This is a genomic window from Candidatus Zixiibacteriota bacterium (assembly GCA_029860345.1).
GTDB lineage: Bacteria > Zixibacteria > MSB-5A5 > GN15 > FEB-12 > JAJRTA01.
In genome coordinates this window covers 1-115,343 of sequence record JAOUBJ010000013.1, presented here as the reverse complement: position 1 = coordinate 115,343, position 115,343 = coordinate 1, and the positions used below count along the sequence as shown (strand labels likewise).

At 54.4% G+C, this 115,343-nt stretch carries 90 protein-coding genes, 3 pseudogenes and 1 riboswitch (1 of these 94 running past the window's edge); of the genes and pseudogenes, 22 read left to right on the top strand and 71 right to left on the bottom strand.

Going from position 1 to position 115,343, the window contains the following annotated elements; translation table 11 throughout:
* A protein-coding gene (locus OEV49_13325; GenBank protein MDH3892054.1) for an RNA-binding protein crosses the window boundary here: on the bottom strand, positions 1-132 show its 5' end (the start). The gene continues 159 nt to the left of window position 1, outside the view; 132 of the gene's 291 nt are visible here — the first part of the coding sequence; it begins with the start codon at positions 130-132; its stop codon lies off the left edge, out of view.
* A gap of 550 nt (positions 133-682) precedes the next feature.
* Between OEV49_13325 and OEV49_13320 the strand changes: the two genes are divergently transcribed.
* The gene (locus OEV49_13320; protein MDH3892053.1) at positions 683-1,369 is read left to right on the top strand and encodes a hypothetical protein; all 687 of its coding nucleotides are present in this window, start codon (positions 683-685) and stop codon (positions 1,367-1,369) included.
* Between the two features lie 107 nt (positions 1,370-1,476).
* Here OEV49_13320 and OEV49_13315 read toward each other — a convergent pair whose 3' ends face one another.
* The 5 genes from OEV49_13315 to OEV49_13295 form a co-directional block, all read right to left on the bottom strand.
* The gene (locus OEV49_13315; protein MDH3892052.1) at positions 1,477-2,892 is read right to left on the bottom strand and encodes a hypothetical protein; all 1,416 of its coding nucleotides are present in this window, start codon (positions 2,890-2,892) and stop codon (positions 1,477-1,479) included.
* Between the two features lie 13 nt (positions 2,893-2,905).
* Entirely contained in the window at positions 2,906-4,372 is a 1,467-nt protein-coding gene (locus OEV49_13310; protein ID MDH3892051.1) for an aldehyde dehydrogenase EutE, read from the bottom strand.
* A 52-nt stretch (positions 4,373-4,424) separates the two neighbouring features.
* Positions 4,425-4,703, bottom strand: coding sequence for an ethanolamine utilization microcompartment protein EutM (eutM, locus tag OEV49_13305; GenBank protein ID MDH3892050.1), 279 nt, complete (start codon positions 4,701-4,703; stop codon positions 4,425-4,427).
* Positions 4,704-4,785: 82 nt separating this feature from the next.
* A complete protein-coding gene (locus OEV49_13300; GenBank protein ID MDH3892049.1) occupies positions 4,786-5,613 on the bottom strand; it encodes a QueT transporter family protein in 828 nt (275 codons plus the stop codon).
* Positions 5,614-6,066: 453 nt separating this feature from the next.
* Entirely contained in the window at positions 6,067-7,119 is a 1,053-nt protein-coding gene (locus tag OEV49_13295) for a YafY family transcriptional regulator (GenBank protein MDH3892048.1), read from the bottom strand.
* Between the two features lie 139 nt (positions 7,120-7,258).
* Between OEV49_13295 and OEV49_13290 the strand changes: the two genes are divergently transcribed.
* The 3 genes from OEV49_13290 (at position 7,259) to OEV49_13280 (ending at position 13,278) form a co-directional block, all read left to right on the top strand.
* The gene (locus tag OEV49_13290; GenBank protein MDH3892047.1) at positions 7,259-9,319 is read left to right on the top strand and encodes a hypothetical protein; all 2,061 of its coding nucleotides are present in this window, start codon (positions 7,259-7,261) and stop codon (positions 9,317-9,319) included.
* Positions 9,320-9,329: 10 nt separating this feature from the next.
* Positions 9,330-10,616, top strand: coding sequence for a DUF5723 family protein (locus tag OEV49_13285; GenBank protein ID MDH3892046.1), 1,287 nt, complete (start codon positions 9,330-9,332; stop codon positions 10,614-10,616).
* Positions 10,617-11,526: 910 nt separating this feature from the next.
* Entirely contained in the window at positions 11,527-13,278 is a 1,752-nt protein-coding gene (locus tag OEV49_13280) for a M6 family metalloprotease domain-containing protein (GenBank protein MDH3892045.1), read from the top strand.
* Positions 13,279-13,364: 86 nt separating this feature from the next.
* Here OEV49_13280 and OEV49_13275 read toward each other — a convergent pair whose 3' ends face one another.
* From OEV49_13275 to OEV49_13265, 3 genes are all read right to left on the bottom strand, one after another.
* Entirely contained in the window at positions 13,365-13,580 is a 216-nt protein-coding gene (locus OEV49_13275) for a zinc-ribbon domain-containing protein (protein ID MDH3892044.1), read from the bottom strand.
* Between the two features lie 145 nt (positions 13,581-13,725).
* A complete protein-coding gene (locus tag OEV49_13270; GenBank protein MDH3892043.1) occupies positions 13,726-15,777 on the bottom strand; it encodes a hypothetical protein in 2,052 nt (683 codons plus the stop codon).
* A 227-nt stretch (positions 15,778-16,004) separates the two neighbouring features.
* The gene (locus tag OEV49_13265; GenBank protein MDH3892042.1) at positions 16,005-17,690 is read right to left on the bottom strand and encodes a hypothetical protein; all 1,686 of its coding nucleotides are present in this window, start codon (positions 17,688-17,690) and stop codon (positions 16,005-16,007) included.
* Positions 17,691-17,818: 128 nt separating this feature from the next.
* On the opposite strand from OEV49_13265, the gene OEV49_13260 reads away from it, so the two are divergent.
* The 8 genes and pseudogenes from OEV49_13260 (at position 17,819) to OEV49_13225 (ending at position 25,708) form a co-directional block, all read left to right on the top strand.
* Positions 17,819-19,549, top strand: a complete 1,731-nt coding sequence (locus OEV49_13260) for an ATPase, T2SS/T4P/T4SS family (GenBank protein ID MDH3892041.1) — start codon at positions 17,819-17,821, stop codon at positions 19,547-19,549.
* Positions 19,533-20,747, top strand: a complete 1,215-nt coding sequence (locus tag OEV49_13255) for a type II secretion system F family protein (GenBank protein MDH3892040.1) — start codon at positions 19,533-19,535, stop codon at positions 20,745-20,747. The genes OEV49_13260 and OEV49_13255 overlap by 17 nt, the downstream gene beginning before the upstream one ends.
* A gap of 93 nt (positions 20,748-20,840) precedes the next feature.
* Positions 20,841-20,951, top strand: a pseudogene (locus OEV49_13250) (prepilin-type N-terminal cleavage/methylation domain-containing protein).
* A gap of 323 nt (positions 20,952-21,274) precedes the next feature.
* A pseudogene (locus OEV49_13245) lies at positions 21,275-21,427 on the top strand (prepilin-type N-terminal cleavage/methylation domain-containing protein).
* Between the two features lie 329 nt (positions 21,428-21,756).
* Positions 21,757-23,382, top strand: a complete 1,626-nt coding sequence (locus OEV49_13240; GenBank protein ID MDH3892039.1) for a hypothetical protein — start codon at positions 21,757-21,759, stop codon at positions 23,380-23,382.
* On the top strand, positions 23,379-23,942 hold the full coding sequence (locus tag OEV49_13235; GenBank protein ID MDH3892038.1) for a hypothetical protein: 564 nt from the start codon (positions 23,379-23,381) through the stop codon (positions 23,940-23,942). The genes OEV49_13240 and OEV49_13235 overlap by 4 nt, the downstream gene beginning before the upstream one ends.
* Positions 23,939-24,385 (top strand): hypothetical protein, encoded by a 447-nt coding sequence (locus OEV49_13230; protein ID MDH3892037.1) that lies wholly within the window; start codon positions 23,939-23,941, stop codon positions 24,383-24,385. Before OEV49_13235 ends, OEV49_13230 begins: the two co-directional genes overlap by 4 nt.
* 3 nt (positions 24,386-24,388) lie before the next feature.
* On the top strand, positions 24,389-25,708 hold the full coding sequence (locus tag OEV49_13225) for a hypothetical protein (GenBank protein MDH3892036.1): 1,320 nt from the start codon (positions 24,389-24,391) through the stop codon (positions 25,706-25,708).
* Here OEV49_13225 and OEV49_13220 read toward each other — a convergent pair whose 3' ends face one another.
* The 21 genes from OEV49_13220 to OEV49_13120 all read right to left on the bottom strand — a co-directional run bounded on the left by OEV49_13220 (position 25,709) and on the right by OEV49_13120 (position 50,653).
* The gene (locus OEV49_13220; GenBank protein MDH3892035.1) at positions 25,709-26,155 is read right to left on the bottom strand and encodes a DoxX family membrane protein; all 447 of its coding nucleotides are present in this window, start codon (positions 26,153-26,155) and stop codon (positions 25,709-25,711) included. It abuts the gene before it with no gap.
* Positions 26,143-26,661, bottom strand: a complete 519-nt coding sequence (locus OEV49_13215; GenBank protein ID MDH3892034.1) for a rhodanese-like domain-containing protein — start codon at positions 26,659-26,661, stop codon at positions 26,143-26,145. Before OEV49_13215 ends, OEV49_13220 begins: the two co-directional genes overlap by 13 nt.
* A 266-nt stretch (positions 26,662-26,927) precedes the next feature.
* Positions 26,928-27,113, bottom strand: a complete 186-nt coding sequence (locus OEV49_13210) for a hypothetical protein (protein MDH3892033.1) — start codon at positions 27,111-27,113, stop codon at positions 26,928-26,930.
* Between the two features lie 192 nt (positions 27,114-27,305).
* On the bottom strand, positions 27,306-27,623 hold the full coding sequence (locus tag OEV49_13205; protein MDH3892032.1) for a LuxR C-terminal-related transcriptional regulator: 318 nt from the start codon (positions 27,621-27,623) through the stop codon (positions 27,306-27,308).
* A gap of 16 nt (positions 27,624-27,639) precedes the next feature.
* Positions 27,640-28,314: a hypothetical protein gene (locus OEV49_13200; GenBank protein ID MDH3892031.1), complete on the bottom strand. Its 675-nt coding sequence runs from the start codon at positions 28,312-28,314 to the stop codon at positions 27,640-27,642.
* Between the two features lie 364 nt (positions 28,315-28,678).
* Positions 28,679-29,392: a glycosyltransferase family 2 protein gene (locus OEV49_13195; protein ID MDH3892030.1), complete on the bottom strand. Its 714-nt coding sequence runs from the start codon at positions 29,390-29,392 to the stop codon at positions 28,679-28,681.
* On the bottom strand, positions 29,382-29,984 hold the full coding sequence (locus OEV49_13190) for an N-acetyltransferase (GenBank protein ID MDH3892029.1): 603 nt from the start codon (positions 29,982-29,984) through the stop codon (positions 29,382-29,384). The genes OEV49_13195 and OEV49_13190 overlap by 11 nt, the downstream gene beginning before the upstream one ends.
* Positions 29,985-29,990: 6 nt before the next feature.
* Complete coding sequence (locus OEV49_13185) at positions 29,991-31,001, bottom strand: Gfo/Idh/MocA family oxidoreductase (protein MDH3892028.1); 1,011 nt, start codon at positions 30,999-31,001, stop codon at positions 29,991-29,993.
* 22 nt (positions 31,002-31,023) lie between these two features.
* Positions 31,024-33,243, bottom strand: coding sequence for a glycosyltransferase family 39 protein (locus tag OEV49_13180; protein ID MDH3892027.1), 2,220 nt, complete (start codon positions 33,241-33,243; stop codon positions 31,024-31,026).
* A gap of 47 nt (positions 33,244-33,290) precedes the next feature.
* A complete protein-coding gene (locus tag OEV49_13175; GenBank protein MDH3892026.1) occupies positions 33,291-34,343 on the bottom strand; it encodes a flippase-like domain-containing protein in 1,053 nt (350 codons plus the stop codon).
* Positions 34,340-35,422, bottom strand: a complete 1,083-nt coding sequence (locus OEV49_13170) for a glycosyltransferase family 4 protein (protein MDH3892025.1) — start codon at positions 35,420-35,422, stop codon at positions 34,340-34,342. Before OEV49_13170 ends, OEV49_13175 begins: the two co-directional genes overlap by 4 nt.
* A 29-nt stretch (positions 35,423-35,451) precedes the next feature.
* A complete protein-coding gene (locus OEV49_13165) occupies positions 35,452-38,571 on the bottom strand; it encodes a DUF2723 domain-containing protein (GenBank protein MDH3892024.1) in 3,120 nt (1,039 codons plus the stop codon).
* Between the two features lie 216 nt (positions 38,572-38,787).
* Entirely contained in the window at positions 38,788-39,798 is a 1,011-nt protein-coding gene (locus OEV49_13160; protein ID MDH3892023.1) for an alpha-L-glutamate ligase, read from the bottom strand.
* Between the two features lie 167 nt (positions 39,799-39,965).
* Positions 39,966-40,391 carry a transcription antitermination factor NusB gene (nusB, locus tag OEV49_13155; GenBank protein MDH3892022.1) on the bottom strand — a complete coding sequence of 142 codons (426 nt, stop codon included), beginning with the start codon at positions 40,389-40,391 and terminating at the stop codon, positions 39,966-39,968.
* A 2-nt stretch (positions 40,392-40,393) separates the two neighbouring features.
* Positions 40,394-40,864 (bottom strand): 6,7-dimethyl-8-ribityllumazine synthase, encoded by a 471-nt coding sequence (ribE, locus tag OEV49_13150; GenBank protein MDH3892021.1) that lies wholly within the window; start codon positions 40,862-40,864, stop codon positions 40,394-40,396.
* A 13-nt stretch (positions 40,865-40,877) separates the two neighbouring features.
* The gene (locus tag OEV49_13145; GenBank protein MDH3892020.1) at positions 40,878-42,098 is read right to left on the bottom strand and encodes a bifunctional 3,4-dihydroxy-2-butanone-4-phosphate synthase/GTP cyclohydrolase II; all 1,221 of its coding nucleotides are present in this window, start codon (positions 42,096-42,098) and stop codon (positions 40,878-40,880) included.
* Position 42,099: 1 nt separating this feature from the next.
* A complete protein-coding gene (locus OEV49_13140; GenBank protein ID MDH3892019.1) occupies positions 42,100-42,735 on the bottom strand; it encodes a riboflavin synthase in 636 nt (211 codons plus the stop codon).
* 2 nt (positions 42,736-42,737) lie between these two features.
* Positions 42,738-43,814, bottom strand: a complete 1,077-nt coding sequence (gene ribD, locus OEV49_13135) for a bifunctional diaminohydroxyphosphoribosylaminopyrimidine deaminase/5-amino-6-(5-phosphoribosylamino)uracil reductase RibD (GenBank protein MDH3892018.1) — start codon at positions 43,812-43,814, stop codon at positions 42,738-42,740.
* Positions 43,815-43,912: 98 nt separating this feature from the next.
* Positions 43,913-44,037, bottom strand: a riboswitch (FMN riboswitch).
* 274 nt (positions 44,038-44,311) lie between these two features.
* A complete protein-coding gene (locus OEV49_13130) occupies positions 44,312-46,450 on the bottom strand; it encodes a hybrid sensor histidine kinase/response regulator (GenBank protein MDH3892017.1) in 2,139 nt (712 codons plus the stop codon).
* Positions 46,447-48,585: a hypothetical protein gene (locus tag OEV49_13125; protein ID MDH3892016.1), complete on the bottom strand. Its 2,139-nt coding sequence runs from the start codon at positions 48,583-48,585 to the stop codon at positions 46,447-46,449. The genes OEV49_13130 and OEV49_13125 overlap by 4 nt, the downstream gene beginning before the upstream one ends.
* A 19-nt stretch (positions 48,586-48,604) precedes the next feature.
* Positions 48,605-50,653 carry a GAF domain-containing protein gene (locus tag OEV49_13120; protein ID MDH3892015.1) on the bottom strand — a complete coding sequence of 683 codons (2,049 nt, stop codon included), beginning with the start codon at positions 50,651-50,653 and terminating at the stop codon, positions 48,605-48,607.
* A gap of 142 nt (positions 50,654-50,795) precedes the next feature.
* Between OEV49_13120 and OEV49_13115 the strand changes: the two genes are divergently transcribed.
* Positions 50,796-51,689, top strand: coding sequence for a hypothetical protein (locus tag OEV49_13115; GenBank protein MDH3892014.1), 894 nt, complete (start codon positions 50,796-50,798; stop codon positions 51,687-51,689).
* Positions 51,690-52,045: 356 nt separating this feature from the next.
* On the opposite strand, the gene OEV49_13110 is transcribed toward OEV49_13115, so the two are convergent.
* The 16 genes from OEV49_13110 to OEV49_13035 all read right to left on the bottom strand — a co-directional run bounded on the left by OEV49_13110 (position 52,046) and on the right by OEV49_13035 (position 69,689).
* The gene (locus OEV49_13110; protein MDH3892013.1) at positions 52,046-52,600 is read right to left on the bottom strand and encodes a hypothetical protein; all 555 of its coding nucleotides are present in this window, start codon (positions 52,598-52,600) and stop codon (positions 52,046-52,048) included.
* A 241-nt stretch (positions 52,601-52,841) separates the two neighbouring features.
* On the bottom strand, positions 52,842-53,498 hold the full coding sequence (gene rnhC, locus OEV49_13105; GenBank protein ID MDH3892012.1) for a ribonuclease HIII: 657 nt from the start codon (positions 53,496-53,498) through the stop codon (positions 52,842-52,844).
* Between the two features lie 3 nt (positions 53,499-53,501).
* Entirely contained in the window at positions 53,502-54,062 is a 561-nt protein-coding gene (efp, locus tag OEV49_13100) for an elongation factor P (protein MDH3892011.1), read from the bottom strand.
* Between the two features lie 187 nt (positions 54,063-54,249).
* Positions 54,250-56,097, bottom strand: a complete 1,848-nt coding sequence (locus OEV49_13095) for an ATP-binding protein (GenBank protein MDH3892010.1) — start codon at positions 56,095-56,097, stop codon at positions 54,250-54,252.
* A 53-nt stretch (positions 56,098-56,150) separates the two neighbouring features.
* Entirely contained in the window at positions 56,151-56,933 is a 783-nt protein-coding gene (locus OEV49_13090; protein ID MDH3892009.1) for a prepilin peptidase, read from the bottom strand.
* A gap of 25 nt (positions 56,934-56,958) precedes the next feature.
* A complete protein-coding gene (locus OEV49_13085) occupies positions 56,959-57,708 on the bottom strand; it encodes a 16S rRNA (uracil(1498)-N(3))-methyltransferase (protein ID MDH3892008.1) in 750 nt (249 codons plus the stop codon).
* On the bottom strand, positions 57,708-58,601 hold the full coding sequence (locus OEV49_13080; GenBank protein ID MDH3892007.1) for a 50S ribosomal protein L11 methyltransferase: 894 nt from the start codon (positions 58,599-58,601) through the stop codon (positions 57,708-57,710). Before OEV49_13080 ends, OEV49_13085 begins: the two co-directional genes overlap by 1 nt.
* Positions 58,598-59,761: a molecular chaperone DnaJ gene (dnaJ, locus tag OEV49_13075; GenBank protein ID MDH3892006.1), complete on the bottom strand. Its 1,164-nt coding sequence runs from the start codon at positions 59,759-59,761 to the stop codon at positions 58,598-58,600. The genes OEV49_13080 and dnaJ overlap by 4 nt, the downstream gene beginning before the upstream one ends.
* A gap of 7 nt (positions 59,762-59,768) precedes the next feature.
* Complete coding sequence (dnaK, locus tag OEV49_13070; GenBank protein ID MDH3892005.1) at positions 59,769-61,715, bottom strand: molecular chaperone DnaK; 1,947 nt, start codon at positions 61,713-61,715, stop codon at positions 59,769-59,771.
* A 201-nt stretch (positions 61,716-61,916) separates the two neighbouring features.
* Positions 61,917-62,549 (bottom strand): nucleotide exchange factor GrpE, encoded by a 633-nt coding sequence (gene grpE / locus OEV49_13065; GenBank protein MDH3892004.1) that lies wholly within the window; start codon positions 62,547-62,549, stop codon positions 61,917-61,919.
* A 2-nt stretch (positions 62,550-62,551) separates the two neighbouring features.
* A complete protein-coding gene (gene hrcA, locus OEV49_13060) occupies positions 62,552-63,598 on the bottom strand; it encodes a heat-inducible transcriptional repressor HrcA (GenBank protein ID MDH3892003.1) in 1,047 nt (348 codons plus the stop codon).
* Between the two features lie 686 nt (positions 63,599-64,284).
* Positions 64,285-64,596: a hypothetical protein gene (locus OEV49_13055; protein MDH3892002.1), complete on the bottom strand. Its 312-nt coding sequence runs from the start codon at positions 64,594-64,596 to the stop codon at positions 64,285-64,287.
* Positions 64,597-64,741: 145 nt separating this feature from the next.
* Positions 64,742-66,343 carry a DUF4384 domain-containing protein gene (locus OEV49_13050; protein MDH3892001.1) on the bottom strand — a complete coding sequence of 534 codons (1,602 nt, stop codon included), beginning with the start codon at positions 66,341-66,343 and terminating at the stop codon, positions 64,742-64,744.
* Positions 66,344-66,380: 37 nt separating this feature from the next.
* Positions 66,381-67,259, bottom strand: coding sequence for a hypothetical protein (locus tag OEV49_13045; GenBank protein ID MDH3892000.1), 879 nt, complete (start codon positions 67,257-67,259; stop codon positions 66,381-66,383).
* Between the two features lie 180 nt (positions 67,260-67,439).
* Positions 67,440-68,792 (bottom strand): sigma-54 dependent transcriptional regulator, encoded by a 1,353-nt coding sequence (locus OEV49_13040; protein ID MDH3891999.1) that lies wholly within the window; start codon positions 68,790-68,792, stop codon positions 67,440-67,442.
* Between the two features lie 252 nt (positions 68,793-69,044).
* Positions 69,045-69,689: a hypothetical protein gene (locus OEV49_13035; protein ID MDH3891998.1), complete on the bottom strand. Its 645-nt coding sequence runs from the start codon at positions 69,687-69,689 to the stop codon at positions 69,045-69,047.
* 283 nt (positions 69,690-69,972) lie between these two features.
* On the opposite strand from OEV49_13035, the gene OEV49_13030 reads away from it, so the two are divergent.
* Both OEV49_13030 and OEV49_13025 read left to right on the top strand, forming a co-directional pair.
* Positions 69,973-73,002, top strand: a complete 3,030-nt coding sequence (locus tag OEV49_13030; protein ID MDH3891997.1) for a thrombospondin type 3 repeat-containing protein — start codon at positions 69,973-69,975, stop codon at positions 73,000-73,002.
* Positions 73,003-73,150: 148 nt separating this feature from the next.
* Positions 73,151-75,154 carry a glycoside hydrolase gene (locus tag OEV49_13025; GenBank protein MDH3891996.1) on the top strand — a complete coding sequence of 668 codons (2,004 nt, stop codon included), beginning with the start codon at positions 73,151-73,153 and terminating at the stop codon, positions 75,152-75,154.
* Between the two features lie 78 nt (positions 75,155-75,232).
* Here the strand turns inward: OEV49_13025 and OEV49_13020 are convergent, their stop codons facing one another.
* Positions 75,233-76,315 carry an RDD family protein gene (locus OEV49_13020; protein MDH3891995.1) on the bottom strand — a complete coding sequence of 361 codons (1,083 nt, stop codon included), beginning with the start codon at positions 76,313-76,315 and terminating at the stop codon, positions 75,233-75,235.
* A 254-nt stretch (positions 76,316-76,569) separates the two neighbouring features.
* Here OEV49_13020 and purD point away from each other — a divergent pair, with 254 nt between their 5' ends.
* The 3 genes from purD to OEV49_13005 all read left to right on the top strand — a co-directional run bounded on the left by purD (position 76,570) and on the right by OEV49_13005 (position 79,273).
* On the top strand, positions 76,570-77,850 hold the full coding sequence (purD, locus tag OEV49_13015; GenBank protein ID MDH3891994.1) for a phosphoribosylamine--glycine ligase: 1,281 nt from the start codon (positions 76,570-76,572) through the stop codon (positions 77,848-77,850).
* Between the two features lie 8 nt (positions 77,851-77,858).
* On the top strand, positions 77,859-78,305 hold the full coding sequence (gene purE / locus OEV49_13010; GenBank protein ID MDH3891993.1) for a 5-(carboxyamino)imidazole ribonucleotide mutase: 447 nt from the start codon (positions 77,859-77,861) through the stop codon (positions 78,303-78,305).
* A gap of 68 nt (positions 78,306-78,373) precedes the next feature.
* Complete coding sequence (locus OEV49_13005) at positions 78,374-79,273, top strand: tetratricopeptide repeat protein (GenBank protein ID MDH3891992.1); 900 nt, start codon at positions 78,374-78,376, stop codon at positions 79,271-79,273.
* A 374-nt stretch (positions 79,274-79,647) separates the two neighbouring features.
* Here the strand turns inward: OEV49_13005 and OEV49_13000 are convergent, their stop codons facing one another.
* The 20 genes and pseudogenes from OEV49_13000 to OEV49_12905 form a co-directional block, all read right to left on the bottom strand.
* On the bottom strand, positions 79,648-80,895 hold the full coding sequence (locus tag OEV49_13000; GenBank protein MDH3891991.1) for a hypothetical protein: 1,248 nt from the start codon (positions 80,893-80,895) through the stop codon (positions 79,648-79,650).
* A gap of 751 nt (positions 80,896-81,646) precedes the next feature.
* Positions 81,647-81,934: pseudogene (locus OEV49_12995) on the bottom strand (integration host factor subunit beta).
* Between the two features lie 185 nt (positions 81,935-82,119).
* Complete coding sequence (sppA, locus tag OEV49_12990) at positions 82,120-83,022, bottom strand: signal peptide peptidase SppA (protein ID MDH3891990.1); 903 nt, start codon at positions 83,020-83,022, stop codon at positions 82,120-82,122.
* A gap of 14 nt (positions 83,023-83,036) precedes the next feature.
* Positions 83,037-85,241 (bottom strand): LysM peptidoglycan-binding domain-containing protein, encoded by a 2,205-nt coding sequence (locus OEV49_12985; protein ID MDH3891989.1) that lies wholly within the window; start codon positions 85,239-85,241, stop codon positions 83,037-83,039.
* A 135-nt stretch (positions 85,242-85,376) separates the two neighbouring features.
* Positions 85,377-86,306 carry a tRNA (adenosine(37)-N6)-dimethylallyltransferase MiaA gene (gene miaA / locus OEV49_12980; GenBank protein ID MDH3891988.1) on the bottom strand — a complete coding sequence of 310 codons (930 nt, stop codon included), beginning with the start codon at positions 86,304-86,306 and terminating at the stop codon, positions 85,377-85,379.
* Positions 86,299-88,161, bottom strand: coding sequence for a DNA mismatch repair endonuclease MutL (mutL, locus tag OEV49_12975; GenBank protein ID MDH3891987.1), 1,863 nt, complete (start codon positions 88,159-88,161; stop codon positions 86,299-86,301). The genes miaA and mutL overlap by 8 nt, the downstream gene beginning before the upstream one ends.
* The gene (mutS, locus tag OEV49_12970; protein MDH3891986.1) at positions 88,158-90,761 is read right to left on the bottom strand and encodes a DNA mismatch repair protein MutS; all 2,604 of its coding nucleotides are present in this window, start codon (positions 90,759-90,761) and stop codon (positions 88,158-88,160) included. The genes mutL and mutS overlap by 4 nt, the downstream gene beginning before the upstream one ends.
* Positions 90,758-91,756: an SPOR domain-containing protein gene (locus tag OEV49_12965; GenBank protein ID MDH3891985.1), complete on the bottom strand. Its 999-nt coding sequence runs from the start codon at positions 91,754-91,756 to the stop codon at positions 90,758-90,760. Before OEV49_12965 ends, mutS begins: the two co-directional genes overlap by 4 nt.
* 18 nt (positions 91,757-91,774) lie before the next feature.
* Complete coding sequence (locus OEV49_12960) at positions 91,775-92,878, bottom strand: tetratricopeptide repeat protein (protein MDH3891984.1); 1,104 nt, start codon at positions 92,876-92,878, stop codon at positions 91,775-91,777.
* A 15-nt stretch (positions 92,879-92,893) separates the two neighbouring features.
* Entirely contained in the window at positions 92,894-93,259 is a 366-nt protein-coding gene (locus tag OEV49_12955; GenBank protein ID MDH3891983.1) for a LapA family protein, read from the bottom strand.
* Positions 93,260-93,359: 100 nt separating this feature from the next.
* Positions 93,360-94,067: a hypothetical protein gene (locus OEV49_12950; GenBank protein ID MDH3891982.1), complete on the bottom strand. Its 708-nt coding sequence runs from the start codon at positions 94,065-94,067 to the stop codon at positions 93,360-93,362.
* A gap of 679 nt (positions 94,068-94,746) precedes the next feature.
* Positions 94,747-95,613, bottom strand: coding sequence for a polysaccharide deacetylase family protein (locus OEV49_12945; protein ID MDH3891981.1), 867 nt, complete (start codon positions 95,611-95,613; stop codon positions 94,747-94,749).
* Positions 95,614-95,626: 13 nt separating this feature from the next.
* Positions 95,627-96,430 carry a CpsD/CapB family tyrosine-protein kinase gene (locus OEV49_12940; protein MDH3891980.1) on the bottom strand — a complete coding sequence of 268 codons (804 nt, stop codon included), beginning with the start codon at positions 96,428-96,430 and terminating at the stop codon, positions 95,627-95,629.
* 4 nt (positions 96,431-96,434) lie between these two features.
* A complete protein-coding gene (locus OEV49_12935) occupies positions 96,435-97,556 on the bottom strand; it encodes a tetratricopeptide repeat protein (protein MDH3891979.1) in 1,122 nt (373 codons plus the stop codon).
* A gap of 5 nt (positions 97,557-97,561) precedes the next feature.
* Positions 97,562-99,061: a Wzz/FepE/Etk N-terminal domain-containing protein gene (locus OEV49_12930; GenBank protein ID MDH3891978.1), complete on the bottom strand. Its 1,500-nt coding sequence runs from the start codon at positions 99,059-99,061 to the stop codon at positions 97,562-97,564.
* An 18-nt stretch (positions 99,062-99,079) separates the two neighbouring features.
* Positions 99,080-100,042 (bottom strand): polysaccharide biosynthesis/export family protein, encoded by a 963-nt coding sequence (locus OEV49_12925; protein ID MDH3891977.1) that lies wholly within the window; start codon positions 100,040-100,042, stop codon positions 99,080-99,082.
* 477 nt (positions 100,043-100,519) lie between these two features.
* Positions 100,520-102,151: a GGDEF domain-containing protein gene (locus OEV49_12920; GenBank protein MDH3891976.1), complete on the bottom strand. Its 1,632-nt coding sequence runs from the start codon at positions 102,149-102,151 to the stop codon at positions 100,520-100,522.
* A 329-nt stretch (positions 102,152-102,480) separates the two neighbouring features.
* Entirely contained in the window at positions 102,481-102,870 is a 390-nt protein-coding gene (locus OEV49_12915; protein ID MDH3891975.1) for an STAS domain-containing protein, read from the bottom strand.
* 122 nt (positions 102,871-102,992) lie between these two features.
* Positions 102,993-105,044, bottom strand: coding sequence for a SpoIIE family protein phosphatase (locus OEV49_12910; protein MDH3891974.1), 2,052 nt, complete (start codon positions 105,042-105,044; stop codon positions 102,993-102,995).
* Positions 105,045-105,204: 160 nt separating this feature from the next.
* Complete coding sequence (locus OEV49_12905) at positions 105,205-107,115, bottom strand: hypothetical protein (protein ID MDH3891973.1); 1,911 nt, start codon at positions 107,113-107,115, stop codon at positions 105,205-105,207.
* A gap of 935 nt (positions 107,116-108,050) precedes the next feature.
* Here OEV49_12905 and OEV49_12900 point away from each other — a divergent pair.
* The 4 genes from OEV49_12900 to OEV49_12885 all read left to right on the top strand — a co-directional run bounded on the left by OEV49_12900 (position 108,051) and on the right by OEV49_12885 (position 110,025).
* Complete coding sequence (locus tag OEV49_12900) at positions 108,051-108,653, top strand: hypothetical protein (protein ID MDH3891972.1); 603 nt, start codon at positions 108,051-108,053, stop codon at positions 108,651-108,653.
* A gap of 32 nt (positions 108,654-108,685) precedes the next feature.
* The gene (locus OEV49_12895; GenBank protein ID MDH3891971.1) at positions 108,686-108,943 is read left to right on the top strand and encodes a hypothetical protein; all 258 of its coding nucleotides are present in this window, start codon (positions 108,686-108,688) and stop codon (positions 108,941-108,943) included.
* Between the two features lie 90 nt (positions 108,944-109,033).
* Positions 109,034-109,291, top strand: coding sequence for a hypothetical protein (locus tag OEV49_12890; GenBank protein ID MDH3891970.1), 258 nt, complete (start codon positions 109,034-109,036; stop codon positions 109,289-109,291).
* Positions 109,292-109,764: 473 nt separating this feature from the next.
* Positions 109,765-110,025 (top strand): hypothetical protein, encoded by a 261-nt coding sequence (locus OEV49_12885; protein MDH3891969.1) that lies wholly within the window; start codon positions 109,765-109,767, stop codon positions 110,023-110,025.
* Positions 110,026-110,275: 250 nt separating this feature from the next.
* Here OEV49_12885 and OEV49_12880 read toward each other — a convergent pair whose 3' ends face one another.
* From OEV49_12880 to OEV49_12865, 4 genes are all read right to left on the bottom strand, one after another.
* Positions 110,276-111,172 carry a bifunctional 5,10-methylene-tetrahydrofolate dehydrogenase/5,10-methylene-tetrahydrofolate cyclohydrolase gene (locus tag OEV49_12880; GenBank protein MDH3891968.1) on the bottom strand — a complete coding sequence of 299 codons (897 nt, stop codon included), beginning with the start codon at positions 111,170-111,172 and terminating at the stop codon, positions 110,276-110,278.
* Positions 111,173-112,000 carry a TIGR00282 family metallophosphoesterase gene (locus OEV49_12875; GenBank protein ID MDH3891967.1) on the bottom strand — a complete coding sequence of 276 codons (828 nt, stop codon included), beginning with the start codon at positions 111,998-112,000 and terminating at the stop codon, positions 111,173-111,175.
* A 134-nt stretch (positions 112,001-112,134) separates the two neighbouring features.
* Complete coding sequence (gene rny, locus OEV49_12870) at positions 112,135-113,700, bottom strand: ribonuclease Y (protein MDH3891966.1); 1,566 nt, start codon at positions 113,698-113,700, stop codon at positions 112,135-112,137.
* Between the two features lie 116 nt (positions 113,701-113,816).
* Positions 113,817-114,113: a cell division protein ZapA gene (locus OEV49_12865; GenBank protein MDH3891965.1), complete on the bottom strand. Its 297-nt coding sequence runs from the start codon at positions 114,111-114,113 to the stop codon at positions 113,817-113,819.
* Between the last annotated feature and the right edge of the window lie 1,230 nt (positions 114,114-115,343).

The window sequence follows — 115,343 nt, the reverse complement described above, 5'->3', positions numbered from 1 at the left end:
AAAACCTCTCGGCTCGCCTGAATATTTGTCTTTGATGATGTTGACGGTTGAGACTTCGCCGTAGCCCGCGAAGGCTTCGCGTAGCTGATCTTCTGTCGTATCAAACGACATGTTTCCGATGTAGATGTTCATTCTACACTCCGTAATTGCTTATCCCGAAGTAAATTCTGTCTCAATAACATCATGTACTTCCAGATAAAAGACATTGTGCGCACAATTGCGCGGTCAATTCGAGATGAAGCTTTAGCGGAGAGTTGTGGATTATGACAAAACTTCGGAAAAGAGTCGAACTCAAATCATTAGTTACATCTCAGTATATCGGATGTTATTGGTGAAACCTACGATTATTATTAATAGTTCCGGTCTATTTCTATCATATTGGGCGGAATCTATGACGGAGGACGGACAGCCCGTGGTTTTCCCCTTGTTTCAGGGGCAAAACGGAGCCGGAGTGTCGAAACCGCCGGTTTCGACCTACGAGACTGTATAGAGGGGTAATGGCGGGTTCCCGCCTTCGGCGTGGACCCGCCCTACGGGGCTTTGAAGCAGCCCTTAACAGTGCGTCACGAGCTAAGATTACTTTAGTACAGAGACATCGCGGTGCACGGTTGACAACCTGCTCCACAAAAACTATATTGATTCCGTACAATCAGTTACGAATCAAGGACAGGAGAGAGATCAAATGACTTCCCAAGCAAGGACATTTACAGCACTGTTGCTAGTGACCGTCTGCACACTCTGTGTAGCAGCTACAGGCTTTGCCGGTGGTGACTCATCCGGCGGACCACCAGATGTTCGTACCGGCGCGCCGGGCGAAGGACTGTGCACTGACTGCCATGGCGGGACAGTCAACAGCGGCGATGGTAGTTTCGGTGTCACTATAACCCCTCCCGGATTGGTGCCTGGACAGGACTACACTATTACCGTCACGCTGGGCGATCCGGGCCAAAGTCGCTGGGGCTTTGAGTTGACAGCGCTGGCCGGAACTGACGCCGGATCGGAGGGCGCCGGTGTTTTCACCATAACGGATCCGACGAATACGCAACTGTCCGATGGTAACGGCAACAATCGCGACTACGTCAAGCAAACTTCAACCGGAACGTTCAATGGAACCGCAGACGGACCGGTATCGTGGTCCTTTCAATGGACGGCGCCCCTGGAACCGGCACATCAAGTGGATTTCTACGTGGCCGGCAACGCAGCCAACGGCGGTGGCACCTCAGGTGACTACATTTATACGGATCACGTTACATTGCAGGCGGTAGCGGCGGTGCCATCCACCAGCCTGTACGGACTAATCTTGCTGGCTCTGCTGCTGATAGCTGTATCTGTGTTCATCATGCGCGCACGAGTAGCCGCTACTAAGTGACACGTTTGCAACTCACTAGAACTTGAGGTCACAATCTGTGACCTCAAAGCTGTTAATGCTTCGAAGATGCCTAGAATCCCACAGCAAGCTGTGGGCCACCGGCCGGGCTACTCACCTAGTTCACATGCCGGGTCTCCGTCCATCCACGGTAGCCTGTGACTAGTCACGCCACGAATGGAAAGTAATGTCTCGACGAAGTTACTGGTTGCGGAATGCTCTTTCACATAAGCTCGCACGATCGAGTCTACAAAAGCCCCGTCAAGAATTTGCCCGTAGGTGATCAGTCTATCGACGAAAGGTCCCATTGGAAGCGGACCCGGAAGACCCTCTCGCAGACGGGCCAACTCAGAGGCGGCGATGAATCTAACAGGGACTCCTACTTTCGCTTCGAGATTGATGATCTTGTTTCTTAGAGTCTTCGCAGGTTCTCCGCCTACTACAAGGACGAAACGTAGCCTAGGAAGATTCACCAATGTACTCTGCACAGTTTCAACATACTCACGGAGTGCCCGTGCGTCGGATGTAGGAAGGGTGTACGCTGACTTTGAAGTTTTGGCCTCCAGCAAGAAAGTGCATTGGTCCGGTGAACCTGAAATGCACAACAAATCGACCGTCTTCTGTCCAGATCGTGTGGATACCACAGTCAATCCGAAGGACTGGACGATTAACGCCAGCTGCCACTCAAAGACCTTTTCAACCTGCTTAGATCCATACCGCTGCATAGCAGCCTTGTCTCTCTTTGCCAACGATGTGAGTTCGTCCAGTCGAATTGCAGAAAATACCCCGGGCATATGGTGTGGTGAGCGAGGTGCTACTTCCCCATAAATCTCGGCACTCAGGTCTAAGAGACCCTGAAGCATGCGCCGGACCGCGAGCTGCAAGACTGCCGATTTAGGAGCAAATGGCAGCGAATGCAGTTTTTGCAGCATCGAGTGTAAGTTACGTTCGAATACGTCGGTCGTACCCTTGGGTCCGTCAGATCTTCTAAGAAGCCCCGCGAAGTAGGCATAGAATAGTCCATTGAAGTACAGCATCCTAGCCGTCTTCATGGTAGTCAAATCGAATTCTGATTCGGTTGATACGTCCAGTTTTTGACTTACTGCTTCAATGTGACGAATGTGCATGCCCGGCGGATTACCCTGCTTACCATCATTGCGGATGATGAACTGACGTACCGCCGCATCGTAATATGCTATAGCTATCATGAGCATCCGGTCCCGTATTTCGATATGTTCGATACGATGCTCGTGGCCGTGAGGGCATATCCACTTGCATCCCTTGACGGGTGGCAATTCGCCCTCAATCAATCTGGACCAAGAACTCAACATGATCTCTGCCACCGACTTCAGCTTGGGCACTGAGGCGCGAGAAAGCGTGGCGTACTCTGGCGCAGGAAGCTCCAGGCAGGCAACTGCTCTCTTACCAAAGAAGTCGAGCGATAGTAGATCCGAAAGCTTGGCTCTGGTGCGTGACCGAACGACTTTCAGGTTCTCTTTTGAACCCTTGCTTCTTCGACTCATCATCCCCCCTCCCCCCCTACACAATCCTAAAATAATCGACTAAAGTGCAGCGGCGGGGGCGGGTGAAGGTGGAGGCTTTAGTGATGCCTTCGCCGGTGGTGCCGGCGATCGACATTGATGCGAAACCCTCTCCCCCGTATCCAAGACCGGCCATGTTGAAGCCGTTCTTGACAAAGATATTGGCGCGGCACAATTGCGCCATGTTGGAGAGGTTGACAATCGATGTAGAGTGCATGACAAAAGTGTGCTTGTACTGGTGCTCGACAATGACCGCCTTCTCCATCGCCTCTTCGACAGTCTTGCAGCGCACCATCGGAATGACCGGCATCAGTTGTTCAGCCATGACCAACGGGTGGTCCCACGGTGCTTCAAAAAAGACAAGCTTGGTGCCGGGCGGCGGGACGACATCGATCTGTTTCAGGATTTCATCGGGCGGCTTGCCGACAAAGTTGCGGTTGATCCCGACATGACGGTAACCCTGTCCGTCAGGGTCGCGTTCGACCAATAAATTGGTTAGTTTATCTATGGCGATTCCGTCCAACTCGAATGCACCATTGGCGATCATCTCGCGTTTCAAACGATGCGCTACTTTGTCGACGACGAAGATTTCTTTTTCATCGGTACACAGCACGTTGTTGTCAAACGACGCGCCGGTGACAATACACTGCCCAGCGTGCGGCAGGATAGCCGTTTCATCGACCACGACCGGCGGGTTGCCCGGACCGGCACAGATGGCCCGCTTGCCTGAGACCATAGCAGCTTTCACCACCGCACCACCGCCGGTGACCAGTACCAAATCGATATGTTTGTGGCTCCAGAGCGCCTGGGCGGACTCAATAGTCGGTTGCGAGATACAGGTGACCAGGTTCTCCGGACCGCCCGCTTCGACAATTGCATCGTGAACCAGTCGCGCCATCTGCCCGGAGACATTCTTGGCCGAAGGGTGCGGGTTGAAAACGGCAGCATTACCGGCTGAGATTATCGAGATAGCGTTGTTGAGCACAGTCGACGGCGGGTTGGTGGACGGTGTGATTGATCCGACCACCCCCCACGGCGCCGGTTCGACCAGCGTGAGGCCGTTGTCGCCTGAGAAGGCTTCCGGTTTGAGGTCTTCGGGGCCGGGGGTTTTTCGGGCACACAGGATTATCTTGTTTTTTTTGTCCGGCATTTTGCCCAGACCGGTCTCATCGACCGCCAACTGCCCCAGCCGCTCGGCGCTTTCGAGAGCCCGCCCGCGAATGGTCTCGACAATGTGGCCGCGTCGTTCCATCGAGAGGTCGAGGAACTTGCGCTGGGCCATGCGGGCTGATTCGACGGCATCGTCAAGGCTGCTGAAAAGACAACAACTGTCGTCCGGTTCGCAGACAGCCGTAGTCGCCCCGGTGTCGGATTGTTCTGGTGAGCCGCTTTTGGCGTCGTCGAGTTCTTTTAGGACCAACCGGACAATATCATCAACAGCCGGGTTTTGGTCGGAATCAGCCATAGATTGTAGTGAACGGGAGCTTTAAGCAAGCTCCCGAAGTTAGTTGTTTTTATCAGCTTGGCAGTTTAGTGTCGAAAACCTCGTGCACGTTATCATGAGGCCGCGGGATGACATGGACGCTGATGAGTTCGCCGACCTTTTGTGCGGCTGCAGCGCCGGCATCGGTGGCCGCTTTACATGCCGCAACGTCGCCTCGCACAATAGCGGTACAGAGGCCGCCACCGACTTTTTCATATCTCACCAGGGTCACTTTGGCCGCTTTGACCATCGCATCCGATGCTTCGATCAACGCGACTAAACCTCTGGTCTCTATCATTCCAATCGCTTCCATGAACACTCCTGTCTTATACCGATTGAGCTAAACTTCCATTTTGCAATAGATTATTGTAAAAGTGTCTCCCCATGTTGTCAAATTAAAAAACACTCTTTCGTCGCTGCAAAAGGATGAGTATCGGCAGGCCGATCAGGTAGCAGGCGATCAACTGACCGACACCGACCATCTGCACCGAGAACCAATAGCTCACGCCGATCAGCGGTGCGAGATAGGCCGAAACACCGAAGGCGTTCAGCAGCACCGGCGGTAATGGTGCAATCAGAAGGTTCGGGTTGTCGCCGGAGAACCACAGGCGGGCCAGTAACGCCGTTACAACCGGCGTGGCCAGCCATGTGATCGCGCCACACAGAAAAACAAAAGTATCGTCGGTCTGCCTGAGCAGAAAAACCGCGACCAGGGCCAAAGCCATCGATAGCGCGCGCAGCAGCCAGTCGACCAATTCGGTGGCAGCACCGGCGGCGCGTTTCTTTTCAGTGAACAGAATCAAGACGAGTGAGAGCAGCGACAGCCCTACCCCGCTGACCGTGTTGATCGTAACAGCTCCTCCATTGAGCAGGTAAATCGACCCGCCCCACATTAGAACCACCGGTACAACCGCAGGCAACAACGTGACCGGTCGCCGTGACAGATGGTAAAGCCCGCGCGTAATCAGGGCTGCAGCAAGAGTGATTAAGGGACCAAATACAATATCCAGCCAGCCCATGCCGCCAATGATATTGGCCAAAAGACATCCGATATACAGACCGGGCACGGCGGCCCGAGTGAGAAAGGGCAGCACAGTGAGGGCTTCGGCAACCCTGATCTGATAGACGCCGAATGAAATCGGCATGAAGGCAAGACTGAGTACGGTATACAACGAGGCAATCAGTCCGGCTGAGGCGAGTTCTTTGACGGTAAACCGTTTCATTGACGGAATGTGTCTGCGTCGGCGGTTGAGGTCAACGTTTTTTATTGGCGAGTTGGTATACCCCTCGACTCCGCTCGGGGTGATAAATCACTTTTTCGCGCTTCGCGCGTCTCATGCTGGAATGAATTTCGAAACCGGGACCGAAGGGAGTGTTGAAGAAGGTGGCGGAGAAACCGTAGGTCGAAACCCCTGCGGTTTCGACATCCCGCGCTTCGCAGGATTGGCTGGCTCTGTTTTGGTAGTCAAAGTTGTCGAAACCCGTCTTCGACGGTCCTCTGGACCAGGGGTTTCGACCTACAAGAAAAGATTCACCTGAAGTCGGGCCACATGGAGTTGGCGGGTTCACGCCGCGGCGCGCAGGCGAAGAGGGACCCGCACTACAAGAATGAGATTGCCGCGTCGCTACGCTCCTCGCAATGACGAGACCTATGGGCGGCGAATCCACAGTCATGCTCAAGCGTCGTAGGTATCTCTGAGGTAGGCGCCGATGGCGGCGAGTTCGTTGCGCAACTCGTCCGGCGCTATTACTTCCGCTTCCCTTCCAAAGCCGAGAATCCATCGCTGGATTTCCTGAAGACCACGACAGGTCACAGTGTACACGATCGTTCCGTCATCGGCCGACTCGATTAGTTCATCGCTGTGGTGGTTACCCATCGAAACCACACGGGCGGCAGCGCCACTGAAGCGAATGACAACCTTGACCGGCTCACCACTGAATACACGCCAGCTACCGTCAAAATAGGTTTCGGCGCAAATATCCTCTCGCCGCCTGAACAATTCCTCGGTCGGTTGCACCTCAGATACTCTGTCCAGCCTGAAAGTACGAACCTGGCTGCGCAGCCGACAGTAGGCGACAAAGTAGAAAGCGCGTCCTCTGAAAATTATGAAGTATGGCTCCACCACCCGTTCGGTTTGGCCGGACTCAATAGAGTCGTAGCTGATTCTCAGACAGCGACTGTTGGTGGCGGCTTCTTCAATATCGCCATAGAAAAGTTCACTACGCTCCTGTTCGAGAGTCATGGGTATGTCGACATGCATTGCCACCGGAGTGAACCGGCTGTGTTTCCGCACAGCGTCGGAGAGACAGGCCTCGATCTTGGCCTGGACACGTTTGGCCATTGCTCCATACTTGTCGGTTGTTCTCAGCGGTGTGGATTCGGTGGCCGTTTTCAGAAACTGGTACTCGTCGTAATCGAAATTCAGAGGGGGCAGAAAACTATCGGAGGCCAGTTTATAGCCGTTGTCGTAGTAGATCGGGATGTTGGCCTCGGACAAAGCCAGGATGTCGCGGTAGATCGATCGTTCAGTGACTCCACATTCCACGGCAAGCCGTCCAGCGGTCATATTTCTACGTGCTCGCAGTAGATTGAGAATATGTAACAGGCGATCATACTTGGTCATCCCCATCGGGCCGTCCTCCGCTATCCCGTCAATATACCACCAGACGGCCTCGAAAACAATCAATATGGGATTGGTCCCATACTCAAATGGGTCTGACGCAGCCATATTCATACCATCCCGGGGGTTCTCTTGAGGCGCTATGTCAGGTCCGTATACCGGCTTGGCCCGATGGCTATGGCGGGCACCGGTATTGCATTCAACCTTCCTGAAACGAATGTGAAACTCCAAACTGTATGGGGGAAATATGACCCGTAAGAGAGACGCCAGAAAAACCGAAACAGAAACGCCGTGGAACGAGCGTTTTCTGTTCAAGTATGGCTCCAGGCTGATTCTGGGGATTACGGTGATCGTCGTGTTCTTGACTCTGGCTCAGTGCACGATTGAGAAACCGGAGGCTCCGGAATGGAACACCCGTCTGACGGTGCCGGTTGTCAATCGGACCTACGACATGGAAGAACTGGTTAACAAGATAGATCAGGAAGGTTTGGAGATCGACCAGGACGGCAACATAACGTTCAGAGTCACTGAAGACCTTGACACCGTCATGCTGGATGCCGCTGCCCTGGCCACCGACGATCTTTCCTATTCGGTTACCGAAGCACTGGGCGCGGTGTCGATTGATCCGCCGGTGATTGCACCTATCTCGGTCACGCTGGCCTCGATCACCGGTCTGGGGGCCGGCTTGCCGGGTGACTCGGCGATTATCAGCGCTCTTAGTTTTGATATTATCAACACCATGCCGGCAATCACCAACTTTTCACAGGCGACCATCGCTTCCGGCAACGTCCTGGTGGTGGTAGAAAACGACCTCGGCATCGCCCTTGATACGGCCATTGTTGAGATCTACGACGTCGGCAACGCTGCAACATTGGTCACGGACACATTCCCAACCGGCATCCCGGCCGGAGGTACCGACTCATTGTCTGTTTCGCTGGCCGGCAAAAGCCTTTCAAACGAACTTAGAGTGAACGCTCACTGTTTTTTCCCGGGGGGCACGATCAACTCCGTATCTTCCCGCTTTATCAGTACCGAGTTGGTTTTCCCAAGCGGCTTGAGTGTGTCTTCGGCTGTCGCACAAGTTCCGGCGCTGAACATGGCTTTTGCGGAGCAGGTTCAGTTGGGTGAAACCGAACGGATCGACACTGCCACGATGGCCACCGGACAGCTCGTTTTGACGGTGGAGAACGCCACCAACCTGAGTGCCAATCTCAGTATCGGCATTCCGGACCTGGTCACGTCGGGCCTGGCTCTGTCAATCGACACGACCATCCCGGCCCAGGGGCAGGTACAGATAGTACGGGCTCTGGCCGGCAGCCAACTGGTTCCGGGCGGTAGTTCGCTGCCGCAACAGATCGACATCAATGTTACCGCCGACGTTCCCGGTTCGGGCGGTCAGCAGGTTGCTGTCAATCAGTCCGACAGTTTCTTTGTACAGGCCGACCTGACTTCGCTGACCTTCGGCAGTGTCACCGGTGTATTCTCATCGACCGATGCGACCTTCGATGCCGAATCGTTTCCTATCGATGTTCCGACCGGGTTCGATTCGCTTGAGTTGGTTTCGGCCGTGCTGACTTTGGATATCGAAAACGGCACCAACCTGCCGGGTTATCTCGACATTCAACTGAGCGGCGACAACGGCAAGACACTGGCTCTTACCGGCAACATCGCAATCGGCGCCAGCGGTGCACCGGTTACAACAACGATCACCAATTCGGACATCGCCGACTTCATCTCTCCCCTGCCTTCGAACGTCGAGGCCGGTGGTACCGTGACCTTCGGTGATGGCGTGACCCAATCGACAATAAGCGCCAACGATTTCGTTTTTTCACGGGTGGGAATCGTGGCGCCACTGGAGATGGTTATACATGAATCACAAATCGAAACCGACATCGAACGTGAGTCGATCAATCAGGAAGACATCGACATGGTGACCGACCATGTTGTCGAGGCCGGATTCGTGTATAATATCGTCAACCACCTGCCCCTGGGCGCCAGCGTGGAGATATTCATTGGCCCCGACTCGGCAACTCTCTACGCCAACCCCGGTTTGACCATTGGCCCGCTGGCTATCACCGCCGCTCCCGTGTCCGGGGCCGGACTGGTGTTGGATACGGCGGCCACCGGCTACCAGGAAATCATGCTGACCAACGCAGATATTCAGATACTCAAGAGTGACACGCTCTACATAGGGCAGGAGTTGATCCTTGAAGGTTCCAACGGTCAGTCGGTGAAACTGATGCAGAACGACTACATAACCGTGATCGGCCGCTTTGAAGTGGAATACCGCTTCGACGGCGAATTTTAAGGAGGCGGCCATGAGAATTACTACGACAACCAACGAATCACCGCACCGCAAACGCATGTTTTACAGCGCCGCCTGCCTGGGAGTGACACTGTTACTCCTGGCCGGCTCGGCCCTGGCCGGTGGTCAGTCATCGGCGCGAAGCATGGCTATGTCCGGGGCGTACATGTCGCTAGCCTCCGGTGTTGACGCTGCGCGGTATAATCCGGCCAACCTGGGCTTCCAGGAATACCGTCAGACCGGCCTGGAACTGGTCGGAGTCGGCGTCAATATCGCCAACAACTCAATCTCGCTCGGTGACTACAATCGTTACACCGGGGCCATCCTGACCGATGCCGACAAGCGCGAGATTTTGGACAAAGTGCCTGATGAAGGCCTGAACCTGATCGCCGACGTTGAAGCTTCAGCATTCTCGCTATCGTACAACTCGTTCGTCTTCAGCGTTACAGGCGTCGGTGTGGCCGACGTCAATCTAAGCAAGGACATCATCGAACTGGTGTTCAACGGTAACACTTTCGGCAAAGAGATCGAACTGACCGGTTCCTACTCCGACGCCGTGGCCTACGTTGCGACCGGCTTGTCCTATGGTCGACAGGTGGCCAAGATAGGTCACCGACGTTTGGCTGTGGGTGGTACTTTTAAGTACATCAAGGGCCTCGCGGTCGAAGAGATATCCGAACTTGAGGGCGGCGTCACCACTCTGGAGACCGGTTTCTCCGGCGATGGACGTATGATAGCCCGCACCGCGACCGGTGGTTCCGGGTATGCTGTGGATATCGGCGGCGCCCTGGAACTCAATCGTGATTACACGGTCGGCCTGAGTATCAAGAACTTTCTCAGCAACATCTCCTGGAGCGGTGATGCCGAAGAGCACGGTTATCTGTTCTCGTTCGACACCATGACGGCCGATAACATGGACGAAGACTATGTAGTCTCTGAAGACTACACCAAGGAGATCGCCGGTTTCTCCAACAAATTACCGGCAACCATGACCATCGGTATCGCCAATGTGTCCGGCCAATTGCTCTGGGCGGTCGACTGGCAGCAGGGTTTCCATACGGGCAACGGCGCCTCCACCAAGCCGCGACTGGCCGCCGGCCTGGAATGGAACAAGTTCAGTGTTCTGCCGTTGCGCACAGGTTTCGCCGTTGGTGGTAACAAGGGTTCTGTTTTTTCTGTGGGATCAGGCTTGCACCTGGGAGCCTTCAGGCTGGATTTTGCAGCCCAGACCGGGTCGTCATTCTCCCCCTACTCGACCCGTGGTCTGAATTTCGCCCTGGCTACCGGGGTCGAGTTCTGATTCCAGGCGTGAAGTCGGTTGAAACCGGTACACCCCGGCTAACGCCGGCTTAGCGAACTATCGCGCGAAAGGAGACTGCTTCGGCGGTCTCCTTTCTTGTGAGTGCGGCAGTTAAGCCCGACTTGCGTGCTTCGACCGTTTGCAGCTTCAACACTTGGTGTGTGTGCGTGGTGTACGTCCTCGTGCGCCACGCCGGTGCACAGTACCCCACCCAGAGGCTTTGCGCCGGGTGGGATGCTTCTGTTTTGCCTATAAAACATCCACCTGTCGCTTTGCTTAAGGTGGAGTAGCAGAGTTTGACGTTTTCACCACAGCGTAGGCCAGAACCGCTTCTGGTTCTGCCGTTTTCCGATGGCGGAACCGCTGGGAGGGTTCCGCCCTACTAAACTTGGCGCTATTGCAGGGATGCCGCCCAACCAATGTTGTGTATCAAGTTAGATAGTTGCGGCAGGTCTTGTCCGCCGCGGCGGACGCCAGTGGATTTGTGTGACCTGCCGCCCACGCTTGACACAGAATCTGAGTCGGGTCACACTTCCGTTAGCACGGAATCAAGACCCGACACAACGGTGCATCCTGTGCCTTAGTCGGACCGGCCCCGCAGCCGTATGCAGGTGGTGTTGGGCGACCCCGCCCGACACCGTAGGGCAGTCCGCCAAGGCGGACTGCCGTCAAAGGCCGGTTCGAAGAGCGACCCACCCTACTAATGGCATAGTGGTTTATCAACAAGCCCTATGGCCTATTCCCCCCTGTTTCAACCACTCCCACCATCAACGAAACATCGCCCCATACTTCACTAAACCGCCCGAACAGATGACCCCACAGCAACATACGAGTCTCCATCAGGCCTGGCACCGGCTTTGCCCATTTGTTCGGCGGAACACATGCGCTTCGAATGTACGCGGAGGATAAAGTGACGATTTTTGCGAATTACAGGCTCAGATTAATGCGGCTGATGTGGCCTATCCTGGTTGCGGTATTGCTTCTGATCGGGTCGGCAGATGCAGCCCCGCCGCATCCGGGATTGATTTTGCGTCTGGCCACCGGCGACGCGGTACTTCCCTACTATTTGGAACATCTCGATGAGGCTCGCTCCAAGGGGATCGACCAGGTCCGGACCGGCATCGGCACAGCGATCAAAAGTGCCAATGGGTCACTTTCCTTGTCGCCCAATGTTGTCGGTCAATTCAGGGTGCTGGCTATCCTGGTTGACTTCGATGACAACGTTGCGGCGGTACCGGGTGGTAGTTTCGACAGTCTGATTTTTGGGAGTCAGGGCGCTACAGTGAGCGAGTACTACCGCGAAGTATCATACGACCTGGTTCAGTTAGCTTCGGTTGACCTGCCTTCGGAGGTGGGTTGGCAACGGGCGCCTGAGGATTACGCATATTATGTCAACAACAGCAACGGCACCGGCGCCTATCCGAACAACAGTCAAAAATTGGTCGAGGACTTAGTCGACCTGGTCGATCCGCTGGTCGATTTCAGCAATTACGACAACAACGACGACGGTGAAGTCGATGGCTTGCTGGTCATTCACGCAGGCCGCGGGGCCGAGTACGGCGGGGGTAGTGATGTAATCTGGTCACACAAGTGGAACATCAACAACCGCTATCGCGATGGCGTGAATATCTCTTCATACACAATTCAACCGGAGTTTTTGTCGGTACCGGGCGATCAGACGATCGGCGTGATCGCCCACGAACTGGGCCATGTTTTCGGGTTGCCCGACTTGTACGACACCGACTATTCGTCCAACGGCGTGGGCAAGTGGGGTCTGATGTCGTTCGGAAGTTGGCTTGGTCCCCAGGGAAAAGGGGAATCCCCGTCGCACCTTTGCGCCTGGAGCAAGATGCAACTGGGCTGGTTGACACCCCTTGATGTGATCGACGCGCTCACCGCAGAAACGATACTGAATGCCGAACAAAACGACATTGCCTACCGACTGTACTCCGCCGACACCGTCGACGGCGAGTATTTTCTCATCGAAAATCGACAGCGCATCGGCTTTGACTCATACTTACCGGCCACCGGTCTGTTGATCTGGCACATTGACGATGCGCAAAGCAACAACAGTGGAGAATGGTATCCCGGCCTGGCCACGTCGACACACTATCAGGTGGCGCTGGAGCAGGCCGATGGTCTCTATGAATTGGAACACAAAGGCGACCACGGCGACGCCGGTGATCCCTTCCCCGGCAGTTTCAGCAGGACATCGTTCAACAGCAGTACCGTTCCCAGCTCCGACACCTACGCAGGGGCGGTCACGACGGTCTTCGTTGAGAATATTAGTTTCGTAGGTACCGTTGCGTCGGCCGACCTGTCAAGCGGAATGTCCGGCGGTGGATTGTCCGGCGGTGGTGATGATGATGAACCGTTGGTGCCCCGGAAAGTTGAACTGGCCCAGAACTACCCCAATCCGTTCAATCCCTCGACCACAATTAGTTTCACTACAGGCAACGCGGCACACGCTTTGGTTGAAGTGTTCAACAGCCTTGGTCGCAAGGTTGCCACCCTGCTTGATCGGAATGTTCCGGCCGGCCAAACATCGGTGCTCTTTGACGCCGTTGATGACAACAACGGTCAACTGGCTTCGGGCGTGTACTATTACCGCATAGTCATAGGAAAACACGAGGATTCGAAAAAGATGGTACTGATTCGTTAACAACAAATCAGAAGTACAACCAAATTCCTCCTCCGCGCATGGCCCACAAGAAAACCCTCGGTTAACAAACCGGGGGTTTTCGCAATCTAATCGGACAATCCGATTTCCGGGCGTTTAGCGCCGAAGCGACTTTGGTCGGCACGTTGCGCTTTTTTGTAACCAGTATGGCACGTCTTGCACCGCTTGGGATCATCAGTGTATCCCCGCTCAGCAAAATAATCCTGAGCAGCAGCGGTAAAGACGAACTCTTCCTGGCACTCGCAACAAATGAGAATCTTGTCTTCAAAACCGGTCACTATCATTCCCCCCTCTCTTGTCGCGGGAACCAACTTCCTTGTTGCTTCACGAACGCGACAAACTAGGTATGCTTTAGATATCGAAAGTCTGGATTACGGTCAAGAAAAAAAAGACAAAAGTTTGCGGCAATTGAACTTTTACTGAGAATGATCAATAGGGATTGCAGGGCGGTGGGTTGCCCCCCTGAAACATATAGTCGACCAACTCAACCAGATCGGAAATATCAATTCCGCCATCGCAGAGAAAATCGCCTGCATCCAGGACCGGGATCGGGGGCGGGCCACCGGCAAAGGCGTAGTCGACGAAATAGACCAGATCGGAGATATCGATAGCACCGCTGAAGTCAAGATCGCCATGCTGCAGGACGGCTGTCACCAGTACCGCCTGGGTGTCGGCCTCGGTCGAATCACCCCAGGATTCGATTGCGAAAAACAGGGTGGCCGTATCGCCCAGTTGGGTACCGAAGGGTGGCTGTACGTCGAACGTGTAGACAGTGTCCTCACTGGGACCCAGAGCATGATCGATTGTGTCGGCGGTGATCCACCCCGACGCGTCCCACACCATGACATCGACGATATCATTCAAGGGGGCAAGATTCTCAATCTGGTATTGGTACTCCCGAGAACCCGCCGCGTACACCACCGGACTGGTCAACAATTGAGAAGCCAACTCGTAAGGCGGTTGCACCTGGGCCTGGTAGGTGTATGCTACACCGTCGGAGTACTCGGTGAGGTTGGCGCCGAAAAGAGCGACACGATAGTAATCCTCGAAATGAGGTACTTCGAAACTGCCCTGGTAGTTGCCGGGATTGAGCACCAATGGTACAAACTGGTGTATGTTTTCCGCCGTCGACAGAATCACCCAGGCCGCCCACTGGCGTGAGTCGGAACCATTGAACGACAGAACCAATGTCCCGACATTAGCGCCGGGGAAAAATTGCACATATGTAGTCGCGTAGCCTGAGGGATACCCCGGGGAGTTCTGAAGCGGAACCGGATAGACCGAATGGCTCAGTCCTATGTTTACTTCCGGATAGCCTGCAGCCTCTTCATGATGCAGACCGTCATCTCGTATATTGGTGCAAAAATTCCATACCGCAAACTCGGCGAAAGCAGAGTCCTGAGTCCAGCCATACCGTCCCAACAAACTGTCACCCAGAGCATCGAAAAACATCGGCCCATACCGGGCACCTTCCCAGGCGGCCAGAATGAGAGACGTGTCAAACTTTTGAGCCAGGTACAACTCCCAGGGAAAACAAGAGTAGTAATGACTCGAGTTCTCCATCAAAGATTTCTGGGGGAACGAATAAAACTCATCGAGGTAATTGTAACAGTCATTGGTCTGATCGAATATCATCTCCTCTATGAAGACGGCATCGAGTTCCATGGACCATCTCTCTTCGCCTGAGTCGTAGGCATACTGTACAAGATGATGAAACTCGTGGGCGATAGTTACCTTGGCGGCACCCCACTGCGACCCTTCCGGATCGTCATTTGGATCGAAACCGAGAAAGTCCGAGTTCAACACGAAGTAACCGTAAGAGTCATTCCACGGCTGGGGTCCGTTGCCCTCCGGGATGGCATATCCGTATGGAGCCATGTTTTGGAAGTAGACGTCGATTTTTCCGTCGCCACCCAGAACACCGTCGGAGGGTGGCGGAATGTAGCCCAGTTCAATATGTCGAGCATGGCTTGAGTCGCAGTAAGCCGCACATTTCTCCACAAAGTCCGGGACGCCGGAAGAGTCTGCGTCAAGCGCCGGTACGCCGTTTGTGTCCGGCGAAAGGTCGTAGTGCAATTTGAATAATCCGGAAGGCGAGTCAAAGGTGTAGTCAGTCTCAAACCGCGCCAACGATGACAAGAAAGCGGTCTGTGTCGACGTCGACAACAGTTCAAAATCAAACACTATGTCCCTTAGCGCCATGCTGACACATCGCGTCGCCCTCTGAGTCGCCACACCGGCCTGAAGACGATAGCGCGTGGGCAGTTCGTGAGGCGACTTGACTGCCTGAATCACGTGGAGTGCTCGTTCATCAGGGCTGATGTTACCCTTCAGGTAGTCGGACTCTATAGTCTCGATAGGCGTCATGGACAGCTGCACATCGCCACTCTGAATAGCGGTGTGTGCCGTCATTACCATGAGGGCCATCAGGATTGTCAATGCCCAACGCATCATTCTGCTTTTTTCAACAGTTCTTATCACCTGTTGTTCCTATCGACCAGACGCCTCACTCCTGAATCGGACCGGCTCTATCAAGACAACGCCAATGACCAGTTTTCGCCCCGACCAGGTCCACGGCGGCCACTGCCACGGAGAGGTCAGTGACCTCAATTCGATTAAACAGACCGATCACAATTCAAAAATAGGCAGTTCCTAAAGTAGGTACAACCGACCCGTGGTGGTTTTCGCCACTTTCAATTTACTGCATTTCAACGACTTGTCAAGGCCAGAATATTCCGCGCGGCTTTGAAGAACTGTCCTGAAGATATGGATAGCTGCCATCCGTCGTGCGCCGAATAGGCGACATCACAGCGCACCAGCGAGCTGCGGCTGGACCGTTCGAACGATATTCTCAATCCGGCTCCTACGGCAGCATAGTAACCTTTCCAACCCAAGCTCTCCCCCGCCCTGAAAGTCCTGCCCAGATCGACGAATAATGCTCCGCCAAACAAGACACTGAGGAAACCCAAATCAGGAAAGACTCTTCCTTCCAGATTGAGGACCGCTCTGCGGTCACCTGTTCTGAAGTAGCGCCCAAAGCCTCGCAAACCGCTATTGCCACCCAGGACGAGGTCGTTCGTTTGCATTATTCGCCAGTCGGAGGTGTAGACGGCGCGAACGGCAAGCGTAAGATACGACAAACTCTGGTTGTAAAAGTGGGTGGTAAACTGGAGTCGACGCCGGATGGTCTCATCACGGTGATACCAGACTCTGGCGCCGGCCGATAATACCAGCAAGCCTGGTTTTATCGACGAGCCCTGAGCCAAGACCAACTCCATAGATGTGTGGACAGTGGAATCGCGGTTGAAGGCCCGTGAAAGCATGGCCACCGCCGACGAGCCGAGCGTGAAGTCCTCGGTGTATCCAAAACCATCGATGCGTCGACGTTTGATGAATCGGACGTTGGAAACACCGAGGGTCAGGCGGAGTTCATGATACAACGAATCCACAGGAAAGCTGCGACGGGCCAGCTCTATTTCGAGCGTATCATCGGTGAGTAAGGTTCGGCTTGTCGTTACCTCGGAGCGGTATTTGTACTCCAGTTTGACCGATCCCTTCTGCAAATAACTTCCGCTGCGGTAGGCGCCGGAGAGGTTCAGTTGGTCGCCGTCATATTCAGACTGGGCTATGATCTTCCCGTTGCTGGGCACGTCACGCCTGCCGCCGATAGCCCTGGCCGTGAAGCCAACGGCAAACTTCTGGGCGAGGCTGTAGTACGGTTTTGATATCACTAACTCCGTGAACCGGGATCGTGGATCGTCTGAATAATCCACTTCCAGCCGAAGAGGTTTGCCCAACAGTCGATTGTCTGCGAAAGTTGCGCGAGCATGGTTGGTCTCCGAGGCTTCAACGTAGTATGTGCTGCTGACGAATTGGTTGTGCCCAAGGAAATTCCGGTCGGTCAGCCCAAACGAATAGCTGATCTCGTTGGCCTCACGCTTGGCGTTGACCCCTCCTGAAAGCGTCCATTGGTCGATTGTGATAACCCGCACCACCAAACGACCGTCGGACAGCGTGTCGGATTCGATCCAGGCGTCGTAGATGGGCAGACTCCGGCGCAGGTTGCGCGCCGTCTCGTCGGCCAGGTCACTTGAATATGGAGAACCGGACTCAAGAAGAACCTCGTTTCCAATCACCCACTTTCGCGTCTTGCGATGGAGACGGTTGGCCCAGCGAAAGATAAAGCTCTCGTATTCGGGGTCGGAGGTGTCATAGATGTTTCTGTTGATGATGACAATGCTGTCGACAATCCGTCCGTTCAGCGCCGCGTTTCCATTCTGGCTGGGTTCCTCAGCCCGGGCCGGGCCCGGCCGAGCCAACACCCCCAGGGAAAGCGCTAAGACTAAAGAAAAGTGCAACCGTAACTTCAAAGATGTCATCTTCTCAATAAACATTGTCACACTCGTCAATCAACAAGAGTCTGATCTTGAGTTTTAACCGTTTGGGAGGCCACTTTAGTTATACCGGACTAATTCCGATAACCTAATGAACGAACAACTTTCACAGGAACGGACGGACATCGGTGAAGAAAAAACTCGGTGACCTTCTCGTCGAGAAGGAGTATATCACCGAAGCTCAACTCCAGGAGGGACTCAGGGAGCAAGTGATCTCCGGAAAGCGCCTCGGCGAGGTGCTGGTGGAGAGGGAGTACATCACCGAGGACCAGTTGCTGGAGACTATATCGGATCGCCTTGGGGTACCGCGAATCTCGCTGAACCAGATGGTGCTTGACCCTCAGGTGACTCAAAAAGTCTCGGTCGACCTGGCCCGTCGTTATACACTGATCCCCATTTTTGCCATTGGCAACACCCTGACTCTGGCCATGGCCGATCCCTTGAATATCGTGGCCATCGATGAGATCAAGTATGTCACAGGCGCCGACATCAAACGCGCGGTAGCCCTCTCATCGGAGATTCGCGGGGCTATCGATGAGTATTACTCGGTGGCCGATTCGCTCATGGGCATAATCGGGACTCCGGCCGAAACGGAAGGGTCCGGCGCCGACTCAGTCGATGTCGAGTCCGAGGAGTCGGAAACACCGGTTGTAAAACTTGTTAATCTGATTATAACCAAGGCGGTCAAAGATCGAGCCACGGATGTTCACATCGAGCCTGAAGAATCCCGGTTGCGCGTGCGCTATCGTGTCGACGGGGTCATGCGCGAGGAAGCCACGCCGCCCAAGTCGATGCAGGGCGAACTTATCTCCCGAGTGAAAATCGCCGCTAACCTTGATGTTTCGGAGAAGCGGTTGCCGCAGGATGGTCGATTCGTGACCACGGTGGACGGCAACACGGTCGATATGCGCGTCTCCACCCTACCCACCATTCACGGTGAAAAGATCGTTATCCGATTACTGGACCGGCGGAATCTGTTGTTCAACTTCAACCAACTGGGATTCACGGCCACTGTCGAAGAACGCTGGAAGAACCTGATCGTTCAGCCAGAGGGTCTGGTGCTGATAACCGGACCGACTTCCTCGGGCAAAACATCAACTTTGTATGCCACCCTGCAAGAAATTAATTCGGTTGAAAAGAACATCATCACGGTTGAGGACCCGGTCGAATACTCGCTGGGCCTGATCGTGCAGATTCAGATCAACGAAAAAGCCGGGCTCACCTTTCCCACGACTTTGCGTGCCATGCTGCGTCAGAATCCGGACATAATCATGATCGGTGAGATTCGCGACAGCGAAACGGCGCGTATGGCCGTTCGTTCAGCCTTGACCGGGCATCTGGTTTTCTCAACCGTTCACACCAACGATGCACCGTCTGCTATTACCCGCTTGATCGACATGGGCATTGAGAAATACCTGGTTGCCTCGGCCATCAAAGGAGTGCTGGCGCAACGGCTGGTGCGACTTAATTGCCCCGAGTGCAGCGAGTCGTACTGGCCGTCCGACAACGTTCTGTCACGAGCGATGATGATAGAGATGGCCGATGCGGTCGATTTCCAACGCGGTGTCGGATGTGTCCAATGCAAGAACACCGGATTGAAAGGTCTCACCGGTATCTATGAATATGTCGAGATGACGCCTACGATCTCAGAGATGATTCTGGATGGCGCCTCGCTCAACCAGATCAAGGACGAAGCCCGACGCCACGGGTACGTGCCATTGTTCGAGATGGGTCTGGAAAAAGTGACATCGGGCAAAGTCTGCCTGGAAGAACTAATCAAAGAAACGTCCAATGTGGAAGATTGGGGCGATGCAGCCAAACCACACGCGGTGAGTACCGTCCATGCCGATTCAGTTTAAGTATCAGGCGGTGTCGGAAGACGGCCTTGAAGAAGAAGGCGTTTTTGCCGCCGAATCCAGCCACCAGGTCATTGATCATCTGGCCCAACAGCACCTGATACCGGTTTCAATAGAACAGATACGAGCCACTCAGCCGTTCGCATTCTGGGGTTTCTTCCGAGGCACCCAGTATGAGAATCTCATTATGTTCACCAACAACCTGAGGACTATGTACCGGGCCGGTGTGCCGATTTTGAGAACACTGGATATCATTCGGATCGGTCCACCGGAGAGTCGGTTCAACTACGCAGTCACACAGATGAAGCTCAGCCTGGAATCCGGTCACCAGTTGTCGACCTCGATGGAAGAATTCGATGACTTATTCCCCCGCTTTTACATCGCCAGCATTGCGGCCGGTGAGGAGTCGGGTAAGCTCGATGATATCCTGGATGAGCTATCGGATATGTTAGAAAAGGAAATGGAGTTGACACGCCAAATCAAATCGGGCGTGCGATATCCGTCCATGGTCGTGACGGCGCTGATTGCGGCATCGATTGTTATGATGACTTTTGTCGTTCCCAGATTTGTCGAATTCTACGCTGCTTTCGATGCAGAGCTGCCTGTTTTCACCCGGCTGCTTATTGGCGCCAGCAATTTCATGGCGCAGTATTGGCCTGCGTTTGTCGCGTTCCTGGTCGTGTCGGTTTTCGTTTTCCGCAAGCTGGCATCCCAACCAAAAACCCGCCTGGTGATTGATAGGTCGCTTCTGCGGTTACCGGTAATCGGCACGCTGGTGGTCAAAGGAAACGTAGCCCGCTTTAGTCTACTGTTCCGCATCCTGATCCAGTCCGGATTGCCCATCGTAAAATCGTTGGATATTCTGATAGGCTCCATCAAGAACAGTCTTATCGCCTCGGAGATAGGCCGCCTGAAAGAACTGTTCAGCGAGGGCAAAGACAACCGGCTGTTGAGCGAGAAGTTCGAAGGTCTCCCCCGACTGGCGCGACAAATGATCGTCATTGGGCTTGAGTCCGGCTCACTGGAGAAGATGCTTGCGGAGGTCGGCAATCATTACTCCAAGGAAGTACAATATATGTCGCGCCATCTGACATCGATTCTGGAGCCGATACTTACGATTGGGCTGGGAGCCTTTGTATTAATACTTGCCCTGGCTATCTTCATGCCTATGTGGAACTTGATCAACGTCTTCAAAGGTTAAACTACCCCTAATGCGATTGGCCAAAAAGCCGATAATTTCAGTAGACAACAGATTGGATTTTCATCCCACTTAGGAGGAACCATGCGCACTCGGTTGAACCAAAGCGGTTTTACGCTAATCGAATTGGTTATCATCATAATTATCCTCGGCATACTTGCGGCCGTTGCAATTCCAAAGTATCAGGACTTGTCTACAGAAGCCAAAGAGGCGGCAGGCCGTAGCGCTCTGGGCAGTATGCGCTCCGGGATAATCATCTACTACGCCAATGAAGCGGTCCAGACAGGTACCGCAAACTGGCCGGCCCTGGATAGCCTGGCTACTATAGGCGTAGTGATGGAACAGGCCATTCCCAAGAATCCGTACCAGGCCAACGCCAACGCCCCCGACTCGGTTGTCACCGGTGTGACCAAAGGGGTGGTTGTCGGTGCTCGCGGCGGCTGGGCATACAAAGCCTCGACCGGCGAGATCTGGTTGAACACCAGCGGGTCCGGGGAAAACAATTGGTAGGGAGCCACCGGCTCGAAAACGTGAACGACAAATCCAGAAAGACTGCGCACAAGCTCGATCAGGGAGGATTCACCCTAATCGAGCTTGTTATTATCATCGTGGTTTTGGGCATCCTTGCTGTGGTGGCGATACCGAAGTTCGCCGACATCATGGAAGGTTCGAAAACGGCCGCCACACGCAAAGAAATGCAGACGCTGAAAGAGGCAATCGTCGGCAACCCTCAGATAGTCTCCTCCGGGGTTGTGATTGATCGAGGCTTCATAGGGGATGTTGGATTCGTGCCGTCACAGTTGATCGATCTGGTGGTAAAACCCGATTCGGTAGCCGCCTACAACAAGCTCACGCGCCTGGGTTGGAACGGTCCCTATGTCGATGGCGATGGTAACGAGTATTTGACCGATGCGTTCGGAGGATCGTATTCATACGATCCAGGCGGTCGCCGAGTAATCTCGACCGGCGGACCGGACAGCATCACGATCACCTTCTAATCGGACAGGTGTCCATGTTCAAATGGCCGACATTGCTGCGCCGCAAAAGCACGAATTCAGATCCAGATCGAGGTCGAATCGACTCCGGCTCGTCCAAGGTCGTGGAGACAACACTGTCTCCTCCTCGGCGCTGGACAGTGGGTCGACGTCTGGCCTTCGCTGTCGAGAACGGCGTGATTCAGATGGTGGCAGCGCGGCATATTGCGGGTCGCCTTGACATCCTTGATATTTCGAGAGTGTCCCTGCTTAGCGACACGGAGTCAGCGGTACGCCGGAGTGACCACCTCTCCCTGACCGTTGCAGATTATGTCAGCCGGTTTGGTGGAGGATCGGCTGAAATCGATCTGGTAATCAGTGGACGAGAGACAGCCTTCCGCTCGTTTTTGATGCCGGTGTTGAAACCGGGTGCGCTGGCCTCAGCCATTGGGTTCGAAGCTCAAAAACAAATCCCATTCCCACCCACCGAGTGCCACACAGACTACCAGCGGACTTTCAAGATCATAGACAAACAACGGGCACGTTACAAGATCGGACTGCACGCGGCAACTTCCAAACTGGTCAAAGAAGAGCTGGAACCCCTCCGACAAAAGGGCCTATCTGTCGCAAATGTGATTATCGCCGACCAAGCGGTGGGCTATCTGCTGGGTCGCCTGCCGGATTACGAGCCGAATGCTGTTTACACTCTGGTCGAGGTGGGGCAATCCGATTGCAAAGTTGCATATTATCGCGGTTCGGCCCTGGAGTTCACTCACACCGGCTCGGTCAGTCTGACTCAAATCGGCAGTCAGCCGGACATAACTCGCATAGAGTTCTTTGCCGAGAGTCTGGCCCGCGAGATATCTGTTTCTCAGGACTACTATTCCGGTCAGTACGCCAAAGCGCTCCCCAACAGAATTCTCTTATGCGGTGAACTGGCCGATCAGGCGGATCTGGTGGAACTGTTCAACGGCAAAACTCAGTTCGAATTCGTACCCTTCCCCATCGGAGCGACCGGTCTCCTGAAGGGGGTAGCCTCAGACCAATGCAGGCTGGCTGTTACCTGTCTGCCCACCTTGGCCGCTGCGGCCAGCCAACATAGGCTCTGTAATCTACTGCCCGCTGAAATCCGGCAGGAAAAGTCACGTCGAACGGTAGGCAGATATGCGCGGTTGGCCCTGGCCCTGGCCGCCGTTGCGATACTGACCAATTGGGCGCACCTGCGCATGTCAATCAACAGTAACATCAAGTCAACCGAAGCGATGGAACAACAAGTCACGCAGGCCTCGCAGTCCGAAGCATACTTGACCCATCGTTCGCTCATGCAGCAAATCGCATTCGAGCGCGCCTATATCAAAAAGACCGAAGCGCCGCCGGGCGGCTTCTATTTAACTCTAAAGGAGCTGTCTATTCTCACGCCGGCGGCCGTCAAGCTCTATCGTCTCGAATACGCACCGGGAAACGCAGACAACCTGCAAAACCTGGTTCTCCATGGTAATGTTGCAGCCTCCGAGATTCCACCGGAGATGATCCTGGCTCAGTACGTGGAGCGGTTGAAGGCTTCAGGGTTCTACCACAATGTCGGGCTGGTTCGTCATGTCAAACGCAAAGTCAGGGATGCGTTTGTTATCGACTTTCAAATTGAGATGCAGGGGGTAGCGTGAAACGTGTCATCTGCATTTATTCCGGCATAGGCATCGTGATGCTGGCCCTCTGGTATCTGCTGCTGTTCATCCCATTGAACAAAGAACGAGCGGCGATGCAACTTCGCACCGAGCAAGCCAGGCAGAATCTGGTGGAATACCAGCGAATCATGGTGCAGTTGCCGATGTATATCGAGACCTATCGTAATCTGGAGAGAGCCAGGGTCGATCTGAATGATGGACTCTATGCCCGCGACCAGATTCTCGAATTGTTCGAGCTTCTAAGCGAGCAAGCCAGGCAGCGCAAACTCAAAGTGGTGGAGATTTCACCGCCGGTGGAAGAACTGCTCTTGTTAAACAGTATTCTGCCGGGGTCGGGGCAGCCTCCGTTTTTGAACCTGACAGTAAAACTTGAGGGCGGCTATGTGGGTTTTGGGAAGTATGTGCAACAAGTTGAAACAGCAGAGTTTTTTCGGGGCATCAATCGATGTCTCATAACCACTGCTGTCGATGAAAGCGCACCGACTTCCTACACCATCGGCTTTCAGGCCTTACTAGGTGGGAAGGCCACAGAATCATGAAAGCCAAGACCCGTCAAAAAATCGTGATTGCCGCCTTGCCGGCAGCTATGATCTGGGGGGCATATAACCTGTTCTGGACCGACCAGCCTGAGCCGGCCGCACCACCGGCAGCAGCGGTTCAGGCCACAGCAGAGATCACCGGTTCTATTGCGCCGCCGCCCGGGCTTGACCTCGAACGAGTCGAGCAGGCTCGGTGGGGCGCTGATCCGTTCAGGACGGTGATCAAGCCAAGCAGCAAACCAGCCGACAAACCGAAAGAGGAGTTGAAGTTGATTCTCTCAGGAATCGTCTTTAATGACAAATCACCTATGGCCGTCATAAACAAAAAAAGCGTGCGCACCGGTGATTCGATCAACGGCGCCCGCATAGTCTCAATAGATCGGAACTCGGTCACCGTGGAACGAAACGGCAGAACATTCACGCTACGGGTCAGCAAAGGTTGAATCATGAAATCAGCAGTCAATAGGACTCTTTTAGTCTGGCCTGTCCTCTTCTTGGTGTTGCTGGCGGGATTCGCATGGCCGTCCCCTCTTGAAAAAGGCGGCAAACTGTCAATGGACTTGGAAAACGTTGATCTGGCCGTCGCCCTGGCCATGATTGCCGAACAAAACAATCTCAATATCGTAGTCGGCGGCGATGTCACAGGACAGGTCTCTCTCCGTCTGGTCGAAGTCGATCTAAAATCGGCCCTTGATGCGATTCTGGCGCCCGGCGGGTTCAACTATTACGTTCGTAATGATGTCCTTGTAGTAAAACCGCAGGCCACCAAAGCAGCCGGCGAGTTAGTGTCAAAGTCGGTCACTCTCAAGTACCTTGATCCGTATTCAGTCAAAAGCATTGTGGAATCACGACTGTCCGACCGCGGCAAACTACTAATAATCGGCGCACCGGTTGAGGGGGAAACACAGAAAGAGGGGATCTCCCCTAACCGAATCGTCATTACCGATTTTCCGGCAGTTCTGGAAGAGGTGTTGGCTTTAATTGGAGAACTCGATCTGCCTCAACAGATGATCTCTATCGAAGTAAAAATCATCGAGAGCACGATTGACTCAGAATCGAAACTCGGCTTCACCTGGCCGACCAGCTTAACCACAACCTTGGGGGCGGGCACACAGAGTATCAGTGAATCGAGCGAGTCGGGAGGTTCGTCGGAATCAAACCAGACCGAGCTTGAAAATGTCGCCGGCAGCCTCAACCCGGAATCCGGTCGCTGGACATGGGGAACGCTGACCGTCGACCAATTGACCGCCGTACTGGACCTACTCAACCGAGAGGGAAACAGCAAACTTATTTCCGATCCCCATATCACCACGCTTGAGAATCGAGAAGCTTACATTAAAGCCCAGACGGTGATCCCGATAGCCACAATTAGCCGGTTCACCGAAGGCGCCGCCACCCAGGACATCCAGACATTCTATGATGAAGAGGTGGGTATCTCGCTCAGCGTGACACCGCGCATCAATGAAGGCAATCGCATCACGCTGGATGTCCACCCGCAGGTCGAAGACATTATTGGTTTTTCCGGTCCGGCCAACAACCAGAAACCGATCACGTCATCGCGCTCCTTGAAAACAACGGTGACCGTCAACGAAGGCGAGACCATCGCTTTGGGTGGATTGCTCAAGGAGAATGAGATCGAGCAAGTTCAAAAAGTCCCGCTCTTGGGACGTATCCCCCTCCTGGGTAAGTTACTTTTCACCAACAAATCGGTTGAAAAGAGTACGACCGACCTGATTATTCTGATCACACCCCGCATCATGCGCTGATCATGAGCGCATGCACAACCACTTTCGCGAACGGCTGAACCATATCTGAAGGGTCAAAGCCAACAAACCAAAATCTCTTACAAGTATCTCTTTGGCCGAACCGGTGCCGGCTTGGCCGGACTTGAAACAGCCGCAATCAATATCCAATCCGCGCGCAACCGTGCTGGCCAGCGCAACAATGAACATTATCGTCATACCGTTGACCAGCAGGGCCGAACCTCGATAGAACAGCCCCAAAATCAACCCCAACCCGACCACCAACTCCACCCACGGCAGAACCAAAGCGCCAAAGTTTATCAGCCAACCAGGGGCAAGATGATAATTCCAGATGGAACCGGCAAAAGCCAGCGGATCGGCGATCTTGTAAACAGATGCGTAGATGAAGACGCCACCGACGATCAGCCGCGAGGCCATGGTCAGCAAGTCGTTGTCTATCACTCGTCGCATTGGGACCTCCGTTCCATCGGTAGTCCAAAACGCTCCCATTCACGAGAACCTCCGAAAAAGATGGCCAGATCGGTGTAGCCCTCGGCCTGCATGTTGCGAGCCAGATGAATTGAAAGGTCGCACTCATCGCCGGAGCAGAAAACGACCATGCGCCTGTCTTTGGGAACACCGGCCAGCACTGAATCGAAGTAGGGGCCGAGATCGGTCTCGGGCAAGTAGTCAAAGGGAATACTTATCGCACCGGATATGGAACCACATTCGAACTCCTCCGGCTCACGGGCATCGATAAAAACTGCGACCCCGGAATTGAAATCGATTTGAGCGCCGTCAATTGTCACAAAAGGCGGATCGCCCGCTTCCGGCTGAGGCGGTGTGATTGGACCCTCACCACTATGCAATGAACGCCATTGACCAAAGTATGGAATCCGGTCGGCCCGGACCATGTTAAGGCCGAGTCCGAGGACTGTAGAAATAATAAGTATGTAGACTGCTTGTTTTAGTGCCACTTGGCTTTCCTCATGCTTGTAGACTTATACAGTGTATTCGTCCCTGGGTTGACTTCAAGAATACGTCTTGACTGATCCCATGAGCAACGAAATCGGCGCCTGTTAGTTCTTCGAGAAGTGAAGAAACATGGTGGCAACTCTGGCGTCAAGTTTTGTAATAGCCCCAAAAACTGTCCCAATAAAAAAGCGGGACCCAGATATGGACGAGTCCCGCCAGATTTGTCATTCGCTGTGCGAATGTCATTTTGCTCAGAACGACAGCGAAATCAGTTTGGAAAAAGGTGCTCCAGACGCCTGTCAAGCTTGGTCGAGATCAGCACGTAACGGCCGCGTAGGATTTTACCGACCACATTGGAAAACTTGGTCGGTGTTAGCATCTGCAGACCATACGAGTGCCAACAGTCTTTTTCTCCCATGCTTGCAAACTCTTGGTTCTCTTTTCTCTTCGGCATAGTGCATCTCCTGAAAGAGTTTTCCCCTCTCTTTCGAACGAAGCAGTACTCATATAAATAGCGGTGAGGAAATAGAGATGCTATTCAAAAAAAACTATCACCTCCTTTAGCAGGTATCAAACCTCCCCGAAGGCCTGATACCTGATCAAATAATGCACAGTCTTCCTTATGTATAAGTTTTTTGACATACACCTACAGGGCCATGACCCGCTGTAACTTTTTGATGGCGCGCCATTTATAAATATTTACGACCTGTTGAGCCACCCCCAGAATCTGCGCGATTTGACGTTCTTTCTTGCCATTCAGGTAGTATTTGATCACTTGCTTCTGACGTTGAGAGAGTGAATGATCAATATGCCAACGCAGTTTGGAACGAAACTTATCCAGCCCGGCCGCGGGCGAGTGGCTGCCACCATCGGAGTGATAAGCAGATTGTTCATTGGCGAACGACTCCAGAAAGAGCTTATCGACCATGATTTCCGCGAAGTCACTTTCCTTCTTTCGTGGCACAATACCAGACTCCGGTTCAATAGCTTAAGTAATAATCCTCACAGATCGCTTTAAGTTGCGGCATGGTGATGGAATACTCGGCTGCTGTTTTGATGCTTATCTCGTACAGCGCCACTTTGCGCTCCTGTGAGGTCAAATCTTTTGGCAGATCTTCATACAGTTGGCCGTAAAATGTCAAGACGTCTTCACGCAACCCCAGGTCATTCTCATCCTTCTCAGTCTTATGGCTGGCCTGATCCGGTTCCGATTTGTCATTCTGGGGCGCTGCCTGCGGCGCTGCCTGCTTGGTTTCAGTTTTTGGTTTCTCAGATTCCTCCTGGGCGACCTGCTGGACGACTTGGGCCGGTTCGGGCTTGGATGTCGGTTTCTTGGCCGGAGGTTTGTCAGTTTGAGTTTCTGGTTTGGCCCGGGGGCGGGCCACCGCAGAATCCAGGTATCCAACCAGCCGGCCGATCTCCTGTCGGTATAAGCCGTCACGATGGGCCAGCGAATCGGAGAAGCCAGCCTCCTGTAAACGAAGCAACTCTTTCAATGAATCAACGTCCTGTTGAAGTTGAGTCAATTGCCGGTTAGTTTGAGCCTTCCCTTGCTCAAACGCCTCGCGCCGCTGGCTGGTGCCCCGCGCACTCTTGATGTAGGCCACTGCGACGATCACCAAAAGTAAGGCCGCAGCTATATACAATCGTTTCATCAGGTATCCAGTCCTTGTTTCTAAAGAGCATATCCAGCCAACCAGGCTGAGTCAAGTTTTAACAGGGGAGCAGGCATTTGTGGTATTCACGTGGAAGTTGTCTCAGAGGGAGTATCCCTCGCGTAGCGGCGGGCCTTGTGCCGCCGGTTTTTGTCACCCCGAGCGGAGTCGTAGGGTGAACACAGCTACCCCACCCAAAGTCCGGCGTCGGCTGGATTCTTTGTGCTGTATTGTGTCAGGTCTTGAGCCACGCAAAAGGGCGGGGATTGTGACCTGACACCGAAAAATCGGCTTTTTGTGCTTCGCACACGATGGTGCTTCCTGGCAATTGGGACACCTACTGAGCATTCTTGGGCACGACAGGCTACTTCTTCAGGCGCAAAACAAGAAAAATCCACGGCCGAACCATAGACCACCAGCCAACAAATGGTTTGATCTTACTGTAGTTCTTCCCCTCCTGGGGATAGACCATCGCAACCGGCGCTTCAGCCATGCGAAAACCGAGCGTAGCAACCTTGTAGTGAATGTAGTATTCCATCTCGTAACGCCCCAGCCAGTTCTGATCTATGTCGATCTCAGGATGGTCGAAGATGTTCAGCCGATAGGCACGAAAACCACAGGTAATGTCGGTGCCTTTGAAGCGAATGGCCAGATTGACGATAGCCGTGAACAATCTGATCGTGACTTTGCGAAACAGCGGCAGGTTGGGGGAGCGCCCGCCCTCAAGATAGCGCGAGCCCTGAACGTAGTCGGCACCATCATCGAGAATCGGCTTGATTAGTTGTGGTATCTCTTCGGGTTGCATCTTGCCGTTGCCGGCCATGATGACGATGCTGTCGTAACCGTTTTGTCGGCCATACTTGACGGCGTCCCGAATACCGACACCAACGCCGAGATTGGTCTGATGCCTGATGACCTTGTGGCCCAGGTTTTCAAGAAAGCGATAGCTTGCGTCGGTGGAGCCGTCGTCTATGAAAAGCAGATCGTAACTCCCCTCAGTCGAAAATTTCGGCACCAGCGTTTTGAGTTTCTCGCCCTCGTTGAAAGTGACTACCGTGACCAGGACTTTAGGCTGCACCCTCTCCCCCGTTCGGAAGCAGGGTGAGTTGGCCGGCAGCGAGTCGATACTTGAGTCCGCAGGTGCAACTCAGAATCGGGCTTGATTGACCATCGGGAGTTGTGAGACGCTCAGCGCACTTGCAAACGAATCCCGCCTGTCGGGCCGGATTGCCCAGCCACATCGTGAAATCCGGTGCGCTTTTGGTCAGCACGGCACCGGCGCCGATAAAGGCGTAGCGCCCGACCGTCAGGCGGGCTATAATCACGGCGTTGGCGCCGATCGTGGCGCCCTGCCTGATGAGGCTTGGGTCCGGTTCGTCGTGGTACACTTTGCTGCGGGGCTTTACATCGTTTGTGAAGACTGCATTGGGACCGACGAATACATCATCCTCCAACCTGACGCCCCACCACAACGACACTCCGTTCTTGATGGTTACTCGGTCACCCACGACCACACCGCTCTCGACGAAGCAATGGTCGCAAACGTTGCAGTCGCCGCCGATCACCGCCCCTTCCTGCACGTTGCAGAAGGCCCAGATGCGCGTACCGCTGCCGATGTTTTTGCTTTGGCATATTGCTTTTGGATGCACAAAGTAGTCTCGCTCGTTCATGGCAGCTTAACTCAGTTCGACCACGCGACCATTGTCTCGAATAGACCGATTGGCGGCTTCGAGAATACGCACCACCCGCAATCCGGCCCGACCATCCGTGCGCGGTGCGCGGTTTTCGTTGACGGCGTTGTAGAATTCGCTGCTGACCAGCTTGAGCGCTTCGGTGGAGTCCAGCTTGGGCGCCAGCATGTCACCGGTTCGATACTGGACCAGCAGATCGTAAATGGCGTTCTTGTCTTCGACTATTTCAACCCCACTGTCGTACACTTTCACTTTTTCAGACGGTTCGGTGTCATCGTAGATGACCATCTTGCGAGAGCCCGATACCAGCGTCTTGCGGACCTTGACCGGAGCCAGCCAGTTGACATGGATGTGGCCCAGCAGATTGCCTTCATAGTAGGTTGAGATGTAGGCTATGTTTTCAATACCATTCTCAAAGTGAGCCACACCGGTGGCGGCAATTGCAATCGGTGGTCGATCAATCAGATAATCCATAATCGATACATCGTGCGGCGCCAGGTCCCAGATGACATTGACATCGTGCTGGAACAGTCCGAGGTTTACTCGCACCGAGTCAAAATAAAACAACTCGCCCAGTTCGCCGTCGTCGATGAATCGCTTGATCGTTTGCACAGCACCTGTGTAGATGAAAGTATGGTCCACCATGATTTGCAGATTCTTCTGCTCACCCAGGTTGATCAAACTCTCGGCCTGCTCGGTCGTCGCCGTAAACGGCTTCTCCATGAACAGATGTTTGCCGTTGGCCAGCGCCTCCATCCCCAGCGGGTAGTGGGCAGAAACAGGCGTGGCGATTATCACCGCATCGATATCAGTCGCTTTGAGAATATCGTCAGCTTCGCCGGTCAGCGTCTTGATGGCCGGGAACTGACGATGTATGAAGTCAAGACGTTCGGATCGACCATCACAGACAGCCGCCACTTCGACGTCATCTAAGGCATTGAAATTACGTATGAGATTCGGCCCCCAATAGCCGCAGCCGATTACTCCAACTTTCATCACTGACCTCCCAGTATTTGGTTTAGTAGATCAGCACGCCGCCGTCCCGATCCATGTTCTCCAGGAGAATATGGTATCCTCCGGTTTGTCGACCCGGAGCTTCAGAGAGATCGTCCTCCCGGATCGTCCCCGATTCGCCTGAACCAATATAATAAGAAAGCGATGAATCAGAAACGAAATTCGCAACCTGTCGAATCCGTGGGTCGCCTCGATGGACATACCGTTCAATCGAAGTGAACCAAACCGACGGAATGTATTCTGGTTCGCCCAGACTTCCATAAATGTTCAGAGCGCCGTCAGGAGCGCTTTCCGAGCCGAGTTGCAGCGATACATCGACATAGCCATCCTGTCGGACCCAGCGCTGAATATCGGCCCCGTCCAACTCGATGATAGCGTACTGCCGAAACGACTCGATTCCATGATGTTCAAACCGCGCGTATTCCAGGTAGGTAGGCTTGGGATAAAAATTCCGGCTGAGTGGTTCACGACCGAGGTTCAATGTCATTTGTCGATCACCAATAGTGATGCCGAACATCGGCGGCTCCCCTTCCGGCACATTCATATCGATGAGCAACGTCCAGAACTCGTTCAATCTATCATCCGACAATTCTGTCATGTATATGCGCCTGCCGACCCCCTCGTCGGGAACCTCCAGGCGACAACTGAATTCCGCCCAGTTGTTGCGAGAAAGCACAGGCACCCAACTACAAATCACAAACAAACCGCACACTACCGCGGTAAACAAAAGACGACTCCGATAAGGCGCCGAGATCAAGAGCACCGTGCTGAGCAGATAGAGAGCACAAAACCACAGGAGGGTCTTGAGAATCAATGTCGCAATCACGATTCCTAACGACAGCACGCCGCCCGATACCACTGACAACACCCACGACGGCTGGACGATGGCTCCGAACAGAAGGATCACTATTCCCGCGATGACCATCAGACGCGACCTGGTCGGAGAACTCACCAGGGCATCATATAGCGCAACTGAGCAACCGGCTGCACAGATTATGACCACGGGCAGAGCATTGAAACTATACCGGTTGATCGAATGAAAGACCAGATGTATTGCCGTGTAGTATCCGCAAATGGCAACCGGCCAGGCCGCATGAGGGCTACTTTTGAGCAACAGTGCGAGCATACCGATAAACCCAAACACGATGATCAAGGTGTGAAGCCACTCTACCACTGAGTTCGGAATCACGAAGGTGCGTTTGAAGTCGTTGTACGGCCTGCTCCACAAACGCTCGAATTTTTTCGCGAACAGTCCCATGTAACCGCCCGCTTGGCCCAGCGGATCACTGTAGATTGGACGACTGTTGAAGTCCTTCTCAACGGCGTCCAGATCATATCCCTCGAAGGCGATCGACGATGATTGGCGCAGGTTGGATTGAGCGTATGCAGGGTCGCGCAGGGCCAATTGGCCATACTCAAGTGAAGTGATCACCAGCCAGGGACCAAAGAGACACCCGGCCGGTATGGCAACCGTTACGAGCCGTTTGAGAAACTGTCTCGGGGACGAGTTTTCTCGGTCATAGAAATACAGACCCGCCACTAACGGCAGACCAATCAACATGGAAGTCGGTTTGTGCATCACCATCATACCGCATAGCAGACCGGTCAAAACGAAGTAGCGACGTTGATTGCTCTCAGTCCCACGCATCAGTAGATAGACAGCAAGCAGGATGAAGAAACTTGTCGAGGTCTCAAGCAATAGCATTGTAGCCGTCTGGATGAAGGGAAAGTAGATGGCATATACCAGACCGCTGACTATTGCCGCCCGGCGTCCCACCAGACGTGCCGCCACTAAGATTACCAACCACACCGAAAGCAGATCAAAGATGATCCCGAGAATTCGCGCAAATGTGAAATCGGCGGCGGGAGCAAGATAGAACACCGCGGCCAACATGGCCGGATAGAGCGGACCGGCGAAAAACAAATCACCTCGTGCCTGAGTCAGAGAATGCGGCGTGTAGTACTGCCAATCGATTTTCTCCCCCTGGATGTATTTGTCATAGTAGAACTTGAAAGCATGGCGATCCAGTCGATCATCTGTCGATGACTCAGGTCCCGTGCCATCTACGAACGAGATTACAGCCACGGCGGCGCTGGCATAACGTCGCGCATCCCACATGACAGGCAGAGTTTTGTCGGAAGCCAGAAAACCCAAGCGCAGGATAGCGGCCAGTATCAAGACAAAGTAGATCCATTGACGAAAGGCTGCATCCTTAACCTTCATAACGAATCATCCCTTGGTGTCATGCGGGACACTCGCACCAACAGCACTCACACCGGTTGCGACTCTGACTCCTTCGGCTCGTCAGGCTCGTGGTCGCCGGCGGAGGCCTCCTCGCCAAGTCTTTTGAGAGATAGGTGCTCTTTCTTGAGATAGATGAATCCCATCAGAGTGACAACAATGTACTGGGCGGCATGCAACACCAGGGCGCAAGAGAGAGCCTCTGCCTTGGGCACTCCGTAGGCTACCAGCGACCATACCGCCCCGGCGTGGTAGACGCCGACGAAACCGGGAGCCGATGGCACCAGAATGGAGATCGAGACCACTACAAGTACCACAAATGATGCGTCCAACGGCAGGTCCAGGCCGAATGCAAAGAACACGAAAATATTAGAGATGCCCATGAGGAGCCAGATCATCAATGTCTGCATGCCAACCCAGGCCGTTACCCTGGCATCACGCAAGAATTCAAGTCCGCGGGCAAACTTGACCAGTACCGACCGGATCAATTCTGTCCCCGAGTCGGGTATAAAGAAAAGACATCTGGTGATGGCACGGCCCATTTGCTCAGGCTTTCTGGCGAGAATAAAGATCAACACCAATCCGACCAGGGCGACGACGATGGTGATGTTGAGTCCGAACCGCATAGATTCATCCAGCACGATTTTCGAATAGTACAGCACGCCGCCAAATATCAGAAGTAGCGCCACCAAATCAAAAACCATGCGCTCAACAAAAATCGTGGCCAGCGAAGCCGACTTGGTGATCTGCTTGTGTTGCGATGACAACGAATAGGCGCGCACGAATTCACCCAGCCGTAAGGGCAGTACATTGTTGGCCATGAAACCGATCCATGTGGCGGCCAGAAGTTTTGAAAAAGGCACCCTACCGATAGGCTCCACCATGAACCGCCAACGGTAGGCGCGTTGATACATGGTGAGGACGATAAGAGCGACGTTGGGAATCAACCACAGATAGTTGGCGCCCCGAAGGGCGGACCAGAGGTCGGAGAAAGCAATATTGCGAAAGAGCGCCCAAATCAGAACCGCGGAAATAACCAGGCCCAGAACAAAGTAGAGGTATTTCTTGGCCGTAAGAGTCATGCCTTACTCCCCACAGTATCGATCAGCAATTGTTCGAATTTCACGGCGGCATGGTCCCAATTGAACTCATCGGCCCACTCAAGGCCGCCACCTTCGAGCCGGGCGCGGAGATCGTCGTCGGTAAGTACCTTCAGGAGTCTGTCGGCCAACTGTTCGATGTTTCCATACTCGTAGAGGAAGCCGGTCCGGCCGTCACGCACCGAATCCCGCAGCCCGGGCGAATCGGCCGCAACAACGGTGGTGCCTACTGAGTTGGCTTCAATATTGGTCAATCCCCAACCTTCTTTCAAACTCGGCAACACCGCCACGTGAGAACGCCTGAGAATCTCTACTTTCTCTTCCTGCGAAACGAAACCCGGGAAGTCAACGTCGTCGTGGCAACCCAAAGAAGCCGCCAACGATTTCAAGTGGGGCAGATAGTCGCCGGTACCGACGATCTTCAGGCGAGCGGCAGGCACTTTTTCTTTTACTATCATGAGGGCGCGCAGTAGGTGTTGCACCGACTTGTACTTCTTGATTCGACCCAGATAGAGAACAGTCGGATCGGTATACTTTGGTACCGAGCTATCGGGGGTGTAGCAGTCACGGTCGATACCGCAGTGCACCACCGAAATGTCTTCTCGCGGAATGCCACGTTCGACCATATCGTCGGCGGTCGATTCGGAGATGACGTTGAAAGGCAAGCCCCGATAGACGTGTATCAGTGGACGTTCGGCCAGATAGATGTAGGTTCCGAGCACGAAGTTAATCTCATGAAAGACGGTGGTCGCAAACAGATGCGGCACCACCACCAGGGTCTTGAGTTTCAAATACCACGGCGTATAGAAGGGTATCTTATTGATATCTTCAACGAGAATATCGAATTCGTTTTCCTTAACCAGGCGCCTGAGATAAAACGGCGCGACCAGATTAAAATTGAAGCGATTGCCTCGCCGCACGATCCGAATGCCCTCAACGGATTCTTCCGGCAAACAGTTCTTGAATCCGGAGCAGAACAACGTCACTTGATGACCGGCTTTGACCAGGCGCCTCAACAATTCTTCGAGATGAACCTCAGCCCCGCCTGAATATGGGTTCATGAGATCGTTCCAATTCAATGCCAGGATTCTCATTGACTGTCTTGCTCGGTTGGAGTGGGTCGACGACCTTGCTTGCGAAGCTCTTTGAGCATGGCCCGGATTCGTGCGTCATTGGGATTCTGGACCAGCCATCGTTCCATCAGTTCTTCCATTTTGCCGGGTTGCTTGGTCTCGAAGTAGAGCCGCAACATCTCATCGAAAGCCGGTCGGTTCCTGGGGTTCGACAAAAGCATGGGCGACAGAATACGCTCGGCATCTGCGTTCATGTCGTGAAAACGATGGGCCCGAGCCAACAGAATCAGCAACCAGTTCTTGTCGCCGGCCTGGGCATTCTCGATCAGGGCAGTCAAGGGCGCTATCATTCCCTGTTGGGCGTACAATTGAGCCAGAGTCTCCACGGCGTCTCCCGAGTATGGGATGAGATTGACAGCCCTCTCCATCAATGCCTGTGCCCGTTCGAGGTCACCTCGGGTTCGTAGCGAGTCAGCCACCATCAGAAAACCATTGGCGTAATTGCTGGTGAGACGACGTGTCGTTTCGTTTTTGTGTATTGTTGGATCGTTCACGCCGCGTGCCTGAAACCGATCTTCACCGGTGAAGAAATCAAGCGAAGCATCAACGTCGGTGTGGCGGCCCGGACTGGTTGCGTTCAGTCGCCACATCATACCGTCGAGCGAAAGCCTCGAATCTATCGGCCGACCGAGATGGTAGCGTGTCCCGCCGCCCATCGACACAGCATAATTGATCGGTCGTTTGCCCTGGTATAGATAAAGAACCTTATCCTGGACCATATTACTGAAGCGAAAAGTTGCGCCATACGGTACGCCTTCTGCGTAGAGACTGTCCATCTCAGTGTCCGACACTCCGAGGAATCCAAAAACCGACTTGTCGACATACTGACTACGCTGAGCCAGCGTCATACTGTCCGGAATATGGAACGGTCGCAGCGAATCGATGTGTTCTTCACTCCAGCCCAAATCGAGACCCATAGTGGTCTGCAATTGTTTAATATACCATTTGGTATTGGCCAGGGCCAGACAGACAACGGTTACATCGGTGCGAATTCCGTAGACTCCCTGCATGCACCAAAGTGGAAAAGTGTCGTTGTCACCATTTGTAAACAGGACCGCGTTTTTTTCGGCGCTGTCAAGAAGGTTCCAGGCATAGTCCCAGGGCATGTAATCGCGCGACCGGTCGCACTTGTTGTAGTTGACCTTGAGGGCGATTAACGGCAGCAGCAGCAGCACCAGACTGGGCACCACTATAATTATCCGGCGGAGCGCGGTCGAGTACTTCCTGACCCCCTCCCTGAGGTACTCCAGGATAATCGCAATGCCGAAACCGATAGCCACGCCGAAGAGTATAAACCCCGGCGTGAAAAAATAATCGCGCTCGCGCACTTCAATGTAATCGGATCCGTTTGACAGCATGCGCGTGCCGTCCGCAAAATTCATGTACAACACCAGCCCCACCGTGCTCAATAAGAGCAAGACCGTAAACGGCAGCCCGACCGCCGGACGTCGACGCACAATCTCCCAGAGACCGAACAGACCCAACAGAAACAGGATCACGAACCTGGGTCCGGTTAAACCATATTGTTGATGGAAGAAGTTCCAGAATCCCATTCGGCGGTACACCCCGAACTGATGGCTCCATTCGGCGCGGCGGCTGAACATCCGTTCCACCATACCCATCGAACCGTACTGTTTGCGTTCGAGGAAGTTGATCGTTGCCTGGTAACTGTCGGAAGGTTTGTTTTCGTCCAGATAGGGGTCCTGCGACGACCTTATCGGGACGAACAAGTTGATGGAAAAACCGAGCGCGGCCACGACCAGAATCATTAGAGCCGATTTCCAACGCTCCATTTTGAGAGCAAACCCCAGCACCAGGATGCCGCAAGCACCGATGGGCACGGCATAGAAAAACAACTCCAGACCAATCACCACGGTTGAGATACTGACCAGGGCGACAAGAATAGGCCAGTTGATCTGGCGCGCCTGGTAGACTATCAGGACGATCAGAGCAAGGGCCGACAGCAGTAAGAATGCAAGGTATCCTTTTGGCAGATACAAGACGAAAACCATCAAGGCCGCAGCCAAAATGAACCACGCCTGCATTTTGTAATGAGCCCGAACGTCTTTGGCCATGCCCGGAGATCGGTACTTGACAAGACAAAACAGCCCATACAAAACTACCAGGCCAAAAGCGATCTGGCCGATCAGCCCGGCGATGCCGAGGACCCCGCCAGGGTCGTCAATTGCAGCGCCGCCCGCGGTGGTGATGGCTAACAGTCCTTGAACGTAAATCGGCGCTACGCTAATCAGGAATCCCAAGGCCAGATAGAGAAACGGCGCGGGAATCTTGTCAAATGAAAAGATATAGAACAGGTAAAATACAAAAACAATTACAACCGGAAGGAAAAACGGTATCTCACCGGGCCTCGAAGACAACGCGAATATCATATACAACTCGACAACGAAGAACAGCGCCATACCGAACCAGGCTGAAGCCGGGGCGTCCTTTTGTATGACAAACAACAGAGCAGCCACCGGCAGGATAATGAATGTCGTCATGTGCACGCCGATACCCAGAAAAGCCGCAAAGACGATCATCAACATTATCCGTTCAGCGGTCAGACTTCCCCGCTTGTTCAAGTAGACCAGGGTCAGCCAGAGAATTCCGGTGGTGATCATCATGGCCATGCCATAGACCTCGGCCTCGATAGAATTGGTCCAGTTGGTCAGGCTGAAAGCGGCAAAAAGCGCTCCCGAGACCGCGCCACCATAAACCAGCAGGCGTGAGAAGCGGCTGGTCTGTTCAACGAACCAATGCCTTAGTATGCGCACCGCCGACAGATAGCAGAACAAGGCGGTGAAAGCAGAACAGAAACCGGACAGGAAGTTAAGTCTCACGCCAATGTCGGCCGAGACCGGTATGAGTGAGAAAATTCTCCCGACCGTTATATAGAGCGGCGACCCGGGTGGATGCGGAATGGCCAGTCGGTAGGCGGCCGTGATGAACTCGCCGCAATCCCAGAACGACATGGTGGCCGCTTTGGTGAGCCAGTACACAAGCATCACCACCGCCCAGACTCCAATGCCCACCGTTAGATTGACTTTATCGAGATGTTGGTCGAAGTATAGTTTCATCTGCGCTTTCCGGTCCCGCCTTCGGTGTACTATCCGCCAGCGCGTCTGGGGACCGAACGGGATATGTCAGAGCGGTGAAATATAGTAGTTTTTCAGATCGTGTAAAGTTTGTTTTGCGGGGCCGGGAATTACCCCGATTGCCCGGCCGCCAAAAAGGCCCGGAACAGAGGCCGCCATCGGGGTTAAGTCAAGAGGACACCGCCGGACGCCTCCTTGCTACAACTGCTCGCGAAACTTATACCCGCATTCGGCACCCGCCGGTTCATTCCTCTCGTCGGTCTGAACTGCCCGCAATGCCCCGGCTGCCAGTTGAACGATCGCGGCCATGCCGTTCAGGCCGTGGCGGCTTTCGACGGCCGGCGAGTAGTTGGTGGTGCCGTTTATGTCGTATGTGTACTTATTACCCTGGGCATCCTCGATAAACTCGAAACCCGCAACGTCGATTTTATTCTCACGCATGACCGATATGTATTGATCGATAATAGGATCATCAAATCCCTCGCGAAGCGAAAACAGCGTCTGCCGGTCAACTGTGGCCGGCTCTTCGGCATCAGAGGTTGGACAAAAAGCGTCGCCGATCTCGCAACTTTCCGCGGGGCAGAGCTCAAAGCCCCGACTGGTATCAACTTTGACGGCATAAAGAAATTCCTCCCCGACAATCTCCACCCGCGTTATGAACGGCTGGGGAGCCACGATGTATTCCTGGAGGAGCATTATGTTGTCGACCGGCTTCTCGTAATCGCCGTTAGCGACGAATTCTTCGAAAGCATCCCGACTTCGAAAGAGCTTCACGCCAAGCCCCTTTCCCCCGCAATTGTGCTTGGTAATAAACGGCAGGGACATAGCGGCGCCGGCCTCCCTCAGGTCCTCCTGGTTTCCGGAGACGGCAATGGTCCTTGGTGTTCGCAGATTGGCCTTTCTCAACGTGGCATATTGGCCCACCTTGCTGGTTTCCATGGCGAAAGCACGACTGCCGTTAATCACCCGGCGCCCGTAACTTTCAAGCCATGCCAGTAACTCTCGGGTGAAATCTATGCTGTTGCCGTGACCGCGGGTGTGAGAAGAGGGACTGATCCGGTTTATGAACAGGCCCGGTGGCGGCTCACACATCAGATCAACGTAACCGTCTTGTATAAACCACTCTTTATATGGAAGCTCAGCCCGTTCCAACTCTCGCCTGAGAGGTATCATCCAGTCGGCGTTCTCGTATAGAATATAGATATTCATGTCATTCCGTTGTTTCTAAGCCTGGACCGAGTGCAAAGGAAACCCACCCGCCGCAAAGCCTCTGGGTGGGGTACCGTCCATTCTCAGTCATCGGTGTATGCTTCGACTGCGCTCAGCATGACAATATGAACGCGCGAAGCGCGAAGAACCGACTTGTCGGCAAACCCTCACGTTCGGTCGGCGTTTTCCATCCCTTTTACATACTGGTCGAGAATCCCGTTCACAAAACCTGAGCTTTCGACGGTCGAGAATTTCTTGGCCAACTCGATTGCCTCGTTGAGGACTACCTTGACCGGCACGTCGACCATGTGGTCCAGCTCAATAATGGCCAACCTCAGGATGTTACGGTCAACTATAGCCATCCGGTCGATATCCCAGTTGGTGGCCAGACTGCTTATATGCTGATCGGCCTGGCCTGAGTTCGATTGCACCAATTCAAACAGTTTACGGGCATAGTCTATGGCGCGGGGCGGCGGTGAGTCCTCGACGCCGATGTCGAACAGGTCGTCGTCCGGGGATGCATCTCCGCACTCGACTGCGTACAGCGCCTGCAGGACAAGTTCGCGCGCCAGGCTGCGAGGTGATTGAGACATGCTCAGTCCATGGCCCGATACAGGTTGACCATCTCGATAGCGCTTTCGGCGGCATCCCAGCCTTTATTGCCCGCCTTGGTGCCGGCCCGTTCGATGGCCTGCTCAAGAGTGTCGGCCGTTACCATGCCGTAGACGACCGGCAGGCCCGTGTCCAATGCAATTCGAGCGATCCCCTTGGCCGACTCGTTGGCGATATAATCAAAGTGCGGCGTGTCACCACGAATGACCGCACCCAGACAGATGACGGCGTCATATCTACCGCTATTGGCCAGGCGAGCGGCGACATACGGTATCTCAAAAGCGCCGGGAACGTATGCAACGGCCAGATCCGTTTCAGTACATCCGTGCCTCTTCAGACAATCCATCGCTCCATCTAAAAGCTTGTCGGTGAGAAAATGATTAAACCGTCCGACGATAACTCCGACGCGCAACCCGGCCGCGTCCAATTTGCCTTCGAATACTTGATGAGTCATACTATACTCCTGCCTATTTGAGATTGAGCAGATGGCCCAGTTTGTCTCGTTTCGTTTCCAAGTACGCCTGGTTGGACGGCAATGCTTTGGCCTCCAACTGCATGCGCTCTGTGATCTCAAGGCCATACCCCTGTAAACCGATCACCTTGCGGGGATTGTTGGTCAAAAGCCTGATTGAAGACAGACCGAGGTCTACCAGAATCTGCGCACCGATGCCGTAGTCGCGCAGGTCGGCCTCGAATCCCAGTTCTTCATTGGCTTCGACCGTGTCGCGTCCCGCCTCCTGCAATTTGTAGGCAAGTATCTTGTTGACCAGGCCGATCCCGCGACCCTCCTGTCTCATGTACAGGATCACACCACAGCCTTCATCTTCCACAGCCTGCATGGCGCTGTGAAGCTGACTGCCGCAGTCGCAGCGACGACTGGCAAAGACATCACCGGTCAGGCAACTGGAATGAACACGTACCAGCACATTCTTGGCTCCAGCAACATCACCTTTGGTCAGAGCCAGATGATGATGGTCGTCGGTCTCGGATTTATAAAGATGCAATTTGAATTCGCCGTAGTCGGTCGGCAGGTTGACAGTCTCGACTTTGTCAATCAGGTTTTCGTGGCGCAGGCGATACGCAATCAGGTCGCGAATAGAGATTAGCTTGAAGTCGTGTTCGTCGCACAGCTTCTTCAAACGCGGTAAGCGGGCCATATTGCCGTCATCATCCATGATCTCACACAAAACGGCAACCGGCGTCAGGCCGGCCAGCCGGGCGAGGTCGGTCGATGCTTCGGTGTGCCCGGCTCGGGTGAGAACGCCTCCCTTGAGCGCCCGGATGGGGAAAATGTGTCCCGGTCGGGCCAGGTCGGTGGGTCGTGTTGAATCGTCGGCCAGCACCTTGATCGTCTGGGCGCGATCGAAGGCGGAGATGCCGGTAGTGGTATCCTTAATGGCGTCAACGGAAACGGTGAAGCGCGTACCAAGGAGGGCCGTGTTCTGCTTTACCATCGGATGCAATTCGAGTTGATCGATCCGTTCGGTAGTCATGCACACGCACACCAGACCACGACCATGCTTGGCCATGAAATTAACATGCTCCGGTGTGATCTTGTCGGCCGCCATGATGAGATCACCTTCGTTTTCACGATCTTCATCATCAACCACGACCACGAACTTACCGGCTTTGATGTCGTCTATCGCTTCTGTTATCTTGTTCAGGACAATTGGTTCGTCGTTGTTCATCTTACCATCCGCTTTCAATCAGTTTCTCTTTCGTAAGGGCCGATGGCTTATGACTCCGGCCCGACTTCAGAATATATTTTCCTATCATATCGAATTCCAGATTGACCCTGTCCCCCGTTCGCAATTCCTCAAGCGTCGTTGCCCCGATGGTATGGGGTATCAGATTCACGCTCAGGCGACCCGGCTGTGCCGTATTGACAGTCAGCGAGACACCATCGATAGCGATGGAACCCTTCTCGATCACCAAAGGATCATACTTGCGGTCAAAAGTGACCGCCAGTTCGATGGACCGGCCGGCGCTACGAACATGCTCGACCCTGCCCACATCGTCGATATGACCGGTCACCAAATGCCCTCCCAGACGATCACCCATGCGGACTGCTCGTTCGAGATTGATCACCGTTCCACGAACGTACTGCTCAGCCTTGGTTCGCGTCTGCGTCTCAGTCGATGCTTCCACGCCAAAACTGTCTCGTTCGATATGCACAACGGTCAGGCAGGCGCCGTCGCAGGCAATCGACTCGCCCATGACGATCTGGTCGGTGTCAATTGTTGAAGAGATAACAAGAACCTTGTAATCGCCGCGAGACGTGATTTTTTGAACAGTGCCCTTGGATTCAATCAGTCCGGTGAACATGCCTACACGCTCCTCCTGGGATAGCCGATGAATACCGAGTCGCGACCCAACATCGTGAACGATCCCTGCTCCACCTCAACGGCGTCGCATAGTCGCCTGACGTCAAGATCACCGATAGCATCGACGCCGCGCCCGATAACCGTCGGCGCCGTCATCACCACCAGTTTATCGACCAACCCTGCCTTCACGAACGAGGTCGCCAAACGAGCGCCGCCCTCGACCAACAAGGACCGGAGACCGAACAAGTCCGCCTTCCGTACCAGGTCCGCTAAGTCGATGAGCCCATCGCGGCTTTTTCGTACCTGCCAGAATATGAGATTCCCATTGTTGCTTTGACTCCATCTTCGTTGCCCGGGATTTGTGGCTGCCGCGATTATCGTTCGGCTGTCGTCATTCTCTGTCAGCAGGCGGCATTGGCCAGGTAGCTTCAAACTTGAGGTGACCACCAGGCGATAAGGGTCGATCCCATGAACATGCCGGACCGTCAAAGCCGGATCATCCTGCCTGACCGTCTCGCTGCCGACCAGCACGGCATCAGCTTCCGCCCGCAGTCGGTGGGCGAACTTGCGCGCCTGAAGCCCGGTGATCCATTTTGAGTCACCTGCTGAAGTGGCGATACGGCCGTCGAGGCTTTGAGCATACTTGAGAGTTATATAGGGTCGACCGTTTTCATGATATCCGAAAAACTGTTCGTTCAGAAGCCGCGCCTGCTTACTGAGGACGCCGCCGACCACGTCGAGGCCTGCCTTTCTCAAAGCTCGGGCGCCACGGCCGCTGACCCGTGGATCAGGGTCCTTGACAGCGTAGACAACTCTGCTGATTTCCGCCCTGACGATTGCATCGCTGCACGGGCCGGTGTTACCGGTATGGCAGCATGGTTCCAGTGAGACATAAAGAGTAGCGCCACGGCCGGCCCTTTTGGCTCTCTTGATCGCGACGATCTCAGCATGGTCACGACCGGCGGCCCGGTGATAACCTTCCCCGACGACTCGCCCACCCTTGACCAGTACGGCTCCAACCATCGGATTCGGTCTGGTCCGGGCCCGGCCTTTCTCGGCCAGTTGCAGGGCTCTTGCCATGTGTGTCCGGTCGACTTGGTCGGCCACAAAAAATCCCCAAAGCAGTTCGGGGTATGAGCGAGACACGACAACACGGCCTCACCAGAGCAGTGATCGTTTTTGATCTTCTCTCTTCCGGACTATTGCCGTCGGCGCCTGGATTGCACAGGCTCTGCCGGAGTCATCTCCAGCTCGCGGGCTTTCACCGCCGGTCGAGGAATTCCACCTCACCCCGAAGATTTACTGGGCTAAATATAGTGGTCGGGGGACAATTGGCAAGCGATTTCGCAAGCTTGGAACGGCCGGTCAAGCCGGCGCAATCCTGCAGGCGGCGTCCTGATAGGGTTTCGCAGAGTATTGATCTCGACGTAGCCAGGATTGTGACCCTGCGATTTTGACAACGTGGCGCACGAGGACGTACACCACGCACGCAACCTTAGGTACTGCTTGATAATATCAGGCGCGCGAAGCGCAAAAGGTGATTTATCACCGCGAAGCGCAAGGAACCCATTTATGGGTCACCGGACAGCCAGGTCCCTCACCAGCGATTTGACATCTTTGAGATGGAACGGTTTCGGCAGTACGATTTTGATACCCTTCAACGAGGCATCCTCTTCGTCAAGCTGAGTCCCCCAGCCGGTGATCATGGCAATAGGTAACTCCGGGTATTTTTCGTGCACAACCGCTGCCAGGTCCAGGCCGGACATTCCGGGCATCCCCAGGTCGGTGATGACAAGGTCATAAGGCTGCTCATCAATCGCCTCCAGCGCCTCGTACCCGTCGGCGCAGGTGGTCGATGAGTGACCGTCGATAGTTAGCATATCACCGAGAATGTCCCTGATCTGTTCGTCATCATCGACGACCAGAATTCGCAAGCGATCCGAAACGCCGTCACGGTTTGTGATGTCGGACTCGTCAATAACGCCGCCGGAAGACCTGAGCGAAACCCTCACCACCGTCCCCGCCGGGTCGCAGTCGTCCAGCTCGATCCGGCCACCGTGGCCGACAACGATCCCATGAGCGATAGCCAGTCCCAGGCCGGCACCGCGACTGGTCTTGGTCGTAAAGAAAGGATAGAACACTTTTTTCCGAACCTCGTCGGGAACGCCGTCACCCCGGTCGGTTACGGTCAGTACCCACTGCGACCTTTTTTGCACGAGCGCTACTTCAACGGTGCCGCCTGAAGGTGAATGTTCAACGGCGTTCTCTATGAGTTTGTCCATGAGTGTCGTGAGGTCGTCGCTGTCGCCATCGACAACCGCAGTCTCCGGTCGCTCGGCGCAAACGACATCCACGCCGGTAGCTTGAGCCCGCTCACGCCATGTCGAGGGCCTGTCACCAAGACAAGTTTCCAGGACATCGGCCAGATCCATCGGCGAGAGTTTCTTGTTGCGTGTCCGCCGAGTAAACTCCTGAATCCGACGCACCGTCTCCGCACCCTCCATGGCCAAAGACTCCACCTGGTTCAAACCGGCCGCCATAGGACCTTCATCCACTTTCATTTTCATTAACTGGACGCGCCCTACGATTCCACCCATTACATTATTGAAATCGTGGGCAATGCCGGTGGTCATGTCGGTCAAGGCGGCAAATGCTTCAGCGTCGGCCATGCGTGAACTGGACTTCTCCAAAGTGCGCTTCGATTTGCTGATTCGCTCCATGTTCACGGCATAAGTGAGGACGTTTCGAGCCGTCACGGCCAGCACGGTGAGCAGTTCCAGATCGTTCTCGGTGAAACCGGTCGGCCCCTGCGTCCAGATAACCAAAGCGCACCGGTGTTCGACGTCCGGCGTTACATCCACGGCGACCGCCGCCTGGATTTCATCCGTTGCACAATCGGAAAGGTCCACGAACCGTGATTCCTGCGCCGTTGAATCGGACTGGGCAATTTCGCCCAAGCTTCTGGATGCGGCGGCGGCAATCGTGTCCAGGGTCTGGGCATCATGACCGTCTCCGCCTGAGAACTCGCCGACTACATACCGGTGGCGTTCACCCTCTTCGACAAGAAAACAACTGCCGCCACCATGACCCAGCGAACCGAGAACTCTGGTGATCTCCTGAGCAGCTCGACGAAACGTCGTTTCAACGATACCGGTTTCGAGAATCGACAACATACGAGCCAGCCGCACCGAGAAATCGTTCACCTCATGCAAACGGTCGGCCACCGACATCGTTGACGTCACCAGCTCCAGAACCAGATTCAGACACTGCCTGGTTTCATCGCTGATTACGGATGGTTGCTCCAGCCAGTACACGGTGACCACCGACAAGGCAGAGTTGTTGTCGCCCAGTGGTACGGTGGTGCGAAAGCCGAAATCGTTGGCCGACGCAAACGGATCGTGGAGTGCACTCGCTTCCGATTCGGCGGCTTTCAAGTCGATGATCCGCAAAGCGTCCAGGCTCTCGGTATTGTCCTTCTCGGACCACTGCTTATCCAGCAAATTGAGTTGCGTGACCTCTACGTTTTGACGTCGGTTGCACGCTACCAGAATCATCGCATCGTCACCGGGCCGTCGATAGAATAGGGCGATGAAGTCGGCGGCCAGATGCTCCGAAGCAAGCTGGGCAACTTTGTCAAGCTGCGCAATGATCCCACCCAATTGATGACTGCGCTGTATGTGAAAGTATCTTGAAATCTGAGTGGACGGTCCGGTCATTTCCGCATCCCTTCCCCACCGTCTGATGACCGCTCCATTTCCGGCTGGCCGGTTTTCGGTTTCTCGGTCGGTTGTATACGAACCAGACAACTATCCTTCGCGCCCGGCCCAAAACTGAGCGCCATCCCTCGAAACCGAACTGATCCCTGCTGTTCGCCGCTGCGTTCCCCGGACCAGTGAGCATAGATTCGTCCGATCAGTTCGCCTGAGTTGGTGTGCCCGATAATACTCGCGGGAAACTCAAAGGCCATGCCGGGCCTACCCTCGACCGATTCGGTGCGAACGGTTAACGGACCGGAGCAAATGGCCTCGTCCATAATGCCCAACACCAATGGCAGCACCCAGTCGTATAATTCTTGCCAGGTGATTTCAAAGTCGGTGTCGCCCGGGTGCTCTGTATCTATTGTCAGCACGACGTTTTTGTTGTCCCGGATTTGCCGTGCGTACCCTTGCACGATAGTGGGCAAATCCTCAAGAAAGCAACGAACCGAGAGACGACGACCGAGCTGATCGGTGGTGAGCATGCACAGACTTCTGAGTTTGTCCAAGTAGTCGGCGATACGATCGGCTGCCTTGCGGACTCTGATGGCTCCTTTTTCCACAGCCATCGTGTCGGCCGCTTCGCTCTCGATAAGTTCATTCTGTCCCACCACCACCGACAAGTATTCCATGATATCGTGGAAATAACCGCCGGCCAGTTTGGCAATCGTATCCAGACGGTCGCGCGCCATAGTATCTGACTCAATCGTTTTCTTTGGGGCGCCGATCAGCGTATCGTTTGGGCGGGACGCCATCAATTGGCGAGTCAGACGAACAAACCTGGAGATAGCAATGAAGAAATCTCTATACCGATCCAGGTGCTCGCCGGTAAGCGATGAACCAAAAGCAACGTAGCCTTGAATGCTCCCGGCAAGTCCGGTCCCAAATATGATCTCGGATGCAACCCGATCGGCGCTGTAGCCATTGGTTACACCCTCATGGCGTGGATCGGTAGCGACCTCAGGCACCATCACCGGCTCTTCAGGGCTAAGAGAGTGCAGCACTTCAGTGGGGATGGGTGGTGACGGCTCGGATCGAAAAATGGGTCGCTCTTCACCCTGGTTGACCAGCACAGTGGCCGAACCGCCAACATCCCCGACCACCAGCCGCGACAAGTCTATCTGACGACCAACGACTTCAAAGACCTTGCCGAGCAACTCCCGGAACCTGTTGTTCGACGTCGGCAACTCCTGCAGGCAGCCGTACAGAGAGACGGTTTCGGCAGTCGTGCTGAACTGCGCCTCATGGAGATACCCGGTCATACGAGCAATTTGCATTACGGCTCGCACTTGCTCGGCACCGATGTCGCCACTCATCAGCAGGGCCACCAGGTATTCGGTTCGTTCGGATTGGATTCCCGGGTGGACGAAAACATAGTTGGGTGCGTGGTCCAGAACCACCGGATAATCCGGCATCATGTCGGCCGATGTAAAGTAGCGCTGTTCTCGGACTGCGCCGGTCCAGCTCCGTGCTCGCTGTGGCGACAACGTTCCCTCCAACCTGTCCGACAGGTGGATGTCACCCACGGCCAGGCGCAACTTAAAGACACCTTCCGATTCAAAGTATAGGGCACCCAGAGACCGAGGCCATTGGGAAGTAACCAGGTTGAGCATGGCCCGCTGGAATTCGTCGAAACTCCGATCACGGTCAAACAAACACCTCAGGAACTCCCTGGTCACCAGAGAATCGTCAAGGCCGGACCGGCCATAGCGACCGGACAAACTCTCAACGATATCACCACCTCCGCCCCGGTCCGGGGCAAACGTAGTTTCTCGATCAGTAGCGATCACGGCGCGAATCTCACCGGCCACCAGGACCGGATAAAGGTTCAAATCGTCCGCCTCCAGGCAACAGTCGGCGACATGGTTCGGCTGCGGGTCGGACGTTTCAACAGCCAGCCTGTGCCTGACCGAGGCCAGTTGTTCATAAGGTATGTGAAGCCAGAGTCCAAGTGATTGGCTCCGGGCGGACGGCTCCGCCAGTTGGAAAACCGTCGGCAGTCCATGTGAGATATAGAGGGCAGCTTTAGGCGGCAGGCTGAGGCCGGTCAGTGTCCCCTGAAAGTGGCCTTGTTCTGTTTCGGTCAGTAACTTCATCTATGTTAGTCTCGGACAACTATTCCTGGGTCGGCTGGGTAACGTACTCATGGATACGATGTGCAGATTTGTCGATTATCGACAAGTACTTATCAAGCTCAGGATCACCCGGTTTGTGCTGCGCCTTAATCATTTCCAACGAACCTAAAATCCCACTCAGCGAGGAATTGACTTGCCAACGCAAGCGTGAAGATGGCGGTTTGGTCTTGGCGCTACCATCCTCATCTCGGACGTGCGCGGCGCTGCGGCTCAATCCGGCGTGGATGGCCAAACCAAGAGCGCCTGCGACCGAACGAGTCAAAAGTATATCGCTACGCCGATGTCTAAACATGTCGGAGCCGGGAGCGTTGGCTACGGCGATGACGGCCAGGACCTGGTGACCAACAACGATTGGAACCAGCATGGCGCCCTGAGCTTCACCCGAAAATGCTTGACTGGCTTCGGCTGCCGTCAGGGCCTGATCCTCGTCGGGGCCGATCAGCATTACTTGTCCGGTATCACGGACCTGCCGATGCAACGGCATTAAGGACATAACCATGTGACCATCGGGCGGGGTTGTCGGCTCTACCCTACTGTCATGGGCAACCGCTCTCGACCTCAGAAAGACGCTATCATGGTTGTAGGTGGAAACTCGCACCATCGAACAGTCCAGTTCGGACATTATCAGTTCGGCGGCCCGTTGAAAAGCAGCTTGCAGGTCTTCCATGCCGCCGACATCATTGAGGAAGCTGTCGACCACCGATGCACGTCGCTGCATCTGACTCATCACTCTGGAGTGCTCGTCAGTGATCATAATGTCTGCGAAAACAGGCATGACCGACTGAAGCAACTGAAGGTGGCGCCTGTCAAAGACCTTTCTTTCGCGCGAACCGACCGTCAGTACGCCATATCTGTGGGCACGATGAGTGACCGGTATGGCCAGGACGGATTGCAGGCCACCGGCCACGGCCAGATCGGAGCTGGGTAAGCACGCTGTCTCTTCCACTTCGGCCGTTATCATCGGTTGTCCGGATTCAAGGACCCGACCAACATGGCTCTTGTCGCCGCCAAGATCGAGTCCAACTTCATCCAGCAGGGTCCGTCCCATGCCGATTGTCAGCCGTCTCACCAGCCCGTTGGCGGCCACGATAGCCAGTGAAACATGCTCGGCACGAAGCTGACTACCCATCAAACGAGCCAGTGCTACAAAATTCTCTCTTAGTTCCAAGCTGGGATCAACCGTTTCGTCCAGGCTCTGGCCGAATTTGTGGCATTGGCTCTCGAAAGCAGACGCTGCTCTTCGCGTGTCGAGTTCCAGTTTGCGGGCAATTACATCGACGGCGATCTTGAGATTCACTCGCATCTCGCTTTCGTCCGACACTCCCTCGGCGTTGCTCCACAACAGAAATGCACCATAGACACGACCGTCACTACTCAAGGGCAGAACAAGATTGGGAGGCGTGGTCAGGGCCTTAAGTTTCCGTGTTATGTTCAAAGCGTCGGAAGAATCAACTTCCGGGTTGCCGAGGAAATCGGCTTCGGTGCACACCACCTGATGCAGGGCCGCCACATCCGTTGTCGCCCCGCCTGACGTTGAGAGCAGGCTGGCCGGCTGGCCATCCGATGGGCAACTGTAAACGGCTCCCCACGAAAGTCCGGTAAGTTCGGTCATATAGTCCAGCGTCGTGCACATGACTTCCGGTAGTCTGGTTTCAACCATGACCAGCTGTTCAACCCTCTTGATCAACTCAAGTCGCTGCACCATTTCCTGTCCGAATTGACGGTTCACGCGAGCCATCGGCAACCATGTCGAGGCGCCGCTTACGACAAACGTTGCCCCCATTATGATGCCTATCCAACTGATCACCTTGAAGAACAGTGGGTCCGACAATAGTGGAACTGTCGCGAACAGTCCGATCCCTCCGTAAATCCGGGTCAGAGCCACGACCGCCAGCACCGCCAAACCACCCGACAAAAACCGGTAGCTTTCTGAGTCGTGTATGCGAATCTCGTTTCTGAACCTCGCCACCACGACCAGGCTCAAAAGAAAAAACAGCGCCACCAAAAGATCAAGAAGTGGCAGTCCCATGGGCGTCGTCCTCCAAGTTAAATTCAGATCATCACTTAGTGTATCGGCTGTCGGGGTGTCTGGACTTAGCGCCACGATTGGCCGGAAAAAGCAACAAACTGTGGGAGCGGTCCTATCATCCCCCATCGACAGCATCTCATGTATGACTCCAAGAAGTCCCCCCAACTACCTGCACCGCAGCCTGCTACACATGCATCTTAGTTGCGGCACAGACGTTGCACTGACTGCCTTCAAGAAACATAAGAAACGTCCTAACGGCACTCTCAAGGAGGCAGCTTATATGTCGGTACGAAAACTGTTAATCATCGGTGCAATCGCCCTTTTGATCTGTGCCCTGTGGGCCGGCTGCTCAAAAGACAACACAGCCAATCTTGGATCGAGGTCGTCTACTTCGTCTTCCGGTGCGGGTCTGTACTTTCCTCTCAACGAAGGCTACAGTACCACCTATACGGTGCGGCACTCCAACGGCAATCATGAGACCGTTCGCTATGAAGCCGGCCGCGAAGTTGAACTGGGTGGCAGCACGGCCGTAGAATGGCATTCGTTTGCGTCGAATGGCGCCGTTACCACCAGCTACTTCAGGGCAAGTGAATCCGCCGTTGACCATTATTCCGGGGTCAACGATTCACCTCAGCGGATTCTGGAGCTACCGCTGGAGTTCGGCCATACCTGGACTGTTCAGGTGAGTGTTGACGACAGCTGGGGAAACAGTTACGACTCTCTGATCACGAACACCGATACCGGCGACAAGAGCGGCCCGGACACCTCCGGTATTTACGGCGACGGACCGCTGTTCTCGTATCCGGCTCTGGGTTCAACCTACCTGACGGTCGACGGTTTCGAGGGCCTTCAAATGTCCAACGGTACGTACTACTCATCAGCGCTCAAAGTATCAAGTAGTAACAATTTTGGCGACGAAAGTTACTATTGGTATGTAGCCGGCGTGGGCTTGGTCAAGTACGTACTCGATGCCACCGGGGCGGATTACCCGGAAGGTCGTGAAGTCGGCGAACTGGTCCAATATGGATTTAACTGAGAACCAGCCGTTGAAAGGTGACGACATCTTGTAGGGCAGGTCTGTCTTCAGACCTGCCGTTGGTGGCGGGTTCGAAGACGGACCCGCCCTACGCCTAAGCTCTGAAGTTTCTGTCAACAAGGAAGTTCAGGCCGCGTGCCCAACAGATTGCCGTGCGTTGTTACACCAAGAACTGGATGCCGGATCAAGCTTCGTAGGTTGGAACCCCTGCCCCGAAGGGGTCGTCCGGAGCGGAGCCGACGGACGAGGTTCCGACAACATATCAGGTGAGTGATTTGAGCGTCGGGTCACACTTCCGTTGGCACGGAATCAAGACCCGACACAACAGTACATCTTTCTATGGCTCGGAGGCGGGGCTACTGCTCCTCTGCACAACACTCCTCTCGAAAGTGCTGGATCACAGCATCAATGCCACTATCATTGTTTATCATTTTCCACCACCAGACCTGCACATACCCATTAGATTCCTCAGTATATTCCTCCCATCCCTCACCCAAGAACTTCCGAACATTGACGCGAATGCCCTCGTCAATTAACGGAATTATCCTCATACACACTGTGTAGCGTGACGTGTCGGGACGCTTTCTGTACCTCACATTGAATCGATATGAATCCTCATCATCTATCCCCGCCCGCACTAGCACGCCCGGACAACTATCAAACAACTCCTGCATCAACTTATCCAGTGTTTGTTGGCAGTTCTTTGAGAGGCTGTTTATGAACCCTGCCAGGTCCTGGACCTTTTTCGATTGTTTCACCAGTTCCAACCACGACTCCCTCGTCATGTTACTACTACCTGAAGCCCCGACGCTGTCTTTCAGACTACGCGCATTTGCCGCCACCTCCGAAGCGGCAGCAGAGCTCACTACGCACACTGTAAACACGAGCAAGATCATCACTAGAAATCTCATGCCAGTCTTCCTCCTTTGTCGATTGGTATCATATACTAAAAAGGGGCGATCAGTTTGTCAACGTGAATTCGATATTGGCTACACTGTTAAACGGATAGATTCCCGCCTTCGCGGGAATGACATAGCTCACCCTTCGACTCCGCTCAGGGTTCGGTTAGAGGATGCTCAGAATGAGGTTGGTGGAAACTCGGTGTGGGGCCATCAGCCGCGAAGCGCATGAGACCCGGTTATGGGTGATTTATCAGCGGGTGAACAGAGTCGGGTTCACGACTCGACGATAGTTCTTGAAGTGTGTCTTGGCCAGGTTCGGAAGCGTCTGGATTCCATGCATACGCACGATCTTTCGTCCGGCCGCGTCGACCTGAGCGGCCGCGCCCTTGGGAATGGTAATGCCGTACTGCTCTGAAAGTCTCTGCATCTCGCGGATAAACGCCGCCCTAGCCAAAATCGAGGCGGCCGCCACCTGAATGATGCGCTCCCCTCTGACCATTTGTTCAAGCGGCACATTTTGTCCCCGCGCCGCCAGCGCTCCTTCGACAAGTTCCGGCTTACCGAACTTGTCCGAAATCACCAGATCGGCCTGTTTTTCCGAGAGCAGGCGGTCGATTACCTCGGCATGCCCTTCGGCCAGCAGTTTGTTGAGGTTCTTGATCAAAGCATATCGTTGATTATAATCGGAGGGTTCGACAATCAGGATTTCATGTGAAAAATCGGCCCGCAACTTGAGATCAATCTCAAGCGTCTTTTTGTCGGCGATCAGTTTGCCGTCACGCACGCCGAGAGCGCTCAGTTCATCGGCCTTGCAGTCATCGGCCAGAAAGGCAGCCACCACCAAAGGACCGAAAAAATCCCCCTTGCCGGACTCGTCGACCCCTACCACCCGTCGAGTTTCGCCCATTGGTCAGTTGGCCCGTTCCAGGTATTCTCCGGAGCGCGTGTCCACTTTTACTTTGTCGCCCTCTTTGACGAAGGGAGGTACTTTGACGGTCAACCCGGTTTGCAGCTTGGCCGGCTTGGTAACGTTGCTGACAGTGTCACCGCGGGCGGACGGTTCCGTCTCGGTTACTTTCAGAACCACAGCCGCCGGAAGATCGATAGAAATGGCCTCGCCATCGAGAAACAGAACTTTGTATTCTTCGTTTTCAAGCATGTACCACTTCGAGTCGCCCAGGTTTTCCAGGGCTATTGATATCTGTTCGAATGTTGTGGAATCCATGAAAGCCATACCGTCGGGGTCTTCATACAGAAACTGCATCTTCTTTTCTTCCATGTCGGGCGGCTTGAAACTGTCGTTGGATGAAAAAACTTTCTCCACAACGGCACCACTCTTGATATGCTTGAGTTTGGTGCGAATGTTGGCCTTGCCACGGCCCATTTTGAAATGCTGGTAGCTGACGACATAGTAAGGCTGGTCGTCCACAATTATGCGCAAACCTTTTCGAAAATCAGACGGCGTATACATCGTACCTCCTGGTCAAGTGGCCCGGAATATAACAAAAAGCTGGCTTGACCCAAACGATTTTTGCCGGGGTACGGAAATGAGATGATAACTCATGAGGGCGGAAGACGCCCTGGTCTTCACCTGCTTCGACTGCACCCAGAAAGACTCGAACGTGGCGCACGAGGACGTACACCACTCACTAACAGATTCAAGACCCTAAAACTGTCGTGCCAACGCCGCTGGTGGATGCCGATCCAAGCTCCGGCAAGCGTCGCGCCAGACCTATCGTGAAAGTGGTACCGATCCCGGGTTCTGACCGATGGGACAACCGGCCGCCGTGCAGATCGATGATCTTTTTGACCAGAGGAAGCCCCAGCCCGCTCCCGGACGGTCGGGTCGAGAAAAACGGGGTGAACATGTTCGCGGTCGTCTCGGAGTCAAGCCCGCATCCGGTGTCGGAGATTTCTATTTGAACCTCGTCGTTTGTCTCCCGGCACTCTACGGTTACAGTACCGCAGCCTGAGTGGTGAGCATTGACGCCGTTCTCTATCAGGTTGGTCAAGGCCTGTTTCAACAACAACCCGTCGGAATCCACCGCAACCACTCCTTTGGTCTTGTCAACAAAGGTGATCGAGGCGCAGTCGGCGCGTACTCGGAACCCGGCCAGCAGTTCTTTAATGAGATCGACGACGTCCAGCCGGTCGGGTTGGAAGTTGAGTGGTCGGGCAAAGTATAGGAATCGTTCGATCAACGATTCCGCCTCACGGGTTTCCTGCACCAGGGCGGTCGCATGTTCAACAGGCAGACTCAGGTTGGAAAGTTTCTTTTTCACGAGGTTGCCATAACCGGCAATGGCGCCCAGCGAATTGCGTACCTGGTGGGCCAACCCTCCGGCCATTTCACCCAGAGCCGCCAACCTCCCCTTGGCCTCCAGTTGCCGCCTGAGGGCAGCCAGTTCGGTAAGATTATTGATCAGGAGCGATGCCCCCAGCGGTTGTCCCATGCGGTCGTGGATCACCGAAATGGTAACACCGAGCGCCAGCACCGATTTGGCCGGTCGGCTGAACTCGGTTTCGCGATAGGCTTGGTTTTTGCCGCAGTCAAGGACACGACTGACGGCATCGACCAGGTGCACGTTGGAGCCGAGGAGCTCCCAGTAATGTTTACCCTGGTATTCTTCGGACGAAACATCGAGGATATCCAGGGCGGCGGCATTGATCGATTTGACTATCCCCCGTTGGTCCACCGTGATTATCCCGGAATCGATAGAGCTCAAAAGATGTTCGTTGAACTGTTGGATGGAATCGGCTCGTTGTTGTGTCTCCTGATTTAATCTTCTGAGCTGTGCTTCCTGGGCTTTCAGTTCTTCGATGATGCGTCGATAGTCAGCCACCATTGCCTCGACTTCATCGGCACCGTCATCGACCACCCGTCCGGCCTGGAGCGCCTCCTGCCGGATACGCCGGAACGGTGATAAGACGAATCGTGACAACATGACATAAACGGCCAGTACCAACAGAGCGGCCACGATCCCCACCGCAACCATAGTGCGACCGGCCGTGTCCAGATAGGCCAGGAGCGGCGCCCGCCGGGCCACCACCAACAGCCCGTGGCCGACCCGTCCCGGCATGGGATACAGCAATAAATACTCATCCTTGTCACCCCGGACAATCCGTCTAAACTCTGCCCCGTCCAAGTATTGAACGACATCACCTAAGCCGCTCTGCAACGGCTTGAGAGTGGACAACCAGGCGCTGTCTACGCTCGGTCGACTCAGAGCCGGCGTTACCGGCAGATAGACCAATCGGCTGAGACTCTGTTCACGCCTTAGCTTGAGTTGTTGCTCCTTGGTCAATTGTGGGCGGCCAAAACTCTCCAGCCGCCGACTGATTATCAGCGCCGCATCGTTGAGCCGTCCTTCAACCCTGTCATGCTCGGCAACTCGGGCATGGTAGGAGACATAGTTCGAACCGGCGTTCAAAACCAGCAGGACCAGAATAATGGCCAGCAATCCGAGGTGGACTTCCGACTCGAATTTGTGAGATTTCTTTTTCATTGTCCTAAGCCGTTTATCGGCCAAGGCGAGATTAAGATGAATCAGAAGCCCGACTAAGGCGTGGGCAGAAAGTTGGAAATGTAGAACTCGATAATGCGGTCGCCGGCCACCAGGGCCAACACAGCGGCGACCGACAGGAAAGGTCCGAACGGTACCAGCCGTTCACGGCGCAACCGGGCCGAGAAAAGCATCAGGCCCAGGGTCACTACAACGCCGATGACGGCCGAGCTTATAAACACCAACAGGATTTTCTGCCAGCCCATAAATGATCCCAGCATGGCCGCCATCTTAATATCACCGCCGCCCATCGATTCTTTTTTGAACAGCCAGTCACCCAGAACGGCAATGGCATACAAGGCCCCACCCCCGACCACCAGTCCGATCAAGGCGTTCACAATTCCAATTCCGCCCGGGGCGAATGAGATACCAAGGCCGACAATCATCCCGGGGATCGTGATACTGTCGGGAATGATCTGAAAATCCAGGTCGATGAAAAAGATCAGCAACAGTGAGGAAGCCAAAAAACCGAGAGCCACCGAGTGCAAGCTGAGTCCGAACTGCCAGTAGCAGTACAGGTAAAACAGTGAATTAAGCAGCTCTACCAGCGGGTATCTCAAAGAGATTGATTCTTTGCAGTTGGCGCACTTCCCTCGTAGAGCAAGAAAGCTCAGCAGTGGGATGTTGTGAAACCACTTCAGAGGTTGTGAACAATGAGGACATCGGGAACTCCCGGCCACAAAACCGATCTTGCGCGGCACTCGGTAGATTACCACGTTTAGGAATGAACCAACGACAAGTCCGGCTACACAGGCCAGAATGAACGGGAAAAACTGCATGTTGGCTTATCGACCAATTTCGCGGTTAGCTCAACTCTCCGAGCTGCGCCATCACCAGAGCGCACGCCACCGGCGCTGCGTTCTCACTTCTGAGCACACGGCGGCCCAAGGAAACCAGCCTGTAGCCGGCCGCTGCGGCAGCTGCGATTTCATCCTCGGAAAAACCGGCTTCAGGTCCTACCAATATTGTCACCCGGGAGACGTTTTCGTCGGGTAACATCGCACTAAGAGGGGTGGCTGAATCTGACTGGTGGAAAATCAGGTTTGCGGTCGCAGGATCTGTCGTACTTATGAAACTCTCGAATGAGACAGGCTCGGCGATTTCCGGGCGGTAGGATCGACGGCACTGTTTGACTGCGGCCAGGGCAACTTTTTCAAGCCGCTTTATCCTGGACAGAGTGCGTTTGGGGTCCTGAAGTTTCACGCGAGACCGTTCCGACAAAACGGGCACGAATCGTTTGATTCCAAGCTCGGTGGCTTTCTGTAATATGGTGTCCTGTTTTGAGCCAACCGACAATCCGGCCGCCAGAGTCAGACGGACGACCGGCTCGCCGAAGTTCCGGTGTCGCGTATGCACGAGCACCCGAACGTTCCGGCCGCGCCCGATCCTTTCAATCTCCCCACGGCTGGCCTGCCCCAACCCATCGACGATCAGAACCAGGTCCCCACGCTTCAGACGTAAAACCGATGCCGCGTGATGGCTCTCCACTTTGGACAATTCTATCAGGTCGCCGGCAAGCGCCTCGGCCGACGCATGGAAGATCGGGGCGTCCATCACGCCGACTCCTTCTTCAGGACAAAGGTCAGCCATTCGTTATCGGCCACGGTGGCCAGCTCAACTAAGCCGACCTTTGAAAAGCTCGCTCTCACTTCAGCCTGATCCCGCGCCAGGAGTCCGGCCAGGAGAACAATGCCGTCGTCGGCAGTAAGGTCTTTCAGGGTTGGGAGCATCTCCAGAATCGTCTCTTTGATGATGTTCACGCAGACAAACTGATAGGGCGGATCGAATCGGCAGAGTTCAATGGAACCCAACAGAATCTCAAAAGGTGCGGCGACGTTGTTTAGCTGAAAGTTCTCGCGGCAGTTGTCCACGGCTTCGGGATCGTAATCGATCCCTTTGATAAACGACGCGCTCAACTTATCGGCCAGAATCGAGAGTATCCCCGAACCACATCCAAGGTCCAGAAATCGCCATCCCGGTTGGAAACGTTCGGCTATAACTTTTAGACAGCAACGAGTAGTCTCATGACGTCCGGTACCAAAAGCCATTTTTGGTTCTACAACGATGTCATACAACGCTGACCCGATCGGCTCCTGCCAAGGTGGCCGGACAACGATGCCCGGCTCGATGCCGATAGACTCAATCGAGTCGCGGTACTGCTGCTCCCAGTCAACACTGGACACCGTGCGGCTTCTGATCTCCGCCGTGCGGGCTGTCTGGAAGGCCGGCAAACGACTAAGAAACGCACTCACCCGTCTGAGGTACTCATCGGCATCCGATCCCGGGTGATAGAACTTGATTGTCGTCACGGAGGAATCTTCCTCGTCCTCAAGAATCAATCCCGGGGAGAAGTTTTCGATGATAATGTCGCACAGTGCATCCACCACCTCGTGGTCAACGGTCACCCTGACCTCAATGAACATGGTGTCACCATCGGCCGAGTTCATACGCCCAGCGTCTCTCTAAGTTTGTCGAAGAACGACTTGTTTCCCTCCGGCGGGGCCATCGACTCGGACCGGGCCAGTCCCTCCAGAATCTGTTTGTCCTCAGCCGACAGTTTGGTCGGCACCCACACCGTGATCCGGACCAGCAGATCGCCTCGCCCGCCACGATGCAAATGGGGAATTCCCTTTCCGCGCAGACGCATGACTTTGCCCGACTGGGTACCGGCGGGGATTCTCAGATTGGCTTCAGACTCCAGAGTAGGAACCCTGATCGATCCACCCAGGGCGGCGGTGGTGAAAGAAATCGTCTTGTCGCAAACCATGTTGTCGCCGTGCCGAGTAAAGTATTCGTGCGGTTTTTCCTCGAACACCGCGATGAGATCGCCCGGCTCGCCGTTCTGAGCAGCGGCGTTGCCCATGTTTTCGACCATCATATAGTTGCCCCCGGAGACGCCGGGCGGCACTTTGATATTCACCGTCGAATTTCCCCTGACCCGTCCTTCACCTCGGCAGGTGGAACATGGTTCGGAGATTATCTCCCCGGCGCCACGACATTGATTGCAGGTGGTGACTTGTTGAATGGTCCCCAGGAATGTTCTGCTGAGCGTCCGCACGCGGCCGGCACCCTTGCACTGCGGGCAGGTGTTCCGTGTCGACCCGGCGGCAACTCCGGAGCCGCCGCAAGGGTCACACCGTTTAAGCCTCTTGACCCGGATTGACTTCTCACAACCGGTGGCAATCTCTTCGAGCGTAAGTTCCATCCTTGCCCGCAGGTCTTCGCCGCGGTTGCTGCGTCGACCTCCGCCGCCACCCATACCGAATAGATCATCGAATATCGATCCGCCGCCGCCCCCGCCGCCGCCGAAGTCGCGCATGAAAGCTCTTAGCGCATCGCCTATGTCAAAGCCGCCGAATCCCTCGTAGCCTGCGCCGCCCTGGCCCAACCCGGCATGACCGAACTGATCGTAGGTCTGACGTTTTTGTGGATCCTTGAGGACCTCGTAGGCCTGGGTGGCTTCCTTGAATCTATCTTCGGCCGAGCTGTCGTTCGGATTGCGGTCCGGATGATACTGAAGGGCCAACTTGCGATAGGCCGACTTGATGTCGCTATCGGAAGCGCCGCGGTCGACACCCAGTATTTCGTAATAGTCGCGCTGGGCCATAGGTCAGCTACTTCTTGTCCTCATCGACCACTTCAAAGTCGGCGTCCACGGCATCGGAGGTCGGATCTTCAGCCGGCTTTTCTTCGCTGGACCCTGCATCCTCAGCCCCGGGAGAAGCCTCGCCACCCCCTTGGGCGGCTTGCTCGGCCTGAGCTTCCTTGTACATCTCCTCAGCCAGTTTGTGTGACGCGGTCATCAGTTCTTCCTTGGCTTTGTTGATCGTCTCAAGGTTGTCGCCGCCCAGGGCATCTTTGAGAGCCTGCATTTTCTCTTCGATGGCCTTCTTCTCATCCTCGGAGACCTTGTCGCCATGCTCTTTGAGCGTTTTCTCGGTGCTGTAAACAAATTGATCCGCCTCGTTGCGGGCTTTCACCAACTCCTCGCGCTGCTTGTCCTCTTCGGCATGGACCTCGGCGTCATTGACCATCTTGTCGATTTCCTCATCGGAAAGCCCGGATGACACTTCGATTTTGATCGACTGTTCCTGGCCGGTCGCTTTGTCTTTGGCCGAGACATGCACGATGCCGTTCTTGTCGATATCGAAAGTCACTTCAATCTGCGGCACGCCGCGCGGCGCTTGTGGGATACCGACCAGATCAAACCGTCCCAGAGTACGATTGTCGATAGCAGTGGTGCGCTCACCCTGCAGAACGTGAATGGATACGGCCGGTTGATTGTCGGCGGCCGTCGAGAATATCTGCGACTTGGTCGTCGGGATGGTCGTGTTGCGGTCGATCAATCGAGTCATAACGCCGCCCAGCGTTTCGATCCCCAGCGACAAAGGCGTAACATCGAGTAAAACGATATTCTTGTCACCCATCTCACCGGCCAGGATACCACCCTGAATGGCGGCACCGATAGCCACCACTTCGTCCGGGTTGACACCTTTGTGCGGTTCACGCCCGAATAGTTCTTTAACCAATTCGATCACTTTGGGCATGCGAGTCATGCCACCGACCAATACCACTTCGTTAATGTCCGATTGAGACAACTTGGAATCGGCCAGGGCTGCTTTGCACGGTTCGACCGATCGTGCTATCAAACTCTCGGTCAACTGTTCGAACTTGGCGCGCGTCAAGGTCAGGTCCAGATGCTTGGGTCCCGACTGATCGGCGGTGACGAACGGCAGGTTGATATTGGTCTGCATGGTTGTCGATAGTTCTATCTTGGCCTTTTCCGCAGCTTCCTTGAGACGCTGTAAGGCCATGCGATCCTTGCGCAGGTCGATACCGTTCGACTTCAAAAACTCCTCAGCCATCCAGTCAATCACAGCCTGATCGAAATCGTCACCACCCAGATGAGTATCGCCGTTGGTGGCCAGAACTTCGAAGACACCATCACCGATGTCCAGAATCGAAACGTCGAAAGTACCACCACCCAAATCATACACAACGATCTTGTGGTTGCCTTCTTTCTGGAGTCCATAAGCCAGAGATGCAGCGGTCGGCTCATTGATGATACGCTCGACTTCAAGACCGGCGATCTTTCCGGCATCCTTGGTAGCTTGACGCTGGGCATCGTTGAAATAGGCGGGCACCGTGATGACGGCCTGGGTAACATCTTCGCCCAGATAGCTCTCGGCCGCCTGCTTCATCGACCTGAGAATCATGGCCGATATCTCAGGCGGTGAATGCTTGGCGCCACCGGCCCCGACTATCACCGCACCCGATTCGTTTTCGGTCACCTCGTAAGGAACCATCTTTTCTTCTGAACTGACCTCGTTGTGGTTGCGGCCCATGAATCGTTTAATCGAGAACACCGTGTTCTCAGGATTGGTCACCGCCTGACGTTTAGCCGCCGCACCGACCAGCCGCTCGCCGTCTTTGGCAAAAGCTACGATAGACGGGGTCGTGCGCGCACCTTCCAGATTCGGGATCACGACCGGGTCCTGTCCCTCCATCACGGCCACACAGGAATTGGTTGTGCCCAAATCGATTCCAATTATCTTACCCACTTTACTCACTCCTTACGCTATGTTTTTCCAAATCCATCTTCTTATCCAGTCCTGGTCACCGCTCTCGGTTCTTGTGAGCGGCCCCGTCGCCGCAGTGCTTCGACTGCGCTCAGCATGACATTTCTTGTGGCCGTCCCCGTCTGCCCCTTAAATAGCGTGGAGCACGAGGACGTACACCAGGCACCAACGCGGCGCTGGGTCCTACCCATCACTCTCATCGTCCGAACTCTGCGTTTCGGCCGCACCCACCACGCCCACTTTGCTGTGGCGGATGACTCTGTCGCCTTGACGATAACCCTTGGCCACTTCGACGGCCACCGTTCCCTCCGGATACTCATCGCTATCCGTCTGCATCAGAGCTTCGTGCAGGTTGGGATCGAACACTTTGCCCACTGCCTCAATCGGTTCGACGTTGTGCTTGCCAAGCAGTGAATTCAACTGCTCGTAAATCAGCTTCATGCCCTTACGATGGGCGTCCAGATCATCTTGTTCACCATTGGGGGCCAGGGCGCGATCAAAATTGTCGATCACCTCAAGCAATTCCAACAGGATTCTATCCTGCCCGCTCTGGACAATCTGCTCAAACCGGCGGGCTGTCCGCTTTTTGTAATTGTCAAACTCGGCCGCCGCGCGCAGGAGTTGATCCTCAAGCTGAGCAACCTGTTCCGTCAGCCGTTCTTCCTCGGTCAACTCAGGCGCCGTCTCCTGCTCGGCAGTGTCCGTCTCCTCTTTCGGTTCGTCCGTCACTGCCTGAGGTTCGTCGTCCGGCCTGTCGTTTTCGGTGAAGTTGACCTCGACTTCTTTGACCTCATCGACTTTGTCGTCGTCTGCCATCGTTATTGATCCTTCTCTTGGTCAATTCCGGAAAGTACCTGGGTGATTGTCTTGGCCGTGTACTCGACCACCGAAACCAGTTTGGAGTACGGCATCCGGGTCGGTCCGATAATGCCGATGGCGCCGGTAACTTTGCCGACGCGATACGACGTGGCCACCAGCGAGCAGTTTATAACATCGGCGTATTTGTTTTCCTGCCCGATCACTATAACCAAACCTGAATCATGAGCCTCTTTCAAGAAATCAGAAATCAGGCTGCCGTTTTCCAGTACTCGCATCAATTCTGAAATCTTTGCTATATCCGCAAACTCCGGTTGCTGCAAAAGATGATCGGCGCCGGCCACATGGATGCCGTCGGGATCGAGGTCGGTCCAGATTCTGTCTTTTGAATCCAAAAGCAGTTTCACCAAACGGCCACCCTCGGCCACATCGGCCAATCGATCGGTAATGGTCCTACGAATATCACCCAGTGTCAAACCACACAGGCGCTCGTTGAGCACCGCCTCAACCTGGCGCAGCGATGTCTCGGAGATAGCCGCCTGTATCTCAATGATAACACTTCGGGCCAAGCCGGATTTGACAACAACGATCACCATGATCCGCTCGTCGCTAATCGGTACCAACTGAAGCCGCTTGAGCACGCCTTCATCGAACCGCGGCGCAATCGACACGCCCAATTCGCGCGTAATGTCACCCAGTACTTTGCAGGTCTGGCCGAGAATAGCATCCACCCCGCGCCCTTCTTTGAGGACGGCGTCACGAATCACCAGTTTTTCTTTGGCCGAAAGCTGATCCGGCTTCAAAAGAAAGTCGACATAGACGCGATAACCCAGATCGGTCGGTATCCGTCCGGCCGAAGTATGCGGCTGCTCCACCAGACCCAGTTCTTCGAGGTCCTGCAAAGTATTCCTGATAGTGGCCGACGACAAGCCCATGGTAAACCGGTTGGCAATCACGCGCGAGCCAACCGGGTCGGCAGACTGGATGTAGTGCGTTATCAGGTTGTACAGAACCTGTTTTTCACGTTCACTTAAGTGTTCAAACGCCATATAGTTACCATATTATCGACGGCCCACCTGCCACATTGGCAGCCATCGTGTCAGGCTGCTGATAAGGTAACTTGTTTACACCGCCAAGTCAAGAGCAAATGGGCTGTTTTTCAAAGCTGTTCTAGCGCGCGCGTGGTCTTCAGATCGCGAGGGAAGGCGCAAGCGGTTTAAGCTATCGCCGAGTCTGAAGGCTCAGCCAACACAAAGCGGACTGCCGGACAGCCCACCTCCGTCATTCTGGCGAAGGCCAGAATCCAGTCCTCGGTCGGGTGGCCGCCTCAAACCTTGTTTGGGGCGGGAATCAGCGGTGCGTATTCACCCTTCGACTCCGCCTAGGGTGTAGCAGTTGCGCTGGGTCCTTCTCGCCGAAGGCGGGTGAGACCCAGCGGAACGGTGGCAACACCGTTCTGTAACACAAAGCAGACTGCCGGACAGCCCACCTCCGTCATTCTGGCGAAGGCCAGAATCCAGGCCTCGTTTGGGTGGCCGCCTCAAACCTTGTTTGGGGCGGGAATCAGCGGTGCGTATTCACCCTTCGACTCCGCTCAGGATGAGGTTGCCACCGCGCGAAGCGCGAAGAAGTGATTTATCACCGCCAAGAGCAAGAAAATGATTTATCACCACCCATAGAAAAAGCCACTACCCATAGCGGGCGTGGCTTGAGGATTCAATCTAAGAAACTTGCCTTACTTTTTCTTCTTCTTGGTCGGCTTCTTCTTGTCCTGCTTACCGGCCTTGGGTACTAACTTCTCTTTGCGATCATCGATGCCGTTGTTGTTCTTGTCTATGAAATTGTCATACTTCTTGCGCTTGCCCTTGGGCGGTGGTTTCACCTGCTTGTTGCTTTTGACCGCTGGCTTCTTCGGCGCCGGCTTGGACTTTTTGACGACCTTCTGTGTGGAGGTGGCTTTCTTGTCTTTCTTGTTCACGGCATAAGTGTCGCCGCAAAACGAGACCAGCAGAGCCAGGCTCAAAAGTATGTATAAGAGATGTTTCATAATTCAAACTCCGGTTTCAAGATAGCTGCTATGGGTCTAATCGGCAAGTTTGTTTTTTGACCCAGCGCCATCTTCAGCAGGACAGCGGACCGACCCGGTATTCGCCGAGCCGGTCCCGTATCGCCGTCCATTCCCTCCCGGGTTATCACTTACGTCCTCCCTTTTTGGTCTTGCCGCCGGAGCTCTTTGTCTTGCTGCCGCCCGATGAGGGCGTCGACTTGGGAGCGCTCTTTGTGCCGCCGGACTGTTTCACGCCCTGCGACTTGGTGCCACCGCGACTCTTGGTAGGTTGCGAGCGAGGCTTCACACTGGGCTTGGTGCCCTTGGAATCAGACTTGCCGCCGCTCCGTTTCGGTTGGACACGACCGGCATCCCCGCCCGACCTTCGCGTTTTGGAACCGGACTTCTTCTTGTAGTAGTCCTTCGACTGCTGCTGAGTCTGACGTTGTCCCACCCGGCCTTTGTTGGAAGACCGCTTGCCGCCGGAGCCTACGCTACCTGATGTCGATCCCGAAATCCGGCTGTCGGACCCTTGGCCGTTTGATTGCTTCCCTTTGGTCCCGGATGAAGTTGTGGTCAGTCTGTCGGTCGGCTTGCTCCGCATGCCGCTACTGCGCTTGCCGCGGTTGACAGTTCGGCCGGCACTCTCCAGGCCACGATCGGTGGAAATCAGCTTGGCGCTGCCGCGCGCATACTTCTTGGTAGGAACAGTCTGAACTTTGGACTTCATCTTGTCGCTCGGTGAGGTTTTGGATTTCACACCGGATACCTTGGTGGCCACAGTTTGTTTCTGCTTGAACTTGGGATAGCCGTTGGTCACCGGATCGCGGTAGCCGGCACTCCTGACATCCTTGTACTTGGACACGTTGGTACGACCGGGATTGATTATCGTGCGGTCCAGAATGACCGTGTGGTAGCGTGTGAAGTGTACGTCACGTTCCCAGCAATGTCCCCAGTGATTATATACGGTGATAGTGTGCCAACCGACATAGATCCGTGGAATGTACAGCGGCGCACAACCCCAGTAGATGCCGTCAACATAGATTGAGGCGCCCCAGGGATAATCGATATAGCCGTTACCGCATACCGACCACGAAGGATAGTAAGGATAATAAACCGGGCGATAATAGGACGGTTCCCATTCGTTGACGTACATGGCGGTGCGGTCGAATGCAAATTTCTGACCACCATACCGGACGAAATGCCGGCCGTTGAGATAGTCCATGAACTCAAAGCGATCATCCCAGTCGCAAAGCAATCCGGAGACAGGATGCCAATCGGGAATGGGAAACCGTTCGCGCGACGCGATGATCTGAATATTCTCGATTCCCTCAGGCTCCGCTACCACCAAATCATAGTCGTCATTAGGACCCGGTAGATGGTAGGTTACGCCGCCGTTAATGAAATTGTCCTGCTCCGGCTCGGTCGGGAAAAGCAGGTTGACGCGCCCCCTGCTATCGACCGAGTAGATGGCCACAAAGGCATCGCGGTTGGTCCGAAAGTTCAGGACAACATTGTCGCCGACGAAATACTCGCCGTCCAGATGGTTGGTCCAGACTTCGGCATCAAGATAACGGTCGATACGGATGTCTTCACCATAGTCCTGATTAGCGGCCTGCTTATCGGGCGGGAAATAATCGGGGCCGCCGTTCTCGTCCCGCTGCATATTCTGGCCAAAAGCCACGCCGGTGATCATCAGGCACATCAGGAGCGCCACAGCCGGTGTTATGATTGTCTTTTTCAACATCTCAATCACCTTCCTTTCCAACTTCCTTAGTCTCATCCTATAACGTTGAACCGGCGTCAACGCGGCTGCGAGTATCTATATTCGCATCCGAGGGCGGCGCCAGTTCGGGATTATTTATATCAGTCTGAAAAGCCCATTGGAACCTGACGGTACCGGCATTGTCGTTCTCTGTCAGCACCCGCAGCTTGGCGTAGTTCCACTGGTCGGGAGCATACTTGATAGCCACAATGTAAATATGTCCGGGGACGATCTCGGCCCAGCCGGTATAAGACCAGCCATCCTGAGGCGCCCAGCCGACACCATCGAAACTCGAATGAAATCCGGCCGCCTGAACCAGTACGTTATTCGCATCGGTGGAGTTGATGTAGAACACATTATTGAGATCGCGATCAAGGTAGACATCGGCTTCTGGATTCTCAGATGCGACTCTAGTCCCGGTCGAAAAGTCAAAACCGGATCGATCAGAATCAATGGCATCGTCATAGAGAGTCATTTCACCATCGGGCCGTGGAGTATCAAATGCCGACTCCGCTGATAATTCGGACTCATGCCCGGCTCTGTCAATTGAAGTGACCGCGTAGAAATAAGTCTCTCCGTTGGTTACATCGGTGTCGATGTAACCGGGGTCGTAGTACACCAGGTCGCGGTCCGGGTTTGGTTCCGCTGAGATGGTCGCGATCACATCGTAGCCGGTGAACTCCTGGGCGGAGCGGTAGATACCATAAAAGGTAATGTCCCCTTCGTAGGGAGCGGTCCAAAAAACAGAGACCGAAACATCGCCGGTTACTGTAAAGACGTTTTGCGGAGGTTGTGGCACCGGATCATAAACGGCAATAACTTCATCATCAGAGCATCCGGTGGTCAGAACGGTCGCGATCAGTGCGATCATCAGGGTCAAAAGTGATTTCGAGTACATTTTCATTCTCCTTGTCTCATTCGTTCCGGTATTAACTCTAACAAGAAGCATGCCAAACTGCATAATCCATTGTGTTGCAGGGTAATAGGTTGATGGACTACGAATCAGACCCGGCCTCCGCGCACAAATATTGTGCGTACTCATACTCGCTATGCACAACAATTGTCAGACCCAGGCAGATCAGTCCCTGGACAAGTTGTATTCTTTGATTTTGGCTCGAAGGGTGTTGCGGTGAATGCCCAGTTTCTCGGCGCACTGTCCCAGATTCCAGTCCAGTTGGTCGAGACAGGTCTTAATGTGTTTCGACTCCATCTCTGATAGCGGAGTCAGGCTCGCTTCGACTCCAATCGGAGCGGCCGCCGGTGCCAGGCCGGTCAGATCGTCTTTGCCGATTCGGTCGCTGCGGCACAGTACGACCGCCCGCTCGATGATGTTCTCCAGTTCTCGAACATTGCCCGGCCAGTTATACTTTGAAAGCAACTCGGCCGCATCAGGCTCGACACCACTGATCTCCTTGCCTATCTTGCGGCAGAATCGTTCGAGGAACTTTTCAGTCAACCTGAGGATATCCCCGGCCCGGGCGGCCAGCGGCGGTACTTCAATCATAATGACGTTCAACCGGTAGAACAGGTCTTCACGGAAGCTGCCGTCAGCCACCAGTTTCATCAGGTCGCGGTTGGTGGCTGCGATCAATCGGATATCGAGAGATATCTCCTTGACCGATCCCAACCTCTGGATTTTTCTCTCTTCCAGTACGCGCAGCATCTTGACCTGCATGGTCAACGGCATCTCCCCTATTTCATCGAGAAACAAACTGCCACCGTTGGCCAGTTCGAAGCGGCCCTGTTTGGCTCGATCGGCGCCGGTGAAAGCTCCTTTCTCAAAACCGAACAATTCCGATTCCAGAAGTGTCTCAGGAAAGGCGGCGCAGTTGATGGCTACCAACTCCTGTTCGGAGCGGGGCGACAAGGCATGGATGGCCCGCGCGACTAACTCCTTGCCCGTGCCGGACGGACCGGTGATCAACACTGTTGCTTCTTTTGGTCCCACCAGTGAGATCAACTCTTTCATCTTGACTATCGGTGGCGACTCGCCAATTATCTCCGAACTGGGGAAGACCTCATCCAGTCGGGCGCTCATAACCTGGTGTTCAACGACGAGGCGGTTTTGCTGCGCTGCTTTGTTCAGCTTCAAAAGCAGTTCATCCAGGTTTTCGATCGGCTTGGTGAGATAGTCGAAGGCGCCGGTTTTGATCGCGGCCACGGCCGTCTCGACCGACCCAAAGGCGGTCAGCACCAGAACCTGGATAAAGGGATTGATCTCTCGCAGCCCCTCCAATAAATCCAAGCCGCTCATTCCGGGCATTTTCATGTCGACTATAGCCAAGGGTGAGAATATGTGATGATACCCTTCGAGCGCTTCCCGGCCCGAGGCGAAAGTGTGCACTTCAAAGCCGTTCTTCGACAGATACCCGGCCAGCAGTTCTCGCTGGGCGGACTCATCGTCGACCACCATCAGTCTCGTCTTGGCCATGATCTCAATCTACGAATGCGTACTGTTTCGACCAACACAAAAAAACCGGATCAGGGGCTTGTTGAAAGGAGCTTGGCTCACGGGTGGTCTTGGGCTACCCCGCCCGACACCTGCCGCCCAACCAAATGGCTGTCGGACGAGTCGCCTGACAGCACCGGCACTATGTGCTCTTTCGATGTGGTCCAACACCCGACACAACATTCAAAAAAAAACCCGCCGATCAGTCGGCGGGCCATAAAGATTTGTCTTGGTCTACTCCCCTGATCCGATCAGCAGACGGACCCCGGCATGGATGTCAAACACGCTGATGTCCTCAACGAAATCGAGCGTCTCTTCCGCATACACTCGCTGAGCATCTTTGGTGGCGGCATAGTTGTAGTTGGCTTCGATGAAAAGTCCGCTGTAATCAGTGCGATAATAGAAGAGCCCGACTCCGAAACCGGCGGCCAACGAAGCGTCGTATGAGACAGAACGGTACTTGGGACCGGTCAGCAGGGTGGTGAACTTCGGGTTCTCAATACCTACATGGCCTTTGATGTACGGTTCAAAATCAGATTCGCCCGAGAAGTAGTACTTGGCAAACAGATTCGGGTTATACAGACGATGGTGAGCACCATCGACCTCGGCCGGGCCGTCGATCCCGAACTGAGTGTACTGGAAATTGAATCCGACTACTAAACTCGGCATCATAAAGTAGCCGAAGTCCACTCCAAGCGACCAGCCCAGTTTGGCGCCAAGACTGTCATGCCAGTCACTCAAGTTGCCCATAGGGGAACCCACTCCGCCATAAACACAAATCTCCAGAAGGTCGCGAGCTTCGTCTTCATCCTGTGCGAGCAGGGTCGAATTGATCGTCAAAAGCAGAATCAGCATTAGTAGAATTGACCAGAGTTTCATCCACCTATCCTCTATTTGAAGCGCTTCGTCTTCCTATTTCACAACGGTCTCAGCCGGTCTGACTCGGTGTCAGAGCCGTTTCAGCCGGATAATAAACATGCCCAAAGACGCTTTGTCAACAGATTATGTCCAAACAAATCTTTGGGCCAAACCCAGCCATGCCGACAATAAGCGTATGCATTTCGATTTGCCTAAACAGCGGCTGGACGTTATATTTCCAACGTATCGCCTAACTCGTCGTAATCAGTCCTTGTTACTGCCAAGACTTTCATTCGGAGCACCTATGTCACACAATTCAGTATCCTGCCGCCTCGTCAAATCGTTGCTAATACTTTCCTGTACGCTCACTATATGTTTCACATCTGTGAGTGCCGACCAAACGCTACCGGTTAACAAAAAGGCCCAGGAGTTTGTGAACCCCGACGGAAGTTTCGATCTGGACGCGGCGAGACGTTCAGGGTATCAAGGCTCTTTGGACATTGAGGGTCTTGACGTGAATCTTGACCCGGCCACCAACCAACTCATGATGAGTCCATCGGGTATTGATACCGACCCCGATGATATCTACTGGGCCGACGGGATTTCTTCCATACCGGGGACGGACTCCCCCATCTCGGCTATGACGATCTATGATGGGGAGCTTGTTGTTGGTGGCAGTTTTGGTGTGGCCGGCTCTGTTATAGCCCCCGGTATCGCCACCTGGGACGGAGCCAACTGGTCTGCACTCTGCACTGAGATTGATGGCGGCGTGTCCGAGTTCGCAATCTTAGATGGCAAACTGATAGTTGCGGGCGGGTTTTTCGAAATCGACGGAGTTGCCGTAAACAACATCGCTTCATGGGATGGCGCCACCTGGGCGCCGTTGGGGACCGGTTTAGATGGTAGTATCCATACCATTCTAAATCATAACGACACAATATATGCAGCCGGAGAATTCGGCTCACCCAGCCACATTGCTCGCTGGGATGGCTCTACGTGGTCTTCCCTGGGATCAGGTCTGAACAATGAAGCCTACGGACTTACTATCTATGACAACAAGCTGGTTGTTGGCGGGAGCTTTACAACTGCCGGTGGCCTTACCGCATCGCGCGTTGCTGCATGGAATGGGACTTCATGGGCGCCGATCGGAACGGGTGTCAATGATGACGTGAGTGCCGTGACGGTTTTCGACGGCAATCTGATCGTTGGAGGAAACTTTGATATGGCCGGTGGAAATCCTGCAATGAGAGTCGCCTCTTGGAATGGCGCGGCCTGGTCAGCCCTGGGAGTGGGGATGAACTACACTGTATATAGTCTGGCTGAATTCGATGGGCAGCTTATTGCGGGTGGATACTTTGATGAAGCCGGTGGAGATGAGGCTCATCGTACTGCCGTCTGGGATGGTTTGAGTTGGTCACCGATGGGCGATGGAGTGGGACCCAATCAAAGCTATGTTCAGACAATGATGGTGGTGGATACTCAGTTGTATGTGGCTGGTAATTTCAAATCATCTGATGATCATATCCCGACCATGCATATTGCTGTTTGGGACGGAGCAAATTGGTCGCAGGTCTCGCCTGGTATGGGGAGTACCAAAACTACCGGCATTAATGCGATGATCATTTTTGACAACAAGCTGATAGTAGGTGGAGTGTTCAAAAGTGTTGGGCACGGAGTCCCGGCCAATCTTATAGCTGCCTGGGATGGATCGGTCTGGACTGCACTCGGTTCAGGATTAACGGGCAACGGTATAGAAGACGGTGTCCACGCCTTGACTATCTACGACAACAAGTTGATAGTCGGCGGCGAATTCGCACAAGCGGGTGCAGTATCTGCAAGGCGAATCGCCGTCTGGGACGGAGCAGTCTGGTCAACTCTGGGTATTGGAATGAATGGCACTGTATATGCACTTACAGTCTGGAACAACGAGCTGATTGCAGGTGGGCAGTTTACCAGTGCCGGTTCTTTCGGGGCATCTAATATCGCCTCATGGAACGGTGCGATGTGGCGACCTCTCGGATTGTTCCCGGACGGTGTGGGAGGTGGATCAGCCGGTGTGTACTCACTTACATCCTATGACGGCAAGTTAATCGCTGGAGGATTCTTTAGTAACGCCGGAACTGTCACCACGAAAAGTATTGCTTCATGGGACGGCCTCAATTGGGCACCCCTTGGATTAGGTATGAAATATGGCAGAGTGAGTGCGTTGACCGTCTACAATGACGAACTAATAGCCGGGGGATCGTTCACGATTGTTAATGATATTACCGCCTATCGAGTTGCCTCCTGGGATGGAGCTGACTGGACGGTTTTTGATCCGGGTGCTGACAACCCTGTCTTCAGTCTGTCTGTCTACAACGATAAATTATTCGTGGGTGGAAGATATGGTAAAATTGGTGACTCTTCGATTTACAGAATCGCGTCGTGGGACGGAGTTGACTGGTCCAATCTGGGCTCCGGCATGAACAGTGGCGTGGACTGGAATGCATCGGTTAATGCAATCACTCCCTATGACAATAGCCTTTTTGTTGGCGGCACCTTCCTGTCCGCGGGCGAGAAGGCAACACCCTATATTGCTCAATGGACCAAGGAGTGTTTGGTTGCGAGCGACTACGACTCTGACGGTCACGGTGACCCGTGCGACAACTGTGCGCTGACCTCTAACTCTGATCAGACTGATTCAGATAGCGATGGTGTCGGGGATGCCTGCCAGTTTGTCCAAGAGACACCGCCCGGACCTGGAGTGATCACGAATCCGGGTGCAGGGGTTGAGCTTACTTTCGACAACGTTGATGTTGGCGGTAACACGGAAGTTACCTACGGCGCTGAAGGACCCGCGGCCGGCAACAATTTTCAAATAATACCATCGGACCTGCCCGGTTACTACGGTGTCACCACCGATGCTGATTTCAGCGGAGCTATCGAGATATGCATCAACTACGACGACGCTGGTCTGACTCCTGCCGAAGAAGCTGCTCTTACTCTTCAGCATTACGAAGCGGGCGAATGGTGGGACATTACTACATCTCTGGACGCCGACTCAAATATCATTTGCGGATCGACAACAACTCTTTCACCCTTTGCAATTGCCGTTTCAACGGACGGTCCCTGTTGCGTCAAACGTGGGGACATCAACCACGACGGCGGTGAGATTTTGGACATTTCCGATTTGACGTATATAATCGATTTCATGTTCCAGGGCGGACCGGAGCCGGTTTGCTTTGACGAAGGCGATGTCGACGCTAGTGGTACGCCACCGATTGACATTTCCGATTTGTTATACTTGATCGATTTCATGTTCGTCGGCGGCCCGGAGCCGTCAGCCTGTCCGTAGTCTTGTAGCGGCACAGGCCGGGCACGAATACAATTGACTTTGTTGCGCTTATGAGACTATATTGGTAGGTACAATCCATGCTCGCATATATACCGAAGTCTGATGTAGGCTTTGCCACATTACCACCGGATACCGGGAGATGTCGAAGATGACTAAGCTGTGTTCACTTCTATTCGTTACGTTCTTGATTTCCTCAAGTGCCTCACATGCGGACCCGGTACCCGTTCCCACACAGATTACTATTTCCAACTGGTGGGATGTTCAGAACGAAGAGCAGATATGGGTTAGCCCGACAGCTCCCGATATTCTGGTTGCATGCTGGCGAGATTTTAGACAGGGTTATCGACAAGTGGGGATCGGTCGCAGTAACGATGGCGGACTTAACTGGACCGGCGACACATTGATCAATCCAGCCAATCAGATATTTGACTGGCAGTCAGACCCGACCTTAACGGTTGATGCGAACGGCACTTTCTATCTGTGCGTTGTTGATTACCAGGACTATTGGGGATATGATTCCTGCTTCCTTGCCTGGCATGTATCAAATGATAGCGGTGTATCATGGTCTGGCCCCCATACTGTCAAGGACACCATCGGTCCGTTCTTTGAAGATAAGCAGTTTACGGCCGTCGACCGCACCGGTGGCTCACATTCCGGCAATATCTATGTCGCCTGGAAACGCTTCTATGATGGCGGTCCTGAAGGTCAGATTATGTTTGCCCGCTCCACTGCGGGAGCAGTGACCTGGGATGACACGCTGGTAATCGGCCCGCGTCGAGATGCAAGCGCCTGTGGCTGGCCGGACATCGGCGCAGGTCAGTTTGCTTTCCCGCTGGTAGGTTCGGACGGGTCCGTTTATGTGTTCTGGGCCGGAACTTATCTTGACGGAGCTCCTACATGTACCATAGGATACGGCCTGGATTTTGTAAAGTCCACCAACGGCGGAGCATCGTTCACTTCGCCAACACCTATTCGAAGAACCTATGGAAATTGGGGGTCTGTCGATGGGGGCATCGATGTCTACAACGCGCCCACAGCAGCGGCGGACATTTCCGGGGGTCCTTTCGATGGGAACATCTATATCGCTTATGCCAATCTGGACACTTCCAACACCGAATTTATCGACTCTGATTACAACATCGAGTTCATCCGGTCGCTGGACGGCGGCGCAAGTTGGAGCACACCCATATACATCAATGATGACTACACCGGTGACAGCGCGACGGTAGACCAGTTCCATCCCTGGCTAAGCTGCGACGAACTCGACGGCACACTGGCAGCGATCTGGTACGATCAACGCATTGATGAAAACAGTCATTTTTGGTTCATGGTCTTCGCTGCCTACTCATTCGACGGTGGTGTGACTTTTACAACCAATCATCGAATATCAGAAAACTGGATTGATCCCGACCTGGCCGATCCCCCACCATATACGGTCGGGGGAACCGGCAACGTGCTCAACACGCCGATGACCAAATCCCGCGCGGGGAAACTGGCCGAGTATATTGGTCTCAGCATTTCCAGTAAACAGGCCCATGCTGTCTGGACCGGTACTGGCCCGGAAGAACCCTTTGGATTAACCACCGGTCAGAATGTTTACGGAGCCAGTTGGGAGATTCCGTTTTTGCCGCCGCGACTTATCAGCCCGCCCGGCGGTTCGAGCCCAAAGGCTCGGGCCAACTCAGTCACTTTTACCTGGTCGACATGCTGGGACTCTGAGTCCGATTTCTATCGAATCGAGATTGCCGACAACCCGAGTTTTGTCCAACTGCTGGTCGACAATGAAACCGATGACAACTCAATCACACTGCCGAAATCACTCTTCGCCATCGACGTCCAACATCACTGGCGGGTGAAAGCGTTTCGCCAGGATCCGAATTTGCCTTACGATTCCACCGACTATTCGGAGGGAACCTTCACTATCGGCAGCGGATGCTGTGTTCTGCGCGGTGATGTCGACCACTCCGGCGGGCTGGACATTTCCGACCTGGTCTACCTGGTTGACTTCATGTTCTCAGGTGGCCCGGAACCGCTGTGCTTCGACGAAGCCGACATCGATTCCAGTGGTGCCGAACCTGTGGACATAGCCGATCTTGTCTTCCTGGTAGACTTCATGTTCAACCAAGGCCCGGCGCCGGGAGCTTGTCCGTAGATCAGTAGAGTGAATAATTCTGTGGACGGCAGACGCCCTCGTCTGCCCCAAGTGCCAGTGAGCGGCGCAACCGGAACGCTACGGAAGTTTCAAGTTGAAGGTCCGGACAACATCGATATACTCAAACCCGGTCCAGACCCTTAGCTGACCCCTGTCATAATAGCCTGGGCTGATTTCCAGCGGTTTCAGAGCCACCTTAGACACCTCCTCAATTGTCCCCTCATTCCACATTAAAGCCGGTATCCAGATCGACACCATCAGAGTTCGTACATCTGAGCCACCGTACGTTACGTTCCTGTTCGCCCATAGATAGACATGGCACCTAACACCCATCTCGTCGGCAACGGACTGCTCCATGATGGCTACAACATCAGTACCCTCGACTCCGGGAAACTCCCAGATGCTCTCGCTACCTAAAAGCGAATGCACACCGTAGCTCCCAGCCAGGGTTATGATCGACAGAGCCAATACACACGCGACGGCCACCCCCGGTCTTGGGAATTTGACTATGCCTTTAACCACGCCCAAGGCGGGTGTGGGCGCCATCTGAGCTTTCGTCGATGTGCGCACTACGCGTGTGCCGGTATAGCGATCCTGAAGCATCAAGCCATCAGGATGTTTTATCGCTAACCAGGCGTTATATACGACTAACCCAGACGGGATGGACCATCCCAGCCCCGCGGCGAATGCGGGCATTTGCAGCAGAGTTGCCAGCCAATGGAAGTCAAAGACTATCATGGCCGCCACGATAGCCGAGCGTTTGAACACAGTCATGGTGGATAGGTGCCCACCGTCCGTCGATACAAGCTCCAGTCCGAGCCACTTTTTCCCCAAGCTTTGGTTGATCTTGCCTTTTCCTTCAAAATAAGCGAAGTAGGCACAGAAGAACAATACCGATCCTATCATTATGAGAAAGTAGGGAATCGGGAAGTAGATCAGGTTGTCAATAACGGCCCAAGCGGCGGCATAGATCACATAGTCAATGATGAATGCTGCAGAGCGAAGACGCCAGGGCTTTTTTCGATGCATCCAATGCTTTGCCCATCCATCGTCGTTCTGGCTATCGTCGGTCGGGGGATCGCCCTCTTTCGTATAACCGCACCTAAGACAGTCGCTGAAGATATCCCCCATTCGATGCTGACAGTTCTTACAAATCCACATAGGTGTCCTCCCGTATCGCTGCATCCGCCGGGTCGTAGCCGGGCGCGAGTCAAAGCTAATCCAACAACACTGGAAACTACGATCCAGTATGTGGCTTGGCAACAGCTTTATCGGGTCTTTGAACTGCAGTCTGCCCACCGCTCCGCGCAGGGTTCCAGACGCCCCCCCGATTCCAACTTCGGCAAAAAACTACTTGAAATCTCCGAATTCGTCCTTATTATAATGAGTTTTACTCGAAGCGATTGATGGAGTATATGAAAGTATTAGTGATCGGATCGGGAGGAAGAGAACACGCTCTGGTGTGGAAACTGAAGCAGTCGCGCAAGGTCGACAAGCTCTTCTGCGCCCCCGGCAATGCCGGCATTGCGCAGATAGCCAAGTGTGTTCAGATCCAACCTGACAATTTCAAGTCGATCGGCGATTTCGCCCATCGCAACAAGATAGGACTGGTCGTGGTCGGCCCGGAAGACCCGCTGGCCTCTGGTATTGTCGACGACCTCAGACGACGCCGCTTGAAAGTTTTCGGACCCAGCAAGAAAGCCGCCAAACTGGAAGCCAGCAAAGTGTTCTCAAAAGACTTCATGCGCAAATACCACATTCCGACGGCGCCGTTCAAAGTGTTCGAAAGCCCGGCTGAAGCAATCGGTTTCTGCAACGCCGTCGAGTTCCCTATCGTGATCAAAGCGGACGGCCTGGCGGCGGGCAAAGGTGTCGTCGTGGTCAAAAGCCGGCAGCAGGCCGAGGATGTCATCCACAGCATGATGACCAAACGGACCTTCGGCAAGGCCGGCAACAAGATACTGATAGAGTCTTTCCTCTCCGGTCAGGAAGTGTCTATCATGGCCATGACCGACGGCAAAACGATCGTGCCGATGGTCTCAAGCCAGGATCACAAGCAGGCCTTAGACGGCGATCGTGGTCCCAACACCGGCGGCATGGGTGCTTACTCGCCGACGTCGTTTTTGGATGAGGAAATGATGGAGCTCATTCGAGACCACATACTCAATAGAACCATCAACGGTCTCAACGAAGACGGTATCACATACAAAGGTATCCTGTACGCCGGACTCATGCTTACCCCACAGGGTCCGAAGGTACTCGAATTCAACTGCCGTTTCGGTGATCCCGAAACGCAGGCGATACTCCCCCTGCTCAAAACCGACCTGTGTGATTTGATGGTGGCCGTGGCCAACCAAAAGCTCGCTTCGTTCAGCAAACTGGAGTGGCATCCGGGAGCGGCTGCATGTGTCATTATGGCCTCGCGCGGCTACCCGGGCAAGTACGCCACCGGCGCTCAGATTTCCGGGCTGACCGGTAAACAGGAGAACGGTTCATACGTCTTCCATGCAGGTACGGCTCGAAAGGAGAACCGCTGGGTAACATCCGGCGGTCGTGTCTTGGGCGTTATGGGCATGGATAAGGATCTTCGCTCGGCCTTGAATCGGGCTTATCGAACAGTCCACAAGATCAAGTTCGATGGCGCTCAGTACCGCAAAGATATCGGCTTCAGGGCCGCAAAACCAATCGAAGGATAAAACTACTTATGGCCAAAGTTCTGATAATTATCGGCTCCAAGTCGGACACTGACTATGCCAAAAGCTGTGTAGCCATGTTGTCTGAGTTCGATATCGAAAGCCAGGTTGAAGTCAGTTCGGCCCACCGCCATCCGCAACGCACGGCCGAGTTGACAGCTCAAGCGGCCGACAACGGATTTGAGGTGATTATAGCTATGGCTGGATTGTCCGCGGCCCTACCCGGAGTAGCAGCGGCTCATTCCAATCTGCCGGTGATCGGTGTGCCACTACCAGCCGCTCTGGATGGGCTTGATGCCCTGCTCTCTGTCACCCAGATGCCGCCGGGTATCCCAGTGGCTGCCGTGGCGATCGGCAAACCAGGAGCCAAAAACGCGGCCGTTTTGGCGGCTCGAATACTCGCACTAAAACACGATAGTATTGCGGCAGCGGTGGTCTCTTACCGTAATTCGTTGTGATGCTTTTTTTGTGAACCCATAGTACCGGTGATTTGTAGAAACGATGAGATAATATCGAAGGAGTGTTGATGGTTGTGATGTCAGCAAAAAGAACGACGGTCTTGATTATTGGAGTAATGCTTTCGCTGCTCATGATCAGTCCCGCCTTTGGCGAAACTGAAAAAGCGAAAGAAAACTATAACAAGGGTATTCAGGACAAACAGGCCGGTAACCTTGAGGCGGCGGTGGTAGCTTTCAAAGCTGCGATTGCCGAGGACGCTGAATACGGCGATGCGTACGTCCAGCTCGGGGCCATCTACTACGGTCAGAAAGATTATCAAAAGGCGCTTGAGTCCTTCACCACGGCAACCGAAAAGACTCCCCAGAATGCCGACGCCTTTGCCAATCTTGGCCGGGTGCATATCAAACTAAAGAAATATGAGAAAGCCCAGGCGGCTCTCTTGACCGCGACGTCGCTCAATGCCGGCGATGCAGCGGTGCAGTTGGAACTGTGTAAAGCCTACTATTATGGCAGGAATTACGCAGAGGCCATCAGCGTCGCCACTAAGCTGCACGAATCTGGTGGCGGTGATCACATTTCTCATTTCATTCTGGGCAAAGCGTATCAGAAGACCAACAAACCCAGTCAGGCTATCCCGGCGCTGAAGGAATCTGTCAAACTCAAAAGCAACTACTACAATGCCCACTCCGCACTGGGAGCTATCTACCTCGGCCAGGGCAATTACCCGAGCGCGGCAGCATCTTTCAAAGCGGCTCTGAAAGCCAAACCAACCGCCTACAAAGCCTCTTACAACTATGCCGTTTCGGTACAAAGTGGTGATAGTGAGAATTATGCCGCGATCATTAAGGCCTATGAGGGCTTTATCAAGATGGCCAAGAAAAACCCAAAGGCAAAGACATTGGTGGCTGAAGCCCAAACGATTGTCAAGAATAGCAAGATCGCCCAAGAGGAGGCCAGCCTGCAGTAGGCCCTTCCCTTAAAGTGTAAGACGTCAAACCCCGCCCCACAAGGCGGGGTTTTCTTGTAGGGACGGGTGCGTGATGTTGGGCGACCTCGCCCGACACAGGCATGCAGTAGGTCAGGAGCCCTGCGCTCCTGACAACCGGTCCGGTTCTCCGGGACATCTATCCTGCCGACAAGGGTTCAGTTCATGCTTCGACTCCGCTCAGTATGACACGGTCAAGCCGTGTTTTTGTGGCTTCGGCACGCTGCAAAACGGCGCGAAGCGCAAAGACCCATTTATGGGCACCAAAAAGGCCGCCTTTGCAGGCGGCCTCATCGGTTGAATCACAGTATAGGAAATGGGCACTATGCTGCCCGAAAGAGCTGTTTCATCAGGCGTCAGTTCCGGCTGAACTCGACGCGCTCAAACTCCTCCCAGTCAAGTTCAATTTCTTCGCCGTCCGCAGTCGTTATGAAAATACCTTTGTTGTCTTCGTCCACATCGTTGGAGCCGCGCAACCGGAAGGTCCGTCCATCCCAAACTGTTACGATGGCCGAACGGTATGACTTCTTGGCAATCTCTTTGATCAAACCGAATTCGATATCGAATTCAATGTCTCGATAATCGCCGTCGAGAATCTCCCAGGTGTACTCTTCATCGTCATCCCAACGAATCAGGCCGGTGTAGCTTTCTCCGTCGTCGGTGAAAACAGTACCGCTAAGTTTGCGACCGCCGTCGAAATCCGCGTAAGTCAGGGGAGCGGCTTCATTGTGAAAATCCAGTCGATCAAACTCATCCCACTTGACGATCACCTGTCCGAAACCGAGGTCGGAGATAATAATACCCGAGTTGCTACCATCGACGTCGTTGGTACCCCTCAGAAGCAGTTCGTCACCGTTGTTGAGGACCACCGTTGCACCGTTGGAGGAGTACCTTTCGATTGATTTGATTTTGCCGAATTTGATTTTGCGCTTGCGGCCTTTGAGTTCACCGTCGAGAATATCACGAGTGAACAGTTCATCGACGTCCCAACAGACAAATCCTGTATAGGTGTCACCCCGCCGAGTGGTCAGAGATCCATAAAGCCGTTCACCCTGGTTGGACACGATTGAGCCATCGCCTTGCATGAACTCGACACGATCGATATCATCCCACACCAGCTCGATTTCACCCTCATCGTTATCTTCGATGGTGATCTCTCGGATGCCGGTACCGATATCGGTGGAGCCTCCTTCCAGTTCGATTTCATCGCCCGACTTCAACACCAGGCGCGCGGCGTCATCATCAATCACTTCCAGTGACTGGATGTGCCCGAACCTCATACCGGACTGAGCGACATTACCGAAATTCCAACTTGATCCACCGGTTTTAGCGATGGTAATTCCAAACAGTTCGATGGATCGTTCGCGGTTGCGGTCTCCATATTTCTTGCGACCGGAACGTTCTCTGCGCGACAATTCCTTATTGCCGTTTAAGACATCCACCCAACTCCCCTCGTTTTTGTCCCAACGTATCAGTCCCTCGAATACATCATCGTCGACGGTGGTGATCTTGCCGTAAATCCTTCCGGCGTTGTCGGCCACGGCGGTCAACGAGAAAGCCATTATCAGAATGGCGGCGGCTGAGAGTATCCAGAGATGTTTCATACACGTCACCTCATCGAAGCAGTTACTTCTTTCATGCTATAAGGTTACGCAGCTTGGGCAAAAAGGTTGCCGTCACCCCTGCATTTGTTCGCGAAATCCGCAAATTAGGTGGGGAAACTAGTCCCACGGAGGATGTTCAATTAGGGCGGGGGTTGTCGAGTAGGGCCGGGGCTTGTCTCCGGCCATGCAATACGGGCGACACAAGGCCGCCCGCTACGCGAGGTTAGAAATCAAACCGTGGCTGCCGGGTGGCACCCTCAAACCCGGTTTGGAGGTGGCGATAAATCGCTTTCTTGCGCTTCGCAGCTCCATAACCTCACCACGAGCGGAGTCGAAGGGTGAATCTATGGCACCGATATCCGTCCCAAACAAGGTTTGAGACGGCCATCCAAAACAAGTAGGGTGGGTCCGTCTCCGGACCCGCCAAGCTTGGTTTGTGCAAGGTTTTCAAATAGGAACAAGAATAGCTGCCCACAAAAATGCGGGCAGCTACCAGCTTTGATTGTTCGAGCCCGGGCAAGCTATAACAAGCATATCCAGCCGAGTCCGAAACAGACCACAAAATGACAACTCACGCTCACTTGATTAGCGAGGCGGACATCACGACGTCAAACGGAGGATGTGCGGACTTGCCTAGATCTTCTTTTTCTTGTGGCGGTTGGCGCGTCTGCGCTTTTTACGCTTATGGGTTTTGATTTTCAGACGCTTCCGTTTTTTTCCGCTCGGCATCAATCCTCCGTAAGTACGTTGATCAGATCGGTTGTTTCGTGATCATGTTTTTGAATTCATTGGACGGCTTGAAGACAGGGACCTTGCGATCCGGAACCGGTACAACCTCACCGGTTCTTGGATTGCGGGCCTTCCTGGCCTTACGCAGTTTGACCTTAAAGGTACCGAAGCCACGGATTTCGATTCCATGACCCGCTTCAAGCGATTTCTTGACCGTGTCGAGAAACGAGTCCACGACAACAGCCACGTCCGTTCTTGTGAGGCCGGTTTTCTCGGCCACTTTTTCAACCAAATCGGCTTTAGTCACTGAGTCCTCCCTGAAGAAGACTTTCCTTGTATACCAACCGTTTCATTTTTACCATACCAATCTATCGGCGATCTCATGCGATTTATAACCCTATGGGACACGCAGGGATACGAAATGCCGACGGCTAAGAAAAGCAATAATTCTCCGATTGTCTATAGATTTCTTCGTTTTTTGGGTTTTTTTTTCGATTATTTATATAGATACATCAATTGGGGGCCTGAAAACTCCTCATCAACAGCCCGGCGGACCTGACCCAACACCCCGCCCAGTAAGTCACTCCAGGTGTTTCGCTTACGCTCATACGGCCAGACCGCCTCGGGATCACCATCAATACCGGCCAGCTCCGCGGCCAAATCCAGGGCCTCCCTGAAACCGCCAATTGTGTCGACCAAGCCGTGATTGTACGCTTGCAAGCCTGTGAATACGGCGCCGTCGGCAAATGGGTAGACCTCCTCCTTTTCCATACCGCGTCCCTGGGCCACCACTTCCACAAACTGCTCATACGTATCCATAACCACGTTTCGGATCATCAGTCTCTCTTCGGTCTCCATCGGCCGAGTGTAGGTAAGCACGTCTTTCAGATCACCAGACTTGATCGTTTCGGTACCAAGGCCGATCTTGTCCAGCAGGTCCTCGGCCGTGTGAAAACTGAGTATCACCCCGATCGACCCGGTCAGGGTGCTGGGGTTGGCAATGATACGATCTGAGCCGCAAGCTATCAGATACCCGCCCGAGGCAGCAACCGAAGCCATGGCCGCCACCACCGGTTTCTCTTCACGAGCACGGCGGATGGCGTCATACACTTCCTGCGAAATGGCCGCTCCCCCGCCCCCTGAATTGATATGAATCACAATAGCCTCAATTGAACCACTTTCGGCCCACTTGTCAATCTGCCGAATCCACCGTCGACCCGAGCTTTCGTCAATGATCCCAAAAACCTCGACAACGCCTATGTCACCGCCCAGGGATGCAAATTCGAAATCGGACTCCCCCGACATCATTCCAATAAACATGAGCCCGAAGAATCCCATCGCCAACACAAACGAGACGCCTATTATGACGGCGATGATTATATCTCTCTTACGCGCCATGGTACTCCATTCCTTTACTTCACGTAGATCTTCAGCTTGGTCCCGACCGTCAACTCGTCAGGATCATCCAGATCATTGGCTGAGATGATGCGAGAGATACTGGTGCGATACTTCTGCGCAATGCGACTGAGAGTGTCTCCGCGTCGAATCTTGTGGACAATGTAATCACTACTGCTGCCGTCGGCCACTTTCAGCAACTGACCGGGGTAAATCCGGCTGGAGCGACCCAGTCCGTTGAGAGTGCGAATCTTGGCCGAGGTGGTGCCGTACTTGCGCGCGATGTCCCATATAGTGTCGCCGGGGCGCACCTTGTGACTCTTTGTGCCACCCGAGGATGTCTTCTGCGGCTTGTTGTTGGAGGCGTAGGTGGAAGAACCCTGACTCTTGCTCTTGGGACTCTGTTTGGCGGAAGACGGCAGTTTCAGTTTTTGGCCGACATATATTCGGGAGCCGCGCTGAATATAATTGATCCGCCTCAGAGCATCGACCGTGGTGCCGAAGGCGCGCGCGATATCCCACATGGTGTCGCCGCGCCGCACCGAATAGATCGAGTTCTTGGCCGTATAGTCTTTGTTTTTTCGGGGAGAAGACGAAGAACTCTGCCCATGGTCGAGGGGTACCGGGACGATCAGTTCTTTGCCTGCAAAAATCGTCGAACGCCTGCTCAGATTGTTGGCTTCCAGGATCGCATACTGAGAAACGCCATATCGCGAGGCGATAGTGGAAATCGTCTCGCCACGACGTATCTTGTGCCGCACCCAACTGGTTTCCTGTGGTGAAGGCATCTTGTCATAGGCGGCCAGAAACTTCTGCTTGCTGCCGACCGGAATCTTCAGTTTGTATCGCTTCACTTTCGGTGGCGTGTACTTGCGAAGCAGTTCCGGATTGAGGCGCTTCAACTCGGCCGTCGTGGTACCCAATTCTCTGGCAACAGTCGACAGTTCAAGGCAACGATTGATCTCCACCTCGTCCCAAACCACTTCCGGCTCAGTTTCAATATCGGTGAAACCGTACTTCTCCGGATTCTTGGCAATGATCGCGGCAGCATATATCAGCGGCACGTAGTCCATTGTCTGCCGCCTCAGTTTCATCTTCCAGAAGTCGTTGGTCTTTTGCTTTTTTATGGTTCGACTGACTCGTCCGGGACCACCGTTGTAGGCAGCCATGGCCAACTCCCAGTGACCGAACTTCTCGTAAAGATGTTTCAGGAACTGGCAGGCGGCATGAGTCGACTTGACCGGGTCTTTGCGTTCATCCATCCACCAGTTGCGATTCAGATTATACATACGGCCGGTCGAGGCTATGAACTGCCACAAGCCCATCGCCCGCGCCCATGAGTATGCGTTCGGATTGTAGCCCGACTCGACCAGTGACAGATAAATCAAGTCCTGCGGCAGTCCGTATTCGGCAATAATCCGGCTCATCATTGGTGTGTAGCGTTTGGAGCGAACCAGATACTTGGTGAAGGCACCTTTGGCCACAGTTTGGAAATAGACAATCGAACGCTTGACCCGATCGTTCATCACCACCGGCAAATCATAAACTACGCCGACTTTCTCGCCGCCAAACACCCGAACCGAATCAGACTCGGGGTTGCGAGCCAGATCGCCGAAGCGTTCGATTATAACGCTGGAAGACACATCCGGCTCAAGATGTCCCAGCGATCTGAGAGTCACCCGATAGTCGGCCACGAAATTGTCCAGCAATCGATTGTACTTTACCCCTTCCGGGGTGGCCACAGAGTCCGTCTCAATATCCAGCTTGGCCAGAATCCTGAGCCCCTTCTCGAAGAAGTACTGCGCCTCCTCCCAACTGGCTTCACGGTTGGCCATCACGCCCATCAGATGGTATTCCTCGGCCAATTCGAATTTCCGCCAGATGTCGTCATCGACGGCTGAGGCTGAATCGCTCAGATCGGCCGAGCCAAAGGACCAAACCTGCTCAACCGGCTCAGGCGATTTCTCGATGTCGGGTACTTCGTTGGGGTCCTGTTCGTTGCTGCGCTCCTCCTGCACCTCGGCATGACTCGACCTGTAAAGAAGCGGCTGGTTGTCGCCCTGTTGACTTTCTTCGGCCGTGACGGTGGAATCTGCCGATTGGGAATGATGCCGCCCTTCGTTGCCGGCGCCGGGCGTGTCCATGCTGCCCCGACCTCCGCAGCCGACAAGGAGGACTATTCCAAGAGTGAGGATTGTGCTGATACAAAGTAGTCGTTTCACCAGGCTGTTCACGCTGAGTTCCTTTGTTCTTTACTGTTTTAACGCCTTTACAGGTTATCGGTCTGCCAACTGGCCTACTTAACCATAAGGCGGTTAATCCGTTAACTAATGCCAGAGGCGATGCCGATGCAAGTTTTAATTCCCCACTCTGCCTGAAAACCCGGCCCCAAGTCTTTCTCTCATTTCGGTCCTATTATTGTAGAATTGGCCGGCTATCTGGTTACGAAACCAGGTGTATTGGCGCTTGGCATAGCGGCGACTGTTTTGCTTAATCAGGCCGATGGCGTCATCAAGCGAGCAGAGCCCATCCAGATGATCCAGCAATTCGACATAGCCGATCACCCGGGCCTCTCTTATTCGTCCACCCTGGCCCCGGCGCACAAGACTCTGCAATTCGTCCAGCCAACCGGCAGCCATCATCTGATCGACGCGCCGGTCAATGTCATCGTACAATTCTTCACGATTCGGCAACAAGCAGTGGTACTCGAAGTTCCAGTCACTTTTGAGGTGTTCTGCCTCGGCCAACAATTCCGTCTTGGACCGGCCGGTGAGTTCGCACATTTCGAGAGCGCGAATCACGCGGATTTTGTTGTTTGGGTGCAACCGCGCCGCCTCGTCCGGGTCCAGCGTGGCCAGCCGTTGATACATGGCCTCGGCCCCCGATTGGTCCATCTCAGCCTCCAGCCGGTTGCGTATCGAATTGTCTTGGCTTTCGATTTTTACAACTCCGTCAGTCAGGGCTTTCAGATACATCCCGGTACCACCCACCACGAGCGGAAACTTGCCTCGGGCCGTAACTTGTTCCAGCGCTGCGTCGGCATCCTCGACAAACCTATAGGCGCTGTAGCGTTGGCCCGGTTCAATTAAATCGACGAGATGAAAGGCCACTTTGTTGCATTCGGCCTTGGTTGGTTTGGCCGAGCCGATGTCGAGATACTTGATTATCTGCCGGGAGTCAGCCGAGATCACTTCGACAGCAAACTGTTCTGCGAGTTCAACGGCCACTGCTGTTTTACCGCACCCGGTGGGGCCGCAGATTATCGGAACTACCGGTTTCTCAGGCACGTCCAAACCGCCGGTCGAGGTCTTCCCTGCTGATCTTGATGAATGTCGGTCGTCCGTGCGGACAAGAGTATTTGTCGTCGCATTGCAGAAGGCGATCAATCAAGTGCACCGCTTCTTCGTCGCCTAAGCGATCACCGGCCATAACGGCGGCGCGGCAGGCAATCGACTGAGCCATCGCCTTAAGTAGATCGTGCCCGCTCTTACGCAGCGACGCAATGTCATCCAGTACGCTCAGCAACATCTTCTCAGGCGACTTACCGCTCATCATCGAAGGCACCGCTTCAATGTTGACCATGCGACCGCCGAACGGCGCGACCACGAATCCCGAGCGACCGAACACCTCGGTGGCCGACTCAAACAGCGCCGACTGCTCAGGGCTAAGTTCCACCTGCACCGGGAACAAAATCGACTGCGCCGACATAGTCTGCTCGTCTATCCGCCTGACCGTCTCTTCATACAGCACTCGTTCGTGGGCGGTATGCTGATCCACGATGTACAGATCATCCCCGGCTTGCAGCAAGAGGTACAGGTCCGAGAACCGTCCGGCCAGACGATAGCCGCCCGAGGGACCTTCTGCGTCGCCGGAAACCGGCATCTCGCTGTGACCGGTGGCTTCGACAATCTCCCCGGTTTCGGTATTGACCGTTACCAATCTCGCGTCGGATGGCTCTGTGGTTTCCGTTTTCGACGATCGATAGAGTTCATCGAGAAACTGGGCGCTGGACCCGGCCTGACTACCTATTCCGGGGATCACATGCCCGCCGGGCGCGGGCCGTGAAGGCTGAAAACTCTGTCGTCCTTCGGCGGTCGTTGGACCGGCGGAATCAAAATCGGCTATGACACCGTCGTGCCGAAGGGCTTCGCGTATGGCCGTCACAACCGCATCGTGGATGGGACGGTCCTGTGTCATTTTCACTTCGGTTTTCGAGGGGTGTACGTTGACGTCGATCTCAGCCGGGTCGATCTTTAAGAGCAAGGCGCCAATTGGAAAACTACCCGGCACCAATAACTCACCGTATCCCGCCGCAAAGGCGTGCGACAACATCGGTGCGAAAATGTAACGACCGTTAATGAAAAGATACTGCCCGTTACGATTGTTCTGCACCACGTCCGGTGTACCGATGCATCCTTCGATGGCCACCGGGCCGAGATCGGTCGAGAACGAAAGGAACTTGCGGCCGCTGCCCAACAGAGTGGCCACCCTATCGGCCAGCGTCTGGCCGGACGGGAGACTGAATATGACCCGCCCGTTCATCTTGAGCGAGAAACCGACATCGTAGCGACCGATGGCCAGGGCGGTTGAGAGCCGGGAGATGTGTCGCGCCTCAGTTGTCTCGGTTTTGAGAAATTTGCGTCGGGCCGGTGTGTTGTAAAACAGGTCAGCCGCCTCCACGGTGGTTCCCACTGCCGAAGGAGCCGGTTGGCAAGACTGAAGGACACCTCCCTCATAGATAATCTCAGTCCCGCTGGTTTGCGACGACGGACGGGATACCATGCGCAACCGTGAGACCGAGGCCACCGAAGGCAGCGCCTCGCCTCGAAATCCGTAGGAACTCAAAGATTCCAGATCATCGAAACCGGAAATCTTCGAGGTGGCATGGCGACCGAAGGCCACCTGAACCTGCTCTTCAGGTATCCCACAGCCGTTGTCGACCACTCGAATCTGTTTGACCCCGGACTTCTCAATGGTAATGTCGATCCGGTCGGCCCCGGCATCAAGCGCGTTTTCGACTAGTTCTTTGACCACGGCGGCCGGTCGTTCGATCACTTCGCCCGCCGCAATCTTGTTCACCACCCGGTCCGGTAGAGGACGGATCCATCGGTCGCTATCGCGTTCGGTCGACCTATCGATCATTCTGATGTCTCCTTGAGCCGCTTAAGAAGTTCCAACGCTTCCATGGGTGTGATATGATCGGGATCGATTTCATCGAGCATCTTCTCCACCGCCGATGGCTGCCGGTCGAACAGTGTCGGTTGCACCCTGTCTTTGTACAGCCCGGCGCCCAACTCACTTTGGTTGAACTTACCCGACTCAAGCAACCTGAGAACCTGTCGCGCTCGGCTGATCGAAGACTTCGGAACACCGGCCAATTTGGCAACCTCGATGCCGTAAGAGTCATCGCAACCGCCCGGGATGATCTGATGTAAAAAGACAACGGAGTCCTCCCACTTGCGCACGGCCACCTGAAAATTGTGCACGGTCGGATAGATCGCAGCCATCGATGTCAGTTCATGGTAGTGCGTTGCAAAAATCGTTCGTGCTCCAATATTCTCATTGATAAACTCCACCACCGCCCAGGCTACCGACAAACCGTCAAAAGTCGATGTGCCGCGTCCAACTTCGTCAAGCAGAATCAACGACCGGGTAGTCGCGTTGTGCATGATATTGGCGGTCTCCACCATCTCCACAAGAAAGGTCGACTGACCGGCGGCCAGATTATCCAGGGCGCCAACGCGCGTGAACACACGATCGACCAGACCGATCTGGGCTTTGGCAGCCGGAACAAAGGAACCTATCTGGGCCAGGATTACAATCAGACCGACCTGTCTGAGATACGTCGATTTTCCGGACATGTTGGGGCCGGTCAGTATCTGTATGCGGTCGACATCGTTTGACAGGGTTGCATCGTTGGCTACGAACGCGCCCGCCGCTAGCACTTTTTCGATGACCGGGTGGCGACCATCGGTGATCGCCAGACGTCCATCCTCGAATAATTCAGGCCGACAGTAATTCCGATGCACGGCCAGTTCGGCAAGCGATGACACCAAATCCAGTTCGGCCAGGAGATGCGCACTGCTAAGGATATCGCCGATTCGACTCTCCAGACGGCCGATGAGCTTCGTGAACAACTCTTCTTCCAGCCGAAATATCTTTTCTTCGGCGCCCAGAATCAGTTCTTCTTTCTCTTTCAATTCGGGCGTGATGTATCGCTCGGCGTTGACCAGAGTCTGCTTGCGGATGTACTCGGCGGGGACGGACTCGGAATGGACCTTGGTAACCTCGAGGTAGTAACCGAAAACCTTGTTGAAGCCCACTTTAAGACTGGGGATGCCGGTTGCTTTTCGTTCGGACTCCTGAAGCGAGGCGATATACAAACGAGCGTCGCGGATGGAGTCGTTCAACCTGTCCAGTTCCTCTGAGTAACCTGTCTTAAGGATACCCCCCTTGTTCACGGTCAACGGCGGTTCGTCCGACAGAGCGTCCTCGATAGTTCGGATAATGTCCCGATTGTCCGGCATAGACTGTGCCAACTGCGACAGTAGCGGACTTGTCGCATCGTGCAACAAGTCGACCAGTTGACCCGCAACTTTCAAGCCGTTCTTTATGGAGGCCGCCTGGCGCGGATTCAGTCTGCCGATACCGAGACGTCCGGACAGCTTTTCCAGATCGGGCAGTTGTTTTGTCTGTCCACGAATTCCGGCGGCCAGTTCTCGATTGCGAACCAGCTCGGCGACACCGGTCAGGCGGCGTTCTATCGTAGTTTTATTCTTGAAGGGACGAAGCAGACTGTTGCGCAATCGTCGTGCCCCGGGCGGCGTGAGTGTGTGATCAATCACTGCGAACAACGACAGATCTTCGGTGCCCGATGCGATACATCGTGTCAGTTCCAGATTGCGCACACTTGAATAATCGAGATGCATGTATTCGCTTGAGTCGAATCGATTGAGGCGATTGATATGGGTCAGTCGATCACGATGATTCTCACGCAAGTACCGAAAGATAGCCCCGGCCGCACCGAGCGCCCGACCGCCGCCGACACCAAATCCGGCCAGGGTCGATGTTCCAAAGTGTTGATTGAGATCGCGCTCGGCTGTTGCTCTGTCGAAATTCCATTCGCCAAACTGAGTAATGCGAGCCGCACCGTCGGCCAGACCGAGCGTCTTGGCAAAGTCATCAACCTCCAGATCGTCGGGACACAGCAGTTCCGCCGGTTCGAGGACTTTCAGACGTTCGACGATGTCCAGGGTGGGACCTTCATCCACCACGAAGGATCCGGTAGACATGTCCAGGGCGGCCAGACCCATCTTCGATTTGCCGTCGGGACAGACCGCGGCCAGGCAAAGGGGGCTATCGTAGCCATCAGGTGATTCCACCGTAGCCGTGCCGGGCGTCAGGATTTCCACGATTTCCCGTTTGACGATTCCCTTGGCCGCTTTGGGGTCTTCGACCTGCTCCACGACCACCACTTTTTGTCCGGCGGCCAACAGCCGCGCCAGGTACTTTTCGGCGGCATGGTACGGTACCCCGGCCAGGGGAATTCGCTCTGAGTCGCCGTGTGAGCGTGAGGTCAGAGCGATGCCGAGAATAGGCGCCGCCAAAACAGCATCATCGCCGAACATCTCGTAGAAATCCCCCATGCGAAAGAAGAGGATCTTGTCGGGGTGTTGTTCTTTGACCGAGTGGTACTGACGCATGAGCGGCGTCAGTGAATTGCCTGAAGACGACTTACTCATCGAGCAACGACTTGGAAAACCTGGTTGTGTTCCGTCTGAAGTGCTTCCTTAAAACTCGATGCCGATTGGTAGTCGGAAAAGCGACCGATGTAGACGACGTGGTACATTTTGTCTGAGATTTTTTTGTTGAGCGCCTCGGTCTTCTTGCCATACCGCTTGAAGGCCGCCACCATGTTGTCGGCATTCGCTTTGACCGAGAAAACTCCCAGCCGAACGGAGTAGTATGTCCCTGTCAGTTCGTTGGCCGTTTGATCGCTGGCGCCGGCCGGAGACACGTCGCTCATCCTATCCAGCAAAGCGTCGACACCTACCGCCGAGGGATAGCTCTCTTTCAGAAGGCTATGATAGAATACAGCGTCATCGGTGCGACCATCGGCAATGGCGGCCAGAGTCAACAAATACATCGCGGGCGGCACAACAACTCCCGACTTCTTCCGGGCCAGCTTTTTGAGGACCTTGGCGGCACCGATCTTCTTGCCATGATGCATCATTATCCTGGCCTTGTCCAGCCGACCCCACAGACCCGGGTCGCCATCCTTGTAGGAGAGTGCATAGTGATCAAGCTGCCGCAAAGCCGACTCGTATTGAGCCTGGAGGTCGTCCACAAGGATCGAATAGCGCAGCATTTCGTCCCGGTAGCGACCGACCTCCCAACGAGAGAGGTAGTCGGTCACGACACGGCCGAGGTTCTCCAGGTCGCGATTGATATGATAGTACTGTGCCAGACGGCGATAAATCTGCTCACGGTGGAGCGGCGAAACCGACGCCTGCAAGGCCGCCTGCATAAACTTGATAGCCTTGGCGCCGTCGGTTTCCATCAACCCGGCATAGAACAGAAGGTCGCCGTCACGCGTCGAGGCCGTCGACACGCTGGAGAGAGAATCCGCCGCCTGCCTGAGATCACCCTCGACAATCAGTTGGTATATGTCCGTGGCAGCGCTGCTGAAGACTGGTGTCACAAGCAGAAGAACAGTGACAGTTAGACGTCTCATCATCGAAGGTCCAAGGTAGTTTCAACTCTGACTGGTGACTGCGACAACTTCTTCCGGAATCGATTCCGGGGAGCCCTTCCGAAGTTTCTCTCGTTTTAGCTGGACCTGCCTGAGAAATTCGGTGAGCTTTTTATTGTCGCCTCGTTCACCGTAGATCCGAATCAACTCCAGGATCGCCTCCAGGTTGTCCGGTTCGTCCTCAACGATTTGCGTGAGTAATTCCTGAGCCAGTTCCATGTCACCCTTTTTCTCATGGAACTCAGCCAGCGAAAGCCGGGCCTTCAGGTCTTTGGGAGAGTGTTTAAGGATGTCCTCACAAATCTGAGCGATATCGCCAAAGCGTCCCAAATCGAAGAGCGCTTTTTTTAGTCGTTCGATGGCACGGTGACCCTGGGTCGGCACTGCTTCGATCAGCTTAGTCCAGAAATTGACCGCATCCTCAAAACGCTCTTCATCACAATACGAATCTCCGATAGCCAGATAAGCAGCGGCATACGAAGGGTCCAATCCAAGCGCCTCTTTGAAAACAATGCGAGCCTTATGGTGCTCTTTCTGTTTGCTCAATTGCAACCCCTGCTGAAACTTGAACACAGCGAGAGGTTTTTTTGATTTGTTGGCTTCGATCTTGAGAATCCGCGCCGCCGTCTCATACGCCTCGCTCCACCGTGATTGCCTCTGTTGTATCTGGAGCAATTGATCGAAAGCCCAGCGCTCGGCAGGCTCGGTGGTGGTGAGTTCCTTCAAGGCTGCTTCAGCCATGTCGTCGTCGTCCAGGGCGGCATAATCGCGAGACAATTGTTTGAGAATAGACTGCTTCTCGGTGACAGTCAGGTCGGTGCGCAGGGTGAGATCTTTGTGAACCTGAAGGGCGCGGTCGGGCCGCTTGTGATCTCTGAGTATCTGCCCCAACCAAAGGTAGGCTTCAATGTTTGAGGAATCTTCGGCGACCACCTGGCGAAGTTTGGTAAAGGCCGTTTCCGCACGGCCATCAAGAAGGTCCTGCAACGCTTCCACATAAAGCGAAGCGACCGTTGGACCGGCCGGCCGCACGAATCTATCGTAGAGAACATATAGCGCGGCCGAGGCGATCAAAAGGACTACAAAGACAATTACATATTCCAGCATCATCCACCACCGGCGCTAGTTGCCGTCCTTGAACAATGGAGCCTGGCCGGGCGGTTTCACGTTTGACGAGGCCAGCAACTCGGCCGACTCCTCAATCGGACGATTTCGCAAAGCCGTCACCTCGCCCTCCAGCGCTTTGATCCGCCGCTTGGACGCGCGCAATTGGACCGACTGTTTGATAAACACCGACATGAACACAAACAACGACACCAGAACACCCGGCACGAACGACCAAAACACGACCGTGATTAACGGGACGTCAACATATTGAGCCCATATTAGGTTGACTTCAACAAGCTGCTGCGAGTTAGTGTTATAGTACGCGAATGCAACTACACACAAAACCAATGCTACAATCAATATCGCCCTGACAGCCCACATAGGACCTCCATCACGATCTAGTTGTCTATAACCATCTCACTTCGCCACTCCATGGCGAGTGCTGAACCCGTTGATCAGAAATCTCTGATCATACTGTAACTTAACTTTTGCTCTCGTCGTCCGATCCGGCCCACGTAAGAGCATTCACCATGTTCATCATCATCTGGTCGATACCTTTGTAGTAATTCCACTCACACATCATGTGGAATACAACAACCGTATTTCCCTGCTTCAAGGCCACCACGGTGCCCCCGTAGGCTCCCCGGACACGCTTGCCGCCGCCGGTCGATGAGGCCGAGAGGGCCACTTCTTTCATGTAGGTGGCGCGACCACTATAGCGCAAACCTTTGGCGCCGTCGATCTTGATCGTCTTGCGTCCTTTCTGAACGACCGGGTCCCTATAGGTGCCGGAACCGGCGGAGGCTTCATTCAGCAAGTCAAACTCCTTGAACACTTCCTTTTTCTGGTCCGACTTGAATGTATTGCTGACCAACGAATCAATGAACGCCGCAGCGCCAAGCGTAGTTGTGTCGGCCCACACGACTATGCGCGGGACCTGAGTGTAGTCCGGAGCGTCCTGGTAATCCGGCGGCACCTCGTAGTTTTTCTGAACCAGAGTGAGTCTGAAATGGCCCTTCTGATCACCGGTTTTCGTTTTCCAGTTCTCAGGCAGGGTCATCTGAAAACCGTATTCTTTGTCGGTGAAAACGCCGTTTTCAATCTTGCCGGCCTTGGCCTTTTTGCGCCTTGCGAAGCCCTGAGGGACACACACCAAAAGCAGCAGAGCAACTATTACCAGTCTCTTCATCTCTATTTACCTCCTGTCAGCAAACTCAGTCATGTCTGCCTATAAATTTTACTCTTATACGTTGATAGTCAAGGAAATAATGCAAAAAGTTGGGCGTTCGGGGCATCGAGCACCATGCTTTTGAAGTCACAGCTGCACTGATGCTATCAGGCGACTCGCCGGGCGGCCATAGGATTGGGCGGCAGGTGTCGGGCCGGGTCGCCCAACACCACGCGCGAAGTAGACCTTGTCCAAGACAATCCAACCTATCTATCTGCATGTCACTCCGGCCAAGGTCGGAATCCGGGTCTGTATTCTATGACAGGATGCTGGCCTGCGCCGGCATGACAATGCACTATTTGCCCGGCTGGTTGTTCCCCTCCGTTGCGCTGGGTCCTTTCCCGCGAAACGCGGGATGAGACCCTGCGCTCCCGCCGCGTCCGGTACCCCACCCAGAGGCTTTGCGGCGGGCGGGTGATAAATCACTCTTTCGCGCATCGCCCTTTTGCAGCCGTGACCTGAGCACAACACAACCTCACCCTGAGCGAAGTCGAAGGGTGACACGGTCAAGCCGTGCCTTTTGCGATGCGCCCTTTTGCAGCCGTGACCTGAGCACAACACAACCTCACCCTGAGCGAAGTCGAAGGGTGACACGGTCAAGCCGTGCCTTTTGCGATGCGCCCTTTTGCAGCCGTGCCCGTCACCGAAAACCGATCTGTTGTTGTCGGCGCCGCTGGATATAATGCATCACCGTTGAGAATCTGAAATCAGTCAACAGCCTTTCCAATTTGGCCAGAAGGATGGAAGTTGAACCGTAAGTGCGCAGCCTCTGCAGTTTGGACAAGCCCTCGATGGCCGGCGGGTCGGGATCGATCTCCCAGGGATGGACGTAAACCACGGCCGGTCGCCCGGCTCGATTCAATTTGCGGATAATCCGACTTGAGTACCAGTAAGGACAGTGGCGAAGGTAGCCACCACCGGCGATGGGCAGGTTGAACCAGGCCACCCGATATGTCGAGGCCGGGACTTCATAAAGGAAGCGTCCCGAGTCAAATTTCATGCGAAACATCTCGCGGGGTCCTTTGGGCATCCCGTACAAGTCGTGTTTGATGGGAAAAATCGAACTATCGTACTCAAAACCGAGATCGGACAACACCTCGAAAGCCCAACCGGTCGAGTCGTTGATCGACCAACTGGGCGCACGGTAGCCCAGCGGTCGCACACCGCACGCCTTGGTGATAGCATTCATGGCACGTCTGGTATCTAGTCTGAACTCTTCGCGGTCGAGGCTGTCGACCCGACGATGAAAAAAACTATGACACGCAACTTCATGACCGGCCGTGTGGATGGTCTCAATCAGGTTCGGATACTGTTGTGCAACGTATCCGAGAACGAAGAAAGTAGCCTGAACGTCGTGCCGCCGGAACAATTCCAGCAGACGCAAGCAGTTCTTTTCAACTGTGGAGGGTAGTCGTTCCCAGTCTTCGTAGGTGTGTCGACCGGCCAAAGCCTCCACCACGAACCATTCCTCAAGGTCTACAGTGAGCAGATTGAGATCAGTGACCATGGCGGCGCCTTGCTTACTTTTGATGCGACCGGGAGGTATCCGTCGGAGCGTCGGCCTCTCCGCTGGGATTCTTCTTTCGTCCGCGCCGGTCTCGGGCCTGCTCCACAATCTTCTCCTGAGTCTTGCGTGTGCGGTACTCGTATCCGTAGTACCGGTAATCGTGATAATAGGGCAGGGTGTTATTCATGTTGTTGAGGACCACACCAAGGAACCGTTGTCTTAACGGATCAACGATATCCAGCGCGCGCAGGACGATTTCTTTTTGAGTGGCGCCGGCCTTTACGATCAGCAGAGCGCCGTCGAGTTTGGGCGCCAACAGCATGGGGTCGGAAACCGGCAGAGCCGGCGCAGCATCGACCAGGATGAGATCATAGTAGAACTTCATGTCATCCACGAGAGTTCCGATCGCCTCGACATCGAACAGTTCGGTCGGCTCGGCGTGGAACTCACCGCACGTAATAATATCGAGTTTGTCTACCGAAGTCTTCTTGACGGCATCACGGGGGCTGAACCCTTCCTGCAGGATTTCAGTCATCCCATGCTTGCGACCCAGGACAAACATCTTGTGCATGGTCGGTCGTCTCAGGTCGCAATCGACAATCAGTGTCTTCATGCCCTTGTGGACGGCGGCGGTGATACCGAGATAGGCACAGACCGTTGACTTGCCCTCAGACAGCATTGCGGAAGTAATGAGCAGAGACTTCAACTCGGTCGGTCGTTCGAACTGTTGTAGCTTGTGCAGCAGCCGACGGAACTCGGTCGCAAAGGGTGCTTCCAGCCGAAAGTTGTCAATTACTGAGAGTCGCTTCGGCCTCATGATGTCATGATCTCCGCATTATTCGGCTGAGCAGACTGCATATCTCTTGGTATTGCGAAGTGGTCTCGTCGAGATCGGAAGCAACCTTGGACAGCGAAGGGTTCATTTCTACGACGCGCCGGTATTGCTCAAGCCCTTTTTGCCAAGCGAGACGTGATTGCTCGAAATAGCAGCGCCCCAACTCGGAGTAGAGGTCGACATACGAGGGATTTTTGTCCAGTTCTCCTTGCAGGAAAGCAATGCGGTCGACAACCGCCTCCTCGGAAACCCACTCCGGGTACATTACATACCGCATGTAGAAAGTAGTGAAATCCTGACGATGTCGTTCTTTCCTGGTTTGCTGTACCGAAGTCAGCAAGGCATTGGCGCTTTGGAGGTCGGACTCGGCGATCGCCTCCAGCCCTCGGCGAAAAGCATCTGTCTCGTGATCAGGCTGGATAAGAGCGGCTCGTTTGAAATAGTCGGTAGACTTGGTGAGCACATTCTCGAACAAACTGGTATCATCGCCGCCCAGTGCATTTCGGATCAGGGCCAGTCCTAAGTTGAAATAGGCTTCTGAGTAGTACAGATTAATCCTGATGGCTTCTTCCAACTCAATCACCGCCCGCTTATATGAACAAACCGCCAGAAAAGCAGCGCCCAGATTGTTGCGATAGTCGGCAAATCCCGGTTGAGCCTCGACGGCAGTAGAAGCTGCCTGGGTTGCCTCGGGCAGTTGTCCCAGTGCCTGATAGGTCAGACCCAGTTGATTGTAGGTCTGATGCATCTGTGGGTCCAGTCGTACCGCATGCTCGAACAGCTCCCGTGCTTCATTGTAAAACTGCTTGTAATAAAAAGCCATGCCCAGATGATGGAGTTTCAGACTGTCCCCGTCCGACCGCACCACCCGGTAGGCTTCCAGGAGAGTCTCGACTTCCTTTTTCATCTCCTCATGCTTGGTTTTGACGAGGGCCAGGACCTCTTCCGAACTTACATCGGAGGGGTGCAAGCTCTGGACAGTTCCGGTGGGATCACCATCGACATAAACAACCGTTGAAACAAGTCCGGGATCGGAGTCGTTGGATGTTTGAATGATGAACTCTTTGTTGTTTTCGACCAGTTTGCTTTTCAGTCGATAAGTTTCCATAAGCCTCACCGTATACGAGGTAGTTTTTCTATTTTGGGTATGGCCGCCAATACCGGCAGACCCAGGAGTTCTTCCACTGCATCGGCTTCTTTGAAAGAGTTATCAAGCACCTCGGCCAGGAAGACAGCCCCGCCGCCTATCACCAACCCAAGCAGGAAAGCCATCACCAAAATCTGCTTCCTGTCCGGCCAGAACGGCGCCAGCGGTACGCGGGCCGGTTCCACGATTTTGTACTTGGTGCGATCTTTGGCCCGTTCCGACAGGATCTCCACGGTCGTTTCCTCCGAGCGGAAAGCGTCGCGGTAACGGCGGGCATCGGTTGCCTTGCGCTCCAGTTCGGTTATCTGGGCCTCAAGGCGAGGGATTTCGCTGAGCCGAGTATCGATCTGGTCAAGGGCAAGCTGCAACTGGCTCTGCCGGGAGTTAAGAATGTCGAGGTTCTCGCGAACAAAAAAGTATCTGGCCAGGAGATCACGATGGTTATCAGGAAAAGATGCAAACTGTCGGTCGACGGCGGCGGCCAACTCGCGTTGCAAAAAACCGGCATTGTCGTTCAATCTGATATTGGCGCTGACCACCGTCTGTTCATCCCAGGCGTATTTCTCCATCAGCCCCGCAAAGGTCGCCACCTGGCCGTCGATCTCGGCGCGCAGTTCCACCAGAGTGTCGGTGTACTCCAGTCTGGACTTGTCCAGGTCATAGCTCTCCAGTTGCGACACAAGCGAACGGAGCTCCGAGGCTGCGTTGGTGGACTCAAGGTCGAGTCGCTCGACATCGGAGCGCACCTCGCGGAGGTTTTGCTGCGATGAAATATTCTCCGGCAACTGAACCTGGGTCAGAAGCACCCGGGCGGCGGTGAGCGAATCCACCGCTTGCTGATACTCCCACTCGGTGCGCTCCAGTTGCAAATCGGCAAACGACTGATTGTCGAGAATCTTCTCCAACTCGTATTTCGTTTTTTCCTGTTCGAGAATTTCTGTCAGCCTCCGCACCATGTTCCTGGCTTCGACCGGGTCGACCGATTCCACGGTGATTTTAATCTGATCGGCCCCGACAAAGGCTACTCCGATCTGGCCCCGAAGCTTCTCCAAAAGCAGATGGAACTTCAGCTGCTCCAGGCTCTGACCAGGATTTCCCTCCCGCATCCGAGCCGCCTGACGACTGATCTCCGGATTGACATCAAGTTTGAGATCACGGATCAGTTGGTACAGATAGGCTTGCGATGTCAATTCGTTTTGCAGTGACTGCAGTTGACGACGCCGATCATCGCCGCTCATGCGCGGGTTGGCCTCACGGCCGATAATGCTGACCAATTCACGAGAGACATTGTTAGGTCGGTCAATCCAGATGATGGTCGATGACCGATACTCAGGCGTCAGCAGGAACGTAGTGCCGTAACCGGCCGCCGTGGCCAGAATCAATGGAATGACGACCAGCCACTTGCGCTTCAGTACGACCGCCAGAAGCTCTCTGATGTCGACCGATTTTTCTTCTTTACGTTCCATCCGGCTCCACTCGATGCTCTATTGCGTCGGTTCCGGTTTCAGGTTTTCGTACAACAATACCGCCGATGTGGCCGCGCCGAGAATGGTCACAATCGTCCCCAGGTTACGACCCATGAAACCCTGCTTACGAAACGGCACAACACAGACATCTTCTTTGTGCATTAAATGACGGGCCGGTGTTCCGGTGGTTGCGTATTTCTCCAGGTCTATTTGCATCGTCTGGCCGTAGTATCCGTCCTTGCTGACTATCTGAGCACGTCTGAGATCGGCTTCCCCGGTGTGTCCCCCGGCCAGAGCCAACGCTTCCATGACATCAATGTTTTCTTCAAAACGAATCGGCCCGGGGGTATTGACAGCGCCCAGCACATATATGACGTTCTTTCGCGCGGTCAATCGTCCCAGATCGGGTGGTGGGATACCCACCGGCATGCTGGGAACATCGATGGCATCGGTGCGCAGCAATTTCGGCAGCTGATCGACGGTGCCGTTGGCCATCGCCCCGGCAACATCCACCACTTCAACCTGCCCGGCTCGCTCACCGCCATGAATAATGCTGACTCTGCTGAGGTCACCGGTGGCGGTAATCCAACCGGCTTCGTTCAGGATAGCCAGCAAGTCGGGGATTTCCTCAAAAGTCTTCTTGCCGGGATTGCTCACCTGTCCATAAACAAAGACATGCTGATAGTTGAACTCGGTCACCTGCACCGTGGCTTGCGAGATGAGTCGGTTAAGCCGCGACATGCGGTTGACGATTTCCATCTGCAGGTCCTGAATACGGAGTCCGGCCGCTTCCACCTCGCCGATTATGTCCAGGACGATCTTACCTTCCTGGTTGACGCGCACTTGGGAATTGAGGGTCGGTTCCTGCCAGAACTTTATCTGCAACACATCCTCTGGTCCAACTCTGTATTCCGCCGCCGAAGTCGTGGCAGCACCGGCCGACAGCAGCAACATGACTATAAGGAGAATCATTCTGGTCATTAAACCTTCATGGTTTCGCATAAGTTCCATCCTTAGAATAGCTTATAGTAAAATCGGCATATTCCACCGTTATTTTATGAATTAAACGACCCCACCGCTCCCTGTAAAGCATTAAATGAGGCTGATTCGACGCCTGAAGAACGTTGAAAATGTTTCGATTGCGCGCATCGGTGGCTCCAGCACCAATGGCAGGATACAAAAGTGGTTTCGCAGGGTCCTGACCACGCCTTAGGCGTGGTTGTGACCCTGCGATTCTCGCTGATGCGTTGTGTGAAACCAGCCTTTGAAACCTCCGGTGCACACACTCGCCTTCGGCGAACGCAGGAACCGGAGGAACGTGCCATTACGCCTTCCAGAGGGTGGCACCCTCAAGCCTTGCTTGGTCGTGATGAATCACCCTTTGCGCTCCGCGCCTTGTGACACCATTCTTGTCTGAATTGGAGCGTCCGCGCGAAGCGCGAGAAACAGGCTTGCCTGTCAGACCCCGGGTTCCAACTCGAAAATCAACGAGCGGTTGCGACCGCTCTCTTTGGCCCGAAGCAAAGCCATGTCGGCCGCATGAATCAATCCACGCGAGTCCTTACCATGATCCGGGAAAATGGAGCCACCCAACGATACCGTACACTTGATCGGCTCGTCAATGTGCTCGATTTGAAAATCGGTACCGGCAATGGTCGCCTGAAGACGCCGCATGAACCTTCGGCAAGTCTCTTGATCGGCCTCGGGCATAATGACGCAGAATTCATCGCCGCCATAGCGCGCAACAACGTCGATTGACCGAATGCTGTTACGAAGGATCTCACCAAGCTGCCTTAGGATGTCGTCACCGGCCAAGTGGCCGTAGGTGTCGTTGGTTGCCTTAAGCTCGTCAAGATCAAAGAGGATGAAAGCCAGGTGGCGGCCGTAACGCTCGGCACGTGAGATTTCCTCATCCAGCCGTTTGAGAAAGTAACGCTGGTTGGCCAGGCCGGTGAGGTTGTCGGTGTATGACAATCCCTCGATGCGTTCGAACGACTCGGCATTGTCGATGAGGTCATGCAAGTGCGATCTCAGAGTTTCCAGACGGCCGCTTACATCGACCGGGTCTCCCCCACCGCTCCAGGCCAGCACACCGTCACGCCCCGACGAAACCGAATAGACCATCACATGCTCCAACCCGCTTTCCTCAAGAGCAGTTGCCAATGCAGCCATCTGTCCATGCTCGGTTTTCAACTCGGCCGGACCTGTCAGGTGGATATCAGACAGTTGGCCGACCATAAAACTGAGCTCGTCGGCATGGCCGCTCAGGAAGGTCGGGCTGATCTCGTGGGTATCAAGTTCCCACTGAGATTGGCTGTTGAGGCGGTGGAAGAATGCAGCCCGGGTCCACCCGACGTCTACCGTCAGCACTTCAAAAATCCGACTGACCATAGTGCCTGCCTTGCGATGGCGAATCAACCCCATTAAGGAATCCAGATCGACCGAACGAGGTTGATCCGGTTTATCTGAAGCTACATCCAGTTTCTTGCGTAGTTCATCATGACGAGACTCGTGCCACTTGACATGGTAGGCCGCCGACAACACTTGCCCCAAAGAAGCTACCAGGGTACGAAACGAGCGCTCACGGGTTTCCAGCGTGCTGCATATAAAGTAGACACCGTACAGATTATCCCGCCAGAAAATGGGGAAGAACGAATCGATCCCGAGTTGAACCAATCGTTCGTAGTAGTCGCTGGGCAGTGATGGTTTTAGCTGCGAGAGATTCCTGAGCATATACTCCTCGCGGAGTTTTTCATCCAGCTCGCTGGAGGCCGGAAGGCGAAACCCGGACGCATCACTCTGGTCCAAGCCATGGCTGTAATTCAGCCTTAGCTGTCCTCTTTTTTTACGCAGGAATAGTATTCGTGAGCAGCCGAAGGTTCCTTTGAGTAGATTCGAAACTCTGGAACCCACGTTAGAAATCACTCCCTGGCGGGCGTTGGTTCTGAGAAGCTGGTCGAAGTCCTCCATGTCGAGTCTTCTTAGCGCCGCGGTGCGTCGCGACTCGCCCGTGATCCGTTGGACCAACAAAAGAGCCAACAGGATGGCCAAAAAGGCCAGAACGACTATGAAAGACTGTTCGATGGTCATAACTTCGTTCTAATAATATAGAAACGTCGATCCATGCGTCAACTACAAACGCGGTCAGCGACCGCGCATGAATCTGAATCGCCGGCGCCTCGTCAGAAGTCGATGGCTTCGGAGAATCTTGAACACCTGCCACCAACCGACCCGGCGAAACTCCGACCTTCGCCTAAGCTCCTGCGACATTTCCCGAATCGAAGCAAACGGGTCCTCCCTCACTAATCTGAATAGTTCACTTTCGAGTCCGGTGTCGTGGTAGAGATGGCCGTCCGATCCGACACCGGCAACACCTGGCTGATCGATACTGCTGAAGTGATCCTCAAGCGTCACGCGGGTCAGCGTGGGACTTTTTTTTTTGACTCGGCGGATATCGTTTCGCCGAAATCGAGCCGGGCATCCTCTACCGAATTGTATGCGCGCAACACATTATCGAACTCGAGCAAGTCATAGATCTCATATACACTGGGGATCATATTGGCCAACTTGATATCACCGTCGTTGGCCCGGACATCACGGATGTTTGCGATAAAGATACCCCATCCGGCCGATGAGATATAGTCCACACCGGCCAGGTCCACAACGATCCGGTAACGCCCACGCTTGAGCAACGACTCGAAGACTTCCTCAAGCTGCGAGGCCGTAGCCGTGTCGATAACACCATCAACTCGCACTTCCGATGCGACCTGTGTGCTTCCTTCCGACAATGAGATGGCTAATGCTTCCATGACCGTCCGTTCATACCAAAACTCTGGCGACCTTTGCACGAAATAAACGTTTCATTCGTTAGCGTCGCAACTAAAAACAGACGCTGGGTCAAAACTCGACAGACTTGTCCGGGTGTCATGAACTAATGTCCCTCCGTCCATTCGCGATTTGTCGTCTCGGCCGGATGGTCAACCGAGATCAAATCCGCCGTTTCACCGCCCGGCTGAACCTCGGCCCCGGTGGTAGCCCGGGCTACTATGAACGTTATATCGTCGGTTTGCTTATCGAACCCGGCGAAATCATCAAGCTGAGCAACTATCGCGTCGGCAACCTGCGCCGCCTTGATCGATCCTCCGGCACTCAGGCGGTCAGCCAGCAGGCCAGACAGTCGGTCCAGGCCGAATTGAGTGCCTTGTCGGTCGGACGCCTCGGTGATGCCGTCGGTGTACATGAGAAAGCAATCGTCGGCTTCAAGGGTCAGGCTGACTTGTTCAAGTCGATCGCCGAAGTCCCCGTCTATCAGTACCGGAACGCCCAACGGCAGACCACTTGGATTGATCCGGTCGACATGTCCGGTCTGAGCATGGTAATATAGCATGGGGTTGTGCCCAGCTGACACGATGTCGATTTTGCGCTCGTCCGCATCATAAAAAACCAGCATAACCGTGATGAACATTCCGGGCGGCATATTATTGCATAGATACTCGTTCACTTTTACCAGTGTGTCGGCGGCACTGACGGCGCCGGCAGCGCTTATCTGGATCACCGTGCGCAGCATGGACATGACCAGCGAGGCCGGCACTCCCTTGCCGGAAACATCGGCCACGACCAGACAGTAACGCTCGGGTGTAATCTCGAAAACATCGTAGAGATCGCCACCGACAATTGAAGCCGCTCGGTAGAACGCATCCAGGTCCAGGCCCGACAGGTTTGGCAGACGAGTCGGCATGAGAGTCTGCTGTATCTGAGAAGCGAGTTCGATCTCCTTAGCCATCTTCTCACGGGCCACGATGTTCTCTCGATCCTGACGCAGGCGAGTCATCATTTCATTGAAAGCACGGGAAATCTCAAAAAATTCTTCGGCCCCCTCAAGCGGCAGTTCCGACTCCAGGTCGCCCGATGTGAACCCGCGTACCCGTCGCGTGATCTGCACTATTGGCCGAACAAAGTAGTTCGAGAGCATGTAAATGCCCAGCACGCCGAACAGCAAGAGCAACGCGGTCAGCTTTATAACGCGTTCACGGGCTTGTCTAAGCGGCTCACTGATCGGTTCGGACGAATAGACGACAAAAGCATCGCCCAGATGACGGTCGTTCCGTTCAATCGGTTGCGCCAGAAAGTTGAGTTCCTGACCGTCCTGCACATACCTGAAAGGGTGCCCCAGAACAACCTTGCCTACATCATCGGGCGGCTGGTAGGGTTTGCGAATGTTGCGGATGTTGTCGGAGTGAGCCATAACCAGCCCGCCTGAGTCTACCAGGACCACCTGCAGCAACTCCGGATTAGCCCGCGTGTAGCTTAGAACCAGTTCATCGAATTCGGTCGTCGACCGACTACGCAAGAGATGTCCGGCCGCCTGGTCGGTGATCGTCTTGGTCAGAGCCAACACCGTTTCGTCGAGACGGTCATACAATTGGCCGGAGGTGCGGCGGTCAAGGTAATAGAAACTCCCGGCGATGATCACAGCCATAATCATAAAAGTCCAGAAGGAAAACTTGACCCTTAGCGTCGACATGCGTCTGAGAAAAGGACGGCTTTCGATAGGACGCGAAGTGATACGCTTGATCATTCTCAGTTCGTTGCGCCCGGCCGAGGATATATACTCGACCGAATCCATGATTTTCTGGATCATGTAGAAACCGAGCCCGCCTTTGCGCCCCGACTCGATCAGTCGCTTGAGGTCCAGCGTTCCCGTTGCGTCCGGTGTGAACGACCGTCCGAAATCGATCAGCGAGAGAACGACCAGTTTGCGGTAAATGACAATCCGCAGCCTGAGCACCCCTTTTTCGTAGAGATAGGCATGTCTGATTATGTTGGTGGCCGCTTCCTCGGTCGCCAGGAGTACCGCCGAGACTTCCTTGCGCCTGAGTCCGGCAACGATACAACTTTCGCGCACCGTCCGCTGAATACTGGGAAGGAATCTCTCTTCAGCCGAAAACTCGGCGCTAATCTCTTTCACGGGGCGCTTAAACATGGCTGAAACCTAACTCCGTAAGGCATAAACTTCTACTAAAAACTACGCAATCATATCCGGGTTTTTCAGGGTGTAATGGGTCTCCCACCACCTGGTCAAGCCTCTCAACCGGCTGGTCCGAGACTGGTCTGACCGACGACAAATGCTCTGGAAATCGACGCTAACCCGCTTGCTGCAACATCAATAGGGCCTGGTCACGTTCTTTGGTGACGGCGGGGCTATTCGGATACTTCTTGAGAACCTTGTTGAAAACCTCGATGGCCTTTTCGTATTCCTGGTTCCGGTTGAATTCCAGACCTTGTTCATAGAGCCGATAGGCCGAAGTATCTGCTCGAATAACGTCCAACGACGTAGTGTCGGCCGCATTCGTGTTGAATCCGGAGAGGATGTTTTGCAGCCCTTTCAAGTTGGGATCAAGGGCCGCCGCCGAGTCGAAGGCCATGGAGGCTTTGGCCATTTGGCCGGCCTGGTATGCGCGCACGGCCCGATCGACAAAGCGCCGAATTGCCAACCTTTCTTCCACCCGCTCTTTCCCCGTCTGACCATCTTCATGCAGCGAATCCAAATACAGAATATGCACGTAGGCTTCAAGCGCTCGTCCCAGAAGATTCTCCCGTTCGGCCGTATCGGCCAGCACGAGGCTAAAGACGATTTCCAGCTCACGCCCCTGTTCGACATCACTTCGGAGAGACAGCGCTTCCGGATTCGCTGAGTCTTTGGCCAACACCATGTCGATAAGTTCCAGTGCACAAATGTAGTCACGATGTCTGAAACATGTATCAGCCCGACTGAGTAACTCTCGATGTTGGGAGTCAGTAAGGTTGCGCTCCGCCTTCAATAAACTGTCCAGGTGTGTCTCACGAATAAGTGAGTCGGCCACGAACTTCCAGCGATCCAAAGCTTCTTCAGAATTAGCGATGCCTCTATCGGCCCGGGCTATCTGGTCGTCGTCGTCGGCAAATACTCGGGCGTTGTGGTAAAGAATCCGGGTCTCGTCGTATTGCGTGGTATCGTAGTAAGCGGCATCCGAACTTGCCTTGGCGCTGGAGTCGTAGTGTGTAAACTGTTCGAGGCGGTAGACACCTATAGAATCACGCCAATTCACAAGCGGTGCTTTTTCGCCAAAGAGTTCATACAAGTACTCCCGAGCGCCCAGAGGGTCGATCGAAACGGTCAGGTTTTGCCCATGTTCCCACTTGGTCCAGGCTGTCTTGGCCCAATCGACTTTGAGAAAGCGCCAGCCAAAACCAAGACCAAAGGTGAAATGCTCACCATCATGGCCCAGTCGTCCAGCCAGCCGATACCCCTCCCATCGATGCGTGGCCGCCTCACCGCCGATACGAAAGCGCCCCTGTGGATCGGCCACAAAGTCGCGCTCCACGGCTTCCAGATTGACCGCCGCCGAGAACTCCCAAAGCGAATCGTCGGCGAAATAACGACCAGCTACGCCCAACAACGCCGACACATCCAGAGCCGTGTCGTGATCACGACGAGTCACCTCTGAACCCAGGAGGTCACGGACCACGGCGCCGACGACGAAATCGACATCACGCCAGCGGGTGGGATAGGCCAGACCCAGATCGGCTTCAAGCGATGTGCTTTTCTCGCCGTATAGCCGCCATCGCGCCGGTTTTAGCGCGATGCCAGCCACTAACTCATCATAGACTCGACGGGCTACCGCCATTGTTCCCTGGATACGCCAGTTGCGCACGGCCGACGTGCGACCCGGCCACATCCGGCGACTGGCCTTGACGGCATCCAGACCCACACCCCAAGTGTATTCTTTGCGCGGGCACTGTCCGTTGGCGTAGAGCGAAAAGTCCTGAACTCTCCGGGACGGGTGGCGGAAACTCAGGGCGGTGTTCCAGGGAGAACCGAGCGCCAACAAGGCCGGGTTGCCAAATGCGGGCGACAGATCGTAAGTGGACGCCACTCCGGTGCCACCCATACCTTGAGATCGAGCACCCAACGACGGCACGAACAGACTATCGTCATTGGCCGACACTGACAGACTCGATAAGCCAAGCAGCACTATCGTCATCAATAACCAAACCGGAGATTTGTAGGACATAAAAAAACCTCGTTGAACACCCAACGTCTTGTGGACCCGGCAATGCAGCCAATATAGGCACTTTTCAGCGAAACGCAAACTCTCCAGCCAAGATAGTGCGAGATTTTTGGGTGCCATTAAAATGGGTGCTATTAGATTTGTCTTTACTCTGTCATTCTGGCGAAGGCCAGAATCCAGTCTTCGTTACCAAACTGGGCTGCCGGATCGAGTTTCAGTGCCCGGCAGATGTCCACATCTGCCGCCGGGTTCAGTGCCCGGCAGATGTCCACATCTGCCGCCGGGTGGTGTTGGGCGACCTCGCCCGACACCTTGCTCCCTCTGAGCCAGACGCTGTCGGGTGGCCGGCTCAAACCTTGTTTGGGGCGGAACTTCCCGCTAGAAAACAAGAAGAGATAGATTCCCGCCTGCGCGGGAATGACAAGAACGCATCGACGGGTGGCCGGCTCAAACCTTGTTTGGGCCGGAGAATAAGCAAGTCACCCCCAAAGCGGCTTTGAGGGTGCCACCCACATCACACTATCAGTGCCCAGCAGATGTCCACATCTGCCGCCGGGTGGTGTTGGGCGACCTCGCCCTACACCTGGGGGGCAGGGATTCTTATCTCATGGCGGCTCGGACGTTCGGGTCTTTTATATTGACAAAAGTGTCTTCTATACCTATCCTTTCACTGTTGGGTATCTTCTATCTGAATCAGGGTCTGGGAATAAGATGCGTTATCATACGGCGTATGGAAAGGACTGCACGGGTCTCTTGTCGTCGTCCGCTATGGGGACAGATCGCTCGGGTATGCCCAAAACAGCTTTAGGAGAATCAACGATTGCAAAACACTGTCATTTTGTGCTCATGGAACATGCCACCATGGGATGCGATAAGATTATTGATAATTCGAAGAGACTTGGGAAATCTCGGCTAATACAAGCATGAGGAGGTTCACAATGTCCGGCATCCTATCTTCAGTCTACGCCAAAATAATCATCGGCTCCATTCTGGGCTTCGTCGGGGTGGCCGGAGGAATCTACCTCGGATACGCTCTGACCGGCACCAGCCCCCAACAGCGTATCCCCGCCGATTGGGAGATGGAGATCGAACCCGACCCACGGGTACAACCGGCGTTTCAAGCGGGAGATTTGTTCCCCCCGGTCAACTGTGTCAGCATGGCAGGAGACACGGTCAACTTCAGCGAGGTCATAGACGGCCGACCGACCGCGTTCGTATTTGCCGCACCCGGATGCGAACCGTGCTACAACCTGCTCAAGTTCTGGGTCGAGAAAGTCGACCCGATGATGATACCCAACGGACAACTCGTTATCTGCTGGCCGGATACCCAGGATGACCCAGATTATGCTTATGCGCTGATAATGGAGGGCAAGCGCGTGGTCAAGTATAGTCAGACGCTGCTAAGTGACACCTACAACGTGGTACTGGCGCCGACCACGGTAGTAGTCGACAACCAGGGCTTTGTGCAGCACATACAGCTTGGCTTTGGCGGAACTTTGGACTATCAGATCTTCGAACTGTTAACAAACGCCGGCCGGTGAGTCAAACTGCGGTTACACAAGGAGGTAAAACGATGAGAGACTGTAAACTCTACATGACCATTCTCGCATTTTCAGTGTTGTTGGGATTGGCCGTTTTCGCTGTCACGCCTGATCAGGCGGTCTCCAACGAGTGCGGTGGATTTCCATGCCGTGCCTATTACTGCTGCCAGGATCAGGGCCAGTGCTCTGCCGGATACCTCGAATATGGAATCTGCCTGGTCGCGCCACCCTCGTGTTCGGAGGTTTGCGACTTCGATTTCATGGGTTGCTGGTTCCCGGAGGAGTGTTAATTGGATTGTTGAACATAGAGAAATAGCTGGATACTAAACGTGATCGCCGGCCGGTCGGTTACAATGTTCGATAGACAAGGAGGTACAAGGATGAGAGACTGCAAGCTCTACATGACCATTCTCGCATTATCGCTGTTGCTTGGTCTGGGCGTTTTTGCCGTGACGCCTGATCAGGCGGTCGCCAATGAATGCGGCGGTTCGCCGTGCATGGCGTTCTGGTGCTGCATTGATCTGGGCGGCTGCCAGCGTGATTACATAGAGTATGGCATCTGCCTGTCAGCCCCGCCTGTGTGCCACGAAGTCTGCGATTTCAACGTTTTTGGCTGTTGGCTGGAAGAAGAGTGTTAGTAAATCTGATGAGCACTTGCTCATAACTCTCAAGTAAGTTTCACCACCGGCCGGTGGGTCATGTTTGTCTCGTCGATCATCATGCTGAATGTTAAACCGTAGGTCGGAACCCCTTGTGGTTCCGACATCCCGCGCCTCGCGGTGATAAATCACTTCTTCGCGCCAGGCGCGCCACCCACCTCATGCTGAACGAAGTCGAAGCATGAAATGTGAGCGTTGCGGCGGGTCTTGCGAATCTGCGTCAGTGGATTCGTGTGACCTGCCGCCGCTTTCTGACATTTACAGAGCAACTGACCGCCATGCATTTCACAAAAGAAACTGTGGACTTTTTTCCGCCGAGGGAACTTTTGGGCAATAAATATTGTTATAACTAGTGTGCGGGCTATAACTTAGAACATTGCAAATCCAAACCTTGGTCGCAAAATTAAGGCTACCGAGGAAAACTAATAAATTTTACCTAAAGGAGATTTTATATGCAAGACAAAGAGAGAAAAACTGTGCCAAAAAAGATGGTGATAGCGGTAACAGTCCTGGCCCTTATAGGCGCCGTCGATTTAACGGAATGTACAGTCCGCTATTACCCGACCGATTTACAGGCAGCTTTGGATTTCATTCAACCTTCCGTCGAGCTGCCCAGCCATCACGATGATACCTCACACCGCGATTTGGATAATGCTCAGAATCTCTATAGCGTCTTTCCCTCTCTAATCCAAACCGTTCTCAGTTCTAGCTAGCATCGTAGGGCGAGGTAATTTTCCGATTCGGAAATTGTCGGAACCTCGTCCTTCGACTGCGCTCAGGACGACCCCTTCGGGCCTAGCGTTTCGACCTTCCAGTAGGGTGGGTCCGTCTCCGGACCCGCCAATGCCGTCAGGACCGCAAGGGGCCTGACCTACGAAGAGAAGAAGCACCCCTCGACTCCGCTCGGCATGACATGAGTGATGCGCGTAGCGCATGAAGCCCATTTATGGGTGATTTATCACCCTACAACGACAACAACTCAGCCGCCGTGACGGTGTTGACCATCAACATGGCAATCGTCATCCGACCAACCCCCCCCGGCACCGGTGTGATCCAGCTTGCTCTGGCCGCACAACCTTCGAAATCGACATCCCCCACCAATCGATAACCCTTCTCGGTGTCAGGCGCATCGACGCGATTGACACCGACGTCGATCACCACCGCCTGGTCCTTAATCATATCGGCGGTGATAGTGTCCGGGCGTCCAACGGCAGCGATTACGATGTCGGCACGACGTGTAATCGAAGGCAGATCGACCGAGCGCGAATGGGCAACCGTTACCGTGGCGTTGGCCATCGGTCCCTTTTGCAGAAGCATCGCCGCCACCGGTTTGCCGACTATGTTCGAACGTCCCACGATGACCACTTCCTTACCGGCCGGATCGAGCTGGTAATGTTCCAGCAGCTTGACAATCCCAAACGGCGTGCATGGCAGCAAACTCGGACGACCCAACAGCACAAGACCGACATTGTGCGGATGAAAACCGTCGACATCCTTGTCCGGACTGATAGCCAAAGTGATGGCCAGTTCGTCGATATGCGACGGCAACGGCGACTGCACCAGTATGCCGTGGATTTTTGCATCAGCATTCAGGTCGTTGACAATCTGAAGCAACTCCGCTTGCGTCGTATCGGCCGCTTTGACAATGACGCGTGAATACAGTTTGAGTTTTTCGCAGGCTTTAGCTTTGCTGTGGACATAAGTGGCCGACGCAGGATCGTCACCTACCAGTACCGCGGCCAGACCGGGCTGCACTCCCTGTTCGGCCAGGACTCTGATTCGGCCTTTTAGAGCCTTACGGACGGATTTTGCAACCTCCTTACCATCAATGATTTGCGCTGCCATAGTTGAACTACTCATTTATACGTCCTGCTGGATATCTTCCGGTTTGAATTTCGTAATATCGAAGTCCAGTCGAAGCCGCTCAAAATGTTCAGCCCGCCCTGTCTCCGGATCGACTCGGACCACCGCGCCCGACAGTTTGATATCATCGGTTGCGGTCGTGAAGCGTTTGGGCATCCCGGTGAGGAAGCGGCCGAGGGCCGGTCCTTTTTCCATACCAATGATAGAGTCATGTGGGCCGGTCATGCCGGCATCGGTAAGGTAGGCGGTACCACGCAAAGTGATGTGATCATCGACCGTTTGGACATGCGTGTGCGAACCGATAACGGCCGAGACCTTGCCGTTTAGGTAATAGGCCATGGCCTGCTTTTCTGAGGTTGCCTCGGCATGGAAGTCGACCAGAATGACGGCAGTTTGCTTGGAGACCGATTCAACTTCACGGCGACCAACCTGAAACGGGCAGTCGATCTCCTTCATGTAAGTCCGGCCCTGAAGGTTGATGACACCTACTTTCACATCGCCGACACTGTCGACATAGGACCCACGACCGGGCGCTCCCAACGGATAGTTGGCCGGTCTGAGCAGCTTGGGCGAACGTTCGAAGTATTCGAGAATGGCCACGCGGTCCCAGATATGGTTGCCTGAAACCTGCATGTCGATGCCATAGCTGAACGCCTTAATCGACATTTCAGGAGTTATGCCGAATCCGCCGGCGGCGTTTTCGACATTGGCTACCACATAGTCAACGTCATACTTGGCCCGAAGCGGTTTGATCATGTGCGCACAAGCCTGGCGCCCCGCCTTGCCGCAGACATCGGCGATGTACAGGATAGTAAAGAGAGACATCTTGAAAACTTTCTAAGGTGGATTGGATTCCCATCGGACCGCCGGCTTCCACCCTTGGCCGGTCAGCCGTAACAGTTAAGGGTGGAGTTTAATAAAACTCCACCCTTGCCGCAACTGTTCCGAACAAAAAAGAACTACTTGGCGAATTCGGTCGAGCGTCGCTCCCTGATAACCGTCACCTTGATTTGTCCGGGATACTGCATTTCGCTTTCGATCTTACCGGCAATGTCGCCGGCCAGGATGCTTGAGGCCAGATCGTCGAGTGTCTCATGCTCGACAATCACTCGCACCTCGCGTCCGGCCTGAATAGCATACGCCTTGGACACGCCCATAAAACTGTCGGCCAGTTCCTCCAATTGCTGGAGTCGCTTGATATAGGCTTCCAACGGTTCTCGTCGGGCACCCGGTCGAGCACCGGAGATGGCATCGGCGGCCTGGACCAAGATAGGATAGGGGCTTATAGGCGCAATGTCACCGTGATGGGCTTCGACGGCGTTGACGACTATGTCGTTTTCATTGTAGCGACGCATGTAATCGGCGCCGATTTGTGTGTGGGTCCCCTCGGTTTCACGATCGATCGCCTTACCGACGTCATGAAGCAAACCGCAACGTTTGCCAAGCACGGCGTCCAGTTCCAACTCGGCAGCCATCAGGCCGCAGAGCATAGAGACTTCTTTAACGTGGGCCAGCACATTCTGGCCGTAGGATGTGCGGAAATTCAGCTTGCCTAACTGCTGCATAATATCCGGGTGCAATCCGTGGACACCAAGTTCGAAACAGGCTTGCTCGCCGGCTTCGCGAACGATTACTTCCATCTCCTTTTCGGCCTTCTCCACGACTTCTTCGATACGAGTGGGATGGATGCGACCGTCGCTTATTAATTTCTCCAGGGCCATGCGACCTATTTCACGCCGCACCGGATCGTGCCCCGACAAAATCACCGCTTCCGGTGTGTCGTCGACGATTACATCGATACCGGTAGCGGTTTCAAACGAGCGAATGTTGCGACCTTCGCGCCCGATGATACGACCTTTCATTTCATCGCTGGGCAGGCTGACCACCGACACTGTTGACTCCACCGTATGATCGGCGGCACAGCGATAAATGGCCGACAGGATGATCTCTTTGGCTTCTTTATCCGCTTCTCTTTCGGCCTTTTCCTTGATCTCTTTTATGTGCGCAGCTGCTTCCACTTTGGCTGCGTTGATCATGTTGTTCATAAGCTGCTTTTTGGCCTCTTCCGGGGTCATCTGGGCAATCTTCTGCAGCTTTTCGTTTTGAGTCGAGATTATCTGATCCAACTCAGACTCGCGCAGACCGATCCCCTTTTCGCGAGTGTGGATTCCCTTTTCTCGGTTGTGAAGTTCTCTCTCCCGCTGATCGAGAACATCGACTTTTTTGACCAGGGCGGCTTGCTGCTCATCGTAGGCCTTTTGCAGTTCTTCCAATTCACGCCGTTTGGTCTCGGCATCACGATCAAACTCGCCCTTGCGCTTTAGCCACTCCTCCTTGGCTTCTAAAGCTGCCTCGCGTCGCTTTATCTTGGCTTCGTTCTCCGAATCGCTGACGATTCGCTCCGCCTCCGCCTTGGACTCGGTGAACTTCTGCTCCAGGGCACGGCGCGCCAGGGCGCGCGTCACAAAATAAGAGACGACCGCAACAACTACGGCAATGGCAACGAAGATTATAGTCTCGTTCATTCCATCCTCCCGTCCGAAAGAGTCCGGACGAATTATCTATGTTAAAGCAGTGGGGATAGAAAAACTGAGTCGGATTGGAGCTAACCGAGCGGACAGAAGAATGCGGACAACACCTCTTAAGATAGTTCGCTTTCGAGGCGTGCGAGAATACCGTCTGCTTGAGAGTTCAACTCACCCTGGCTACCGTCAAGTCGCTCTTTGGCTTCCATCAATTCAGAGGCCAGCGACATAGCGGCCAGAATGGCTATACGGTCGCGACTTCGTACTCGACTGTCGCCGGCCGCGGCTTTCATCCTGGCATCCACAAAATCGGCCACCCGGGATATGTAGGATGGATCAGTCACCCCGGTCATGGGGTAATCTTCTCCGAATATATTCACTACTACTTTGTTCTCAGCGAGAGTATCAGACATCTTCAACCCGAATTTGACCCAATCCGGTCGTATTTACTATCCTACCTATTTTCAACATATTACCCCCCGATCTGGCAAACGTCAAGATAAAATTTGGTTTGGGCCTTGATCCTCTCTTCAGTCACCCCGAGCGGAGTCGAAGGGCCGGGTGGCCTTGACCTGAGTAACACTCTTAACAGTAGGTCAGGACCCGTTGCGGTCCTGACACAACCTCATGCTGAGCGGAGTCGAAGCATGAATTCTGTGGGCGTTTGGCGGAAGCCACTTGTGGCCGTCTCAAACCTTGTTTGGGACAGACTGTGGACATCCAACCGTTTCGTGGTAACGCGGCGACCCCGCCCGACACCTGCCTGTGAAGCGCCGCCCCTCTGTCATGCCGGACCTTGATCCGGCATCCATCTTCTCTTGTAGGGCGGGTCCGTCTTCGCCTGCGCGCCGCGGTGTGAACCCGCCACTTCGGTCGGGTGGCCGTCTCAAATCCTGTTTGGGACGGATTGTCGTGTGGTGTCGCGGCGACCCCGCCCGACACCTGCCTGTGAAGCGCCGCCCCTCTGTCATGCCGGACCTTGATCCGGCATCCATCTTCTTTTGTAGGGCGGGGTCCGTCTTCGCCTGCGCGCCGCGGCGTGAACCCGCCACTTCGGTCGGGTGGCCGTCTCAAATCCTGTTTGGGACCTGTAGCAGGAATCACCCCCAAAGCAGCTTTGAGGGTGCCACCCAAAAGTTCATGCTTCGACTCCGCTCAGCATGAGGTTGGATGCCTCCTTGATGTTGCGCGGGGTCCTTCTCGCCGCAGGCGAGTGAGACCCTGCGCCTTGGCGACCAGCAGGGTCACACTCCGCCGCGGCGGACCAGGACCCTGCTGAACAGTTTCGGGCGCAAAAAAGCGGCAGATGTGGACATCTGCCGTGCACATTATCAGAAAGATGTTTTCCCGCCTGCGCGGGAATGTCAGGGAGATGCGGGAATGACAGGGGGATGCGGGAATGACAGCGGGACGCGGGAATGACAGGGGGATGCGGGAAGCGCCGAAAGCCATTCATGACCGTGAAGCGCGAGGAACAGGCTTGCCTGTCCCCTCTTGAGAGGGGTGGCTCCGCCGAGGTATGAACCGGGCAGATAGGTAACAGATTAAACCGGAGACATAGGTAACAGGTTACATTGGGTATGAATCGACAAGGAGGTGATTCGTGCCCTGGAAAGAGACCTGTCCTATGAATGAACGAGTGA

Coding starts and splice junctions, on each gene's coding strand:
- OEV49_13185 (MDH3892028.1), bottom strand. CDS start 31,001: ATGAAAGTTGGAGTAATCGGCTGCGGCTATTGGGGGCCGAATCTCATA.
- OEV49_12865 (MDH3891965.1), bottom strand. CDS start 114,113: ATGTCTGATACTCTCGCTGAGAACAAAGTAGTAGTGAATATATTCGGA.
- OEV49_12875 (MDH3891967.1), bottom strand. CDS start 112,000: ATGTCTCTCTTTACTATCCTGTACATCGCCGATGTCTGCGGCAAGGCG.
- purD (MDH3891994.1), top strand. CDS start 76,570: ATGAAAGTATTAGTGATCGGATCGGGAGGAAGAGAACACGCTCTGGTG.
- OEV49_12950 (MDH3891982.1), bottom strand. CDS start 94,067: ATGAAGAGACTGGTAATAGTTGCTCTGCTGCTTTTGGTGTGTGTCCCT.
- OEV49_13120 (MDH3892015.1), bottom strand. CDS start 50,653: ATGGGACTGCCACTTCTTGATCTTTTGGTGGCGCTGTTTTTTCTTTTG.
- OEV49_13275 (MDH3892044.1), bottom strand. CDS start 13,580: ATGATAGTGACCGGTTTTGAAGACAAGATTCTCATTTGTTGCGAGTGC.
- OEV49_12885 (MDH3891969.1), top strand. CDS start 109,765: ATGCAAGACAAAGAGAGAAAAACTGTGCCAAAAAAGATGGTGATAGCG.
- OEV49_13030 (MDH3891997.1), top strand. CDS start 69,973: ATGTCACACAATTCAGTATCCTGCCGCCTCGTCAAATCGTTGCTAATA.
- OEV49_13210 (MDH3892033.1), bottom strand. CDS start 27,113: ATGCCGAAGAGAAAAGAGAACCAAGAGTTTGCAAGCATGGGAGAAAAA.
- OEV49_12925 (MDH3891977.1), bottom strand. CDS start 100,042: ATGACCAGAATGATTCTCCTTATAGTCATGTTGCTGCTGTCGGCCGGT.
- OEV49_13220 (MDH3892035.1), bottom strand. CDS start 26,155: ATGCGACGAGTGATAGACAACGACTTGCTGACCATGGCCTCGCGGCTG.
- mutL (MDH3891987.1), bottom strand. CDS start 88,161: ATGATCGATAGGTCGACCGAACGCGATAGCGACCGATGGATCCGTCCT.
- grpE (MDH3892004.1), bottom strand. CDS start 62,549: ATGGCAGACGACGACAAAGTCGATGAGGTCAAAGAAGTCGAGGTCAAC.
- OEV49_13285 (MDH3892046.1), top strand. CDS start 9,330: ATGAGAATTACTACGACAACCAACGAATCACCGCACCGCAAACGCATG.
- OEV49_13145 (MDH3892020.1), bottom strand. CDS start 42,098: ATGAACAACGACGAACCAATTGTCCTGAACAAGATAACAGAAGCGATA.
- OEV49_12920 (MDH3891976.1), bottom strand. CDS start 102,151: ATGACCATCGAACAGTCTTTCATAGTCGTTCTGGCCTTTTTGGCCATC.
- OEV49_13080 (MDH3892007.1), bottom strand. CDS start 58,601: ATGAACTCGGCCGATGGTGACACCATGTTCATTGAGGTCAGGGTGACC.
- OEV49_12910 (MDH3891974.1), bottom strand. CDS start 105,044: ATGTTTAAGCGCCCCGTGAAAGAGATTAGCGCCGAGTTTTCGGCTGAA.
- OEV49_12930 (MDH3891978.1), bottom strand. CDS start 99,061: ATGGAACGTAAAGAAGAAAAATCGGTCGACATCAGAGAGCTTCTGGCG.
- OEV49_12960 (MDH3891984.1), bottom strand. CDS start 92,878: ATGCTGGAATATGTAATTGTCTTTGTAGTCCTTTTGATCGCCTCGGCC.
- OEV49_13175 (MDH3892026.1), bottom strand. CDS start 34,343: ATGACTCTTACGGCCAAGAAATACCTCTACTTTGTTCTGGGCCTGGTT.
- OEV49_12915 (MDH3891975.1), bottom strand. CDS start 102,870: ATGGAAGCATTAGCCATCTCATTGTCGGAAGGAAGCACACAGGTCGCA.
- OEV49_13130 (MDH3892017.1), bottom strand. CDS start 46,450: ATGACCGGACCGTCCACTCAGATTTCAAGATACTTTCACATACAGCGC.
- OEV49_13165 (MDH3892024.1), bottom strand. CDS start 38,571: ATGAAACTATACTTCGACCAACATCTCGATAAAGTCAATCTAACGGTG.
- OEV49_12890 (MDH3891970.1), top strand. CDS start 109,034: ATGAGAGACTGCAAGCTCTACATGACCATTCTCGCATTATCGCTGTTG.
- OEV49_13255 (MDH3892040.1), top strand. CDS start 19,533: ATGCCGATTCAGTTTAAGTATCAGGCGGTGTCGGAAGACGGCCTTGAA.
- rnhC (MDH3892012.1), bottom strand. CDS start 53,498: ATGGGCGAAACTCGACGGGTGGTAGGGGTCGACGAGTCCGGCAAGGGG.
- mutS (MDH3891986.1), bottom strand. CDS start 90,761: ATGAGTAAGTCGTCTTCAGGCAATTCACTGACGCCGCTCATGCGTCAG.
- OEV49_13045 (MDH3892000.1), bottom strand. CDS start 67,259: ATGTACTCGAAATCACTTTTGACCCTGATGATCGCACTGATCGCGACC.
- eutM (MDH3892050.1), bottom strand. CDS start 4,703: ATGGAAGCGATTGGAATGATAGAGACCAGAGGTTTAGTCGCGTTGATC.
- OEV49_13160 (MDH3892023.1), bottom strand. CDS start 39,798: ATGAATATCTATATTCTATACGAGAACGCCGACTGGATGATACCTCTC.
- OEV49_13115 (MDH3892014.1), top strand. CDS start 50,796: ATGACTCCAAGAAGTCCCCCCAACTACCTGCACCGCAGCCTGCTACAC.
- nusB (MDH3892022.1), bottom strand. CDS start 40,391: ATGTCTCAATCACCTCGCAGCCTGGCGCGCGAACTTGTCCTGCAGGCG.
- OEV49_13295 (MDH3892048.1), bottom strand. CDS start 7,119: ATGGCTGCGTCAGACCCATTTGAGTATGGGACCAATCCCATATTGATT.
- OEV49_13140 (MDH3892019.1), bottom strand. CDS start 42,735: ATGTTCACCGGACTGATTGAATCCAAGGGCACTGTTCAAAAAATCACG.
- OEV49_12940 (MDH3891980.1), bottom strand. CDS start 96,430: ATGAGGCCGAAGCGACTCTCAGTAATTGACAACTTTCGGCTGGAAGCA.
- OEV49_13240 (MDH3892039.1), top strand. CDS start 21,757: ATGTTCAAATGGCCGACATTGCTGCGCCGCAAAAGCACGAATTCAGAT.
- OEV49_13300 (MDH3892049.1), bottom strand. CDS start 5,613: ATGAAACGGTTTACCGTCAAAGAACTCGCCTCAGCCGGACTGATTGCC.
- OEV49_13190 (MDH3892029.1), bottom strand. CDS start 29,984: ATGAACGAGCGAGACTACTTTGTGCATCCAAAAGCAATATGCCAAAGC.
- OEV49_13085 (MDH3892008.1), bottom strand. CDS start 57,708: ATGGACGCCCCGATCTTCCATGCGTCGGCCGAGGCGCTTGCCGGCGAC.
- OEV49_13315 (MDH3892052.1), bottom strand. CDS start 2,892: ATGATGAGTCGAAGAAGCAAGGGTTCAAAAGAGAACCTGAAAGTCGTT.
- OEV49_13320 (MDH3892053.1), top strand. CDS start 683: ATGACTTCCCAAGCAAGGACATTTACAGCACTGTTGCTAGTGACCGTC.
- hrcA (MDH3892003.1), bottom strand. CDS start 63,598: ATGGCGTTTGAACACTTAAGTGAACGTGAAAAACAGGTTCTGTACAAC.
- OEV49_12905 (MDH3891973.1), bottom strand. CDS start 107,115: ATGTCCTACAAATCTCCGGTTTGGTTATTGATGACGATAGTGCTGCTT.
- OEV49_12895 (MDH3891971.1), top strand. CDS start 108,686: ATGAGAGACTGTAAACTCTACATGACCATTCTCGCATTTTCAGTGTTG.
- ribD (MDH3892018.1), bottom strand. CDS start 43,814: ATGGCAAGAGCCCTGCAACTGGCCGAGAAAGGCCGGGCCCGGACCAGA.
- OEV49_13090 (MDH3892009.1), bottom strand. CDS start 56,933: ATGCAGTTTTTCCCGTTCATTCTGGCCTGTGTAGCCGGACTTGTCGTT.
- OEV49_13125 (MDH3892016.1), bottom strand. CDS start 48,585: ATGAAGTTACTGACCGAAACAGAACAAGGCCACTTTCAGGGGACACTG.
- OEV49_13265 (MDH3892042.1), bottom strand. CDS start 17,690: ATGTTTATTGAGAAGATGACATCTTTGAAGTTACGGTTGCACTTTTCT.
- OEV49_13230 (MDH3892037.1), top strand. CDS start 23,939: ATGAAAGCCAAGACCCGTCAAAAAATCGTGATTGCCGCCTTGCCGGCA.
- OEV49_12880 (MDH3891968.1), bottom strand. CDS start 111,172: ATGAGTAGTTCAACTATGGCAGCGCAAATCATTGATGGTAAGGAGGTT.
- ribE (MDH3892021.1), bottom strand. CDS start 40,864: ATGACTCATCAAGTATTCGAAGGCAAATTGGACGCGGCCGGGTTGCGC.
- efp (MDH3892011.1), bottom strand. CDS start 54,062: ATGTATACGCCGTCTGATTTTCGAAAAGGTTTGCGCATAATTGTGGAC.
- rny (MDH3891966.1), bottom strand. CDS start 113,700: ATGAACGAGACTATAATCTTCGTTGCCATTGCCGTAGTTGTTGCGGTC.
- OEV49_13025 (MDH3891996.1), top strand. CDS start 73,151: ATGACTAAGCTGTGTTCACTTCTATTCGTTACGTTCTTGATTTCCTCA.
- OEV49_12965 (MDH3891985.1), bottom strand. CDS start 91,756: ATGATGAGACGTCTAACTGTCACTGTTCTTCTGCTTGTGACACCAGTC.
- OEV49_12935 (MDH3891979.1), bottom strand. CDS start 97,556: ATGGAAACTTATCGACTGAAAAGCAAACTGGTCGAAAACAACAAAGAG.
- dnaJ (MDH3892006.1), bottom strand. CDS start 59,761: ATGGCCCAGCGCGACTATTACGAAATACTGGGTGTCGACCGCGGCGCT.
- OEV49_13055 (MDH3892002.1), bottom strand. CDS start 64,596: ATGAAACATCTCTTATACATACTTTTGAGCCTGGCTCTGCTGGTCTCG.
- OEV49_12945 (MDH3891981.1), bottom strand. CDS start 95,613: ATGGTCACTGATCTCAATCTGCTCACTGTAGACCTTGAGGAATGGTTC.
- OEV49_13110 (MDH3892013.1), bottom strand. CDS start 52,600: ATGAGATTTCTAGTGATGATCTTGCTCGTGTTTACAGTGTGCGTAGTG.
- OEV49_13000 (MDH3891991.1), bottom strand. CDS start 80,895: ATGAAACATCTCTGGATACTCTCAGCCGCCGCCATTCTGATAATGGCT.
- OEV49_13020 (MDH3891995.1), bottom strand. CDS start 76,315: ATGTGGATTTGTAAGAACTGTCAGCATCGAATGGGGGATATCTTCAGC.
- OEV49_13200 (MDH3892031.1), bottom strand. CDS start 28,314: ATGAAACGATTGTATATAGCTGCGGCCTTACTTTTGGTGATCGTCGCA.
- OEV49_13050 (MDH3892001.1), bottom strand. CDS start 66,343: ATGTTGAAAAAGACAATCATAACACCGGCTGTGGCGCTCCTGATGTGC.
- OEV49_13225 (MDH3892036.1), top strand. CDS start 24,389: ATGAAATCAGCAGTCAATAGGACTCTTTTAGTCTGGCCTGTCCTCTTC.
- OEV49_13035 (MDH3891998.1), bottom strand. CDS start 69,689: ATGAAACTCTGGTCAATTCTACTAATGCTGATTCTGCTTTTGACGATC.
- OEV49_13170 (MDH3892025.1), bottom strand. CDS start 35,422: ATGAACCCATATTCAGGCGGGGCTGAGGTTCATCTCGAAGAATTGTTG.
- OEV49_13180 (MDH3892027.1), bottom strand. CDS start 33,243: ATGAAGGTTAAGGATGCAGCCTTTCGTCAATGGATCTACTTTGTCTTG.
- OEV49_12900 (MDH3891972.1), top strand. CDS start 108,051: ATGTCCGGCATCCTATCTTCAGTCTACGCCAAAATAATCATCGGCTCC.
- sppA (MDH3891990.1), bottom strand. CDS start 83,022: ATGGCGCGTAAGAGAGATATAATCATCGCCGTCATAATAGGCGTCTCG.
- purE (MDH3891993.1), top strand. CDS start 77,859: ATGGCCAAAGTTCTGATAATTATCGGCTCCAAGTCGGACACTGACTAT.
- OEV49_12955 (MDH3891983.1), bottom strand. CDS start 93,259: ATGTGGGCTGTCAGGGCGATATTGATTGTAGCATTGGTTTTGTGTGTA.
- OEV49_13290 (MDH3892047.1), top strand. CDS start 7,259: ATGACCCGTAAGAGAGACGCCAGAAAAACCGAAACAGAAACGCCGTGG.
- OEV49_13095 (MDH3892010.1), bottom strand. CDS start 56,097: ATGAAAAAGAAATCTCACAAATTCGAGTCGGAAGTCCACCTCGGATTG.
- OEV49_13310 (MDH3892051.1), bottom strand. CDS start 4,372: ATGGCTGATTCCGACCAAAACCCGGCTGTTGATGATATTGTCCGGTTG.
- OEV49_13040 (MDH3891999.1), bottom strand. CDS start 68,792: ATGGCCAAGACGAGACTGATGGTGGTCGACGATGAGTCCGCCCAGCGA.
- OEV49_13005 (MDH3891992.1), top strand. CDS start 78,374: ATGGTTGTGATGTCAGCAAAAAGAACGACGGTCTTGATTATTGGAGTA.